Origin of the sequence: uncultured Caldilinea sp. (assembly GCF_937128415.1) — a bacterium.
In the GTDB taxonomy this organism is placed as follows: domain Bacteria; phylum Chloroflexota; class Anaerolineae; order Caldilineales; family Caldilineaceae; genus Caldilinea.
In genome coordinates, this window is record NZ_CAKZMJ010000065.1 from 1 (window position 1) to 115343 (window position 115343).

General features: G+C 63.0%; 80 protein-coding genes, 1 tRNA gene and 1 pseudogene (1 of these 82 running past the window's edge). 42 read left to right on the forward strand and 40 right to left on the reverse strand.

Annotated features, from left to right (window positions below):
* Both Q0367_RS10080 and Q0367_RS10085 read left to right on the forward strand, forming a co-directional pair.
* Positions 1-1431: pseudogene (locus tag Q0367_RS10080) on the forward strand (DNA-directed RNA polymerase subunit beta); the annotation flags it as partial.
* A 91-nt stretch (positions 1432-1522) separates the two neighbouring features.
* Positions 1523-6139 carry a DNA-directed RNA polymerase subunit alpha C-terminal domain-containing protein gene (locus tag Q0367_RS10085; RefSeq protein ID WP_297633777.1) on the forward strand — a complete coding sequence of 1539 codons (4617 nt, stop codon included), beginning with the start codon at positions 1523-1525 and terminating at the stop codon, positions 6137-6139.
* A 69-nt stretch (positions 6140-6208) separates the two neighbouring features.
* Here Q0367_RS10085 and glgX read toward each other — a convergent pair whose 3' ends face one another.
* The 5 genes from glgX to Q0367_RS10110 form a co-directional block, all read right to left on the reverse strand.
* Positions 6209-8332, reverse strand: coding sequence for a glycogen debranching protein GlgX (gene glgX / locus Q0367_RS10090; protein ID WP_298982052.1), 2124 nt, complete (start codon positions 8330-8332; stop codon positions 6209-6211).
* Between the two features lie 24 nt (positions 8333-8356).
* Positions 8357-9352, reverse strand: coding sequence for a GNAT family N-acetyltransferase (locus tag Q0367_RS10095; protein ID WP_297633773.1), 996 nt, complete (start codon positions 9350-9352; stop codon positions 8357-8359).
* A complete protein-coding gene (locus Q0367_RS10100) occupies positions 9336-10055 on the reverse strand; it encodes an N-acetylmuramoyl-L-alanine amidase (protein WP_297633771.1) in 720 nt (239 codons plus the stop codon). Before Q0367_RS10100 ends, Q0367_RS10095 begins: the two co-directional genes overlap by 17 nt.
* 80 nt (positions 10056-10135) lie before the next feature.
* Positions 10136-11116 carry a threonine/serine dehydratase gene (locus Q0367_RS10105; protein ID WP_297633769.1) on the reverse strand — a complete coding sequence of 327 codons (981 nt, stop codon included), beginning with the start codon at positions 11114-11116 and terminating at the stop codon, positions 10136-10138.
* A gap of 9 nt (positions 11117-11125) precedes the next feature.
* On the reverse strand, positions 11126-12736 hold the full coding sequence (locus Q0367_RS10110) for a carboxyl transferase domain-containing protein (RefSeq protein ID WP_298982055.1): 1611 nt from the start codon (positions 12734-12736) through the stop codon (positions 11126-11128).
* A 151-nt stretch (positions 12737-12887) separates the two neighbouring features.
* Between Q0367_RS10110 and Q0367_RS10115 the strand changes: the two genes are divergently transcribed.
* Positions 12888-12960 (forward strand) — tRNA-Arg (locus Q0367_RS10115).
* Positions 12961-13007: 47 nt separating this feature from the next.
* Positions 13008-13910 carry an LLM class F420-dependent oxidoreductase gene (locus tag Q0367_RS10120; RefSeq protein ID WP_298982057.1) on the forward strand — a complete coding sequence of 301 codons (903 nt, stop codon included), beginning with the start codon at positions 13008-13010 and terminating at the stop codon, positions 13908-13910.
* Between the two features lie 15 nt (positions 13911-13925).
* Here Q0367_RS10120 and Q0367_RS10125 read toward each other — a convergent pair whose 3' ends face one another.
* Positions 13926-14615 (reverse strand): SOS response-associated peptidase, encoded by a 690-nt coding sequence (locus Q0367_RS10125; protein WP_298982059.1) that lies wholly within the window; start codon positions 14613-14615, stop codon positions 13926-13928.
* 281 nt (positions 14616-14896) lie between these two features.
* On the opposite strand from Q0367_RS10125, the gene hisZ reads away from it, so the two are divergent.
* The 6 genes from hisZ (at position 14897) to Q0367_RS10155 (ending at position 20777) form a co-directional block, all read left to right on the forward strand.
* A complete protein-coding gene (hisZ, locus tag Q0367_RS10130) occupies positions 14897-16216 on the forward strand; it encodes an ATP phosphoribosyltransferase regulatory subunit (RefSeq protein ID WP_298982061.1) in 1320 nt (439 codons plus the stop codon).
* Positions 16213-16908 carry an ATP phosphoribosyltransferase gene (hisG, locus tag Q0367_RS10135; RefSeq protein WP_297633759.1) on the forward strand — a complete coding sequence of 232 codons (696 nt, stop codon included), beginning with the start codon at positions 16213-16215 and terminating at the stop codon, positions 16906-16908. Before hisZ ends, hisG begins: the two co-directional genes overlap by 4 nt.
* Complete coding sequence (gene rfbC / locus Q0367_RS10140) at positions 16892-17428, forward strand: dTDP-4-dehydrorhamnose 3,5-epimerase family protein (protein WP_298982064.1); 537 nt, start codon at positions 16892-16894, stop codon at positions 17426-17428. The genes hisG and rfbC overlap by 17 nt, the downstream gene beginning before the upstream one ends.
* 40 nt (positions 17429-17468) lie before the next feature.
* Positions 17469-18371, forward strand: coding sequence for an S-methyl-5'-thioadenosine phosphorylase (gene mtnP / locus Q0367_RS10145; RefSeq protein WP_298982065.1), 903 nt, complete (start codon positions 17469-17471; stop codon positions 18369-18371).
* A gap of 152 nt (positions 18372-18523) precedes the next feature.
* Complete coding sequence (rpmG, locus tag Q0367_RS10150; protein WP_014435034.1) at positions 18524-18685, forward strand: 50S ribosomal protein L33; 162 nt, start codon at positions 18524-18526, stop codon at positions 18683-18685.
* Between the two features lie 358 nt (positions 18686-19043).
* Positions 19044-20777, forward strand: coding sequence for a hypothetical protein (locus tag Q0367_RS10155; RefSeq protein ID WP_298982067.1), 1734 nt, complete (start codon positions 19044-19046; stop codon positions 20775-20777).
* A gap of 111 nt (positions 20778-20888) precedes the next feature.
* Here the strand turns inward: Q0367_RS10155 and Q0367_RS10160 are convergent, their stop codons facing one another.
* Positions 20889-21698, reverse strand: a complete 810-nt coding sequence (locus Q0367_RS10160) for a hypothetical protein (RefSeq protein ID WP_297633750.1) — start codon at positions 21696-21698, stop codon at positions 20889-20891.
* A 232-nt stretch (positions 21699-21930) separates the two neighbouring features.
* On the opposite strand from Q0367_RS10160, the gene Q0367_RS10165 reads away from it, so the two are divergent.
* From Q0367_RS10165 to Q0367_RS10180, 4 genes are all read left to right on the forward strand, one after another.
* Entirely contained in the window at positions 21931-22692 is a 762-nt protein-coding gene (locus tag Q0367_RS10165) for a ParA family protein (protein ID WP_297633748.1), read from the forward strand.
* A complete protein-coding gene (locus Q0367_RS10170) occupies positions 22667-23083 on the forward strand; it encodes a hypothetical protein (RefSeq protein ID WP_297633746.1) in 417 nt (138 codons plus the stop codon). Before Q0367_RS10165 ends, Q0367_RS10170 begins: the two co-directional genes overlap by 26 nt.
* Positions 23084-23090: 7 nt before the next feature.
* Positions 23091-23687: a GNAT family N-acetyltransferase gene (locus tag Q0367_RS10175; protein WP_298982069.1), complete on the forward strand. Its 597-nt coding sequence runs from the start codon at positions 23091-23093 to the stop codon at positions 23685-23687.
* Positions 23688-24044: 357 nt separating this feature from the next.
* Positions 24045-24365 carry a hypothetical protein gene (locus Q0367_RS10180; protein ID WP_297633741.1) on the forward strand — a complete coding sequence of 107 codons (321 nt, stop codon included), beginning with the start codon at positions 24045-24047 and terminating at the stop codon, positions 24363-24365.
* Between the two features lie 158 nt (positions 24366-24523).
* Here the strand turns inward: Q0367_RS10180 and Q0367_RS10185 are convergent, their stop codons facing one another.
* Entirely contained in the window at positions 24524-28675 is a 4152-nt protein-coding gene (locus Q0367_RS10185; RefSeq protein ID WP_298982071.1) for a DUF4397 domain-containing protein, read from the reverse strand.
* A gap of 282 nt (positions 28676-28957) precedes the next feature.
* On the opposite strand from Q0367_RS10185, the gene Q0367_RS10190 reads away from it, so the two are divergent.
* Together Q0367_RS10190 and Q0367_RS10195 are read left to right on the forward strand one after the other, a co-directional pair.
* Positions 28958-32557: a tetratricopeptide repeat protein gene (locus tag Q0367_RS10190; protein WP_298982073.1), complete on the forward strand. Its 3600-nt coding sequence runs from the start codon at positions 28958-28960 to the stop codon at positions 32555-32557.
* A complete protein-coding gene (locus tag Q0367_RS10195; RefSeq protein WP_297633736.1) occupies positions 32557-34716 on the forward strand; it encodes a cation:proton antiporter in 2160 nt (719 codons plus the stop codon). Before Q0367_RS10190 ends, Q0367_RS10195 begins: the two co-directional genes overlap by 1 nt.
* A 74-nt stretch (positions 34717-34790) precedes the next feature.
* On the opposite strand, the gene Q0367_RS10200 is transcribed toward Q0367_RS10195, so the two are convergent.
* The 8 genes from Q0367_RS10200 to Q0367_RS10235 form a co-directional block, all read right to left on the reverse strand.
* Positions 34791-35843, reverse strand: coding sequence for a hydroxymethylglutaryl-CoA synthase (locus Q0367_RS10200; protein WP_297633734.1), 1053 nt, complete (start codon positions 35841-35843; stop codon positions 34791-34793).
* Between the two features lie 4 nt (positions 35844-35847).
* Complete coding sequence (locus Q0367_RS10205; protein WP_298982077.1) at positions 35848-37176, reverse strand: hydroxymethylglutaryl-CoA reductase, degradative; 1329 nt, start codon at positions 37174-37176, stop codon at positions 35848-35850.
* Positions 37177-37210: 34 nt separating this feature from the next.
* On the reverse strand, positions 37211-37825 hold the full coding sequence (rimM, locus tag Q0367_RS10210; protein ID WP_297633730.1) for a ribosome maturation factor RimM: 615 nt from the start codon (positions 37823-37825) through the stop codon (positions 37211-37213).
* 234 nt (positions 37826-38059) lie between these two features.
* Positions 38060-38287 (reverse strand): KH domain-containing protein, encoded by a 228-nt coding sequence (locus Q0367_RS10215; RefSeq protein WP_297633728.1) that lies wholly within the window; start codon positions 38285-38287, stop codon positions 38060-38062.
* Positions 38288-38303: 16 nt separating this feature from the next.
* Entirely contained in the window at positions 38304-38609 is a 306-nt protein-coding gene (gene rpsP / locus Q0367_RS10220) for a 30S ribosomal protein S16 (protein WP_297633726.1), read from the reverse strand.
* 195 nt (positions 38610-38804) lie between these two features.
* Entirely contained in the window at positions 38805-40199 is a 1395-nt protein-coding gene (gene ffh / locus Q0367_RS10225; RefSeq protein WP_297633724.1) for a signal recognition particle protein, read from the reverse strand.
* 168 nt (positions 40200-40367) lie between these two features.
* Entirely contained in the window at positions 40368-41186 is an 819-nt protein-coding gene (locus tag Q0367_RS10230; RefSeq protein ID WP_297633722.1) for a radical SAM protein, read from the reverse strand.
* A complete protein-coding gene (locus tag Q0367_RS10235) occupies positions 41183-43372 on the reverse strand; it encodes a hypothetical protein (protein WP_297633720.1) in 2190 nt (729 codons plus the stop codon). The genes Q0367_RS10230 and Q0367_RS10235 overlap by 4 nt, the downstream gene beginning before the upstream one ends.
* A 152-nt stretch (positions 43373-43524) precedes the next feature.
* On the opposite strand from Q0367_RS10235, the gene Q0367_RS10240 reads away from it, so the two are divergent.
* The 4 genes from Q0367_RS10240 (at position 43525) to Q0367_RS10255 (ending at position 46796) form a co-directional block, all read left to right on the forward strand.
* Positions 43525-44445, forward strand: a complete 921-nt coding sequence (locus Q0367_RS10240) for a tyrosine recombinase (protein WP_297633718.1) — start codon at positions 43525-43527, stop codon at positions 44443-44445.
* Positions 44435-45205: an SDR family oxidoreductase gene (locus Q0367_RS10245; RefSeq protein ID WP_297633716.1), complete on the forward strand. Its 771-nt coding sequence runs from the start codon at positions 44435-44437 to the stop codon at positions 45203-45205. The genes Q0367_RS10240 and Q0367_RS10245 overlap by 11 nt, the downstream gene beginning before the upstream one ends.
* An 18-nt stretch (positions 45206-45223) precedes the next feature.
* Positions 45224-46264 (forward strand): HAD family hydrolase, encoded by a 1041-nt coding sequence (locus Q0367_RS10250; RefSeq protein WP_297633714.1) that lies wholly within the window; start codon positions 45224-45226, stop codon positions 46262-46264.
* A 67-nt stretch (positions 46265-46331) separates the two neighbouring features.
* Positions 46332-46796 carry an NUDIX hydrolase gene (locus Q0367_RS10255; protein WP_297633712.1) on the forward strand — a complete coding sequence of 155 codons (465 nt, stop codon included), beginning with the start codon at positions 46332-46334 and terminating at the stop codon, positions 46794-46796.
* Between the two features lie 58 nt (positions 46797-46854).
* Here the strand turns inward: Q0367_RS10255 and rbsK are convergent, their stop codons facing one another.
* From rbsK to Q0367_RS10270, 3 genes are all read right to left on the reverse strand, one after another.
* Positions 46855-47775 carry a ribokinase gene (gene rbsK, locus Q0367_RS10260; protein WP_297633710.1) on the reverse strand — a complete coding sequence of 307 codons (921 nt, stop codon included), beginning with the start codon at positions 47773-47775 and terminating at the stop codon, positions 46855-46857.
* 178 nt (positions 47776-47953) lie between these two features.
* The gene (locus Q0367_RS10265) at positions 47954-49060 is read right to left on the reverse strand and encodes an NAD(P)-binding domain-containing protein (protein ID WP_297633708.1); all 1107 of its coding nucleotides are present in this window, start codon (positions 49058-49060) and stop codon (positions 47954-47956) included.
* Positions 49057-49686 (reverse strand): M67 family metallopeptidase, encoded by a 630-nt coding sequence (locus tag Q0367_RS10270; RefSeq protein ID WP_297633706.1) that lies wholly within the window; start codon positions 49684-49686, stop codon positions 49057-49059. Before Q0367_RS10270 ends, Q0367_RS10265 begins: the two co-directional genes overlap by 4 nt.
* A gap of 50 nt (positions 49687-49736) precedes the next feature.
* Between Q0367_RS10270 and Q0367_RS10275 the strand changes: the two genes are divergently transcribed.
* The 3 genes from Q0367_RS10275 (at position 49737) to Q0367_RS10285 (ending at position 53772) form a co-directional block, all read left to right on the forward strand.
* Entirely contained in the window at positions 49737-50936 is a 1200-nt protein-coding gene (locus Q0367_RS10275; RefSeq protein ID WP_297633704.1) for a DNA double-strand break repair nuclease NurA, read from the forward strand.
* Positions 50933-51913 (forward strand): dipeptidase, encoded by a 981-nt coding sequence (locus Q0367_RS10280; protein WP_297633702.1) that lies wholly within the window; start codon positions 50933-50935, stop codon positions 51911-51913. The genes Q0367_RS10275 and Q0367_RS10280 overlap by 4 nt, the downstream gene beginning before the upstream one ends.
* Before the next feature lie 311 nt (positions 51914-52224).
* A complete protein-coding gene (locus Q0367_RS10285) occupies positions 52225-53772 on the forward strand; it encodes an AI-2E family transporter (RefSeq protein ID WP_297633700.1) in 1548 nt (515 codons plus the stop codon).
* A 327-nt stretch (positions 53773-54099) separates the two neighbouring features.
* Here the strand turns inward: Q0367_RS10285 and Q0367_RS10290 are convergent, their stop codons facing one another.
* Positions 54100-56352: a polyribonucleotide nucleotidyltransferase gene (locus Q0367_RS10290; protein ID WP_297633698.1), complete on the reverse strand. Its 2253-nt coding sequence runs from the start codon at positions 56350-56352 to the stop codon at positions 54100-54102.
* Positions 56353-56691: 339 nt separating this feature from the next.
* On the reverse strand, positions 56692-56961 hold the full coding sequence (gene rpsO, locus Q0367_RS10295) for a 30S ribosomal protein S15 (protein ID WP_297633696.1): 270 nt from the start codon (positions 56959-56961) through the stop codon (positions 56692-56694).
* 305 nt (positions 56962-57266) lie between these two features.
* On the opposite strand from rpsO, the gene guaA reads away from it, so the two are divergent.
* A complete protein-coding gene (guaA, locus tag Q0367_RS10300; RefSeq protein ID WP_297633694.1) occupies positions 57267-58847 on the forward strand; it encodes a glutamine-hydrolyzing GMP synthase in 1581 nt (526 codons plus the stop codon).
* A gap of 76 nt (positions 58848-58923) precedes the next feature.
* On the opposite strand, the gene Q0367_RS10305 is transcribed toward guaA, so the two are convergent.
* The 3 genes from Q0367_RS10305 to Q0367_RS10315 all read right to left on the reverse strand — a co-directional run bounded on the left by Q0367_RS10305 (position 58924) and on the right by Q0367_RS10315 (position 62208).
* Positions 58924-59691, reverse strand: coding sequence for a 3-hydroxyacyl-CoA dehydrogenase (locus tag Q0367_RS10305; protein WP_297633692.1), 768 nt, complete (start codon positions 59689-59691; stop codon positions 58924-58926).
* 109 nt (positions 59692-59800) lie between these two features.
* The gene (gene eno / locus Q0367_RS10310; protein ID WP_297633690.1) at positions 59801-61093 is read right to left on the reverse strand and encodes a phosphopyruvate hydratase; all 1293 of its coding nucleotides are present in this window, start codon (positions 61091-61093) and stop codon (positions 59801-59803) included.
* A gap of 137 nt (positions 61094-61230) precedes the next feature.
* Positions 61231-62208, reverse strand: coding sequence for an ATP-binding cassette domain-containing protein (locus Q0367_RS10315; protein WP_298982086.1), 978 nt, complete (start codon positions 62206-62208; stop codon positions 61231-61233).
* A 202-nt stretch (positions 62209-62410) separates the two neighbouring features.
* Here Q0367_RS10315 and Q0367_RS10320 point away from each other — a divergent pair, with 202 nt between their 5' ends.
* Together Q0367_RS10320 and Q0367_RS10325 are read left to right on the forward strand one after the other, a co-directional pair.
* On the forward strand, positions 62411-63166 hold the full coding sequence (locus tag Q0367_RS10320) for an RNA polymerase sigma factor (RefSeq protein WP_298982088.1): 756 nt from the start codon (positions 62411-62413) through the stop codon (positions 63164-63166).
* Positions 63167-63170: 4 nt separating this feature from the next.
* Positions 63171-63428, forward strand: coding sequence for a hypothetical protein (locus tag Q0367_RS10325; protein WP_298982090.1), 258 nt, complete (start codon positions 63171-63173; stop codon positions 63426-63428).
* Here the strand turns inward: Q0367_RS10325 and Q0367_RS10330 are convergent.
* A complete protein-coding gene (locus Q0367_RS10330; protein WP_298982092.1) occupies positions 63425-64939 on the reverse strand; it encodes a trimethylamine methyltransferase family protein in 1515 nt (504 codons plus the stop codon). The two genes, Q0367_RS10325 and Q0367_RS10330, sit on opposite strands and share 4 nt — an antisense overlap.
* Positions 64940-65366: 427 nt before the next feature.
* On the opposite strand from Q0367_RS10330, the gene Q0367_RS10335 reads away from it, so the two are divergent.
* The 5 genes from Q0367_RS10335 to Q0367_RS10355 all read left to right on the forward strand — a co-directional run bounded on the left by Q0367_RS10335 (position 65367) and on the right by Q0367_RS10355 (position 71354).
* Positions 65367-66386, forward strand: coding sequence for a LacI family DNA-binding transcriptional regulator (locus Q0367_RS10335; protein WP_297633682.1), 1020 nt, complete (start codon positions 65367-65369; stop codon positions 66384-66386).
* A gap of 128 nt (positions 66387-66514) precedes the next feature.
* On the forward strand, positions 66515-67900 hold the full coding sequence (locus tag Q0367_RS10340) for an ABC transporter substrate-binding protein (RefSeq protein WP_298982093.1): 1386 nt from the start codon (positions 66515-66517) through the stop codon (positions 67898-67900).
* A 66-nt stretch (positions 67901-67966) separates the two neighbouring features.
* Positions 67967-69331: an ABC transporter permease subunit gene (locus Q0367_RS10345; RefSeq protein ID WP_298982094.1), complete on the forward strand. Its 1365-nt coding sequence runs from the start codon at positions 67967-67969 to the stop codon at positions 69329-69331.
* Positions 69328-70218, forward strand: a complete 891-nt coding sequence (locus tag Q0367_RS10350) for a carbohydrate ABC transporter permease (protein ID WP_297633677.1) — start codon at positions 69328-69330, stop codon at positions 70216-70218. The genes Q0367_RS10345 and Q0367_RS10350 overlap by 4 nt, the downstream gene beginning before the upstream one ends.
* Before the next feature lie 35 nt (positions 70219-70253).
* Entirely contained in the window at positions 70254-71354 is a 1101-nt protein-coding gene (locus Q0367_RS10355; RefSeq protein WP_297633675.1) for an ABC transporter ATP-binding protein, read from the forward strand.
* Positions 71355-71362: 8 nt separating this feature from the next.
* On the opposite strand, the gene Q0367_RS10360 is transcribed toward Q0367_RS10355, so the two are convergent.
* From Q0367_RS10360 to Q0367_RS10380, 5 genes are all read right to left on the reverse strand, one after another.
* Positions 71363-72394, reverse strand: coding sequence for an aldo/keto reductase (locus Q0367_RS10360; RefSeq protein WP_297633673.1), 1032 nt, complete (start codon positions 72392-72394; stop codon positions 71363-71365).
* A 2-nt stretch (positions 72395-72396) separates the two neighbouring features.
* The gene (locus tag Q0367_RS10365) at positions 72397-73587 is read right to left on the reverse strand and encodes an FAD-binding oxidoreductase (protein WP_297633671.1); all 1191 of its coding nucleotides are present in this window, start codon (positions 73585-73587) and stop codon (positions 72397-72399) included.
* A 147-nt stretch (positions 73588-73734) separates the two neighbouring features.
* Positions 73735-74691 (reverse strand): SPFH domain-containing protein, encoded by a 957-nt coding sequence (locus tag Q0367_RS10370; protein ID WP_297633669.1) that lies wholly within the window; start codon positions 74689-74691, stop codon positions 73735-73737.
* Positions 74692-74736: 45 nt separating this feature from the next.
* Positions 74737-75195, reverse strand: a complete 459-nt coding sequence (locus Q0367_RS10375; protein ID WP_297633668.1) for an NfeD family protein — start codon at positions 75193-75195, stop codon at positions 74737-74739.
* Positions 75196-75324: 129 nt separating this feature from the next.
* The gene (locus Q0367_RS10380; RefSeq protein WP_298982099.1) at positions 75325-77097 is read right to left on the reverse strand and encodes a serine hydrolase; all 1773 of its coding nucleotides are present in this window, start codon (positions 77095-77097) and stop codon (positions 75325-75327) included.
* Between the two features lie 287 nt (positions 77098-77384).
* Between Q0367_RS10380 and nrdR the strand changes: the two genes are divergently transcribed.
* Both nrdR and Q0367_RS10390 read left to right on the forward strand, forming a co-directional pair.
* A complete protein-coding gene (gene nrdR, locus Q0367_RS10385; protein WP_297633664.1) occupies positions 77385-77867 on the forward strand; it encodes a transcriptional regulator NrdR in 483 nt (160 codons plus the stop codon).
* Between the two features lie 155 nt (positions 77868-78022).
* The gene (locus tag Q0367_RS10390; protein ID WP_297633662.1) at positions 78023-81985 is read left to right on the forward strand and encodes an adenosylcobalamin-dependent ribonucleoside-diphosphate reductase; all 3963 of its coding nucleotides are present in this window, start codon (positions 78023-78025) and stop codon (positions 81983-81985) included.
* Between the two features lie 275 nt (positions 81986-82260).
* Here the strand turns inward: Q0367_RS10390 and Q0367_RS10395 are convergent, their stop codons facing one another.
* Together Q0367_RS10395 and Q0367_RS10400 are read right to left on the reverse strand one after the other, a co-directional pair.
* Complete coding sequence (locus Q0367_RS10395) at positions 82261-84210, reverse strand: alpha-amylase family glycosyl hydrolase (RefSeq protein ID WP_297633658.1); 1950 nt, start codon at positions 84208-84210, stop codon at positions 82261-82263.
* A gap of 29 nt (positions 84211-84239) precedes the next feature.
* Positions 84240-85031 carry a class I SAM-dependent methyltransferase gene (locus Q0367_RS10400; RefSeq protein ID WP_297633656.1) on the reverse strand — a complete coding sequence of 264 codons (792 nt, stop codon included), beginning with the start codon at positions 85029-85031 and terminating at the stop codon, positions 84240-84242.
* 289 nt (positions 85032-85320) lie between these two features.
* Here Q0367_RS10400 and Q0367_RS10405 point away from each other — a divergent pair, with 289 nt between their 5' ends.
* Positions 85321-88176 (forward strand): cation-translocating P-type ATPase, encoded by a 2856-nt coding sequence (locus tag Q0367_RS10405; protein WP_298982102.1) that lies wholly within the window; start codon positions 85321-85323, stop codon positions 88174-88176.
* 110 nt (positions 88177-88286) lie between these two features.
* Here the strand turns inward: Q0367_RS10405 and pgi are convergent, their stop codons facing one another.
* A complete protein-coding gene (gene pgi, locus Q0367_RS10410; RefSeq protein WP_298982104.1) occupies positions 88287-89918 on the reverse strand; it encodes a glucose-6-phosphate isomerase in 1632 nt (543 codons plus the stop codon).
* 332 nt (positions 89919-90250) lie between these two features.
* On the opposite strand from pgi, the gene Q0367_RS10415 reads away from it, so the two are divergent.
* The 5 genes from Q0367_RS10415 to Q0367_RS10435 all read left to right on the forward strand — a co-directional run bounded on the left by Q0367_RS10415 (position 90251) and on the right by Q0367_RS10435 (position 95961).
* On the forward strand, positions 90251-90607 hold the full coding sequence (locus Q0367_RS10415; RefSeq protein ID WP_297633650.1) for an HIT domain-containing protein: 357 nt from the start codon (positions 90251-90253) through the stop codon (positions 90605-90607).
* Between the two features lie 41 nt (positions 90608-90648).
* On the forward strand, positions 90649-92919 hold the full coding sequence (locus Q0367_RS10420; protein ID WP_298982108.1) for a xanthine dehydrogenase family protein molybdopterin-binding subunit: 2271 nt from the start codon (positions 90649-90651) through the stop codon (positions 92917-92919).
* Positions 92919-93656 carry a metallophosphoesterase gene (locus Q0367_RS10425; RefSeq protein WP_298982197.1) on the forward strand — a complete coding sequence of 246 codons (738 nt, stop codon included), beginning with the start codon at positions 92919-92921 and terminating at the stop codon, positions 93654-93656. The genes Q0367_RS10420 and Q0367_RS10425 overlap by 1 nt, the downstream gene beginning before the upstream one ends.
* A complete protein-coding gene (locus Q0367_RS10430) occupies positions 93653-94636 on the forward strand; it encodes a Gfo/Idh/MocA family protein (protein WP_298982110.1) in 984 nt (327 codons plus the stop codon). The genes Q0367_RS10425 and Q0367_RS10430 overlap by 4 nt, the downstream gene beginning before the upstream one ends.
* An 89-nt stretch (positions 94637-94725) precedes the next feature.
* Positions 94726-95961, forward strand: coding sequence for a glutamate-cysteine ligase family protein (locus Q0367_RS10435; protein ID WP_298982112.1), 1236 nt, complete (start codon positions 94726-94728; stop codon positions 95959-95961).
* Positions 95962-96248: 287 nt separating this feature from the next.
* On the opposite strand, the gene Q0367_RS10440 is transcribed toward Q0367_RS10435, so the two are convergent.
* Both Q0367_RS10440 and Q0367_RS10445 read right to left on the reverse strand, forming a co-directional pair.
* Positions 96249-101177 (reverse strand): PAS domain S-box protein, encoded by a 4929-nt coding sequence (locus Q0367_RS10440; protein WP_298982114.1) that lies wholly within the window; start codon positions 101175-101177, stop codon positions 96249-96251.
* Between the two features lie 161 nt (positions 101178-101338).
* Positions 101339-101830: a hypothetical protein gene (locus tag Q0367_RS10445; protein ID WP_298982116.1), complete on the reverse strand. Its 492-nt coding sequence runs from the start codon at positions 101828-101830 to the stop codon at positions 101339-101341.
* Between the two features lie 59 nt (positions 101831-101889).
* On the opposite strand from Q0367_RS10445, the gene yqeC reads away from it, so the two are divergent.
* Together yqeC and Q0367_RS10455 are read left to right on the forward strand one after the other, a co-directional pair.
* The gene (gene yqeC / locus Q0367_RS10450) at positions 101890-103284 is read left to right on the forward strand and encodes a selenium cofactor biosynthesis protein YqeC (protein WP_298982118.1); all 1395 of its coding nucleotides are present in this window, start codon (positions 101890-101892) and stop codon (positions 103282-103284) included.
* Between the two features lie 90 nt (positions 103285-103374).
* Positions 103375-105192 carry a CAP domain-containing protein gene (locus tag Q0367_RS10455; protein WP_298982120.1) on the forward strand — a complete coding sequence of 606 codons (1818 nt, stop codon included), beginning with the start codon at positions 103375-103377 and terminating at the stop codon, positions 105190-105192.
* Between the two features lie 195 nt (positions 105193-105387).
* Here the strand turns inward: Q0367_RS10455 and pheS are convergent, their stop codons facing one another.
* Both pheS and tsaD read right to left on the reverse strand, forming a co-directional pair.
* On the reverse strand, positions 105388-106422 hold the full coding sequence (pheS, locus tag Q0367_RS10460) for a phenylalanine--tRNA ligase subunit alpha (RefSeq protein WP_297633633.1): 1035 nt from the start codon (positions 106420-106422) through the stop codon (positions 105388-105390).
* Between the two features lie 96 nt (positions 106423-106518).
* Positions 106519-107583 carry a tRNA (adenosine(37)-N6)-threonylcarbamoyltransferase complex transferase subunit TsaD gene (gene tsaD / locus Q0367_RS10465; RefSeq protein ID WP_298982122.1) on the reverse strand — a complete coding sequence of 355 codons (1065 nt, stop codon included), beginning with the start codon at positions 107581-107583 and terminating at the stop codon, positions 106519-106521.
* A gap of 184 nt (positions 107584-107767) precedes the next feature.
* Here tsaD and Q0367_RS10470 point away from each other — a divergent pair, with 184 nt between their 5' ends.
* Entirely contained in the window at positions 107768-109288 is a 1521-nt protein-coding gene (locus Q0367_RS10470; protein ID WP_298982124.1) for a hypothetical protein, read from the forward strand.
* Between the two features lie 10 nt (positions 109289-109298).
* On the opposite strand, the gene Q0367_RS10475 is transcribed toward Q0367_RS10470, so the two are convergent.
* The 3 genes in view from Q0367_RS10475 to Q0367_RS10485 are tightly spaced (at most 30 nt apart) and all read right to left on the reverse strand, a layout consistent with a single transcriptional unit that may run on beyond the window.
* A complete protein-coding gene (locus tag Q0367_RS10475; RefSeq protein WP_298982127.1) occupies positions 109299-111458 on the reverse strand; it encodes an immune inhibitor A domain-containing protein in 2160 nt (719 codons plus the stop codon).
* A 20-nt stretch (positions 111459-111478) separates the two neighbouring features.
* Entirely contained in the window at positions 111479-115234 is a 3756-nt protein-coding gene (locus Q0367_RS10480; protein ID WP_298982129.1) for a hypothetical protein, read from the reverse strand.
* A 30-nt stretch (positions 115235-115264) separates the two neighbouring features.
* Positions 115265-115343 carry the 3' end of a CapA family protein gene (locus Q0367_RS10485; protein WP_298982132.1) on the reverse strand. Its footprint extends 1781 nt past the window's final position, so 79 of the gene's 1860 nt are visible here — the last part of the coding sequence; its start codon lies beyond the right edge, outside the window — the gene reads right to left on this strand; its stop codon occupies positions 115265-115267.

A 115343-nucleotide genomic window follows, 5' to 3' on the forward strand; every position in this document is an offset into this window, starting at 1 on the left:
CTGACGCCGGAAGAGAAATTGTTGCGCGCCATCTTCGGCGAAAAGGCGCGCGAAGTGAAGGATTCCTCGTTGCGCCTCCCGCACGGCGAACGCGGCAAGGTCGTCGACGTCAAAATTTTTGGCCGGGACGAGCATCGCGACTTGCCCGCCGGCGTGGAAAAGATCGTGCGCGTCAGCGTGGCGCAGCGCCGCCGCCTCACGGAGGGCGACAAGATGGCCGGTCGCCACGGCAACAAAGGCGTCATCTCCAAGGTGGTGCCGGTGGAGGATATGCCCTTCCTGGAGGACGGCACCCCTGTCGACATCATCCTCAATCCGCTCGGCGTGCCTGGCCGCATGAACATCGGGCAGATTTTGGAGGCGCATCTGGGGTGGGCGGCCTATCAGCTAGGGTTCAAGGCGGAGACGCCCGTCTTCGACGGCGCCCGCGAGGAAGAGATCGAGGCCGAGCTGGCCCGCGCCTGGTTGATCGAGCGCGCCTGGCGCGACGTCACCGACCGGGCGTGGCGACATGTGCGTGAACAACACATTGCACCCGAAGAGCTGCGCGATGACAACGACGCCCGCCTCATCTATCTGATCGAATGGTTGGAGCCGCTTGGTTACGATGCCGAGCAGATCTTCCAGAATCAGACCTATGCCCGACACGCTGCGTTGCGCGAGTGGCTGAGAGAGCGAGGCTACGCGCCCGAGGAAATTCTGCCCGAATCCTACGCCCAGCGTCGCACCAGCGCAGAGTCCAACGCCGTTGCACAGCGCGTGGCGATCTGGGAATGGCTGCTCTACCACGGCGAAGAGATGCTCCAGGAAGCCGGCCTGACGCCGGAGCCTGCGACGCTGGCCGAGCTGGACGACGAGACGCTGCACAAACATGCCGAGGCTGTCAGCCGCAAGACCGGCTGGCCGTTGCCGACGACAGGCAAACAGCGCCTCTACGACGGCAAGACAGGGGAGCCGTATGACTCGCCCGTGACGGTCGGCGTCGTGCAGATGCTGAAATTGCATCACCTGGTCGAGGATAAGGTGCATGCGCGCAGCACCGGCCCCTACAGCCTGGTCACGCAACAGCCGTTGGGCGGCAAGGCGCAGTTCGGTGGTCAGCGCTTCGGCGAGATGGAGGTGTGGGCGCTCGAGGCGTACGGCGCCGCCTACACCTTGCAGGAGATGCTGACGATCAAGTCCGATGACATCACCGGTCGCGTCAAGACCTACGAGGCGATCGTCAAAGGCGAGCCGATTCAAAGCCCCGGCGTGCCGGAGAGCTTCCGCGTGCTTGTCAAGGAGCTGCAAAGCCTGGCCCTCGACGTCGAAGTCATCAACGAGAAAGGCGAGACGATCCATTTCGGCAAAGAGGAGACCGCCGACAGCATGCCGCGCCTTGGCTTCAGCCTGAACCTGCCCGGTTCGGTGACCAAGACGGCCAACGAGTAGCAATTGCGGCCAACGAGTAGCAATTGCGGCCAACGAGTCGTGAAATGATTCGGTGGGGCGGTCGCCCCACCGTTCAGCTCAAGGAGACACCATGGAAGTCAAAGATTTCGACGCCATTAAGATTTCCCTTGCCTCACCGGAGCGCATCCGCGAGTGGAGCTACGGCGAGGTCACCAAACCCGAGACGATCAACTATCGCACCTTGCGTCCAGAGCGCGATGGCCTGTTCTGCGAGCGCATCTTTGGCCCGACGCGCGACTGGGAATGCGCCTGCGGCAAGTACAAACGCGTGCGCTACAAAGGCATCGTCTGCGACAAATGCGGCGTAGAGGTTGCGCCCAGCCGCGTGCGTCGCGAGCGCATGGGGCACATCGAGCTGGCTTCCCCCGTCAGCCATATCTGGTACGTCAAAGGGGTGCCGAGCCGGCTGGGGCTTCTGCTCAACATCAGCCCGCGCCACCTGGAGCGCGTGCTCTATTTTGCGCAGTACATCGTCACCAACGTCAACGAAGACGCCCGCTCGCGCGCCATTCAGCGCCATGAACGGGAGCTCCAGACGCGCTTGCAGCGCATCGAAAGCGAGGTTCAGGAAGAGCTGACGCGGCTGGAAAGCGAGCTCGAGCAGGCGCTCGCCGACCTTGAGGCGGAGGAGGAGCGCGCCATTCAGACGCTCAACGACCGCATCAACGAAGCGTCTTCCCAGATCATCGCCGAAGCGCAGCGCCTGCAGACGTGGGTGCACACCAACGAAGGCAAGAAGGCGCCGGAGGACAAATTCCTCTCCTGGTCCGACCAGGCTGTGCTGCGCAAAGGCGAGATCGTCTCGAAAGATTATGACCTGATCATCAACGATCTCGTGCAGAAGAAGCTCGACGCGCTCCAGCAGGAGTCGGACGCGGAAAAGGCCGACATTCGCATGCGCATCGGCGCCCAGCGCGACTACGTGCGCCAGGAGCTTGGCGCCCAGATCGACGAGCTGCGCCACAAGGTTGAGGTGCGGCAGGAAGAGGTGCGGCGCCAGATGGAAGCTGCGCTGGCGGATCTGAAGTCGATCGAGGAAAAGCAGCTGCTCACCGAAAATCGCTATCGCGAGCTTTCCGAACGTTGGGGCAACGTTTTCACCGCCGGCATGGGCGCCGAGGCGGTGCGCGACATCGTGGCCAAGCTCGACCTGGAAAAGATGCAAAAAGAGCTGCGCCGCGAGATGCGCACCACCAAGAGCAAGCAGCGGCGCAAAAAGGCTGCCAAGCGTCTGCGCGTCGTCGAGAACTTCCGCAAGAGCGGCAACCGGCCGGAGTGGATGATCCTGACCGTGCTGCCGGTGATCCCGCCGGAGCTGCGCCCGATGGTGCAGCTGGACGGCGGCCGCTTCGCCACCAGCGACCTGAACGACCTCTATCGGCGCGTCATCAACCGCAACAACCGCCTGAAGCGCCTCATGGAACTGGGCGCGCCGGACGTGATCGTGCGCAATGAGAAGCGCATGCTGCAGGAGGCGGTCGACAGCCTGATCGACAACGGTCGCCGCGGCCGCGCGGTCAGCCGCAGCGGCAAGCGCAAACTCAAGAGCTTGAGCGACCTGCTCAAAGGCAAACAGGGACGCTTCCGCCGCAACCTGCTCGGCAAACGCGTCGACTACTCCGGTCGCTCCGTCATCGTGATCGGCCCGGATTTGAAGCTACACCAGTGCGGTCTGCCCAAGAAAATGGCGCTGGAGCTTTTCAAGCCCTTCGTCATGCGCCGCCTGGTCGAAAACAACTTCGCCCACAACATCAAGAGCGCCAAGCGCATGGTCGACCGCATGAGCCCGGAGGTGTGGGATGTGCTCGATGAGATCACCAAAGAGCGGCCCGTGCTGCTCAACCGCGCGCCGACGCTGCACCGCCTGGGCATTCAAGCGTTCGAGGTGGTGCTGATCGAGGGCAGCGCCATCCAGCTGCATCCGCTGACCTGCGCCGCGTTTAACGCCGACTTCGACGGCGACCAGATGGCAGTTCATGTGCCGCTCAGCGACGAGGCGGTGCGCGAAGCGCGCGAGCTCATGCTGGCGACGCAGAACCTGCTGAAGCCTTCCAGCGGCGAACCCATCGTCGGCCCCTCCAAAGACATGGTGATGGGCGTCTATTATCTGACGGTCGACGAGGACGAAAATGCGGACACGGCGACATTGCCTACGTTCTCCAGCATGGATGAGGCGGAGTACGCCTACGCCATGGGCGTCATCAAATTGCGCCAGCCCATCCGCGTCTACTTCACGAGCAAATATGACAGCGTCTCCATCGAAACGTTGGAGCTGAGTGAACGCGTGCTCGCTGCGCTGAAGGGGCACGGCATTCAGACGGTGGGTCAGCTAATGGATCATCTGGCCCGGGGCGAGCGCAAGATGATCGAGGAAATCGCCGGCTTTGGCGCAGCGGCGATGGAAGAGACGCGCGGAGCGCTGCGCAAGGTCGGTTTGCTCGGCGCTTCCTGGCCGAGCGAGCGCCTCATGCGCACGACCGTGGGGCGCATCATCTTCAACCGCGCCCTGCCCGAAGAGCTCTGGTTCGTCAACGAGCTGCTTGACCGCAAAGGAATGGACGCCGTCGTTGCGCGCTGCTACAAGCACCTGGGCCGTCAGGTCACCGCTGAAACGGTGGACAACATCAAAGACGTCGGTTTCCGCTATGCGACTCGCTCCGGCATCACGATCGCCATTTCGGACATCAAGGTGCCGGCGCGTAAGGCGGAAATTCTGGAGCGCACCACCATCGAAGTGGAAAAGGCGGAGCAGCAATATCGCCGCGGTCTGATCACGGAAGAAGAGCTATACAACAAGACGGTCGAGCTCTGGTCGCGTGCTACAGACGAAGTCACCGATGCGGTCAAGGAGCTGCTCAGCCCGATCGAAGGGCTGGGCGCTATGGCCCGCTCCGGCGCCACCAAAGGCGGCATCAACCCGGTGCGTCAGCTTGCAGGCATGCGCGGCCTGATGGCGGATCCGAACGGGCGCATCATTCCGCTGCCGATTCGCTCCAACTTCCGCGAAGGGTTGACGGCGCTTGAATATTTCCTGAGCACCCACGGCGCGCGCAAAGGTCTGGCCGACACCGCCCTGCGCACCGCCGACGCCGGCTATCTGACCCGTCGTCTGGTCGATGTGGCGCAGGATGTCATCATCACCGAGGAAGACTGCGGCACCACCGCCGGCATCTGGATTACGGCTGAAGAATCCGCAGCCATGCAGGAGACCTTCAGCGAGCGCGTCTCGGGACGTTTCCTGGCGGCGGACGTCACCGACCCCGAGACCGGCGAGGTGTTGCTGCGACGCAACGAGCTGATCAACGAGGCGGCGCTGGAGCTGCTCAAGCGCCACAAGGTGGAAAAAGCCTATGTGCGCACGCCGTTGACCTGCGAAGCTCGTTTCGGCCTTTGCACCCACTGTTACGGCGAAGACCTGGCGCGTGGGGGCGTCATCAAACTGGGTGAGGCGGTCGGCATCGTGGCGGCGCAGTCGATCGGCGAGCCGGGCACGCAGCTCACGTTGCGCACCTTCCACACCGGCGGCGTGGCCGGCGCCGAGGACATCACGCAGGGTCTGCCGCGCGTCGAAGAGTTGTTCGAAGCGCGCACGCCCAAAGGCGAGGCTGTCATCGCCGAGATCGACGGCGTGGTGTCGATCGTGCGCGAAGGCGACGTGCGCATCCTGCGCATCAGCCGAACCGACCTGAAGCGCCGCGAGGTGGCGATCCCCGACGGCTTTGAGCTCCTTGTGGCCGACGGCGATCGCGTGCAGGAGGACACCATCATCGCCCGTAAAGAGGATGAGACGGTGGTCGCGGGCATGGAAGGCGAAATCTACATCGAAGGCCACATCGCCACGATCCGCCGCGAAGACACCGAGGTGTGGGAAGTGGAGCTGCCGGCCAACGCCCGGCTGCGCGTGGATGAAGGCGCAGTGGTCAAGGCGGGCGATCAGCTCACGGACGGCGCCAAGAACCCGAAGGAGATTCTGCGCATCTCCGGCCGTGAAGCGACGCAGCTCTACATGCTTTCTGAAGTGCAGAAGGTCTACCGCGGCCAGGGCGTGAGCATCCACGACAAGCACATCGAGGTGATCCTGCGCCAGCTGCTGCGCCGCGTGATGGTGCGCACCGCAGGCGACACCGACCTGCTGCCCGGCGAGCTGCTGGATCGCTTTAAGTTCGAGGACATCAACAATTATGTCATTTCCAAGGGCGGCCGGCCGGCGAAAGCGGAGCCGGTGGTGCTGGGTCTGACCAAGGCGGCGCTCAACACGGAGAGCTTCCTGGCCATGGCCTCCTTCCAGGAGACGACGCGCGTGCTGACGGAGGCGGCGATCCGCGGCCAACGCGATGACCTGCGCGGGCTGAAGGAGAACGTTATCATCGGCAAACTGATTCCGGTCGGCACCGGCTTCAGCAAGCGGCGCATCGTGCCAACTCGCATCGAGGACGAGGTCGAGATCCTGATCGATGAAGAGGTCGAGCACGACGAAGACCTGGGCGACCTGGAGGATGTCGACCTGAGCCTGGATGACTACGAGTTCGAGGACCTGGAGAGCGTCGCCGAACTCAGCGTTCCGCCGCTGGGCGTCGGCCTCGGCGATGAAGACGAAGAAGGGCTGGAACTCGACTTCGACGCGCTGGAAGAAGAGGACGAAGAAGAGGACGAAAGCCTCGACGATCTGGACGTGGAGATCGAATAGGCGCCGCTGCGCGGCGAGCGCCGCCCTTCGCCATCAACAATAAAAGCGCCGGAAGCATTTCCGGCGCTTTTATTTGTCTTCAGACGGTGGGGCGCCGGCGGCGCCTCTGCGGTTGGGAGCCTCCAGTTCAACGGCGAGCAAGACGATGGTGCGCGGCTGGACGCAATAGACGTTGGTCTCCAGGAGGGGCGCCTGGGGGAGAGAGCAAAAATCCTCAGGCGACGGCAGACTGGTGTCGAGCACCCGGCGCCAGTTGGTGACGCTGCGGCGCGGGGGCGGCGGCAACGTAAACGTGAGCGGCTCCCAGTAAAAGTTTGCAGCCACATAAAGCGCTTCGGTCGGGCCGCGAATCGTCAGCGCCAGGCTGCGGGAATCGTAGCTCTTGTCGGGTTGATAGGGCTGCACGCCATGCCACTCGATGCGGGCGTAATGTAAAAGCTCGATCAGGCTCAGACCATGTCCGTCGTGAAAGATGTTCAACTCTTTACGAAAACGGATCAACTTGCGGACAAATTCAAGCAGATCGGCATGACGCTGACATAAGCTCCAATCGAACCAGCTGATCTCGTTATCCTGGCAATAGGCGTTGTTGTTGCCGAGCTGCGTGCGGCGCACCTCGTCCCCCATCAACAGCATCGGCACGCCGAGTGACAGCAACGTAATGGCAAAGAAGTTCTTGATCTGACGCTGACGCAACTGTTCGACCGCCGGGTCATCGGTCGGCCCCTCGACCCCGCAATTCCAGGAGCGATTGTCGTTCATGCCATCCCGGTTGTTTTCACCGTTCGCCTCGTTGTGCTTTTCGTTGTAAGAGACCAGATCGTTCAGGGTGAAACCGTCGTGGCAGGTGACGAAGTTGATGCTCTGCTCAGGCCCTAAATTATCGGAGCCGTACAGGTCCGGACTGGCGAAAAAGCGCGCGGCCACGACCTCCACCATGCCCGGATCGCTCTTAACGAAAGAACGCACGTCGTCTCGAAACTTGCCGTTCCATTCCTTCCAGTGGTCGCCTAAAAAGCTGCCCACCTGATAAAGCCCCGCTGCATCCCACGCCTCCGCAATCAACTTCACGCCGGCCAGCACGGGGTCGGTCTCGATATCCCACAAGATCGGCGGCGACGCCAGCGGAACGCCGTTTTCATCCCGCGAGAGAATTGAGGCGAGGTCGAACCGAAAGCCATCGACGTGCATCTTTTCGACCCAGTAGTGCAGGCTGTCGAGAATCAAACGGCGCACCATGGCGTTGTTGGCGTTGAGGGTGTTGCCGACGCCGCTGTAGTTGGCGTAGCGGGCGCGGTCTTTTTCAAGGATGTAGTAGGTCTCGTTTTCCAGCCCACGGAAGCAAAAGGTGGGCCCGGCTTCGTCGTTTTCTGCGGTGTGATTGTAAACGACGTCTAAGATGACCTCGATGCCGGCGCGGTGCAACGCCTTGACCATGTCCCGAAACTCGTTGATGGCGCCAAGCGGGTCGCCGCTGACGCTGTAGTGCGCGTGCGGAGCGAAGAAGGAAACCGGCGAATAGCCCCAGTAGTTGACAAGGCCGGCGGGCGCATCCTGAGGGTCGAACTGAAAGATGGGCAACAGCTCCACTGCGGTGACGCCGAGCTGCTGCAGATAAGGAATCTTTTCGATCAGACCGGCGTATGTCCCGCGCCTGGCCGGCGTCACGCCGGAGCTGGGGTGGCGGGTGAAACCGCGCACGTGCATCTCGTAGATAATGGTCTGGTTGAAAGGACGACGGAGCGGCTCATCGCCTTCCCAGTCATAGTCGTCGGCGTCGATCACAACGCTTTTCATCGCCTGCGCCGCGTTGTCGCCGGGAAGAGAGGCCGCTTTGCGGCTGTACGCTTTGGGGACGGCGACGCCGCGGCCGTATGGATCGAGCAGCACCTTCTCCGGATCGAACCGCAAGCCCTGCTGCGGTTCGTAGGGCCCATAGGCGCGATAGCCGTAAATCTGACCGGCGCGCACGCCGGGCACAAAGACATGCCAGTAGGAGAAGGTGCGGTTGCGCTGCGGGTGAAGCCGAATTGTGCGCGCCGGGACGGCGTCATCGACGCTGTCAAAAAAGAGCAGATCGATGCCGGTGGCGCTGCGCGAATAGACCGAAAAATTCACGCCGCCGGGCAGAATCGTTGCGCCGATTGGAAAACTTTTGCCGGGCGGCAGCGCGTCTCCCCCTGCGTCGCTCATCATCCCTTCCTTTTCAACCCTCGCTCAGCTTCTATCGGTGCACCTCTCTGGCTCCAGCGCTTTTCCTAAAATCACATACGCCCGATAGCGCTCGAAACCGAATTTGCCGTAAAAATCGAGCAGCGTCGTCCAATCGATGACGCAGCCGTTGACGCCGTTGTCATGGAGACGGCGCAGGCCGGCGTCGAGCAGGGCGCTTCCCAGCCCCTGTCCCCTGCGGTCGGCGCTGACGCCGATCGAACCGATCTGTCCCCATGGCTTGGGCAGACGATAGGGATAGAAGCGCTCGATCGGTCGCACAGAGTCGGGGAAAGTCAGCAGACAGCATCCGTCGACCCCGCGCTCCGTCCACAGCAGCATATAGTCGGAGATGCGTCCGCCGTCGGCCAAAAACATCTCGGCCTCGTAGCGCCAACGCCCTGGAAATTCGCGGCGCAAAAAGTCGAGCAGCATCTGCTCCTGCCCGGGGACGGCGGGCCGCGCGGCGCACGGCGTCTGGCTGAGGTCGTCCGGCGGACGATACGTAGCCAGATTGGCGGCCATGTCCCAGACCGTATCGATGACCGCATACCCATGGCGTTGAAAGAAAGACGCCACGCCGATGTCCGGCGCGGCAGGGGCGAAGGGGCGCAGGCCGCCCCCGATCTGCGCGGCGCGACAGCCGGCTGCGAGCAGCCACTGCTCTGCAAGGTTCAGCAGGCGGCGCCCGACGCCGTTGCGTTGAAAGGCCGAAGCCACCGCCAGAAGCTCGATCCAGCCTTCGCCATGGGGGTTGACGGCGGGTTCTCCGTGCAGCGCCGAGGCCAGAACGACGCCGATGATGGCATCGTCGACGCAGGCCAGGAAAATGCGACGCCGGACGCCCGCCGATGGCCGCAGATTATAGCGCACAAATGCGTTCGAGATCGCCATATCGGGCGCCAGCGCCTCATTCCAGAGGTCGACGATGGCGGCTTCAACCGCAGCCAGGGGCGCGCCTTCGCAGGGGTCGATTTCATGGAATTCAATGGGAACGCTCATTGGCTCTTTCCTTCTCACTCTCTAAAAAACACAGGATGGCGTCGCTCACGCCTTTGGCCGCCAGCGCAGAGTGCTCGGTGAGCAGGCTGCGGTCGCCGCCCAGAAAGCCCATCTCCAGGATCGCCGCCGGCGTAGTGGGCGCGATGCGTCGGAAAGCATGATATTCGGTCATATTGTGGGTGACCGTGTTCGGATGAGGGGGCAAGCCGGTGGCGGCGGGATAGGCCGTGTTGATGCAATCCAGCAGCCGCTGATTGGTCTCCGGAATGACCGAATAGCGATGCACCGCCGCTTTGAAGCCGCTGGCGTCGATGCAACTGTCTGCATGCAGGCTGAGCAACACGGCGGCGCGCAGCCCTTGCAGCCGAGCATCGTATTCGTCGAGAATCGCAACGGAGGCGCCGGCGCGTCGCAGCCGCTCCGCCGCCAGCCCGGCGATTTTGGCGTTGACCTCCGCCTCGGTGAGGGTGACGGCGCCGTCGGCGTCTTCACAGACGGCGCCGGAGTCATGGCCGGCGTGGCCGCTGATCAGCGCCACCTCGCGATTCCAGGCCGCGGCCACGATCCCCGGCGGGCGCAGGCCGGCTGCGTCCGGCCAACCCAACCCCAGCGCCTGCGCCAGGATCAGCGCAATGCCTGCGATGCAGATCAGCAAAACGATCAGAAAAAGCTGGGACGCCCGCTTGAGCGCGTCTTGTCGCATGGATCGAAATTCCCGGCGCCGCCACGACGGCGCATGTCAAAGCAACCGAACGCCTCCATTGCCATGAACGCTGACAAGTCTTACGGCGCGCGCACGATCGTCTGCTCGGCGAACGTTTTCAAGTCGATGTTGGCGCCGCAGACGATGACGCCGACGCGCTTGCCTCGCAACCGCTCAAGCAACGGCCCGCAGAGCGCCGCCGTCGCTGCGGCGCCGGCGGGTTCAACTGCCAGCTTCATGTCGGCAAAGAGCATTCCCATCGCCCGCTGCATCTCCACATCTTCGATCAGCACGATCTCATCGACGAAGGTGCGACACATCTCGAAGCTGTAGGGCAGCGCGTAGGGCGCGCCGAGGCTGTCGGCGATGGTGCGCACGCGGTCGATCGCCTGCGGGGCGCCGGCCAGAAAGCTGCGGTGCATGGTGTCGGCCCCTACAGGCTCCACGCCGAAGACCAGGCAGCGCGGCTGAAGTTGTTTGAACGCGCACGCCATGCCCGCACACAACCCGCCGCCGCCGATCGGAATGATCACGGCGTCTAGCTCTGGCGCCTGGAGAGCGAACTCCAGCCCGACGGTGGCTGTGCCGAGCGCGGTCAGCGGACCTTCATAGGGATGGACGAAGATGCGCCCCTCCTCTTCCTGAATCTGCTGGACGCGCGCAAACGCCTGCTGCACGTCGGCGACCAGCTCGACGTGGGCGCCGTAGGCGCGGCAGCGCGCCACGCGAAACGGATTGGCGCTCTTCGGCATGACCACCCTGGCGGTGGTTCCCAGCAGGCGGGCGGCGAAGGCGACGGCGATGGCGTGATTGCCGGCGCTGACGGCGGTGACCCCGCGCGCCAGTTCGTCGGCGTCCAGGCTCAGCATGACCGTCAACGCGCCGCGCGGCTTGAACGAGCCGGTGTGCTGAAAGAGCTCTAGCTTGAGAAAGACGCTCGTATCGGCGCCGACAATCGCCTCAAGATCAAGCCCCTGCCATCGCCAGACCGGCGTCTCGCGCACCAGATTGCCGAGCCGCTCCCGATTCGCCCGGATTTCCTCAATCGTCGGATATTCCACAGCCTCTCCTTACATACGGAAGACGCCAAATTTTGATTCCGTCACCGGCGCATTCAGACAGGCGGAGAGCGCCAACCCCAACACCTGGCGCGTCTCGGCCGGGTCAAGGATGCCGTCGTCCCAGAGTCGCGCGGTGGCGTAATAGGGATTGCCCTCGCGCTCGTACTTGTCCAAAATGGGCTGTTTAAAGGCCGCCTGCTCCTCCGGCGTCATCGGCGGCTCCCCGCGCCGCGCCGCCTGCTCCATCTTGACCGTGAGCAGCACGTTGGCGGCCTGTTCTCCCCCCATGACGCTGATGCGTGCGTTCGGCCACATCCACAGAAAGCGCGGGCCATAGGCGCGTCCGCACATGCCGTAGTTGCCGGCGCCAAAGGAGCCGCCGATGATGACCGTCAGCTTGGGCACGCGCGCGTTGGCGACGGCGTGCACCATCTTGGCGCCGTCCTTGGCGATGCCGCGGTTTTCGTACTCTTTGCCCACCATAAAGCCGGTGATGTTCTGGAGAAAGAGCAACGGAATGCGTCGGGCGGTGCACAGCTCGATGAAGTGCGTCCCCTTGAGCGCCGATTCACTGAAGAGGACGCCGTTGTTGGCGATCACGCCGACGGGGTAGCCGTAGATGCGCGCAAAGCCGCAGACGAGCGTCTCGCCGTAGCGCGGTTTGAACTCGCGCAGCCGGCTGCCGTCGACCAGCCGCGCGATCACTTCGCGCACGTCGTAGGCGACTTTGAAGCTGCGCGGCAACACGCCATAGATCTCCTCGGGCGGGTAGAGAGGGTCTTCAGGAGGAGCGATATCGAGATCGACCGCCTTGCGCGTGTTGAGCGTGGCGACGATGTCGCGCACGATCTGGAGCGCCTGAAGGTCGTCCTCTGCATAGTGGTCGGCGACGCCGGAGATGCGCGTGTGAACATCGGCGCCGCCTAGCTCTTCGGCGCTGACATCCTCGCCCGTGGCTGCTTTGACGAGCGGCGGGCCGCCGAGGAAGATGGCGCCGACGCCCTTGACGATCACCGCCTCGTCGCTCATGGCGGGCACGTAGGCGCCGCCCGCCGTGCATAGGCCCATCACCGCCGCAATCTGAGCGATGCCTTCGGCGCTCATCACAGCTTGATTGTAGAAGATGCGGCCAAAGTCATCCGCATCGGGAAAGACTTCATCCTGCATGGGGAGGAAAGCGCCGCCCGAATCGACCAGATAGATGCAGGGAAGGCGATTTTCCAGCGCAATCTGCTGGGCGCGCAGATGCTTCTTCACCGTCAGGGGATAGTATGTCCCGCCTTTGACCGTGGCGTCATTGGCGATGATCATACACTCGCGGCCGGAGACGCGTCCGATGCCGGTGACGATGCCTGCGCATGGCGCTTCGTTGTCGTAAAGCTCCCATGCGGCCAGCGGCGACAGCTCCAGAAAAGGAGAGCCCGGATCGAGCAGGCGGTCAATCCGTTCGCGCACAAAGAGCTTCCCTTGCTCGGCGTGACGGCGATGCGCCCTTTCGTCTCCGCCGCGACGCACCTGCGCCAGGCGCGCGCGCAGCTCCTCCACCAGCGCCCGATGATGGGCGGCATTGGCGATGAACTCCGGCTGAGTCGGGTCGATCTGTGTTTCCAAAACGTTCATGGCTTCCTGGGTTGTGCGCACTGTGTGAAATTTCCCTGTAGTATGGGGTCTCTCCGCTTTGACGTCAAGCCTGCAAGGAATGTTGCGCGCGCATATAGCTGAAAGGTTTGACGATGGCCTGCGGAAAAGCTACAATGGATAGACGGTGCTCGCCCCCTTAGCGCAGCGGACAGCGCAACTGCCTTCTAAGCAGTGGGTCGTAGGTTCGAATCCTACAGGGGGCGCCTGAATTTCCCTCATCTGAATCATCCTCTGACGAAGGACGTGGGCGATGCAGATCGGCGTTGTATTCCCGCAGACGGAGTTTGGCAACGATCCGGGAGCGATTCGGGACTACGCGCAGACGGCTGAAGCGCTCGGCTACACCCATGTGCTGGCTTACGATCATGTGCTCGGCGCCAATCCCGAGCGTCCCGGCGGCTGGCATGGGCCTTACACCTATCGCCATCCATTTCACGAGCCTTTTGTCCTCTTCAGTTTCATGGCGGCGGCGACCACGCGGCTCCGCTTCGCGACCGGCGTTCTCATCCTCCCGCAGCGACAGACTGCGCTCGTCGCCAAACAGGCTGCCACGCTCGACGTGCTTTCCGGCGGACGGCTGCGCCTCGGCGTCGGCATCGGCTGGAATCCTGTGGAGTACGAAGCGTTGGGAGAGAACTTTCATACGCGAGGTCGGCGATGCGAGGCGCAGATCCGGCTGCTGCGTCGGCTGTGGACCGAGCCGCTCGTCACCGTCCATGACGAATGGCATCATATCTCCGACGCCGGCATCAACCCGCTGCCCGTGCAAAGGCCGATTCCCATCTGGCTGGGAGGGCACGCCGACGCCGTGCTCGAGCGGATTGCCCGCTTGGGCGACGGCTGGATGCCCAACTATCGCACGGCGCAGGAGGCGGCCGACGCCCTCGCCAGACTGGATGTCTATCTGGCGCAAAATGGGCGCTCCCGCCGCGATCTGGGCATCGAGCCTCGCCTGCATTACAAGGATGGCGTCGAGGAACGTCAGCGCCGCATCATGGCCGACTGGGTGGCCGCCGGCGCAACGCATTTTTCGGTCAACACCATGGGCTGTGGATTTATCAGTCCCGAGCAGCATATGCAGGCGCTGGAGCGCTTTGCGCAGGCCATGCAATTGAGCGCAGGCGCATCCGCTTCAGATGCTTCAAGGGTTTGAAACCTCTTTCGGCTGTCAGGCTTTGCGCTCTTCGATGCAGGCGACGCCCTCGTTGCGAGGATCGTTCACATAAGGGCTGACAGGATACAACTTCAATCGACCGACGGGGAAAGGCCGAAACAGATGCTTGAGCTGCGCCAGATAGGCCGGCGCGGCCTCCTGACCATCTCCCAGCCACGTCGCATAATCCTCCGGCGCCAAAATCACCGGCATGCGATTGTGCAGTCGAGCCACCTCTTCGTTGGCGTCGGTGGTCAAGATCGTGCAGCTTTCGATCTCCTCGCCCTCGGGGCCGATCCAACGCTCCCACAACCCTGCGAACCCGAGCGGCGTCCCATCCTGAGAGGTGATGTAGTAAGGCTGTTTGCCGCCGTTCCGCTTCATCCATTCATAGAAACCAGAGGCGGGGATGAGGCATCGACGCCGTCTGAAAGCCGCCCGAAAAGAAGGCTTTTCGGCTACAGTCTCTGCACGCGCGTTGATCATGCGGGCGGCCATCGCGGGCTCCTTGCTCCAGGATGGAATCAGCCCCCATAGAACCAACGCCCACTCGCGTCTCTGATGTTGCGGATCGAAGCGAACAATGCCGACCGGCTGCGTCGGCGCAATGTTGTAGCGAGGAGCCAGCTGCGCCGGCGGCTCGGCCAATCCAAAATGCTCGGCCAGCTTCTCCGGAGTCGCATACAGTGCAAACCGTCCACACATCAGAGAAATCCTTTCCGCCGCGCTTTCTCAAATCCCCCAAACCCTTGCGGTCTATCGAAAGCGTGCGGCTGGGAGCCGCACCCACCCTCACCGCCGTCGATTTGCTCAATCCGCTCTATGGATCGCCGGAATCCATTGCGCAACTTCTAAACAATTGTAACATATCCTTGTGGCTCGACGGCTCGAAGCCCTGGCTGTGGTATACTCCCTCAGAGTATTGGGAACGCCTTGTGGAAGGACGAGGAACGCAGGACGTGACAGGGGAAAGCAGGTTGCGCCCTATGACGGCGCAGACGCCGACAGGGGTGGCCGATTATTTCTGGAGAGAGGCGTATGAACGGCGCAGGCTGGAAAGCCTGTTGTTGGACCTTTTTCGTCGCTGGGGCTACAGCGATGTGGTGACGCCCACGTTCGAGTACGCCGAAACCTTGAGCGAGCGAGGCAGCCGCGAGCTGCAATCCGAGCTGTGCCGCTTTCTCGACCGGGACGGCAGCATGCTGGCGCTGCGCGCAGACATGACCATCCCGGTCGCCCGTCTGGTGGGCACTCGACTCCACGATGCTCCACTCCCTCAGCGCTACTGCTATTCCGGCAGCGTCTTTCGCGATGCAGAGATGCGCGCAGGACAGCAGCGCGAGTTCTGGCAAGTCGGCGTGGAGTTGATGGGCAGCGCTGCGCCCGAAGCCGACGCCGAAGTTCTGGCGCTCACCGTTGAGGCGCTTCAGGTCGCCGGCATCGAACGCTTTCGCCTTGTGGTGGGGCAGATGCAGTTTTTCGAGGGATTGCTCCAGGCGCTGCAGCTGCCTCCTGATGCCCGCACGCGCCTCACTGCGGCGATCGACCGCAACAGTCAGCCCGCCCTGGAGGCGTTCCTCCGTGAGACCCGCCTCCCGCGGCGTCAACAGCGCGCCCTTGCCGAGCTCCCCTATCTCGGCGGAGAGAAGATCGATGCGATTTTGCACCGCGCGGAGAAATTAGCGCTCAACAAACCGATGCAGGCTGCGGTGACCAATTTGCGCGCCATCTGCGAGGTGCTTGCGGCCCAAGGCGTGCTGGACTACGTGACGCTCGATCTGAGCGAAATTCACAACCTTGGCTACTACACCGGCATCACCTTCGAGGCGCTGGCGCCGGGCGTCGGGTTCCGGATCGCCAGCGGCGGACGCTACGACAATCTGGTGGGGACGTTCGGCGCAGCGATGCCCGCCGTAGGGGTTGGGCTGGGCGTGGAACGCCTTCTGCTGGCGCGCCGAAGAGGCGCTGCGCCGCCGCCGCCACAGCCGCTGGCGCCGGACCTCATCGTTGCAACCGGCAACCACCCCGACGCGTTCGCCTTTGTTACGCAGGCGCGGCGCGCCGGCCTGACGGTTGCGCTCGACCTGGAGCACCGTTGCGGCGCAGCGCTGTGCGCCTATGCCAGAGCGATCGGCTCGCATGCAGCCGTCGATTGGTGCGATGGACGCCCGCTCTTCTGGGATCTCACCTGCGACGAGCCGACCTCCGCCGGGCTGACGACTGAAGACGCGCTGCACGCGTTGACTGCGCTGGTGGAGGCTCGCAACGCAGCCTCGGCTTCACCGTACAAGGAGGCGGCTCGATGACGCACCTGCACGACGGCGCCTGTGAGCCATTGACGATTGCGCTGCCCAAAGGCCGGCTCGCCGACCAGGCCATCGACCTGTTTGCAGCCGCCGGCCTCCCCAGGCCAGAGCTTGACAACGGTCGCAAATTGATCGTCGAAAGCGCCGACCGCACGGTGCGCTACGTGCTGGCAAAGCCGAGCGATGTGCCCACTTTTGTGGAATACGGCGCAGCCGATCTGGGCGTCTGTGGGCTGGACACCCTGCGCGAAAGTCAACGCCACGTCTATGAACCGCTGCTGTTGCCGTTTGGCTATTGCCGGCTTTCCCTGGCGGCGCCTGCCGACCGGCCTGACACCCCCCTGCGCTACGAAAGTCAGCCGCGCGTCGCCACCAAATATCCCAACCTGACCGCCGATTTCTTCCGCGCGCGCGGGGTCAACGCCGAGATCATTGCGCTGAGCGGCTCTGTGGAGCTAGGCCCTTTGGTGGGCCTGGCGGATCTGATCGTCGACCTGGTGGAAACCGGGGACACGCTGCGCGCCAACGGGCTGGTCGAAACGCGCACCATTCTGGAAGTCCAGGCCGTCCTGATCGCCAACCGCGCTGCCTATCATCTCAAACGCCAGGCGGTGGAGAAGGTTATCGGCCGTCTGCGTCACCATCTGACAGAACGAGAGAAGAAAGAGACCTGGAATGGCGGAAATCATTGAATCTTCCCGAATCGCCGGGATCAAGATCGTTCGACTCAAAGTCTTCAGGGATGAACGAGGGCGCTTTCTGGAAACATTTCGGAAAGAATGGTTTCCAGAGCGGACGTGGTCGATCGTGCAGACGAACCGCAGCGACAGCCGGGCGGGCGTGCTGCGCGGGCTACACTACCACTTTCACCAGGTCGATTACTGGTACGTCGCCCAGGGACGCATCCGCGTGGGTCTGGCGGATCTGCGCAAAGATTCTCCCACCTTCGGCGCAAGCGAAACTGTCGAGATGGGCGAACAGAACGAATACGGCCTCTACATCCCCTCCGGCGTAGCGCACGGTTTCTACGCCCTCACCGACGCCACCTTGATCTATCTCGTCGACAATTACTACGACGGCGGCGATGAGTTCGGCGTGGCGTGGGACGACCCAGACCTGGCCGTGCCCTGGAACGTGCGTACGCCAATTCTATCGGCGCGCGACCGCGCCAACCCGCGCCTGCAGGAAATCCCGGCGGAGCAAAGACCGTAACCCAATGACAACAGTCTGACCAATCGAAAAGGAGAACGCCATGAAAGAACAGGTTCGCATCGGCGTCATTGGCGGCAGCGGCGTCTATCAAATGGAGGCGCTGACCGATGTCGAAGAAATCGTGCTGGAAACGCCCTTCGGGTCGCCTTCCGACGCCTATATGGTTGGAACGCTTGCCGGACAACGGGTCGCCTTTCTGGCCCGCCACGGACGCGGCCACCGCTTCAGCCCCAGCCGCGTCAACTATCGCGCCAACATCTACGGCTTCAAGATGCTCGGCGTTGAGTATCTGATCGGCGTAAGCGCCTGCGGCAGCCTGCGCGAGGACATCGCGCCTGGGCACATCGTGATTCCGACTCAACTCTTCGACCGCACCCACGGCCGCAAAGGGAGCTTCTTCGACGATCCCGACGTCGGCACCGACGGTCTGGTTGTGCACGTCGGCGTCGCCGACCCCTTCTGTCCGATGCTCTCCGAGATTTGCTACGAAGCCGTGAGAGAGACGGGCGCGCCGGTGCACTGGGGAGGCAATTTCGTCACGGTCGAGGGGCCGCGCTTCAGCACCAAGGCGGAGAGCCGCGTCTTTCGCGCATTGGGAATGGACATCATCGGCATGACGACCACGCCTGAAGCGCAGCTGGCGCGCGAGGCGGAGATGAGCTACGCCGTGATGGCGCACGTGACCGATTACGACGTCTGGCACGAGAGCGAGACGCCGGTGACGGTGGAAATGGTCGTCAAAACCTTGCTGTCGAACGCCGAAATCGCCAAACGCGCCGTCATGAACGCCATCCGCCGATTGGAAGGGGCGGGCCCCTCTCCGCAGGCGTCGGCGCTGCGCGACGCCATCATCACCAATCGCGCCGTGATACGCGCCGACGTTCTCGAACGCCTCTCCTTGTTGATCGGCAAATACATCCCCGGGCCGCAAGCGACGGCGTGACGGGCGCATGCACTTTCCGAGGAGCCTGTCTTGAACCACTCATCTTGATTCTCTTGTCCAATGCCGCCCAATTTGTGCTCATGCGGCGAATGCGCTATACTGATTTTTTGTGAGTTTTGGCGAGTTCAGGCAGAAAAGGAAGGTGTGTTGTTATGGCGAAGAAGGGACCGCGTCAGCTGATCAAGATGCGCAGCACGGAAAGCTCGCACATGTACTTGACGACGAAGAATCGACGCAACGATCCGAATCGACTTGAGCTGCGCAAGTACGACCCGATCGTGCGCCGCCATGTCATCTATCGCGAAGCGAAGTAAACGTATCGCGAAGCAAAGTTGCCCCCTGTTGACAAATCGATATGGCAAGGCGCAGGGCGCTCCTGCGCCTGAATTTTTTATGCAACTTTCGATGCCTTCCAAGGCCTTTTGGAAAGAACTTTAGAAACAGGCAAAACTATATGTCGCTGTGAAACCTGACTGGGCCGAGCGGACGTTTATGAGAATGGCTTCATCGACCATCCATAGCGATTGTGTAGCGGCGTCGTATTCGGTTTGCATAGATGGCAGAGAGCAAGGTCTGGAAAAATTCTGTAAACTCAACTGCCGGAGGATGCAACCGAAAGGATAGGAACCGCCGCGGTTCATTGGACAGGACACAGAGTGACAGGTACATTCTATGAAGAAAGCATTGATTTCTGTACTCGTGCTTCTGGCGACGACCGCCGCTGCATCGCCGGTTGTCGCCTCATCTGCGGACTCCCCGAGCGATTCCGCCCGCTCCGAGCAGAGCCGTGCTCGACTCGCAAGCGTTCATCCTTCCTTGCTGCAAGGTGAGACGGTCGCCGTTTTTGCTCCTTTTCGTCAGAGCCAGCCGCTGACGGTGACGACCCCTCTGACGGCGACGGAGCGTCTGCCCCAGACGCTGCTGAGCTCCATCATTCCCACCGCCACGGCGGAGATTACAGCCACGCTCTTGCTGACGATGAGCGCAGACAGCCTGACGGGCGAAGCGTTGGAAGCGGTCAATCCGCTGGATGACCCTGCGCTGGACGCTCTCTACACGGATGTGCTCTCCGGCACGATCATTGCCAACCGCACCGACGCGCCCGTTCGCTTTTTTGTCGAAGGCCGCACCTATGAAGTGGCCCCGCTGCGCGCAATCGGCCTGGAGCTGGCGCGCAGCACGGCTGTTCTCAACCTCTTCAACTGTGAGGCGACGAAGAGCGACGCCGACGTCGGCTGCTTCTGGGACCCTTACCTTTTGACGCGCGACAACTTCTATGAAGTGGTGGTTGGTCAGCAGCTCGGTCAGGACATTCTGCTCTCGTTGCGAAGCGCAGGCGCTCCTCCGACCAATCAAATCTGGATTCAAAATCGCACCGGCGAACGACAGGCGGTGATTGTCAACAACGAGCTGCATGAAATTGCGCCGGCGTCGGTCAGTGAATTTACAGTGCAGCCCGATGGAACGTTGCTTGTCCAACTGCGCACCTGCATCCGAGCCGGAGAGCGCACGGTTTGCGAGTGGACGCCGCAGGGAGTCGAGGCGGGGTTTTATTACGGTCTGACCCGCACCGAGACCCCAGGGCCGAACAACTCGCTCATCGAGGCATTGGCGTTGGAGGCCGTCATCGGCCCGAGTGGGGAGACGGTCAAAGCGCCGCCGCAGGCGTTCTGCCGCCTGCGCGTGCCAACTTTGAACGTGCGCAGCGGCCCGGGTCTGGAGTTCCCCATCATCGCCAAAATCCGCGGCACGGAGACCGAACCCGGCTCCGTGGTCGTGGTCGCCTTTGACGCCACCAAGACCTGGATGCAAGTGACCGAGCGGGTGGCGCGCGATGGCTGGGTGACGGCCAATCCCGAATTTATTCTCTGCGATGGCGGCGTGGCGGACCTCCCTGTCATCGGTCAGCCGATCGCCAATGCGACGCCCGAATCCAGCGGAGCCGGAAGCCCGGCCGAGGCGTCGCCGACGGCGACGGTGGCGCTTGCGCCGACGCCGACAAGCGCCCCTGCGTCACCGCCGGCGGCCCCGGCGCCTGCGCCTGCGACCGAGGCGGCTCCTGAAGAGTCGCAAGAGCAGATCACGCCCACGCCTGAGGCGGCCGCCGTGCCGGATGGGCTGGCGCGCATCGTCGTCAACAACGGCTTCGACCAGAAGATCCGTTTCACGCTCGACCAGCAATATCGCCCTGAACGAGACAACCTGAGCGGAGAGTGGGATCTGGAGCCTGGCGACTCGGTGACGATCCTGGTCTACCCAGGAACGATCGCTTTCTCCGCCAGCACGGCCTGGCGCGGCCTCTCCGGCAATGCAGAGCTGGTGTTGGCAGAAAAAGAGGAGCGCGTGCTCTGGCTGTACTTCGTGCCCGATCCGGTCGAGAAAGATCGCTGGAATTTGCAATATTGATTGGGCTTTTGGCGCTGCGCGTGGTTCGACCCCATTTAACGCCTGCAGTGCGCCAGAGAAAAACACCGGGGTGTGAGACGATTCATCCCCCGGTGTTTTTTATCGATAACTCTACTTTCGCACGTACCGAACGTACAACTCTCGGGTGATCTCATCCGCAGTCAGCTCGAAAACCGCCTCCGGTCCGGCTGGCTGCCCTTGTGGATCGATCAATTGGATGCGCCACTCTCCCGCCTGCGGCTCGACGAAGACGACGCTGAAATTGGTGAAACGCGCATAGGGGCTGGCGTCCTCACGCGTCTGCTCGGGGAGACCGGCAAACGAGACTTCATCGACGACCAACGCAGACCCCAGATGCTCGACGCGCAACGAATATCCGCCCAGCCCTAGCTCCGAAGGAGAGTAAATGTACGCGTAGATGCGCACGACATTGGGCGCCAGCGACTCGGTCGGGAATTTCGTCGCTTCTTCCAGGGCGAAGGGATAGTCCGGCTCCGGGGTGGGGGAGGGTGTAGGCTCCGGCGTCGGCGTCTCCGTTGGCTCGGGCGTTGGAGTGACCGTAGGCGTCTCCGTAGGCGTCGGCGTCGGCGCCGGCGTGGGCGTTTCGGTCGACGTCGCCGTGGGCGTGGGTGTGCTCGTGGCGATCGCCGCCGCGATCTGGGTTGGATCGACGGCCTGCTGGCCGGGCTGCACAGGACCGACCGGCGCTTGCGGCGCTTCCGGTGCGGTTTGCTCGATCGGCGCCGCTGCGCCTTCCGATGGCGTGGGCGTCCAGGTTGGAATCGGGGTGCGCGTGGGCGTGGCTTCACCGCGACCGCCACAGCCTGCCATCAACAGCGCGCTGAGCGCCGCCGCAAGCAGAACCAGCGACAAAAAAGAGAGGCGCTTGTGCAAATTCCCGAGGCGCGTAACCGATCGCATGGATGACTTCTCAACGCTTTTCACGACGAATCCGTTCCTCTCCATGGCGTGTTGTCCATGGCGTGTTGGTGAATGCACCGACTCACCATACTAGCGCAAAGAAGCCTTCGCTCCAAACCCACGCAGAACGCAACCACCCAATCCTTAAAAAAACAAAGAATCGACCAATGCACCTACTGCGTCTCTTCCCCAGCGCAAGGAATTCGTTGTACAATCAAAGGAGGAGCGTACGATGCGAAAAGTGGCGATTGCACTCTCGAAAGGCGGCGTCGGCAAGAGCACGACGGCGGTCAACCTCGCAGCGGCGCTGGCGCAGCGTCAACGCCGTATTCTGCTCATCGATATGGACACGCAAGGGCAGCTCGCCAGAATGCTCAATATTGCGCCGACGCACACCGTCGCCGACGTCGTCAGCGGCGAGGCGCCGCTGAAGGATGCGATCATTGAAGCGCGCCCAGGCGTCGATCTGTTGGCGGGAGGGCGCGGCCTGGCCGGCCTGAAGCGAGCGATCGACCGCAAAGAGTTCGGCGGGGAGCAGACGCTTTCCGAGGCGCTGGCGGCGCTGGACGCGCGCTATGACTATGTGATCGTCGATACAGCGCCGGGCTGGGATGTGTTGACCGTGAATGCGCTTTTCTTCGTCGAGGAGGTCCTGACGCCTGTGGCGCTAGAGGTGCTCGCCTTGCAAGGGCTTCAGGAGTTCATGCGCAGCCTTGCGGCCATTCGCCGGTATCATCCCCGCCTGACGCTGCGCTACATCTTGCCGACGTTCTTCGACCGCCGCGTGCGTAAGTCCGACGAGATTCTGCAACAGTTGCGCCAGCATTTTCCCGCACAACTGTGCCATCCGATTCGCTACAATGTGCGCCTTTCGGAGGCGCCCGGCTATGGACAGACCATCTTCGAGTATGCAGTCACCTCGACGGGTGCAGAAGATTATCGCCTCCTGGCGGAAAGGGTGTTAAACGATGAGCACACGCAAACCGACGCCTGACATTCTCGATGCAGTTCTCAACGCGGATGCAGGAGCGGCGGAAGACGAAGCCGTGGTTGCGTTGACCGCGTCGCCTGCCGTCTCTCCACCGCGCGCTGCTCGCCGTGTGCGGACAAAGGCGCAACTACCGGCCGCTCAGGATCAAACGGCCGCACCGCCTGTCCCGACCGTTGTCAAGCCGCTCGAATGGGAGTATCGCGAGGTGATTGTGCGCGATTATCGCGGCTGGCGCGTGCGCTTCGTCGATGGACGCGAACAGCCCCACTGGAAGAACGGCCCCACCCTGCGCGAGTACCTGGAGCAGGTCGGCAAAGAAGGCTGGGAGCTGGTCCACATCGGTGAACGACATCACAACCAAAAGATGATCTATCTCAAACGTCTCAAGAGCTGATTCGTCCATGCTTCAACGCCCAATTCTCCTTGACATCCCTGACCGGTTGGAAAGCGAACGGCTCTGGCTGCGAGTTCCGCGCCCCGGCGACGGCGCAGCGATCAACCAGGCCGTACGGGAATCATTCGAGGAATTACGGCCCTGGCTGCCCTGGGCTGCGACGCTGCCTACGGTCGCCGAGAGCGAAGAATTTGCGCGACGCTCTGCAGTCAGTTATCTGGCAAGGGAAGCGTTCACCTGGTTGCTGTGGAGCAAGCAGACCGGCGATCTGATCGGCGCCAGCGGCATGCATGATCTCAACTGGTCGGTGCCATCCATGCAAATTGGCTACTGGGTGCGCACCTCGATGACGGGTCAGGGCTATATCACCGAGGCGGTTCGCACCCTCACCCGTTTCGCCTTCGACGTTCTCGGCGCTTACCGCCTGGAAATTCGCTGTGATGAACGCAACGAGCGCAGCGCAGGCGTGGCGCGCCGAGCCGGTTTTGTGCTGGAAGGCGTTTTGCGCAACGAGCGCCGGCATCACCTCTCTCAGGAACTGCGCAACACGATGGTGTTTGCCGCGGTCAAGGCTCCCTCGGAGCGCGCCTCCAGCAGTTCATGAAAACTGAAAGAATATCGAAAGGTTGGCTGCCGATGGATGTAAATATACTATAAGATGCTTCCCAGTCTGTGAATCAGGAGAGCTGCTTTCAGCCTTTATTTTGTTTCTGTGCAGGCTGAAAGCGTGATCAAAACATGGTTATGAACAACGATCCATAACAAAGGGATAAACCCAAACTACAAACGCATAGATAGGAAGTAAACGGAGACAAAAATGTCATCGTCGCCTACATCGCAGCCTGTTTTGTCGTCGTTGAACCCGTCTTCCCATTCTCACCTTCAACCTTCCTCTCGATCCGCCCCCACCCCCCGATTGACTGCGTTTGTTTATGGAGAAAAACACTCGTATCGCGCCTTGATGCTGCTTCGCCTGCTCGGAGGAGAACAGCGACGGTTCCGCGCCTCGACGCTGGCGACCCCGAAGCTGGAGGAGCTCGCAAACTGTGACTTTATTCTTCTGGACGCCTTCAGCATGACGTCGCTCGAAGTGCAGGAGGCCATCGCCTGGATGCGCAGCGCCACGCTGGCGCCCCTCGTCGTTTTGAGCGTGCGCGACCCGGCGTATGAGATCGCAGCGTTGCAAGCCGGCGCCGACGCCGTTATTGCTTTCAGCGAATCGCTGGAGGTGAGCCTGGCGCTCTGCAGAGCCGCCATTCGTCGTCGCAACCGGGAATTGTAGCGCACAGGCCGAAAACGCACTGCGCATCTTCCAAAACTGAAAAGCAGAAGAGTCTGCTGCGCCGTCCGAGTCGAATTCAGAGCCATCGCATGGCCGAATGTTCAACGGCTCTGAGCAGCATGGGGAATGCTCAGAGCCGTTGAACTCAACCCACCCAACTAACGCGTGACGACCGGCAGGTAGAGCTTGGCCTGACCGACGACGAGGCGCAGAGGCAGCTCAACTTCAAACGGGCCGTTGCTCGCACGGATCGGAATCGTATAGACGCCCTCCGGCGCATTCGGCGCGGCGGAGATGACGAGCGTCAGCGGCTGGTCGAAGTTGGCGCGCTGGCCGGCCGCCTGCACGGTGAGCGAACCATCAGGCGCCACGCGCGAGGCGCTTACGACGGCGTTGCGCGGGCCGGACGGCGGGCTTGCCGGCGCCAAACGCCCGCGCGGAGAGACGTAGCCGTCGCTTGCGCGCCGCATCTGTGCGTCAACGAACTCGACATCCACCTCAGGCGGTAGATTCCACAGGTCCACCTCCACCATCACCTCGTAGAAGACGTCGGGCGACATGGAGAGGGCGAAGGTGTGCAACGACTGTCCGCCCAACGGCACATGGACGGAGCTTCCACTGAGGTGACGCAAGCCAAGCGCGCCCAACGGCACAACAACCTCGCGGCTCTGCGACCACGCAATGCGCTTCGTGTCGTAGTCGATGGCGCCCACGCGCAGGCGGTAGGTGCTGTCGGGCGCCACCTCGCGCCAGCCGGAGAAGCCCACCACCCCGAGGAAGTTGTTGTTTTCGTCGTACATCTCATAGACCGAGTCGCCGACCGTGATCACCTGCGTTGAACGGATCGTCGGTGAGCGGATCGGCTCGATCTCCACCACATAGCCGTCGGTGTCCGGGTGATGGCTTGGCGTCCACTCGAAGTAGAGCGGGTAGGAGTCCGCCAACGCCCATTTGCCCCACTCGCCTCCTTCCAGTTCTTCGCACTCCGGATCGCTTTCCGGCGGGTCGCAGACGTCGGGCTGCGTTCGCCACATGTAAATTTCGACCTGCAGCTCCGGCGTCACGACGGCTGTGGCGAAATGGTTGAGGAAGGTGGCGGTGTGATCGATGCGGACCGGGACGGCGCCCGCGTACTGCACCGATGGGTCGAAGTTGACGGCGGCGATGCGCACCTCGCGACCGCCGGCGGCCATCACCAGCGTCGGCGACGCTGCGTACTGGTTGACCGCCGGACTGACGCCGTCCTCCACCTGCGCCCAGATGTAATACTCGCCGCTGCTCAAGAAGGAAAGATCAAGCGCATGGACGATCGGCTGGCTGCCGTTGAGCTGGCTCAAGTTTCTGATCTCAATGCTTTCCACTTCTTCGCCGTGGAACTGCGGGATCGTCTGCGGGACGGCGACGCCGTTGTCGTCGGTCATGGTGGCGGTCACCGTGATCGGCGCCTGCGCCACAAAGAAGGTGATCTTCGTCGGCGCATAGTCCGACTGCAAACGGAGCGAGAGATCCACCGTATGCGGGGCGCCTGGGCGTTGCTGCGCTGCGAAGTTGCTGATCACCGGCGGGTTGGCGGCGTTGAGCACGGCCACGCGCCACGTCGGGATCGAAGTGTCGCCCACCAGCTTGACCTGCCACGTTCCCACCGGCGCCTGATCGATGAGAAACTCCTTGAAGGTGAGCGCCGTGTGCGCCACTTCCACCAACTCGTTGAGATTGGCAATAGCGACGTCGTTGTTGCTCTCATCCTTCGCCACCTGGCTGCTGGCGACCAAAGCGCGATGGTCTCCTTGCACCAGCGTCAGCGTGCCGGTGAGCACGAGCGTGTTGCTGGGGTCTCGCACCTCGGCGCTGTAGACGCCGGCGGGCAGTTCAACATAGGCGGTCGCCTGGCCGGGCGTCGCCTGGCCGATCAACTGGCTGTTGACAAAGAGGCGCAGCGGATCGTTGCGGTTGCCCAGCACGTTGATGAAGCGCACCAGGCCCTTGCCGTGCCCGCTAGGCGGGACGCGGCTGTCGCTGAAGACGGTGGCGCTCAACTGGTTGGCGCTGTTATAATGGAGCAGCACGGTCGAATCGGAGCCGGCGACGGCGTTGACCGTGGCCGACACGGCGGGCAAGCCGGAAGGAGAAGTCGGCTCGATGGTCACCGTGCGCACTCCAGGCGCCACCGCCATGTAGGGGGACGCATAAACCAGGTTCGTCCCTGCGTTGACGCCGTCCACCTTGAGCGTGACCGTGACAGGCGTGAGCACAGCCGAAGCGAAGCGCACGCGCGCGTCGGCCTCTCCGGCGGCGGCAGTGAAGGTGTAGCGTTCGCTGTAGCGGATCGTCAATCCTCCAGGCGAAGAGTTGTAGTTGGCGAGCGTGATCTCCGCGCCGTTGGGCGTGAAGAGACTGGGCGTCAACGGCTCGGTCATGCTGATGCTGAAGATGGCGTCCGTCTGGGTGATCACCTGCGTGGTGGTGATGGCGTCGAGCGTAGCCGCCGCCTGCACGCCGCCTTGTTCAACGGCGGCGTTGCGCATGGCCGAAAGCTCGGCGGGCGAGCGGTTGATTACGCCGACGGGCGTCTTGAGCGCCAACGTATTGGCGTCGATCTGCCGGGCTGCGATCTGCACACCGGAGGCCGTCACCACGGCGTCGCCTGCGCCGGCGGCCTGCATTGCGATGGCCTGCAAGACGCTGGGCGCATCGAGCACATAGCCGTTGACGTTGCCGAGCGTCACGCGACCGTTGGTCAGGTCGAGGAAGACGCCGGTGGAGTAGACCAGGAAATGGACGGCGCCTTTGATGCCCCACAAGTCATTCTTGAAGCGACCGATGTCGGCCTGTCCGCCGCCCAGCCAGAGCTCGCTGGGAGGAATGTTCAGGCAGCTATAGCAGTGGTTGACGCCGCACGGGTAAGAGATCTGACGCCAGCCGAAGAACCAGATCCAACCGGTGCACATGCGCACGCCGCAGGGCAGCCAGCTGCACGATTGATAGATTTCGCCCTGCTTGATATACCAGCCGGCGCGCCCGGAGCCGGTGACATAGACGGGGCCGCTGCTGTAGGCGTAGAAGGTCTGGCCGGAGCCCCAAACGCGCACCTCGCCCTCGAAACGGATGGGAACGCCGGCGATGCCGCCAATGCCGCCGATATACGCTCGGAAGCCCTGAGAAGCGGAGTAGTTGACCTCGGCGTTGGCCGCCTCCAGGATGAAAAACTTCAGCGCCGCGCGTAGCCCCAAGCCTAGCTCAGGCGCAAATTGCATGCGCGCGTCGCCGTCGACGCGGATCGCAGAGCCGAGCACCGGGAGCGAAAGGGTGCTGGTCTCGATGGTGACGCCGATATTGATGGCGGTGTCATGCGTGGTGACCGTGATGTTGCCGCGCACGCCCGTCAGCCAGATCGTTCCGCCAGCGTAGCCCTGGTCCAGGTTGATGCCGGGGAAATAGCGCAAGCTCAGCCCCACTTCGCTGAGGCAGGCCGGGCCGAAGAAGCAGCCATCCGGCGCGTCTGGGCCTACGAGCTGGCTGACCGGGATTGGAACGCGCTCGCCGTTGTCGGCGGGCATGACCTGAATCACCATCGCGCCGGCGGCGTTGACGAAAATGGAAAACTTCGCCGAGATGGCGACCGCTCCGGAGAGATCCTTCCCGGTGATCTGATTGGACGGCGCGCCCTCTAGCTTCATGTAGGGCAGCCAGAGCTTGCCTTCGACCGTAAACTTATAGCCGTTGGCCTCCGAGATAAGGTCGCCGTAGAGGCCGAGCAGGCTCAGGCCGCTGGGCACCTTGAAGGCGGGCAGGTTGAAGGCGTTGCGCACGCCCGCCGAAACCAGTTCGTCGGAGAGGCGCAGGCCATTGCGATCGATCTTCGGGGTGATTTGGACGGGAACGCTGCCGCCGCCGAGCTGCGTCGGCGCCGTCAGCGTGGCGTCGCCCAACGTCACTTTGTCCGGGTAAACGCGTGCGGCGGTGGAGCGTAAGACCAATCCGGCCACGTTCAGGTTGATCGGATCGACAGAGGTGCTGATAAACTGATCCCAGCCGTCGACGTCGCCGCGCACAGCGACGCGGATGTCGTTGCCCGGCAATCGAATCCGCAGCTGCCCCTGCAAGCCGCATGCGCCGCCGCTGCTAGGATCGACGCGGGTCATGCCTTCGAGGCTCACCAACAAATTGTTCGGGGCATTCTCAAAGAGGGTGAAACTGCCGCCGTTGCACTTGGAGGTGGGCGAAAAGCGCGCTTGCACGGCGCTGAGGCTTTGCGGAGCAGGGTGTGCGGCGGACGACGTCGCTGCGTGCGCCGCCTGCACCGTTGCCATGAGCAAACACATCGCCCAGAACGGAACGAGCCAGCGTCGCAACGTCCGCGTTCTGGAGCGGACAGTCTTCGATTGCGCAATACAGACCGAAAGGGCGCTTTGGTGCATGGTGTCTCCTTTGTTGAAAATAGGTTCCAGAAGCATTTCTGTACGACGCAACGCCTTACATCTTCGTAATTTTTGCGCGCCAGCGATCGAATAGTAGCGGAATTGCGCTACGAAAACGCTACGAGGAAGTAGAAACGCCTGAAATTCCTGTAAGTTCCCATTCTTGTTGAGATCATGCACTGGCAACTCTCTCTGTTCGGTGGATTTCAATTTGCAGTCCACGGACACATCACCGATGAATTTGAGGCGGACAGCGCGCGTGCGCTCTGCGCCTATCTTTTCATGCACAGCGGCGAAACACTGCGCCGCGAACGGTTGGCCGCACTCTTTTGGCCCGACCAACCTCAGGCCGGCGCACTGCGCAACTTGCGCACTGCGCTCAGCCGAATGCGGCGCGGCCTCGGCTCGCTGAGCGACGCCCTGCAGAGCGACAACCAGACGGTGACCTTCCTGCCGCCGGCGGAAGCGTGGGTGGATGCGCTGGCGGCGACTGCGCTCGTCGCCGAAGTGGAAACCCATCCTCATCGACGCCTGGCGGGCTGTCCCCTTTGCATCGAAAAATTGCAGCGTCTCGCCGGGCTGTATCGAGGAGAATTTCTGGCAGGCTTCACCCAGGAAAGTGAATTGTTCGAGGAGTGGGCGGCGACGCAGCGCGAATTCTATCATCGGGCCGCAATCCAGGCGTTCGACGCTCTGGCCGACTATCATCTCCTGCGTCAAGAGTGGGTGAACGCGCAACGCTGCGCACAGCGGGCGTTGCAGTGGGAGCCCTGGCGCGAGGAAAGTCATCGTCATCTGATGCTGGCCCTGGTCGGTCAGGGTCAACGCAGCGCGGCGTTGCGACAATTCCAGCTCTGCCTGGAAATCCTGCGTCGCGAGTTCGGCGCGCCTCCTCAGCCGGAGACGATCGAGCTTTATGAAAAAATTCTGCGTCAGGGCGTCGCAGGGACGGAAACGGACAACGTTCGCCCTCCGATGCAACTGGCGCCGACCGGTGCGCACTGGCTCGACGATCTGCCGTTGGTCGGTCGCGAGCAAGAACTCGCCACCATGCTGGATCTGCTGGTTTCGCCGACGACGCGGCTGATCTCCGTGGTGGGGGAAGGGGGCGTCGGCAAGACGCGGCTGGCGCTGCGCGCCGCGCGGCGCGCAGCGCTGTGTTTCAACGACGGCGCGTTCTATGTCAGCTTAAACCCAGAAGAGCAGGCGGACGCGCAGCATCTACAACCCATGGAAGCCGCCGCGCGCGTGGCGCAACGCATCGCCCTGGCCTGCGCAATTGCTCTTGATGAAAAAGAAAATTACGTCGAAAGCGTGCTGTCGTTCTTCCGGAAGCGCAGCGCGCTGCTGCTGCTCGATAGTTTCGAGCAGCATGAGGAGGCGACGCCTTTTCTCCTGACGCTCCTGGAGAATGCACCCGAATGCGCGCTGTTGGTGACGGCGCATCGACCGCTGAACGTGCGCATCGAGCGCGCGCTGCGGTTGGAGGGATTGGAGGTCACCCTCCACGCCGATGCACAGGCCGGCGTTCCGGACGGCCTCGCCCTCTTCGACGCACTGGCCCGACGTCGCGGCATCGTCGGTGTGCTGGACAAAGCGCATCAGCCCGCGGTGACGCAAATCTGCCAGGCGGTGGGCGGGCTGCCCCTGGGCATCGAGCTGGCGGTCGCCTGCTTGCCCCACATCGACCGCTTGCAAAGGAGCGCCTGGTCCACCGAGGCGTTGGCGCAACTCTTGGAGCGCGCCGCTGAGCCGGATGCCCAAACCATGTTGGATTTGCCCCCCCGCCATCGCGGCCTGCGCGCGCTCTTTCAAACTGCATGGCGCCTTCTCGAGCCGGCGCTTCAACAGACGCTGGCGAACGTGGCCCTCTTTCGCACTGCCTTCTCTGCGGAGGCGGCGGCCGCTGTGCTAGGCGTCAAAAAAACCGAAGAGGCTGGCCGTCTCCTCTCGGCGTTGATGGAGCGTTCGCTCTTGCAGCCGGGCCATCAAGGGCGATTTCAACTGCATGACCGCGTTCGTCGCTTCGCCGCAGAGCAACTGGCCACTTCTTCGACGCATTCGCTCGTTCGTGAACGGTACACAGCGCTCTTTCTGCAAAAATTGGCGTCGGCGGATCTGGCGCTGGACGGCGAAAACTCCGCCGACGTTCAGCAAGGACTGGCGCTCGAAATGGAGGATTTGCTGGCAGCCTGGCGCAACGCTCTGGAGGATCATCGATGGGAGCTGCTCGCAGCCGCAGCGTCCGCCTTTGCGCGGTTTCACGCCTTGCGTGGGCTATACATTGAAGGCGAGCGCTTGCTGAACGAGTCCGTGCAATCGCTGCGCAAGGCCCACTTTGAAGCGACTACTTTACGCTCCAGCTCTCTGGCCGCAGACGAACGTCAGACGCAGGCCTCGCGGGCAATTGAACCGACGAAGCAGCGGAGCGATGCAACATGGACTGCGTCATTCCAGCAGAACAACAAGGCCTCCACAATGCCCGCCCATGCGCTGGCGCGGCTGCTCATCGCCTGGAGCCGGCTGTTGGCGCGCCTGAACCAACAGGAGCTCGCCGAAGTCGCGCTGCTCGAGGCGCTGGAGCTGGCGGATGCGCCCGATGCGCGCGCAGATGCCCTGATCGATCTGGGCTGGTGCATCTTCCATCTCGGGCGCACCTCAGATGCAATGGAACCGCTGCGCCAGGCGCTGCAGCTCGCCGATCGCCTCGAAGACGCTCGACGCCGCGCCTACGCGCTCAACGGGTTGGCGGCGCTGCATCAGCGCCGCGGAGAGAATGAACAGACGCGCAACCTTCTCTTAGAAGCGCTGTCCCTGGTGCGACAGGAAGGCGACCTGACGATGGCCGCCGTGATTCTCGGCAATCTGAGCATTCATTACAATCAGGTGGGCGACCATATCCAGGAGCTTGCATTTCTGAAAGAAGCTCTGGCCATTCATCAGGCCCAGCGCAACGTGCGCATGGAAGCCAACACGCTGTACATGCTCGGGATTCACTACGACGCCCGCGGTCAATATGCTGAAGCGCAGACGCATTACCAACGAGCATTGAGATTGGCCGAATCGTTCGGCGATCGTTTCGCCATGCTGGAAATCTGGATCAACATCGGCATTTCTCGCGACCAGATGGGCGATTACGTTGGCGCGCTCACAGCGACGCAACATGCGCTGGCCCTCGAACGCGAGGTCAACAACCCGCAGGTGCGCTGCGCGATCTTCGCCAACCTGAGCCTGCACCATCACCATCTCGGCGAGCAGCTCCAGGCGCTGCGCTATGCGCAACAAGCCATTGAGCTGGCGAACGCAATCGAAATGCCGTTGATGGCGGCCTACGGCCACGATTTTCGAGGACATGCCCTGCTGGCGCTGAATCGCAGCGACGAGGCGGAAGAAGCCTATCGGCAGGCGTTGCGCCTACGCGAGCAAAGCGGGCTATCCATCCTGGGGCTGGAATCGCGCGCGGGGCTGGCGCGCGTGGCGCTGGCGCGCGGCGATGTGAAGGCCGCCGCAGCCTGGGCGGAGCCGATCGCCGAACACCTCTTGAACGCCGTATTGGAAGGACTGGAAGAGCCGTTGCGCGCCTACTGGACGGTCTACCAGGTCCTGCGCGCTGCCAACGATCCCCGCCAAGAGCTTGTCCTTCAGCGCGCCACAACGTTGATTCAAGCCCGCGCAGCTCGCATCACAGACGCAGACAGCCGTCATCTCTATCTCACACAGGTGGAGGCGCACAGACAATTGTTGCACGCATTGAACACCAAGAAAGGGGAGTAATGGCATTCGGAGACACGTTCGTCGAAATTGCAATCATCCTGGCCATGGCCACTGCGCTCGGCTTCATCGGCCAGTGGTTGCGCCAACCTCTGCTGATCATGTTTCTGGCGACCGGCATCCTCGCCGGCTCTTCGTTCTTCGGCGTCATCACCAGTTACGAAGAGATCGAGCTGCTGGCGCATATCGGCGTCGCCGTCCTGCTCTTCATCGTCGGCCTGAAATTAGACCTGAACCTGATCCGCACGATCGGCCCTGTGGCGCTGGCGACGGGGCTGGGGCAGATCATCTTCACTTCAGCCATCGGCTTTGTGATTGCGCTGGCGCTGGGGATGTCGGGCATCAGCGCGGCCTACGTCGCCGTGGCACTGACCTTTTCCAGCACGATCATTATTGTCAAGCTCCTCTCCGACAAACGCGAGGTCGATTCGCTGCACGGCCAGATCGCCATCGGTTTCCTTATCGTCCAGGACATTGCGGCCATCCTGGCGTTGGTGGCGCTGACGACCTTCGGCTCCACCGTCGCCGCAGAGGATGTGCTCATCGGCGAGACGCTGCTGTTGCTGGCGAAAGGCGTCGGCCTGCTGGTCGGCGTCGCCCTCCTGATGCGCTATGTGCTGCCGGGGCTGACGCGACGCATGGCCAGCTCTTCAGAGATGCTCGTGCTCTTCGCCATCGCCTGGGCCGTCTTCCTCGGTGCAGCCAGCGAATGGCTAGGCTATACGAAGGAAGTCGGCGCGTTTTTGGGCGGCGTCTCGTTGGCCTCCACCGTCTATCGCGACGCCATCGGCTCGCGGCTGACCACGCTGCGCGACTTTCTGCTGCTCTTTTTCTTCATCGACCTCGGCGCCAGGCTGGACTGGTCCACCGTCGGCGCACAGCTGGTCGACGCCCTCATCTTCTCGCTCTTCGTCTTGATCGGCAACCCGTTGATCGTGCTGATCATCATGGGCGTCATGGGCTATCGACGGCGCACCAGCTTTCTAGCCGGATTGACCGTCGCCCAGATCAGTGAGTTTTCCTTGATCGTCGCCTCGTTGGGGTTGAGCCTCGGCCACATCTCCCCAGAGACGATGGGGCTCATCACGCTTGTAGGCGTGGTGACGATCTTCCTGTCCACCTACATGATCCTTTATTCGGGTCAACTCTACAATCTGCTCTCCGAACCGCTCAAAATCTTCGAGCGCCGCAACCCCTACCGGGAAGCCGCCATCGACACCCTGGGCGTCAAAATGCCGGAGGTCGACGTCATCCTGATCGGCCTGGGCAACTACGGCAGTGCATTGGCGGAGCAGCTGCTGCGCCGACGCAAGACGCTCGTGGGCGTCGACTTCGCCCCCGATGCGCTGCAAAAGTGGCGGAAACGCGGGGTGCAGGTGCTCTACGGCGACGTCGAAGACCCGGAGCTGCTGGGGCATCTTCCCCTCCAACAGGCGCGCTGGGTCGTCAACTCCATTCGCTCGCGCGAGCTGAACCTGGCGCTGATCCATCACCTGCGCGACGCGCGCTTCGACGGCGGCGTGGCCTTGACTGCGCTCAATCAGGAGGAGGCGGACCTTTTCAAAGCCGCCGGGGCCGACATCGTCTTCCGCCCCTTCGTCGACGCAGCCGAGCAGGCCGCCGACGCCTTGACGCACGCCATGGAGTTCCTGCCCGATCACGTCAACTGGCCGATCACTTTCCGAGAGGTGCGCATCCGCAGCGAATCGGCGGTCGTCGGCCAGACGCTGCGCAACCTTCCTCTGCGCACGGAAACCGGCGTCTCCGTGCTGGCGGTGAGCCGCGCCGGCCGCGTCTACTACGATCCCGGCCCGGACTTCCAGATTTTTCCAGGCGATCGCGTCGTGCTGATGGGGCCGGAGGATGCGCTGGAAGACGCCGAGCTGATCCTGAACGAGCCGGAGCCGCACGTCGAAGAGGAGTTCACCAACCATTTCGTGTTGGCCGAAGTGCGCGTGGGAGAACACTCGCCGCTGGCCGGGCGCACGCTGGCGGAATTGCAATTCCGTCAGAAACACGGGGCCACCGTGGTGGGCGTGCGCCGCAACGGCGAGAACATCACGACCATCACGCCGTCACAGCGAATCATGGCGGGCGACTGTTTGATCGTCGTGGGCTTCGCAGATCGCGTGAAAGAGTTGAAGATGCAGGAGCCGCTGTAGGAGGCGTGTTGCAGGGTGCGTGTTGCGTGGTGCACCGCAGCGACGGAACGCACAACACGCAACACGCGACACTTCTAATGCTGCGCCAGCTTCTTGCGCATGCGCACGTACTGGGCGTAGTCGATCGGCTTGCGGCGGCGAATATAGTCCCGCGTCGTCGGCGCACGCTGCTGCACGTCGAGGATGCGCTCGGTCACGCGCAGGTCGAAAGCGTCCGAGCCGGCGCCGCTGCCGTAGCTGACCACCAGGATGCGCTGGCCGGGCCGCGCCTCGTCGAGCACGGCGGACAGCCCGATCAACGCCGAGCCGGCGTAGGTGTTGCCGATCTCGGCGACAAGCAGGCCGGTCTTCCACTGCGCCGGCTGGAAGCCCAGCTCCTCCAACGCGCGCACCGGGAACTTGGGGTTCGGCTGGTGCACGATCACGTGGTCGTAATCCTCCGGCCTGCTCTCCATCGCCCGCATCATCTCCTCCGCTGCGGGGATGACGTGGCCGAAGTAGCCGGGGTCGCCGCTGAACCGTTCGGCGTGGCTGGGATAGTGGGTGGTCGGCCGACGCCAGAAGTCCGTCGTGTCGGAGACGTAGCTCAAGCTGCGCAGGATGACGGCCACCGCTTCCGCTTCCGGCCCGACGATGAAAGCCGCGCCGCCTGCGCCCGCCGTGTATTCGAGCGCGTCGCCGGGGCGTCCCTGGGCGGTGTCCATGCCGATGGCGAGCGTATAGTCGGCCATGCCGCTGCCGACGAAGCCGATGGCCGCCTGCAGAGCCTCGGTGCCCGCCTTGCAGGCGAACTGCCAGTCGGCGGCGAGGGTGGCCGGCGTGGCGCCGATCGCTTCGGCTACGATTGTGCCCGTGGGCTTGACGGCGTAGGGATGGCTCTCGCTGCCCACCCACACCGCCGCCAACCGATGCGGTTCGATGCCGGCGCGCGCCAGAGCATTGCGCGCCGCCTCGACGCTCATCGTCGCAGTGTCTTCATCCAGGCCGGGCACCGCCTTCTCTCGCACCGGGCTTTTGGCGTTGCCGTCGGTCCAGACCCGGCTGATCTCGCTGCCGGGCAGCCGATAGCGCGGCACGTAGGCGCCGTAGCCGACGATGCCCACCGGTCGAATCGGTCGATTCAACATAGCTTCACGTCCCCTTCAACAATTCTCGCGCCCGTTCGACGCGAATCTGCCCTTCCGCCGCCAGCTGCGCAGCGATGCGGTCGATGTCGTCGCCGGTGGCGCCGGCGGCGATCGCCACCTGTCGCGCATGCAGCGCCATGTGCCCACGCTGGATGCCTTCGGTCGCCAGGGCGCGGATGGCGGCCAGATTTTGCGCCAGCCCGACGGCGACCATGATTTCAGCCAGCTCCCTTGCGCTGGAGACGCCGAGAATTTTCAGCGCCACCTGCGCCGTCGGATGTGTGCGCGTGGCGCCGCCCACGATGCCGACGGCCAGCGGCATCTCCAACCGACCATAGAGCGCCAGCTTTCGCTGCGCACCTTCAGTTTGTCCGCCTGACGCAGAATTGTCAGTAATCACCCTCCACTCGGTGAGGGCGCGATATTGGCCGTCGCGGGCGGCGTAGGCGTGGACGCCCGCCTCGATGGCGCGCCAGTCGTTGCCGGTGGCGATGGCGACGGCGTCGATGCCGTTGAGGATGCCTTTGTTGTGCGTGGCGGCGCGGTAGGGATCGGCCAGCGCAAAGGCGTTGGCGTGCACGATGCCTGCGATCACCTCTTCGCCGGACGCGTGGATCGAGCTGAAAGTCTCGGCGGGGATGGTCACCTCCGCCCAGGCGCGACGCCGATCGCTCAGATTGCTGAGGATGCGCAGCAGCGCACGGCCGCCGGTGAGACGCTCCAACAGCGGGGCGATCGCCTCCGCCGCCGTGTTGACGGCATTGGCGCCCATGGCGTCGAGCGCATCGAAGAGCAGATGCACGATCAGCATCGGCTCGGTGAAGGTTTCCGGCAAAAAGCGCACCTCGATGTCAATCGGTCCGCCGCCGCGCGCCGCAATCGTCGGGCTGGTGTTGGCGGCGGCGAGCAGATCGGCTTTGGCGGCCAGGATGTTGGCGCGCGCCTGCTCGAAGTCGGCGACGCCCAGGAGCTGCACCTGCGCAATCATGATCGAGCGTGTGCTGCCGGTGCGAAAGCCGCCGCCGCTACGCGCCAGCTTGGCGGCGTAGCTCACGCCCGCCACCACGGATGGCTCTTCGACGACCATCGGCACGAGCACCTCGCGACCGTTGATGATGAAGTTGGCGCCGATGCCCAACGGCAGATTGTAGACGCCGATCACATTTTCGATCATCTTGTCGGCCTGCGCCACCGAAAGGCCGCTGTGCAGCGCGCTGACCTCCTCGGCGCTTAGATTCGCCCATTGGGCGATGATGCTTGTGCGCTCGGCGACGCTCTTCTGGTAGAACCCGCTCAGGCGCGAGGTGCGGACGGATGGGGATTGGTCAGCCATGCTGGATTCTCAACCTCATGTGCGACGAATCTCTTCAATCAACCGCTTCGGCGTCGAGCAGCCCTTCCAGCAGCCGCACGGTCATGACGCCGGCCGCCAAATCGACGTTGAGCACGACCTCCGGGATGGCGGGCAGCAGAATTTCGCGCGCAGCTCCCTGCTCACCATGCACCACGTAGACATCGTTGGCGCCGGTGACCAGAACATCGACCAGCTCGCCCAGCCGTGCGCCGCTCTCTTCCCGCACTTCCAGGCCGATCAGGTCGTGAATCCAGTAGGCGCCTTCCTCCAGCTCAGCGGCTTCCTCTTCGGCGACGAAGAGCCAGAGGCCGCGCAGCTGCTCCGCCGCCGTGCGGTCTGCGATCCCTTCAAATCGAATCAACAGAAATTTTTTATGGGGGCGCACGCTGGCGATTTCGACTTCAGCCAGCTCGTCGCCCAGGCGCAGCCGTTCGCCGGGCGCAAAGCGTTCGGGGAAATCGGTGTAAGATTCCAGCTTGACTTCCCCGCGCAGGCCATGCACGCCGACGATATGCCCAACCGCCAGAAAACCGTCCGGCACAAAGACCTCCTGATTGTAGACGCGGTAGGTCCGACCGCGGCGCCGCGGCGAACGCTTCGGGGGCGTGGAGCGAATGGATTCGGACATGAAGTTTTTCTTCACCGTTCAGAAATCATCAACCAATTCCGCAACATGGACGAAAAATGGGCTGCCGGCGGCAGCCCTCGTATGGATTTCACCTGACAACCGAAGTGCAGCGCCGGTCGCCTCTTCCACCTTTCGCCCAAAATGTCTGCACCCAAACGCCTGTGTCTAAGCGTCTGCGGTCGACAGCAGCCGAGAAAGACGCCGCCCGTCTGTGCATTCGGCTGTGATCAGGCGTCAGTCGATTTCGAGCAGCACCGGCTTGCGGTGGTGGCGCGCCGCCACCTCCAGCAGCGCGCGCATGGCATTGGCGACGCGTCCATTGCGACCGACGACGCGACCGACGTCCTGCTGCGCCACGCGCAGCTTGATGATCGTCTCGCGTCGCGTCTCTTTGGTGTAGACGCGCACGCGGTCGGGCTGTTCAACCAGCGACTCGGCGAGATAGCGGATCAGCTCTTCCATAGTCAAGTCTTCGTATTCAGGCCGACGCAGTCGCCGCCGCAGCCTCGTCAGCCGCGGGCTGGGGGATCGGCTTGCCCTTCTCGTCGATCAGATTGTAGCGGCGCAGGATGCGAAAGACGCCGTCGCTGGGCTGTGCGCCCTGCTTGAGCCAGTAGACGGTGCGCTCCATCTTCAGCTCGACCGTCTCCGGGTTGGTGTGCGGATTGTAGGTGCCGATGCTTTCAATAAAGCGCCCATCGCGCGGCGAGCGCTTGTCGGCCACCACAATGCGGTAGAACGGCATCTTTTTGGCGCCCATGCGGCGCAACCGAATTCGGATCATAATCGTGTGCTCTCCTTGGCAATCAGTTCCTGTCGCAATCTATTGTTCAATTCTCAGACCAATTTCGATTGATTGTGCAAATGGCCGCCCCTCTCCATCTTTCCAAATAGAGGATCGCACGCAGGACGGAGCGTGAATTTGGAAGATGAATCGCGGTCGGGCCATGCGCCAACGCATCCGGTGCAGCAACTCAACTCACGAGCGCCCTCCGAAGAGATCGCTCAAACCGGGAGGGAAAAAGCCGCTGCGTTGGCTGGGAAGGCTGCGCCCCTTTTTCCCTTTATTTTTCTTGCCTCCCCCCATGACGCCCAGTTGTTTCATCATTTTCTGCATTTCTCGGAATTGTTTCACCAGCATATTGACATCCTGGACGGTCGTTCCGCTGCCTGCGGCGATGCGGCGACGCCGGCTGGCGTTGAGGATGTCCGGGTTGCGGCGCTCCTGGAGCGTCATGCTGTTGATGATCGCCTCGGTCTTCTTCAGGCTATCCTGCGCCATCATCGGGTCGATCTCTTTGGCGAAGCGATTCATGCCCGGAATCATGGCCAGGATGTCGGTCAGCGGACCGAGCCGCTTGACCTGTTTGAGCTGCTCCAGAAAGTCTTCAAAGTCGAACTGTCCTTCGACCAGGCGCTTTTCCATGGCCGCCGCCGTCTCGGCGTTGATGGTCTCCTGGGCGCGTTCGATCAAGGTGAGAACGTCGCCCATGCCCAGGATGCGACCCGCCAGTCGCTCCGGGTCAAAGGGTTCGAGGTCCGGCAGTTTTTCGCCGGTGCCCAGGAACTTGATCGGCACGCCGGTGACCTGGCGCACGCTCAACGCTGCGCCGCCGCGTGCGTCGCCGTCGATCTTGGTCATGATCAGGCCGGTCAGCGGCACGCGGGCGTTGAAACCTTCGGCGACGTTGACCGCCTCCTGGCCGGTCATGGCGTCGACGACGAGCAGGATATCGGCGGGGCGCGTCACCAGGCGCACCTGCTCCAGCTCCTGCATCAGCGCCTCGTCGATCTGCAGGCGGCCGGCGGTGTCGATGATGACGACGTTGTAAGCTTTTTCGCGCGCCAGCTTGAGGGCGTCCTTGGCGATTGTCGAGGCGGGCGTCTGCGCACCTGCGCTGTAGACGGGGACGTCGATCTGTGTGCCCAACACTTCGAGTTGTTTGATGGCCGCCGGTCGGTAGATGTCGGCGGCGACCAGCAGCGGCCGCTGGCCGTTCTTTTTAAGGCGCAGCGCCAGCTTGGCCGCCATCGTCGTTTTGCCGGCGCCTTGCAGCCCCACCAGCATGATCACATGGGGCGGCGGCCCCGATGTGTTCAGCGGCGCCGGTTTGCCGAGCAGCTCGATCAGCTCCTCGTGCACGATCTTGACGACCTGTTGCGCCGGCGTCAGGCTCTGCATCACCTCGGCGCCCACCGCGCGCGCCTTGACGCGTTCGACGAACTCTTTGACCACCTTATAGTTGACGTCCGCCTCCAACAACGCCAGCCGCACTTCGCGCATAGCGGCGTTGACGTCCGCTTCGGACAACTTGCCTTTGGTGGCCAGCTTATCGAAAATGCTCTGCAGTTTATCCGTTAAACTTTCAAACACAGCGGCTCTTTTCGCTCACGAATCGATCGTCGCAATTCCCAGTGCGCTGAACTTCCTCTGTGCAAGTGCACTGTGCATGTCATGCAAAATACACCATATTGTACCGGCAAGATAGGGGCTGGTCAAACTTTTCCGGCTGCGCTGTTCAATTCAAGCCCAAAGGCGTTTTCATTTCACCAGGCGCAGGCCAAGGCGGGCGGCCAGCGCCCTCGCCCGCTCGATTTCCTCCGCCCTCAGCGGGTTGGCCGGCGCCCCCCGCAGCGAAGCAGGGGGCAAGTACTGCGTCAACAGGCTGACCTCCAACGCAGGCCGCTCGGCCAGCCACGCCAGCGCCGGCGCAGTGCAGCAGTCGAAGTGCCCCGGCATCAGCAGATGGCGCACAATCACGCGGCTCCCCTGTCTTGTCACGCGGTCGATGCAATGCGTGACCACGCGCCAGTAGTCCGGCATGCCGCCCAACGCCTCGCCGCAGCTTTGCGGGCCGCTCGCCGGGCCGAATTTCAGGTCGGGCAGATAGATGTCAATCCAGCCGTCGAGCAGGTCAAGCGCTTCGTCGGTCAGATAGAAGTTGCTGTTGAAGACGGCGGGAACGGTGCGACGCTCTCCCAGCAGCGCAAGCGTCTCTACGATCAGAGGGATGTGCGGCGCGGGATCGCCGCCGATGAAACAGACGGAGCGGGCGCCTTCGGCCTGACGCTGCACAATGCGCTGCGCCAGCATCTCGGCGCGCACGGGGACGCCGTAGGTGGGGCGAAAGGCGAAGCGGGCGGCGACGCAAAAAGTGCAACGCGCCGTGCAGCCGCTGAAGAAGATGGCGTGCGCCGGTCGCAGCGGCTCCTCTTCGCCCCAATGCATCATCTCGCTGGCGACGTAGCTGACCGCCCCCACGCGACAGACGCCGCCGGCGACGCTGCGCAACGCGCCGCAGTGAAATGGACAAAGATGGCAATCCGCCAGATGCGTCGCCCCTCGAGTGGAAGCGTTCATATTCCCAACAGGTTGCGCAGCCGTTCGAGCGCGCTGAAACGGCGCCAGCGCACCACGCGATCGCCCTCGGGGCGACGCTCGACCACGACGACCGCCAGGGCTTTCATCGCTCCATCCCCTATGTAAATATCGTAGCGACGATTGCTGACCACCCGCCAGCGATAGGAAGGAATCAACTCGTTCACCTCTGGCGCAGGCGGCCAGGCGAGCGCATGGCGCGCCACCGGCCTGCCTTCAACCTCGGCTGCCGCGCAGGTGGCGCACACCCCTGCAGAATTGACGCACGCGCTGCAATATTCCTGACCACACTGGACGCAGCCTGCAACGTGCGCAGGACAGTGGGAAGCGCCGCAGATGGCGCAGGCGGGGTTGCAGCGCGGGCAAACCAGGCTCTGACAGACATGGCACTGCTCCAGGTCGCGCATGCAGACCCGATGGCCGCATCCCGCCATGCGCAAGCTGTGCTCGGCGCAAACGTTGCGGTTGCAGACGACGCAACGTCCTACGCATTCACGACATCCGCTGCGACTGCAGGCGTCGCACGTCACGACTTCGTGCGTCCATGCGCGGCAACTCTGACACTCCTGTAGACATTCATAGCAATATGGACGACGGTCGACGGGATCGAGCTGAGAGTAGCCGGGGCCAACCACCCGGCCGCAGCTTGCGCAGGTCGCCAGGCAGTTTTGGCAGAAGCGCTGTCCGCTGGCGGTGCACACTCCCATCTGCGTGGTGAACTGTTGACAACCCGGGCAACGCACTGCGCAGCGCGGGCAGATCAGCCGCTGTTGGCCTTGTGCGTCCGCCACGCAGTCGGCGCGCAGGTGGCTTTTGCACTGCCGCACGCCGCATTCTGCGCATTCGGCCTGACAGGCGTGACAGACTTCATCGCCGCAGAGGGGGCAGGCGCTGAGGTGATGGCAGCAGGCGCGTTCGCCGCAAGCCCAACACATGCGCCCGCAATGCTCGCAGTTCTGATCGCCGCAGACCGGACAGGGGGCCAGGCCGCAGCTCGCGCAGAACAGTTCGTTGCATCCTGTGCAGATCGACAGACAGCCTTCGCAGGTCAGATGACCGTGATGGTCAAGCGTCAGCGTGGCCGTTTCTGCGCCGCAGGCCTGACAAAGAGGACGCCGCAACGCGCCGCTGTAGCGGTCCTGCTCGACCATGACCGTTTTTTCATGTGCGCCATTGCTGACGGTGATTTCGGCGACGGCGACCGGAATCTCGATCACTCTGTAGGCGATCAACTCTACATCGACATACAGCCGATGATTTTCGAGCTCCTCCGCGATCTTGCGCTGCAGGTCGGCTTCCAACGCTCGACGTCGTTCGCCCTCCGGGTCGCGCGCCGGCGAGGCCTCGTCGATCTGCTGCTGATAGTAGGTGAGCAGCCGATTGAGGGCTTTGTAGAGGCGCGGCAAAATTTCCGCCTCATACTCGACGCAGCGCACGTCGGCGTGATGGACGGCGTACGTGCGTGCGCGCTCGGCCAACCGAACGAGCTGGGTCAGCGCCGGCAATCGGATCGGAGCGGCCTCGCCCGCTGCGTCGCCTTCCGTCGGCGCAGCTTCGGCCTCGCGTAGCAGCTGCTCCAGATCGATGGCGCCGTTCTGGCGTCCGCTGGCGGCTTTCACTGTGTCATCTTTCTGGGAAAGGAGACGCCCTTCTTCATCCATCCAGGTCGTGTAGATTTCCTGGCGTTTGTCGTCGGCGCGGTAGGTGATGCGCCATGTGAAGGCGAAGAGCAGGCGCATCCGCTCCTGAAGCCGCAGACGCGTGATGCTGGCATTGGTGGGGCGGACGGAGGACATCAGCGCCTGGCCGTCTGCGTGGCGCACCGGCGCGCGCTGCACCGCGACTGCACTTTTCTGCTCCAGATAGGCCATCATGCGGTCAAAGACGCGGCTGCCGGGCGCCACCAGCTCCACGCCTTCTCCGGCTTCGGCCAGGTGAGAGGCGCAAAACGCCAGGCGGAGCGAAGCGGCGCCGAAATGTTCGCGAAGTTCCGGAGAAAGTTCTATTTGGAGCAATCTGGCGACGGAGCTGCGCCGTTTGCCGCGCGAGCTTCGCAACGATTGGACGTGGACGCTCGCCCCAAAACAGGAGAAAAACGCCTCTGTAAATTCCATCAATGCCCCGTCGGTCTGCACCGACGCCGCGTCACGCGCTGTAGCTTTCATCATTCGCATTATACCCGGTGGAATGTGCGCCCAAAAGTGCAAAAGTTTCTGTTTATGCAAAGTTATGCTACACTGACAGGACGGTTGCGTGGAGACGCAGAGCCTTGTCTCGACGGGCTGGTCGATGGAGAAGATGGAACAGGAGAGTGAGTCGCATGCAAGAAGAAGTGCAACGATATCTACTGTCTCTCGATTTTGAAGAGAACGCCTCTGAGAACACGATTGCGGCCTACCGCAACGATCTCAGCCAGTTGCTCACTTTCCTGCTGCAATATCAATCGGTGGACGGCGAACGCATCGAGGACTGGAGGCAGGTGACGCCCGGCGTGATGCAGGAGTATGTTTTTCACCTGCGCGCGCGCGATTACGCGTCGTCCACTGTGGCGCGCAAGGTGGCCGCCATCAAAAGCTTCTTCGAGTATCTACACTCGCGCGGGATGATCGAGAACGACCCGGCGGCGCTGTTGGAATCGCCCAAGGTGAAGAAACACATTCCCCACACAATTTCAGCCGAAGATGTGGAACGGCTGTTGGCTGCGCCGAGGCGTTATGAGACGGCGCAGGCGATTCGCGATCGCGCCCTGCTGGAGACGCTCTACGCCACCGGCATGCGCGTCACCGAGCTGGTGAACCTCAACATCTCCGACCTCGACCTGGAAACGGGTCAGCTCATTTGCAGCGCCAACAGCAAGCGCCGTCGCGTCGCTCATCTCAACGACAACGTCCGCGAGACGCTGCGCCAATATGTGGAACAAGGGCGCCCGGCCTTGCTGATCCGCAACGACGAACCTGCGCTCTTTCTCAACCATCGCGGCCAGCGCTTGACCCGACAAGGGCTCTGGCTGATCATCAAGCGCTATGTGGCCGAGGTCGGCATCGAAGGGCAGGTGACGCCCCACACGTTGCGACACAGCTTCGCCGCCCATCTCCTCAGCACCGGCGCCGGCCTACGCGAGGTGCAGGAGCGCTTGGGGCATGCCAGCCTGAGCACGACGCAGGTCTATAAACAGATGGCGGACGAGAGCGCGGCGGAGATCGTGATCGATGGCAAACCGCTGACGCGCCATGAAGATTGATCTTTCCGGCCGCATTGCGATCGTAACCGGCGCCAGCCGCCGCGCCGGCATCGGCGCCGCCATCGCCCGCAAGCTGGCGGGCGCCGGCGCAGATCTCCTGATCACGTACTTTTTACCCTACGACCGACGCACCTACGGAGAGCCGATGGAAGGCGAAGTGGAGCATCTTCTGGGCGAGCTGCGGGCGCTCGGCGTGCGCGCTTACGGCCTGGAGGCCAATCTCAGCCAGCCTGAGGTTCCGCGCCACATTTTCGACGCCGTGCATAGCCTGCTGGGCGCTCCGTCGATCCTGGTCAACAACGCCTGCCATTCCGAGTCGGGAAGCATCGAACAGCTCGACGCCCAGCAGCTCGACCGGCATTACGCCGTCAACGTGCGCGGCGCGGTGCTGATGTGCAAGGAGTTTCTGCGTCGCTGGCGCGGCGCACGCGGGGGGCGCATCATCAGCCTCACCTCCGGACAGTGCGCCGGGCCGATGCCGGGCGAGTTGGCGTATGCGGTCACAAAAGCCGCCATCGACGCCATGACCATCTCGCTGGCGGCGGAAGTCGCCGGCCGCGGGGTGACGGTCAACGCCGTCGATCCCGGCCCGACCGACACAGGTTGGATGAGCGATGCGCTGCGCGAGGCCATCGCCGCCAAAAGCTATCTGGGTCGCGTCGGCCTTCCCGACGACGCCGCCAACCTGGTCTGTTTTCTCGCCTCCGACCAAGGAGAATGGATCACCGGGCAGGTTATTCGCTCACGCGGAGGAATTTAGCAATCGACAGGGGCTCTCATGACGTCATCTCCATCTGATTTTGACGACGCCGGGCTGCGTCCGGGTCAGGAGCCGCTCACGCCGGAAGAAAAAGAACGGCTCCTGGCGCGCGCGCGCAGCGAGGGACGCACGCTGACTTCAGAGGAGCTATACGCGATCTTTGGGCCGCCGCCGGAGCCTGCCGCCCCTGCGCCGAGCTACGGCCCTGTCACGGAAATGGAGCCGGCGACCATCGAGCCGGAGCGCCTCTCGATCCTGACGAAGGACTTTTTTCATGAACTGGGCGCCGCCGCCCCACCGCCGCCGCCGCTGGTGCGCGGCGTCATCTTTGATTTCGACGACACGCTCGCCACGCTGAGCAGGCCGCACGATGCGCTGATGATGGAGGGCGCGCGCGCCGCTGAAGCGTACATGCGCTCCGTAGGCATGGCGCTGCCGGAAAATTTCGCCGAAAAGATCGTCGAGGCGCGGCGCTTCGCCGAAGAAAAATCGGCGGAGGAGCAGGAGGAGCACCTCGCCGACGACGCCATGAGCTTTCTGCTGCAGTTTTTCGGCTATCCGGCCAGCCGCATGGACCCGCAGGTGTTGCGGCAGGCGGTCGACATCTTCTACGCGCCCGAAATGACCGCCTGGAAGCTGAGGCCCTATGTGCACGAGACCCTGGAAGCGTTGCAGGCGGCCGGCTATAAACTGGCGCTCTTCACCAACTACAACTGCGATCGCGTCTTTCAACGTTCGGTCGATTATCTGGGGCTGCGCCGCTATTTCGACCTCTGTCTGAGCAGCGCCAGCGTGGAGTATCGCAAGCCGGACCCCACGTTTTTCCAAATTGCACTTGACCGCTGGGAGTGTCTTGCCTATGAAGTCGTGGTCGTCGGCGACAGCCTGCACGAAGACATCCGCGGGGGGATTGAACTGGGCGCGTTGACCGTGCTGGTGCGCGGCGCCACGCGGCCACAGGTCCTCCACGACAACGCTCGTCTTGCCGCCGAAATCATCCCGGACGCCGTGATCGACGACCTGAGAGCGCTGCCCGAACGAATCCGCGCCTGGACCTGAACAAAATTCATTGAAAGCGCCTTTCCAGAAACTTCGTGCTTTCTGAAAGGCGGGTGGGGTTGATCCTATGGAAGTGCGACGTCGTTATCCCGATGCACCGCTGGTGGGCGTGGCGGCTGTAGTCTTTGACCCGATGGGGCGTGTCCTGCTCGTTCAGCGAGGCCGCCCTCCGCGCGCCGGAACGTGGGGGCTGCCCGGCGGCCTGCTGGAGGTGGGAGAGACGCTGAGCGCCGGCGTGCAGCGCGAGGTGCGCGAAGAGTGCGGCGTCGAGATCGCCGTCGGCGATGTGGCGGGCGTCTTCGAGCCGATCACCCGCGATGAGGCGGGCCGCGTCGAATATCACTATGTTGTGATCGACTTCTGGGCGAGCTGGGTCAGCGGCGAGGCGCAGCCACACGATGACGCCGCCGCCGTCGCCTGGGCCTCCCTGGACGCGCTGGATCGCTACCATCTCCACCCTGACACGCGCAAGGTGATCGAACAGGCGCACGCCCTGTGGGCGCAGAAAAATACAGCGACAGACGTGGCATGACTTGTTTGCGCGGGAGCGCCGCCGTTATGCTCCTGGCGGAAACGCAACCGAGTTCAGCCTAGCGTAGATTCTCCGGCAGATCCGCCCAGCGCGGGTAGCTTGCCTGCGTGCCCGGATGCTGAACGCTGATGGCTGCGATGGCGTTGGCGCGGGCGATGGCCTCGAGCGCCGGCAGCCCTGCGCCGAGAAAGTGCGCCAGGCTGCCCACAAAGGCGTCGCCGGCGCCGGTGGTGTCGACCGCCGTCACTGTGGGAGCCGGAACGTGCGCTTCCTGGTCGGCGGCGACGTACAGGCAGCCTTGCGCGCCCAGCGTGATCAGCGCCGCGCGCGCCCCTCGCTCCAGCAGGATCGAAGCCGCCAGCCGCGCGTCGTCGAGCGTATGCACGGGGACGCCGGTCAGCAGCTCCGCCTCGCTCTCGTTAGGGCAGAAGATGTCGGAGAGTCGATAGACTTCCTCCGGCACTTCGCTGCTCACCGGCGCTGGATTGAAGATCGTGGTCGCTCCGGCGCCCCGCGCAATGCGCAGCGCCGCCACGTTCGCCTCCATCGGCACTTCCATCTGACAGAGCAACACCTGCGCGCCGGCGATCGCATCCCTGGCCTCCTCGACGTCGGCGGAGGTGACCAGCCCGTTGGCGCCGGGGATGACGATGATCTGATTCTGGCCATGCTCATCGATCGTGATGAGCGCCACGCCGGAGGAGACGCCTTTGCTCTCCCGCACGAAGTCGGTGCGGACGCCCTCCCTTTCCAGATTGCGGCGCATATCCTGCCCAAAAATGTCATCGCCGACGCGGCCCACCATGCTCACCTTTGCGCCCAGGCGCGCGGCCATGACGGCCTGATTGGCGCCCTTGCCGCCGTAGCCGGTCGTAAAACGGCGGCCATGCAGCGTTTCTCCCGGGCGGGGGAAACGTTCCACATAAGCGTTCATATCCAGGTTGATTGAACCGACGACGCAAATGGAAGGCGCACTCATCTATCTCCTCCATGTCCGATGTTGCGTGTTTTGCGTAGGAATGTTGCGTGTTGGGTAAGGATGGCGCGCTGCACACTGCAGCGTGCATGGAGCAAGTATGGTGTGCATCGGATGTTTCGTCAAGCGGAAGCCGCTCGCAATCTGGCGCCCGGCGGAAGACGCGCAGCGCGCCGAGTCCTTAGTTCGCCTCAATCTCTTCCAACTTCAGCGTATAGTTGCGCCCGCACACGTCGCCCAACGCCGCCGGCCACGCTCCGGTGATGGCGCGCGTGATCTTGCCGACATGTTCGTGGCTATTCTCGATGAAGAGCACGTAGCGCTGTTGGATGCCTGCAGCCACGGTGCCGGCCAGATATAGCCCCGGCACATTGGTCTCCATGGTGTCTGGGTTGTAGACGGGCACGCGATTTTCGCCCTTCAGCTCGACGCCGGCCATCTCCAACAGCGACTGGTCGCCGCGAAAACCGGTCGCCAACAACACAAAGTCGGTCTCGTGCAGGATCGGCGCCGCACCGGGGATGGGTTGCCCATCGAGCGTCGGCGCCAATGCCACATGCGTGCGCGTGATCTCGACCGGCGTCGTCGAAGGGAGAAAGCGAATGGCGCCCGCCTCGATCTGCGCCTTGAGGTCGGGCATCAGCCAGTGTTTGACGCGCTGCTCGTCGAACCAGGGGCGACGGTAGCTGATGGTCACCTCGGCGCCGACGCGCCAGCAGCGCAGCGCGGCCTCCACCGCCGAATTTTTGCCGCCTACGATCAGCAGCTTTTTACGAAAATAGTCGTGGGGGTCGCGGAAATAGTGCGAGACGTGCGGCAGATCTTCGCCAGGAATATGGAGCCGATGCGGAAAATGCATGTCGCCGATCGCCAACACGACGCGCCGCGCCCGATAACGTCGCTCCCCCGCCAGCGGCGCCGTCGTGATCTCGAAGCCCTCTTCACGCCGCGCCAGGGCAGTCACGGGTTCATAGGTGTGAATGCACAGGTCAAATTGTTCGACGACGCTGCGCAGATAGGCCACATACTCCTCGCCCGTGATGCGCTGCTGATGGTTGTTCTGGATGGGCGCGCCGGCGATCGCCAGCCGTTCGGTTGTGCTGAAAAAGTGCGTGTTGCGCGGCCACCAGGTCATCGTATAGCCGATCTGATGCGCGTCGAAATGGATATACTCGACGCCGGCGCGCTTCAGGCAGACCGCCAGCTCAATGCCGATCGGACCGGCGCCGACGATGGCGACCTCATAACGAGGGGGATCGCCGTGGAAGCCGTTCGATGACCGCTTCATGAAATCACCTCTTCTTGAATCACCTCGATCGGATGCTCTACGATCGAAACCACGCGGCTGTCGACGATCTCGCCTGCGGCGTCGGTGTAGAAGTCGATGTAAAAGGGCGGCGTAATCAGGTCGAGCAGGGGCGCCAGAATCGCCGGCGCAGGTCGATCCCCAGGCTGAAAATAGGCGTGCAGGTTCGGGCGCACCTCGCGGAAGGGCAGCTCGCGACGCAGCTGCGCCAGGTCAAGATCGATCCAGTGGGGCGTCATGCGAAAGGCGCGCAACACCGGAGCGTCGTCGAACTCCAGCGAACAGATCAGATAGATGCACTCCGGATAATGCGCGTTCCAGGCGTCGGTCGCCGAAGGGTAGGCCACGGAGACCGGATGCGAGTGGTAGATGGCCATCATCTCATCGCCGGCGTCCTCGAAGGCGAACTGCAGCAGCAGCGTCTGTGGATCGACTTCATAGTTCTCGATGCGGTCGTTGGCGATGTTCTGCCCGCGCACCGCCTCAAACGCCGTCAGCCTGCGCCCGCGCACGATGCCGCAGACTTCCTCCGGCTTGCCCTCGCGCGCGTGGGCGACGATGGCTTTCATCACTTTTTCCGGCAATTTCACTGCTTCGACGGCATTCATGCATGACCCTTTCTTTCCATTGGCAATTCTACGAACAGAGACTATCATACATGTCTATGCTCAGTCGCACCAAGGTCATCAATGCGCTGGAGAAAAAGCGCGAACAATTCGCCCAATATCAGCGGGAGTTGCGCGCTCAAGCCGACCTGCGCAGCCGGCTGCTGGCCCGTTTCATGGCGATGGAGAGTGAGACCATCGCCGCCCAGGTGAAGGCCAGCGGGCAGGAGTGGCCCGGCGCGCTGCCCACGCCTGAAATCGATCGGGCGGAGGCTCTCCGCATTTCTCTCGGAGAGGGGTGGCGGAGCCACCAGGAAGCGCGGCGTTGGGCGCTCGCCGTGCTGGAGGGTCACCCCGTTGCGGCGGTCGACGGCAGCCAGATCCCGCCCAGCAAAGAACTCTCCGCGCCTGTGGCCGCTGTCCAGATCGGCTGGTATCTCAACTACCATGTGGCCGGCGGCCGCTACGAGAAGGACGTGCGCTTCGAGGTGCTGACGCCGGACGAGCTGGGTGATGAGGAGAGCGGCGATTTCCCCGACTGGCGCGTCAATCAGCGTCGCTTTGCGTTGGAGTGCGAACAGCTCATCGCGCTGATGGAGCGTCTCAGCGATGAAGGCGTCGCCCGCAAGTCGCTCTGTTTTTTCGATGGCTCCTTCATCATTAGCTTCGCCGGTCAGATGCGCCCAGGCCGCGCCGAGGGGTATCTCGACGCGGTGCGCTCCCTGCTGGAAGCGTCGAGGCGCCTGGCGGCGCCGCTGGTCGGCTTCGTCGACAGCTCGAGCAGCCGCGACGTGGTGATGCTCGTCAACACCGTGGCCGGGCCGCCTTACATGAGCCTCACCGACGGCGCGCTCTTCGATCCGCTCTTGCCCGCCTGGGGCGACCGCACGCCCTTTTTTATCTGCGCCCGCAACGACCCGCTCAGCCAGTCCGGCCTGGCGGAGTTCTACAAGGACGTCGCCTTCTGTTACATCCGGTTGGCGATGGATCGACCGCCGGCGCGGCTTGAGGTTCCGCGCTGGGTGGTGGAAAGCGGATGCGGAGACGAAGTCGTGGCGCGCGTTCTGGGGGAATGCATCGTCGGCGCCGGGGGGTATCCCTACGCCATTGAGAGCGCCGACGCCGTCGCCGTGCTCCGGCAGAACGACCGCGAACAGTTCTATGCACTCTTTCAACAGTTCATCGAACAACAGGGGTTGCCGTTTCATCTCAGCCGCAAAAGCCTCAGCAAACAGAAACGAAGGGCCTCATGACGCACGCATTTTTGTCTTTACACTTCGACGCCCTGGTGATCGACGCCCACTGCGACAGCATCGGCGACCAGCTCGAACGCGGGCGCTGGCTGGGCGAGCGCTCGAACGAAGGGCATATCGACCTGCCGCGGCTGCGCGAGGGGGGCGTCGATGTGCAGTTTTTCGCCTGTTACGTGCCGGTTCCCTACCAACGTCACGGCGCCGTCGCTCACGCCATGGAGCGCCTTGACCAGCTTCATCTCCTCGCCGAGCGGGCCTCCGACCAGTTCGTGCTTGCCCGCTGCGCCGACGACATTCTGCGCGCCCAGGCCGAAGGCAAGGTCGCAGGCATCGCCGGGTTGGAAGGCGCCGAGGCGCTCGACGCCAGCATCGGCGTTCTCCGCCAATTCTATCGGCTGGGTGTGCGCAACCTGGGGCTGGCGTGGAATTATCGCAACGCCGCCTGCGACGGCGTGGCGGAAAGCCGCACCAACGGCGGCCTCACCGAATTCGGCGTGCAGGTGGTGGAAGAGTGCAATCGCCTGGGCATTCTGCTGGACGTCAGCCATCTCTCGCCTGCCGGCGTGGCGGACGTGCTCGCCGTCAGCCAGCAGCCGGTGATCGCCAGCCACAGCAACGCGCGCGCCCTATGCGACCATCCGCGCAACTTGACCGACGCGCAGATGGAGGCGATCGCGGCGAAGGGAGGCGTGATCGGCGTCACTTTCGTCGATGCGTTTCTGAACAGCCAGAATCCGGCGGAGGCGACGATCAACGACATCATTGCGCACATCGAACATATCCTCTCCGTCGTCGGGCCAGATCATGTGGCGTTGGGCAGCGACTTTGACGGTTGCACCCCCGCGCGCGGCGTGGAGGACGTCACCTGTTATCCGCTCATCACCCAACGACTGGTCGAGCGCGGCCACGACGTCAGAGTGATCCGCAAACTGCTGGGAGAAAACTGGCTGCGCGTGATACGAACGGTGCTCGGTTGACAGATCACCGGTCGGAGCGGACAATAATGCTCTGAATCAGATAAGGAGGCGTGCAGAAACGCGACTGCCATTGGCTCTGCGGGTTTTTTAATTGTAGAAATGACGCGGCTGAATCCGCCTATCGATGGAGCAGATTCAGCAAACAGGCGGTGATGGGGGTGCGGCTGGGAGCTGCGCGCTCTCAATGGGCCGCAAGATTTTGGGTGAATCAGGGAATCCTGGCAGATGGGCGAACTGCATCGGCGTTATCGACGAGATCAAGAACTCCCACAAAATTGCATCGCTCGATGCGCCGAAAGGTTCATGCAACCATGAGCGAAGTGAATCAGAAAGCACTCAGTCACGACTACATCGAGCCGGGCTACTCCAGCGCTGAGGTGGAGAGCGAAGCTCCGAGAGCGCTTCCCAAGGGCGACCCTGAAGCGTCGCTGGTGGCCGCCATCGAGGCGGTCACACAGCCGGGCGGCGACTCAAGCTGGGATCTGGCCACCAAACGCTTGGTATTGGTCATCATGCTGGTCGCGTTTGTCTATGTGATCTATCTCAGCCGGGAGATTCTGCCTCTCATTCTCGTGGCCGCGATCATCTCTTACTTGATCAGCCCTGTCGTCAATTTTGCGGAACGCCTCAGAATCCCGCGCGCCGTGAGCACGATCATCGTCTATTTGTTGTTGCTGTTGGCGGTGATCCTGCTGCCGATCATCTTCATTCCGGCGCTCATCGACCAGCTGCGAGCGCTGGCGAACTTTAACGTGCCCGCCACCGCCCGCGCCGTTATTCTGTGGGCGGATGAGGCGATGCGCACGCTGCCTGAAGAAATCGTCGTGCTGGGCTTCACGTTGCCGCTTGGCGAATTTCTTCTGCAACTTCAGCAAAACGCGCAGCAAATTCAATTCATTCCCTCCGTCAGCGACATTTTGAGCTATATTCAGAACGTGCTGAGCACGACGACGACGCTGGTGGGAAGCACCTTCAGCGTGGTGGGCGGCATCTTTTCGGTCTTTGTCGCCCTGTTGGTGACCTTCTTCGTCAGCCTTTACATGACGATCGACGCGCCGCGTATTCAGGCGTACATCCAGGACCTCTTTCCTCCCTCCTATCGCTCAGAGTTGGCCGATCTGCTGCGCCGCATCGCGCGCGTGTGGCGATCGTTCCTCCGAGGCCAGTTAATCCTGGGCGTCGTCGTGGGCGTCGCCACCTATATCGCCTTAACGTTGGTGGGCATGCCCGGCGCCTTGATCTTCGCCATTCTTGCCGGCCTGCTCGAGGTGGTGCCCAACTTGGGGCCGGTGTTGGCGATGATCCCTGCGGTGATCGTGGCGTTGATCCAGGGCAGCGACGTCATGCGAGAGCTGGGCATCAACAACCTGGGCTTTGCGCTGATCACCGTTGGCATCTACTTCCTGATTCAGCAACTGGAGAACAACATCCTGGTGCCGCGCATCATTGGCGACAGCGTCAATTTGCACCCGATCGTCGTCATCTGCGCCGTGGCGGTGGGGTTGACCACCGGCGGCATCCTCGGCGCGCTGTTGGCGCCGCCGATTGCGGCCAGTTTTCGCGTGATCGGCAGCTACGTGCACGCCAAACTGTTGGATTACCCTCCCTTTGGCGGCCGCCTGCTTGAAGAGCCCAAGCCGCAGGAGTATCGCCGCAAATTCACAAGACGCGATCTGGAGAAGCAGCGCGCAATGAGGCCCAAAAAGAAGGACCAATCGCCTGCATCGGAAGAAAAGGCGACGGCCTCCCCCGCGCCTCTCGGCAAGGGCGAGGTCGACTCTCACCCCTCTCCACGCTCGGCTTCCTCGAACGGAGCGGAGGTTGAAGGCCGGTCTGCGCTGGTCGATCAGCCCTCGTAACAGGGTCTCGGTTCTTCAACCTCTGGCCGGACCCCTCCCACAAAGACACCAAGAAATATGAGGACTTGATGTCTTTCCTCTCTTTTGAGTGTCCTTTGTGTCTTGGCGTCTTAGTGGTGAACCATCGCGCTCGCATGCTCGCGGCGCCTTCGGCGGTCAAAGTGAGGGGACGAGGAATTCACAAGCGCTGACGCCGACTGAGTCACCGAAGTGTTTAACGTGAGTTATCTGTCAAATTCCATGGCGCTTCCCTGGATGGAAGAGAATCGCTGAAATGAGGTCAATATAAGAAGGAGGAGGCGCTTGAGTGCGCCTCCTCCCTTTCATTCATCGCCTGCGGCCGCCGCCCCGCTGTTCGCGACGGTCGCCGCTGCGGCCATTGCCGCGCTCGCCGCGTTCACCGCGCTCGCCCCGGTCGCCGCGCTCGCTGCTGCGCGAGCGGGCGCTGCGATCTCGGCTGCGCGCCTCCTCGACGCTCCATCCTTCCAACACAGCCTGGCGACTCAGCCGCACCTTGCCGCCCGGGTCCACGTCGATCACCATTGCGGTCAGCTCATCGCCCAGCTTGGCGACATCCTCGACTTTCTCGACGCGATAGTCGGCAAGCTGGCTGATGTGCACCATTCCGTCGACCCCCGGCATGATGTTCACAAATGCGCCGTACGGTTCAACGCGCACAACTGTGCCGGTGTAAATCTTGCCGATTTCAACATCCTCGGTCATGCGCTGCACTTCGACCAACGCCTGCTCGGCGTTGAGGCCCTCGCCGGAAATGTAGACGGTGCCATCCTCTTCGATGTCGATCTTGACACTGAACTGTTCCTGTAGGCCGCGCACGGTTTTTCCACCAGGGCCGATCAACTTGCCGATCTTCTCTGGGTCGATGTGGTAAGACAGGATGCGCGGGGCGTAGACGCTGAGCGTCGGCCGCGGGGCAGGCAACACTTCCAACATCTTGCTCAGGATGTACAGACGTCCTTCGCGCGCCTGTTCCAGCGCTCGCCGCAGAATCTCGAAATCCAGCCCCTTGATCTTGAGGTCCATCTGCAAGGCCGTGATGCCGTGCTCGGTGCCGGCGACTTTGAAATCCATGTCGCCCAGGGCATCTTCCATGCCTTGGATGTCGCTCAGGATCTGATATTCGCCGGTCTCCATGTCCTGAACCAACCCCATGGCGATGCCGGAGACCGGCGCCGTAATGGGCACGCCTGCATCCATCAGCGCCAGCGTGCTGCCGCAGACGGAGCCCATGCTGGTCGAGCCGTTGGAGCTGAGCACTTCGCTCACCAGCCGCAGCGTGTAGGGGAAATCCTCCGGGATCACCGGAACCAACGCCCGCTCCGCCAATGCGCCGTGCCCGATCTCGCGGCGTCTGGGTCCGCGGATCGGGGTCGCCTCGCCGGTGCTGTAGGGCGGGAAGTTATAGTGGTGCATATAGCGCTTCTCTTCGCCCGGCAACAGCGAGTCGAGTCGCTGGGCATCGGCCGGCGTGCCCAGCGTGGCGATGGTGAGCACGTGCGTCTCCCCGCGCATGAAAAGGCCGGAGCCGTGCACGCGCGGCAAATTGCCGACCTGCACGCTGACGGGGCGAATCTGCGTGGTCGTGCGACCGTCGGGACGGATGCCCTTCTCGAGGATGCGCCGCCGCATGACGTTCTTCAGGACGGACTCGAAAGCGTCATCGACTTCGATTTCCGAGACGCTGCCCTCGGCCACGCGCTCTGCGAAGGCGGCCTTGACCTCGGCCTTGATGGCGTCTAGCGCGTTGTTCAGTTCAACCTTGCTCAGCCCCTGCTCAAGCGTCGCAGCAATTTTGTCGACGGCAAGGGTGGCGACCTCGGTTTCCACTTCTGGAGATGGCAGGAAGATCGACGCCGGCGCCTTGGGCTTGCCGAGCGCAGCGCGCAACTCGTGAATGGCTTTGATCACGATCTGATTGTTCTCATGCGCAAGCTTGAGCGCCTCCAACACCAGGTCTTCGGGCATCTCGTGGGCGCCGGCCTCCACCATCAGGATGTTGTCCTCTGTGCCGGCGGCGACCAGGCTGAGGCTGCTGTGCTCCATTTGCGCCGCCGTCGGGTTGACGACGAATTCGCCGTCAACGAAGCCGATGGTGGTCGCAGCGATCGGGCCATTCCACGGGATGTCGCTGACATGCAGTGCGGCGGAGGCGGCGATGATCGCCAGCGGGTCCATCAGATTTTGACCGTCGGTGGCCATCGCCGTGACGATCACTTGCACTTCGTTGCGCATCCCCTTTGGGAAGAGCGGGCGCAGGGGGCGGTCGACCAGACGCGACATCAGGATCGCCTGTTCGCTCGGCTTGCCTTCTCGCCGGAAGAAGCTGCCCGGGATGCGACCGGCGGCGTATAGGCGCTCCTCGAATTCGACCGTCAACGGGAAGAAATTCAGGCCGGGCCGCACCTCTTTGCTCATGACTGCGGTCGCCAGCAGCACGGTGTCGCCGTAGCGCACGGTGACGGCGCCACCCGCCTGAGGGGCTAGCAGACCGGACTCAATCGCGAGCGTCCGCCCCCCCACCTCTGCAGTGAAGAGTTGTGTGCCTTGAAACATTTGCATAGATAATCACCTCTTGAAACAAACAAAAGCAGCCGCGCAGGTCTCATCGACGCTGTCGCGAAAATGCTGCACCTACCGTCAGCAGTTTGTCAGAGGTCGGCTGCAGAGAAGGAGTCGGGCGAGGTGCGGAACTGGAGAGCGACTCCAACCGTGCAAAGTTGGAGGCGCTCTCCAATGCCGGACCTCGCAGCCGTTGCGGTTCACCGCTTACGCTCTCTGCTCACTCAAACCCCTGACCTGCTGATTTTCACAAACAAACCATGACTGCGTCTCTGCGCCGGGAATGACGGCTATTGCAAAAAGGGCGAGCGTCTCTCGACCGCCTCGCCCTTTTGGTTTCTATTTCCGCAATCCCAGACGCTGAATCAACTGTTGGTACCGTTGGGCATCCTTCCGTTTTAGATAGGCAAGATGCCGCCTGCGCTGACCAACCAACTTGAGCAATCCCCGGCGCGAGCCTTCGTCGTGCTTGTGCTTGTTGAGATGCTCGATCAGGGCGTTGATCCGCGTCGTCAACAAGGCGACCTGCACTTCCGGCGAGCCGGTGTCATTCTCGCTCAACCGAAATTCCTGAATGAGTTGAGCTTTTTGTGTTTTGGCAATACTCATCGGTACTCCTTCATAAACATGTGTGGTCAACTCTTTGAGACGACTTAATGCCTCGCCTCCGTAGCCTCTGGATGCATTGCATCTCAGAGAGGGAAGCCAAATCACCGCTGTACCGGGCGCGTGATTCAGCACACCCTATCCAACAAGTATACAATTCTTTCAACTTTACACCAAATTCTCATCCACCTCTTTTTGAACAGAATCTCGCGCTTTTTCACCTGGTTTCGTTTGCACGGCGCACGGCGATCTGCTACGCTGAAAAACGTGTGAGTTCAAAACGTCGGCCTAAGGACAGGGACGGAATCATGCAGCATCAGACTATCGCCGTGATCGATTACGGCAGCCAATATACGCAGCTGATCTGTCGTCGAGTGCGCGAGGCGAACGTATACGCCGAGATTGTGCCATGGGATCGAGCGGACGAGGTCTTGCCTCGTTTGCGTCCGCAGGGAATCATTCTTTCCGGCGGGCCGAACAGCGTCTACGATCCGGGCGCTCCCACCTTGCCGGACGTCGTGCTCAAGCTCAACGCGCCCGTGCTCGGCGTCTGCTACGGTCTGCAGCTGCTGGCGCATGCGCTGGGCGGACGCGTGGCGCCGGCGAGCGAGCGAGAGTACGGCGCCGCCACCATCCACGTCACCGGGCCGCAAGGAGCGCCCGTAAGCCCTCTTTTCGCCGAGCTGCCCTCCGAATTCGTGGTGTGGATGAGCCACGGCGATCGCGTCGAACAGTTGCCCGAAGGCTTCCTTGCGGTGGCGCACAGCGGCAACTCTCCGCTGGCGGCGATCGCCGACGAAAAGCGCCGTCTCTACGGCCTGCAATTTCATCCCGAAGTGGCCCACACCCAGTATGGACGAGATATCCTCGCCAACTTCGTCAAGCGCATCTGCGGCTGCAGCGGCGACTGGACGGCCGGCAACTTTATCGAGGAGAGCATCGAACAGATCCGTCAACAGGTCGGCCCACAAGGACATGTGATCTGCGGGCTGAGCGGCGGGGTCGACAGCGCCGTGACGGCGACGCTGGTGCATCGCGCCATCGGCGATCGGCTGACCTGCATCTTCGTGGACCATGGGTTGTTGCGCAAAGGGGAAGCGCAGCAGGTGGTCGAGACCTTCCAGCGTCATCAGGGAATGCGGCTGATCGCCGTCAACGCCAGCGAAGATTTTCTCGCCGACCTGGCCGGCGTCACAGACCCAGAGCAGAAGCGCAAACGCATCGGCGAGCGCTTCGTGCGCGTCTTTGAGAGGGAGGCCGCGCGACTTGCGAGCCAGTGGGGCGTGGAGACGCCCGCCTTTTTGGCGCAGGGAACGCTCTACCCCGACGTGATCGAATCAGCCGGCAATCCAGAAACCCAGCACGCGCGCACCATCAAGACGCATCACAACGTCGGAGGGTTACCCAAAGACATGACCTTCCGCCTGATCGAACCGCTGCGCATGCTCTTCAAAGATGAAGTGCGGACGATCGGCGAGGCGTTGGGATTGCCCGAAGAGATCGTCTGGCGTCACCCGTTCCCCGGGCCCGGGTTGGCGATCCGCTGTCTGGGCGAGGTGACGTGGGAGCGACTGGAGACGCTGCGCCACGCCGACAGCATTTTTCTGGAGGAATTGCGCGCAGCCGGCCTTTATCGGCAAACCAGCCAGGTCTTCGCCGTGCTGTTGCCTGTACGTTCGGTGGGCGTCATGGGAGATGGCCGCACCTACGCCGATGCGCTGGCGCTGCGCGCGGTGGTGACGGATGATTTCATGACCGCCGACTGGGCCAGGCTGCCCTACGATCTGCTGGCGCGCGTCAGCAATCGCATCGTCAACGAAGTGGCTGGCGTCAACCGCGTCGTCTATGACATCAGCAGCAAACCACCGGCCACGATCGAGTGGGAATGATCGGGTGGAAATGATCGGATGGAAATGATCGGATGGAAATGATCGGATGGAAATCCTCGGGCGGGAGTGACAGCTGCTATTTGGGCGCCATGCGCATGGCGCCGTCCAGCCGGATCACTTCGCCGTTGAGCATCTGATTTTCAATGATGTGCTCCGCCAGCGCCGCAAACTCCTCCGGCCGTCCCAGGCGCTGTGGGAAAGGAACTTGCTGCGCCAACGACGCCTGCGCCGCCTCCGGCAGGCCGGCCAGCATCGGCGTTGCGAAGACGCCAGGAGCAATTGTCATCACCCGGATGCCCACAGACGCCAGATCGCGCGCCAGCGGCAAGGTCATGGCAGCGACGCCCCCTTTGGACGCAGCGTATGCGGCCTGTCCGATCTGACCGTCGAAGGCTGCGATCGACGCCGTGTTGACGATCACGCCGCGCTCTCCGCTTTCCCCCGGTTGATTGCGCGCGATCGCCTCGGCGGCCAACCGCACCACATTGAAAGTTCCGATCAGATTGACCTGAACAACGCGCACAAACGAGCCGAGGTCGTGCACGCCGCGCTTGCCCAGCACCCTTTCGGCGATGGCGACGCCCGCGCAGTTGACGACGCCATGAAGCGCGCCGAACACATCGAGCGCCGTCGAGATCGCAGCCTTGACATCCTCTTCCGCAGTGACGTCGGCGCGCACGAAGCGCGCGCGGTCGCCCAGCTCGGTGGACAGATGCTCGCCTGCCGCTTCGTTCACATCCACAAGCACAACGTTGCCGCCCCGACCCACCAACCGCTGCGCCGTCGCCGCCCCCAACCCGGAGCCGCCGCCCGTCACCAGGAAAGTTCCCCCTGCGATTTGCATACAGCCGTCCTTTTCTGCGTGTTGCCTGTTGCGTATTCTCAGACGTTTGCCTGTCGGCGCATCCGGCGGCAAGAAGGGGGTCGGAAACTCCCACCCCCTTCTTCTTTGCCTATCGACGTAAATGCGGGAACGCCTGCAGGCCGGGGAAGATCGCTGTATCGCCGAGTTCTTCCTCGATGCGCAAAAGCTGATTGTATTTGGCGACGCGGTCGCTGCGCGCCGGCGCGCCCGTCTTGATCTGGCCGGTGTTGAAGGCCACTGCAATGTCGGCGATCGTGGCGTCTTCGGATTCGCCGGAGCGGTGGCTGGTGACGACCGCCCATCCTGCGCGATGGCTCATCTCGATGGCGGCGATCGCCTCGGTGAGAGAGCCGATCTGGTTCACTTTCATCAGCAGCGCATTGGCGACCTTCTCCTGGATGGCGCGCCGAATGAACTTCACATTGGTGACCAGCAGATCATCGCCGACAAGCTGCACTTTGTGACCGATGCGTTGCGAGAGCAGCGCCCAGCCTTCCCAGTCGTTCTCGGCCATGCCATCTTCCAGGCTGATGATCGGGAAGCGGTTCACCCAGTCTTCCCACAGATCCACCATCTGGCCGCGATCGAGCTTGCGCCCTTCGATCTCCAGGGTGTAGAGGCCGGTCTCCTCGTCATACAGCTCGCTGGCCGCGGGATCGAGCGCAATAAAGATATCCTCTCCGGGCTTATAGCCCGCCTGCTCGATCGCTTTGAGGATCACCTCGACCGCCTTGACGTTGCCGCCCAGGCTCGGGGCGAAGCCGCCTTCGTCCCCCACGTTGGTGGCGTAGCCGCCGTCGTGCAACACCTTCTTGAGGCTATGATAGACTTCCACGCCCCAGCGCAGGCACTCGGCGAAGGTCGGCGCGCCCACCGGCATCACCATGAACTCCTGGAAATCGGTGCTGTTGACCGCATGTTTGCCGCCGTTGAGGATGTTCATCATCGGCACGGGCAGGGTGCGCGCATAGACGCCGCCCAGATAGCGATAAAGCGGCAGCCCCAGATCGTTGGCTGCGGCCTTCGCCACGGCCATGCTCACGGCAAGGATGGCATTGGCGCCCAGTTTGCTTTTGTTCTCGGTGCCGTCGAGGTCCAACATCAGCTCGTCGATGGCGACCTGCTCGGTGGGATCCATGCCGATCAGTTCTTCGGCGATCTCCTCATTGACGTTTTCAACCGCCTTGAGCACGCCTTTGCCGCCGTAGCGCTTCTTGTCGCCGTCGCGCAGCTCCAGCGCCTCGTTTGCGCCGGTGCTGGCGCCGCTGGGCACGATCGCCGAGCCGGTGACCCCACTGTCCAGTCCAACTTCGACCTCCACCGTGGGATTGCCGCGGCTGTCCAGAACTTCACGCGCGTGCACATATATGATTTCGCTCATGGGAATAAACTCCTTTTGAATTTGAAGTTTTGATCGATTGGATTGAACGCAATCTTATCTATCGGCTACGGTTTCGCCTTGCCTATCCACCCGTAGTGTAGTATGAATCGACGATTTTTGCGAATAAAGCGTAGAGCTCATTCATCGCGCAGGCGGTCCCCCGTGTAAGCAAGAAAGACGTCGCCCAGGGTGGGACGGTTGACTTTCGCCTGCTGCACGTGAAATTGGCAGGCGAGCGCTGCCGCAATCACTTCCGCCAACCGGCGTTCCCCGCTGTCGACGCCGATTTGAACGTTGACGATAGGCCCGTCGGCCCCTTCGTGCACATGGGCGAGGCTCTGCGACACGTAGGGAAGTCGCTGCAGCTGCTCCGTCAGGCATCCTGCGTCGCCTGCGCCGGTCAACGTGATGACATCGGCGCCCATCTGTGCAATCAGTTCTGCGGGCGCGCCCTCGACAAGCAGACGCCCCTGGTCGATGATGCCGACGCGATCCGCCAACGCCTCCGCCTCCTCCATGGAGTGCGTGGTCAACAGCAGGGTGACACCCTCCTCCTCGCGCAGCCTGCGGATGTAGCGCCAGATGGCGACGCGATTCTGGGGATCGAGCCCCTGCGTCGGCTCATCGAGGAAGAGCACCTGCGGCTTGGAAAGCAATCCGCGCGCCAGCTCCAGCCGACGTTTCATCCCGCCGGAATAGGTGGCGCTCTTCCGATCGAGCGCATCGTTCAGCTCCACCAGGCGGGCGAGCGCCTCGATGCGTTGCGAGCGCGTGCGCCTGTCCAGCCCATACAGACGCCCATGAAAATCGAGCGCCTGGCGGCCGGTCAGGTCGGCGTCCAGGACAATTTCCTGGAAGGTGACGCCCAGCCGACGGCGCACTTCTGGGGTCTCGCGGACGACATCGAAACCGGCCACAACGGCCCGGCCGGAGGTGGGCGTCAACAACGTCGTCAGGATGGAGATCAGCGTCGTCTTGCCGGCGCCGTTGGGGCCGAGCAGGGCGTAGATCTCTCCGCGCCTCACAGCAAGACTCACCCCCCGCAGCGCTTCGATGGGTTCGCCGTTTTTAGGAAAGTAGATTTTGACCAGGGCGTCTGTTTCGATGGCGTTCATGATTCCAGAGATGTCCACTTCTTTTTTGCGTTGATTCTGTTTTCCCTTCAGCGTAGTCGATGGCTCGTCGATTGCCAAGTTTGATTGTCCATTTGTTCGTCAGAGCAGGCGCAAAACAGATAATTTGTCCAGAAGAACGCTTTGCGCGAGAATAAAAATACGCAGAGGTTTGTTTCAGGTGCACAATTCCAAAGTCGCGTCGATGTCACTGAAGTGGCCAGGAAAGTTTTTCACCTATACCCCGCGCGTTCCTGTTTCGATCCATGAAGACCTGGAGGATGCAACCTCTTCAGGCGCTTCTGCAGAAAGAGAAACCGGCGAAACGCAGCCACAAATTGGAATTGCCCAACTTTCTCCCGAAGAGGAAGCTGCGTTGGTGGAGCGCGCCCGCACCGATCCGGAAGCGTTCGGCCAGCTCTATGAGCTGTACGTCGATCGCGTGTACTCCTACGTCTATCATCGCGTCGGCAATGTCCAGGACGCTGAAGACTTGACGGCGCGCACCTTTCACCGCGCCCTGGAAAAACTTGACACCTACGAAGACCGCGGACTGCCTTTCTCCGCCTGGCTCTTCCGCATTGCGCACAACCTGGTCGCCAACTGGCATCGCGACCATAGCCGTCGCCAGGTGTTTTCATTAGAAAAGCTATGGTGGCGCAGCCACGATGAGATGCGGCCTGACCTGGCCGTAGAGGCGAAGGCCGAGCGCGAGGAGCTGTGGGAAGCCATCAATCGCCTGCCGGAGGAGCGGCGCAACCTGCTCCTTTATAAGCTCAATACAACGCTGTCGAATCTCGAGATCGGCGAGCTGATGAACAAAAGCGAAGCGGCCATCAAGTCGCTCTACTTTCGCACGCTGAGCGCACTGCGCAAAGACCTCGAGGCGCGTGGCTGGGGCGCCTCCGCCACAACAGCGCACTCTACGGCCGATCTCCCGGAGGCGCATAAGGATGCGTAGGATCATGGATGAGCGACGATGGACTGAAAGCGAGGCTCCGTTGATTGCGCCCGACGCGCGATTCCGCGAAGAGCTTTCACGCTCGCTGCAGGACACCTATCAACGTCGGCGTTTGCAGCGTCAACGGCGGCAACAGATTCAGAGCTTATGGCAGCGCCTCGGCGCAAGCCTGCCGACCATGCTCGGCGCCGTCAGCCTTTTATCCCTGGTTTTTGGGCTTGGCTACTTTCTAGGGCGCAAGGCGGCGCTGCGCGCCTCTTAACCTAGCTCTCGCTTGCGTCTTGCCATGAAGGCCTGCAGCTCCTCATCGATCGCCGGGTCGAGCGGCGGCGCTTCGTACTCGTAGAGCAATTTCTGCACTTTCTGCGCTGCACGCGCCTCGCTGTCCAAAGCGCCGGCCATCTCCCAGGCTTCCGCCGCTCTATAGTCGAACAGCTCGGCCCGATAGAACGCCGTGCGAAAGTTGCGCATCGTGTGCGCAGTGCCGAGGTGATGGCCGCCCGGCGGCACCTCATGCAGGATGGACTCCATCGCCCACCCTTCCTCCGACCAGTCCACGCCTTTGAGATAGGCGTGCAACATGCCCAATATTTCGCAATCGAGCACGAATTTTTCATAGCCGGCCACCAGGCCGTTCTCCAGCCAGCCCGCAGCGTGAAGGACCAGATTCACCTTCGCCATTACACCCGGCAACATCGCCATCATCGACTCGTAGGCAGCCTGGGCGTCGGGAATTTTGGAGCTGGCGTACATGCCTGCGCTGCGGAAGGGCAGGCCATAGTGGCGCGCCATCTGAGCGCTCAGATAGAGCGAAAGCTGGCTCTCCGGCGCGCCGAAGACCGGGGCGCCGGACTGCAGGTCGGTGACGGCCTGAAAGGAGCCGTAAATGCAAGGCGTGCCTGGGTTCACCATCTGGGTGAAGACGATGCCGGCCAGCGCCTCCGCATTGAGCTGCGCCACCGTTCCTGCGATCGCCGCCGGCCCCATGGCGCCGGAAAGAATGAAGGGCGTCACCATCACCGCCTGTCGCGCACGCGCAAATTCCTTGATGGTGCCGAGCATCTTCTCATCCAGTCGTCGCGGGCTGCTGACGTTGATCGTGCAGAAGATGCAAGGATCCGGGCCGTCCATGCGCTCGCCGAAGACGATGCGGCTCATCGCAAGCGAATCGGCGGCGGTGTACGCCTCCGTGCTGGCGCCCATGAAGCCGCGGTCGCCATATTTGATGTGCGCGTAGACGATGTCCATGTGCCGCGTGTGGAAGGGGAGGTCCATCGGCTCCACGATCACGCCGCCTTGATGATGGAGATACGGCGTCATCATAGTGAGCTTGATGAAATTCTGCAGGTCAGCCAGCGTCGCCTCACGCCGGCCGCGCGCCCGATCGCGCACGAACGGAGGGCCGTAGACCGGCAGAAAAGTCATATAGTCGCCGCCGATGACTACGTTATTGGCGGGGTTGCGCGCCTGCAGGACGAACTGACGCGGCGCCAGCTTGAGAAACTCCGACACCAGATCGCGGTCGAAATACGCAATCTCCCCCTCCACCCTGGCGCCGTTGGCGCGCAGAATTTGCAATGATTCTGCGTCGTAAAAGGCAATCCCCGCCTGCTCCAGAATCTGCATCGAGCGGTCATGAATGAGCGCCACGCGCTCCTCGTCGACCAGTTGGTAGACAGGCAGCGCGTGGATCGGTTGAACCATGCGTGCGCCGGCGGCGCGCGCCGTTGCACGGCGAATCTCGCGTTGCATGCGGCGGGAGGAGATTTCCATGCGTCCATTATATAGGCGGCGACCAGCTTGCGACAAGCACAAAAAAGTCTTACCCATTCATGTTACGCAGTTCGATGACGCCTTCTCGGAGAATGCAACCTTTCGGGAAGCCGGAGGGAATTTCACAAGGGATGCTGGCAATGCGTAGGCGCTGCTTGTAGCAGCGCTTCCTTGCATTCCCCAAGACCTTGCGGGCCATGACGAGTGTGCGGCTGGGAGCCGCCCCTACGAGGGAACGGCGTCTTCGCATTTGTTAAAAATCTAGAGCCCCAGAAACCAAACCAACTGCATAAGGGAGTCCCTAAATCGATTTAGGCAAGATCGCTTGACACCTAAATCGATTTAGTTTATACTGAACATTAAATCCCGATATTTTTGCGAAATCTATCCTGTTTCAGAAATCTATCCTGTTTCAATAGCAACGCCCATGCCTGTCACGTTGAAGGACATCGCCCGGCGCGTGGGCAAGTCGGTGCCGACCGTCTCGCGCGCGTTGGGGAATCACGCCGACATCAGCCCGGAAACCCGTGCAGAGGTGCAGCGCGTGGCGCGCGAGCTGGGATACGAGCCGAGCGCCATTGCTCTCAATTTGCGTCGACGCCGCGCCGGCGCCGTTTCGTTGATCTCGCCCGCGCACGCCCAGGTGCGCTTTTCCGATCCCTTTTTCGCCGAATTTCTCAACGGCGTAGTCGAAGCAGTGGCCGAACAGCACATCGATCTCCTGGTCACAGCCGGCGCGGAAGAAGATGTGGAGGCGCTCTATCTCAAGCAAATTCGCAGCCGGCGCACGGATGGTTTCATCGTCGTGCGCACCCAGCGCAACGATAGCCGCATCCACCTGCTGCGCGAGCAGGGTGCGCCCTTTGTGGCCTATGGCCGCACGGAGGAGAACAACGATTTCTGTTTCGTGGATGAAGACGGCGCCGCCGGCATTGCTTTGGTGGTCGATCATCTGGCCTCGCTCGGCCATCGGCGCATCGCCTATATCTCCGAACCGCTCTTTTTGACCAAGGCGTATCATCGCATGACGGGCTTTCGCCAGGGGCTGGAACGCAACCGGCTGCCTTTCCATCCGGAGCTTTTCGTGGAGACGCACTTTCGGCAGCGTTCCGGACGCCAGGCTGCGGCCTATCTGCTTGACCTGCCGCAGCCGCCGACGGCCATCGTCGCCGCCAACGATCTGCTGGCGTTGGGCGCCATGCACGAGGCGCAATCGCGCGGGCTCACCGTGGGCCGCGATGTGAGCATCACCGGCTTCGACGACATTCCGCTGACCGAATATGTGCATCCGGCGTTGACCACGGTTCACCTGCCGGCGCAGGAATTTGGTCGCCGGGTGGCGCAAATGTTGCTTAAGTTGATCGACAAAGCGCCCCTGGAGGAGCGTCAGTTCATCTACCAACCGTCGCTGGTGGTCAGAGGCTCGAGCGGGCCGGCGCCTGCATGAGAGCGCCCAAGCGCTTCATCGTCCTGTTTGACGAGGGTTTCGGCGACGCACACGTCCTTCCAATCGTGTGCGTCAGAAAAAACAATCGCAACGCTTATCGCTGTACTTTCATGAAAGGAGCATGAAGTATGTCCGCAAAAATGCGAACTCTCGGCTTGTTCGTGGTTGTGGCGTTGCTCTTCGCAGCCTGCGTTCCCGCAGCGCCGGCGCCGGTCGCGCCTGCGGCGACGGAGGCGCCCGCCGAAGAAGGGCCCGCTGAAACGGCGACTGCAGCGCCGGCTGAGGAGGCGGTCGCTGCGCCTGCCGTAGGCGAAGTCGTCTTTTTCTCGACCCAGTTTGCGCCGGTCGAGGAGCAGGAAAAGTTTCGCGCCATCTTACGAGACGGCGGTTTCGATTTCACCGCCTCTGAAGAAGGTCCGCTGATCGACGTGGTGTTGGCGGGCGCGCAGTCCGGCGTCTCCGAGATCGACGTGATCGGCGCGCTGCACGGCACCTTTCCCCCGCTCCAACGCGCCGACGCGCTGATGAACATGATCGACATCGCCGAAGACCTGATGGCGGATCGCGAGTTTGTGCAGGCCTTCCTGGAGACCGGCCTGCTCGGCACTGAGGATTTCCTCTACTACATTCCGTGGATGCAGGCGACCTACATCATGGCCGCCCACGTCGATGCGCTGGAATTTCTCCCAGAAGGCGCCGACGTGGGCGCGCTGACCTGGGAGCAATTCGGCGAGTGGTGCAAGGCGCTGGCCGAGGGTACGGGCGGCCCCAAATGCGGTTTGCCCCACGCCGGCCTCTTCCATCGCTTCCTGCAGGGCTATGCATGGCCTTCGTGGACCGGCGGCATGGTGACAACATTCAAGAACGACGACGCGGCCGCAATGCTGGAATGGATGCGCGACGCACTCTGGCCTTACATCAACCCGCAGTCGATCAACTACTCGTTCATGCAAGAGCCGCTGCTTTCCGGTGAAGTGTGGGTGGCCTTCGACCACACCGCCCGCCTGCTGGATGCATTCAACAGCGATCCGGAAGCGTTCATCGGCTTCCCGGCGCCCTCCGGCCCCTATGGCCTGGGCTTTATGCCTGTGATCGTGGGTCTGGGCATTCCGGCGCATGCCAGGAACCCCGAAGGCGCAGCGGCCCTGATTGAGTATCTCACCCGCCCCGAGGTGCAGGGCAGGGTGCTGAAGGAGCTGGGCTTCTTCCCGGTCGTGGCGGGCGTCGACACTTCCGATCTGCCGCCGGGCATCGCCATCGAAGCGGCGGCGGTCGCTGCGCAGAGCAATGCGCCCAACGCGCTGCCGGCGCTGCTGCCGGTCGGTCTGGGGGCGCGCGGCGGCGAGATCAACCAGATCTTCCGCAACGCCTTCGACCGCGTCGTGCTCAACGGCGAGGACATCCGCACGGTGCTCAACGAAGAAGGCGCCAATCTCCAGGCGTTGCTGGATGAGACCGGCGCGCCGTGCTGGGCGCCCGACCCGCCGAGCGACGGCCCCTGCCAGGTGCAGTAGGGATGAAGCGTGTTGCGTGTTGCGTCAGAGGGCGCGCAGCACGCAACACGCACTAGAGGAGCCGCCATGAAAAAACGCCTCAACCTGACGCCATACTGGCTGATTCTCCCTTCCGTGATCTATCTGGCGCTCTTTTTTGCCTGGCCGATGGTGCAGGCGTTGACGCTTTCGATCTGGGACGGCGACGCACGTCTGCAGCTGCGGGCGGAGGCCACGCTGCGCAGCCCCGTGAGCGATTGGCTGCCGCGTGGGGCGCCGATCGAGGTGGTGGAGCGACGGGGCAACACGGTCGATCCGGACGATCTGGGGCAGAGCAACCTGCGCACCGAGGTGTGGTTCTACATCCGGGGCGAAAGCGCCGACGGGCGAACCGTGGAGGGATGGGCGCCGGAGGCGCGCGTGCGCGTGCGTGAGACGGACGCAGCGGGCGCTCCCACCCTCGGCACGATCCGCCCCCGCATCGGCGGCAGCGACCCCTTGACCACTGTCTACGCCGAGCCAAGCGTCGTCAGCGATGTGGTGGGCCGCATCGAATCCAATGCGGTCGTCGCCATCGAGCGTCAGACGATCCTGGAGCTGTGGTACCTGGTGCGCGGGGAGCGCGACGGCGCCGCGATCGAGGGATGGGCGCCCTCGCGCTATGTGCAGGTCTTCGGCGACAACGTGCGCGGCCGCATCGACCGCGGGGACGCAGGCGAGCTGACGCTGCGCTATCTCCGCTCGATGATCAACGACCGCTTCTTCTGGCCCGCCTTGTGGACGACGCTGTTGCTGATGGCGATCATCATCCCGGTGCAGTTCGTGTTGGCCATCATCATGGCGCTGATCATTCAACAGCAGTTGCGCGGCAACACCTTCTTTCTCTATGTCTTTGCGATTGCGCTCGGCGTCTCGGAGCTGGCGGTGGGCATCGTCTGGTACGCCATCTTCACCCAGAACGGCTATTTGAACAGCATCCTCGTCAGCCTGGGCTGGCTGGCGGCGCCGATCCCCTACCTCACCGCCGACACGCGCCATTGGATCATCGTCGCCATCTGGCTGGCGGAGATCTGGCGCGCCACCGCCCTCGTCATGGTGATCGTGGTGGCGGGGCTGCAGGCGATCTCGCATGAAATTCTGGAGGCCGCCGACCTCTTCGGGGCCAATTTGTGGAAGCGCGTCCGCTACGTCATCCTGCCGATGCTGAAGCCGAGTCTGCAGGTGGCGTTGATTTTGCGCACGATCCTGGCCTTGCAGGTCTTCGCCGTGGTGATTGCGCTGAGCGGCGGCGACGTCGTCACGGTGTTGGCCAACGAGGCCTATCGGCAATATTACACGCTGCGCAACGTCAATGTCGCTGCAGCTTACGCCGCCCTGATCCTGTTGTTGTCGATGTTCAGCGCCGCCGTCTATCTGCGCATGGTGCGCAGCCATGAGGAGATGCAAGAATGAGTGTGACCGGAAACATCGCCGCTGCGCCGGTGCAGGCCTCCGAAGAAATGTTGCGCGTGCGTCAGCGCGCGCTGCTGCGTCACCGCATTCAGCGCGGGTTCGTCTATCTGCTGGCGCTCGCGCTCTGTCTGTGGGTGCTGGCGCCGATCTGGTTCATTGCCTCGATGGCGCTGACGACGCCGGCGACGGTGCGCACCTTCCCGAAGGGCGTGCTGCCCTTCATTCCCTTTTCGTTCGACACCATGCAGTTTTTCCTGACCTCGCAGGGCATCATCCCCGGGCTGATCAACAGCGTCGTGGTGGCGCTCATCACGTTGGCGCTCTCCACAGTCATCGCCGCGCCGGCCGGCTACGCCATTTCGCGCTTTCTCTTTCCGGGCCGCGACTTTTATCGTCTCTCGATCCTGGCCGTGCGCGCCTTCCCGGTGGTGATCCTGGCGATCCCGTTGGCGGTGGTCTTCATCAACGTCGGCATCTATGACAGCGTCTACAGCCTGGCGCTGATGCACACAGCGCTGACGCTGCCCACGACCATCCTCGTGATCGGCAGCGTCTTCGCCAGCATCCCCTACGAGCTGGAGGAGGCGGCGCAGGTCTATGGGTGCACGCCTCTGCAGGCTTTTCGCTCCGTCGTGTTGCCGCTGGTGGCGCCGGGGATTGCGGCCTCGGCCATCTTCACCTTTGTGATGTCGTGGAACGAGGTCTTCGCCGCCAGCATTCTGACGGTGCGCAATCGCACGCTGCCCGCCCAGGTGCTGGCGACGCTCAACCAGTCGTCCGAGCCCTATCAGTTCGCCGGCGCATTTTTCATGATGATTCCGGCGCTGATCTTCATCTTTCTGATTCGCCGGTATCTCTTCAACATGTGGGGACAGATTTCCAAATAGTCGCTGCCGAAAAGAATGGCTGTGGAGACCAATCGATGGCTGCAATCCGAATCGAGAATGTAACGAAAAAGTTCGGCAACTTCGTCGCCGTCGACAACGTGACGTTGATCGTGGAAGATCAGGAGTTCATGGTGCTGCTGGGCCCGAGCGGCTGCGGCAAGACGACGCTGCTGCGCGCGGTGGCCGGGTTGGGCATGGCCGACAGCGGTCGCATCTGCATCGGCGACCGCGACGTCACCTATCTGCCGCCTCGCAAGCGCGGCATCTCGATGGTCTTTCAGAGCTACGCCATCTTTCCCCACATGAACGTCTACGACAACATCGCTTTCGGCCTCAAGATGAACAAGTTCGATAAGGCTGAGATCGACCGTCGCGTGCGCGAGGCCGCCGAGCTGCTGCACATCGAAACGATGTTGGATCGCTATCCCTCTAAGCTGAGCGGCGGTCAACGCCAGCGCGTAGCCGTGGCGCGCGCCATCGCCATGAAGTCGCAGGTGCTGCTGATGGACGAGCCGCTCAGCAACCTCGACGCGCTGCTGCGGCTGGAGATGCGCGCCGAACTCAAGCGCCTGCTTGCGGAGATCAAGGCGACCACCATCTACGTAACGCACGATCAGATCGAAGCGCTGAGCATGGGCGACCGCATCGCCGTGATGCGTGAAGGGAAGATTCTCCAGTGCGACCATCCGACCGTGGTCTACGACCGGCCGGCGACCGACTTTGTGGGCGGTTTCATCGGCAACCCGCCGATGAACTTCCTCGACGCCCAGGTGCAGCGCCGCGACGGCGCAGTGGAGGTCGCCATCGGCGATTTCAAGTTAAGGCCGCATCCGCTCATGGAGCCGCTGCTGCGCGGCTACGACGGCAAGCCCATCGTGATCGGCATCCGCGCCGAAAATATGGAGGCGCTGGCTGCACCCGCCGACGATGCGCTCAAGGTGCGGGTGCTGGTGGTGGAGCCGCTCGGCGCGCAAAATCTCCTCACGGTCAAGATCGGCGCCAACATCGTCAAAGTCTCCACCCATCCCTCCTTCGAGGTGGCGCCCGATCAGGAGCTTTGGCTGCGTTTCCCGGCGGACAAGATTCGCTGGGTGGACCGGGAAAGCGGCAGGGTGCTCTATCCGGAGCTGAATTGATTTCGCCCTCACACCGGCGGCGGATTGCGCTCCTTGAAGCCGCGCTGATGCCAGTAGGGATAGGGCGGCGTCACCTCGCTGGCAGCGTCGAGACGGGCGATCTGCTCCGGCGTCAGCGACCAGCCGACGGCGCCAAGGTTCTCGCGCAGCTGCTCCTCGGTGCGCGCGCCGATGATCACGGTCGCCACGGAGGGGCGCTGCAACAGCCAGTTGATGGCGATCTGCGGGATGCTCTTCCCCGTCTCCTGTGCGATTTCATCCAGCGCATCGACTACGCGAAAGAGATATTCGTCGTCGACCGGCGGGCCGCCCGCCTTCGCCACCTGGCTGCGCAGCCGGCTCACCTCCGGCAGCGGCGAGCCGCGACGAATTTTGCCGGTCAAGCGCCCCCAGCCCAGCGGGCTCCACACCACGGCGCTCACCTTCTGATCGAGCGCGAGCGGCATCAGCTCCCACTCATAATCGCGGCCGATCAGCGAATAATAGGCCTGATGCGCCACATAGCGCGCCAGGCCGTACTTTTCCGAGACGGCCAGCGACTTCATCAGATGCCAGCCGGAGAAGTTGGAGCAGCCGATGTAGCGAATTTTGCCGGCGCGCACCAGGTCGTCGAGCGTCTGCAGCACCTCCTCGACGGGCGTCACCGCGTCGAAGCCATGGAGCTGATAGAGGTCGATAAAATCCGTTCCCAGGCGGCGCAAACTACCCTCCACCGAGCGGATCAGGTGATAGCGCGAGGAGCCGACGTCGTTCGGCCCCGGCCCGCTGCGGAACGTCCCTTTGGTGGAAATAATCACCTGGTCGCGACGCCCGCGGATCGCCTGCCCCAAAATCTCCTCCGCAGCGCCGGCGGAATAGACGTCCGCCGAATCGAACATGGTGAGGCCGGCCTCCAGACAGATGTCCACCAGTCGTTTGGCCTCGGCGACGTCCGTGGCTCCCCAGGCGCCGAAGAATTCGCCGCGGCCGCCGAACGTCGCCGTGCCGAAGCTCAGCACAGGCACCTTGAAGCCGGATGCGCCAAGCTGTCGATGCTCCATGGTTATCGCTCCTTTGCCTGATAGCGCGACGCCTCCTGGAAAGCGACGTCTGCGCCGAATGTGCGCCAGCGGAAACGCTCCGCCCATGCGTTGAATTTGTGCTCCACCACATCCGCCGTCAGCGGACCGAGCACCGGCGCGAACTTAAAGGCATGGCCGGAGCCGCCGGCGGCGACGATCAAGCCCTGCCGCTCCGGATGATAATCGATCCAGAAATGGCCGTCGAGGGTGTCGCTGTAGAGGCAGCGCCGGGTGTAGACGATCTGGGCGTCGAGCAGCGCCGGAAAGGTCTCGGCCAGAAACGCGCGCAGACGGGCAAAGTCCTCCGGATAGACCACGCGCTCATCCTTTTCGGCGTGCAGGACGACGCCGACGCCGTGATTGGCCACCTTGACCACGCCCTCGCGCAGGAGCGGGAAGCCATACCAGCCCGTGTGTTCAACGTCGGCGGTGAAAGTGACCAGCTTAGGGACGGCGAAAAGCGTCGGATCGAGGGGTTTGAGGTGGAAGATCGGATGGCCGGTCGCCTTGATTGCGCTCGCCAGCTCAGGCAGCAGGTGATGCGTCCAGGCGCCGGCGGCGACGAGCGTCGCGTCCGCCGCGAAGGTCTCCCCCTCGCGCGTGCGCACGCCAATCACCCGATTCCCTTCGCTCAGGAAGCGCTCTGCGGTCTGTCCCTCGTGGATGCGGACGCCTTCCCTCTGCGCCTTCTGTTGCAGCGCCGCCATCAGCCGCCCACTCTCCACATAGCCGCCGCGCGCGGAAAAAAAGCCGTCCACATAGCGCTCCGCATTCCAGGCCGGAAAGCGGCTGCGCAATTTCTCGCTGTCCATGCGCTCTGGCCGGTGGCCTTCTGCGATCAGCGCATGGTAGCTCTCGTACAGATACTCCCCCGGCTGCATGGGCTGACGCGCCATCATCAGCACGCCGGTGTTATGGTAAAAAGTTTCTCCAAATTCTTCATTCCAGGCCCAAAAGCCGTCGATCGAACGATCCGCCATATGCAGATACTGGCGATCGGCGCCGTACTCCATGCGCACCACCTTGCTGACGTCCGTAGATGCGGCCAGCGGGTGAGGGATGGGGCCTGGGTCGATCAACGTGACAGTGTAGCCTCGACGTCGCAGCTCCAGGGCGGCGGTGACGCCAAAGACGCCCCCGCCTACGATGAGGATGTCGCTTGAAGCATTCATAGTTCACATGAAAGGTTGTTGCGTATTGCGTTTTTTGTTTATGCGATCGATGGCTCCATGAGTCGGAGAGTGCGCGCTGCGAGCTGCGCCTGTCCAGCCCGTTCCCATCTGGCAGGCGCAGCTCGCAGCCATGCGTGGCCGACGGTTCTACCGCAGCGGCGGCTGCGGCGGCCGTGCAGGCGTCGCCGTCGTCTTCTGACTCTCTCCGGGCCCGGCGCCGTTTTCCGACTGTCCGGCGAAGATGTTCTGCATGGTGCCCAGCGCGCCGAGGATGGCGGTCGCCTCGTAGGGGATGAAGAGCTTCGACGCCTGGCCGTTGGCGACGACCTTGAGCGCCTCCAGATATTGGATGGCGATCACGCGCTCGTCGGCGTTGGCGTTGCGGATGGCGTTGAAGACCGTGGTGATGGCGTTGGCCTGGCCGGCCGCCTCCACTTCGAGCTTGTAGCGTTCGGCGTCCGCCACGCGGCGAACCGCCTCGGCTTCGCCCTCCGCCTGCAGGATGCGTGCGGCGCGCGTGCCTTCGGCCTCGAGAATTTGGGCGCGCTTGTCGCGTTCGGCTTTCATCTGCCGATGCATGGCTGCAGTGACGTCCGCCGGTGGATCGATGCGCTTGATCTCGACGCGCACGACGCGCACGCCCCACTTGTCGGTGGCGTCGTCGAGCACGGCGCGCAGCTTGGCGTTGATCATCTCGCGCGAGGTCAGCGCCTCATCCAACTCTGTCTCGCCGATTACGTTGCGCAGGTTGGTCTGCGCCAGCTTGGTGGCGGCGTTGTAGAAATCGGCCACGTTGTAGGTCAGCTTCACCGGATCGGTCGCCTCATAGTAGACGATCGCATCCACGGTCACGACCACGTTGTCTTTGGTGATCACTTCCTGGGGCTGCACATCGACCACCTGCTCGCGCATATCCACCTTGCGCATGACGTCGATGAAGGGGATGATAAAGTTCAACCCCGGCTGCGCAGTGCGCAGATAGCGTCCCAATCGTTCTACCACGCCCTTCTCGTACGGCGCCACGATGCGAATGCCCATTGCAGCCAGCAAGAAGACCAGCAGCAAGAGCAGACCTAGAACAGTCACCACCAGTGCGAATTCCATGTTGCCTCCTGTCTATAGAACCCAAACGAAACGTTTCACGATGCGTCAATCCTCGGCCAAAGTGTGCGCCGGGTCCGGTCGGACGACAAGACGCGTGCCGTCGATGCGCAGCACTCGGATGATGGCGCCCTTCGGGATCACGCCGCCGTCCTCCGACACCGCTCGCCATTCCTCGGCGTCGACGCGCACCATGCCGGTGCCCAGCGGCGGGTTAATCTCAATAAGCACCACCCCCGGCCTGTTCAGGACCCGGTCGCTCGCCACAAAGTTTGGGGTGCGCTCGGTCAGCCGCCTGGCGATGGGACGGGTCGACAGCACGGCGACGCCTGAAGCCAGGATGAACACAAAAATTTGCAGGAAGGGGTCCAGCCCCAGATAGGCGGAGAGCGCCGCCACGCCCGCGCCTACGCCAAAACAAAACAAAAAGAAACCCGACGTGAACAACTCGGCGATCATGAAAATAATCGCCAGCGCGATCCATCCCCACATCCAGTACTCGTTCATCGCTATGCTCGCCTCCCCTTGTTTGTAGACGGCGCTATCTAGAATGTTGCGCCCCCATTGTAGCTCGTCCTTACACTCGCTCGCTGACCCGGCGCTGACATCGGCTGGACAACTGCCCGTCCCATGAACTCACTGCATGGCGCGCAGCTCCAGAAAACGCACCTTACCGGTGCGAGCCTCGATCGCAACCTCAGCCTCCAGACGGCCTCGCGGGCTATGCAACTGCGCCACGGTGCGTTCCACGCCGTCGCCCCTGACGATCGCCTCCATCGAGCAAGGGCCGTAGAGCAGGTTCGCCAGGCGCAGATGGTCGAGAAGGGCGCGGCGATCCACGCCTGGCGCCGCCAGCCTGGAAATGCGGCGCATCGTCGGCGCTGCGATGGCCTCCAGCAGCTGCTCCAACGTCTTCTGCATGGTCTCGTTTGGCGGCAAAACCGACTCGACGGACAGATGCTGCACGCGGGGAGGAACGGTGGGCGCCAGCGTCACCCAGACGTTGCACCAGCCGCGCTCGCCCGTCATGCGCCACTCCCCGCGCAGGGGGTTGTTGACTCGAATGGCGCCGTCAATGCGCAGCGCGCCGTGTCGGCTGCGCAGCGTCTCCACCTGGCGGCGCCATTCCTCGCGCGGCGTATCGAGGAAAAAATTCTCTGCGACCAGACGATCGGCCAGCGCATCGTCCCACTGTTGGAGCAGACAGCTCACCTCCGCCTGCGCCTTGAGCAGCGCCGCCGCAGGTTGCGTCGGGCGTGGTCGAAGTTGCGCTTCCCTCACAAGCCGCCGCAAGAGCGCCATGGCAAAAGGCGCCGCCGGGGCGTAGGTGACATTGGCGAGCGCCGCCACTCCGACATCTCGTTCAGGTAGCCACACCATGTGGGAACCAAACCCGGGCAGGCCGCCCCCATGTCCGATGACGCGCCCCAAGTCCGAAGATTCCATCACAAACAAGCCATACCCATAGCCACCCGTCTCGCAATGGAGCGGCTCGCCGATTTTGACAGGAGCAGTTTTCGGTGTGCGCAACACGGAGCATTGTTGCATCTCGCGCAGCGAGCTGCGTCGCAACACGGGGTGCTCTTCCTCGTCGCGCGGAGGCCACGCCGAAAGCATGAACGCCACCCAGCGCGCCAGATCTCTCACCGACATATACAGGCCGGCGAATGCGGCGGCGTCTCCTTCACAGCGCATCCAGGCCAGCGGCTCTTCGAGGGGCGCGCCGTTCATCGACCGGTAGCCGCGGGCGACGGGTTGCCCGGCCTCCTCGCAATTCCAACATGCATCGACCATGCCCAGGGGACGAAGGATGCGCCGGGTGACGTATTCTTGAAACGGCAGCCCGCTCACCCGATGCACCACGCGTCCCAACACCATGTAGGCCAGGTTGGAGTATTCAAATTGAGCGCCGGGCGCAGCTGCGAACGAGACCCCTTGCGCCAGCAGCCTCGAAAACGCAACATCATCCAGCGCCAGCTGGCGATCGCCCCAGGGATTGTCCTCCGGCCAGCCGGCGGTCATCGTCAGCAGGCGCCGCAACGTCAGGCGCGGCGAGTCTGCAGTCGGATAGCGGAGCGTCTCCAGCTCCGGCGCATAGCGTTCGGCCGCGTCATCGAGCGCCAGCAGCCCGGCGTCGCGCAGCTGCAGGATGGCGACCGCAGCGACGCTCTTCGTCATCGACGCAATGCGAAAGAGCGCATCCGGTCCGGCGGGGATGTTCGCCTCCCTGTCCGCCAGCCCGACCCCGCCGACGTGCACCAGCTTGCCGCCCGCCACAATTCCATAGGCCAGGCCGGGCAGCCGCTCCGCCGAGACGTAGTCGCCGGCGAATGCATCGAGTGCAGGGGCGAGCGCGGCGATGCGGTTGAAACGGCTCTCGTCAAATTCAGGGGGAGAGGTGAAAGGCATGATGGCTCCTGACGTTGTAGAAAGATTCCGGCTGCACGGCCATTATACCAGATCAAGGTTAAGGCGCTGTTATTAGGAACCTATCGGTTTTCCACTTTCCCTTTCGCGCCGTTTTCCGACTCTCCAGCCTTAAAATTTTGTGCTGTTGAGTCCGCCAGCATCGGCCTCCTCTGGTAGAACACGCGTGCGTTATTTGCAGCCGCGCCAAACGTGTGCTATACTTTCTCTCGCAATACACAATATATCGTGCATTTTTCTTATTACTACACAAAATGTTGTAGAGAAATATGAAATGTCCCCATTGCGGCCACGACGCCCATCGCGTTATAGATACTCGAACGACGGGCGACGCCATTCGTCGAAGGCGGCAGTGCGAGCAATGTGGGCAGCGCTTCACCACCTACGAGCATGTTGCGGCCAATTTGCTGGTCATCAAAAGCGATGGGCGGCGCGAGCCGTTTGATCGTCAAAAAATCTTATCAGGCATTCAGATCGCAGCCACCAAGCGCCCTATCACGCGCGAAACAATGGAAGCCATGGTCGATCAGATCACAGAAGCATTACAGGCTGTCGGTCGCACCGAGGTGCCGAGTAAATTGATCGGAAGCATGGTGTTGGATCAGCTTGCGCATGTCGATCAGGTGGCGTATATCCGCTTCGCCAGCGTTTATCTCGACATCAACGATCTGAATGAACTGCGCAACGAGATCGACCGGCTGATGGGACGATCGGCGACGCCCCCCGAGCCAGCGCAATCTGCAGCGATGTAAAACTTGAAAAGGAAAACTGGCCAGGCGACGTCTGCACCGAAGCGGACGCCCGATCGAAGGGTGATTGGCTCGCAAGAGCGGTGGAGGTTGCCAGGATTATTTTTGTCTCTTGTTTTCAGGTTTGATTCGGATTGATTTAGGAGGAGACAGCATCTATGTCCCAAAAGCTCCCTAGTGCAACAGATTCCATAACGGATGCGAGCGAAGCGGCGCAGGCGCAACGCGCGTACACCGTGATCGAAACGGTCAAAGGCCAGCGCCAGTTCATCGTTTGCCCGGAATACGTCAGCGACGCCGCCATCCGGCTCAGCGAAAACAGCATCAAAGTGTTGCAGAAACGCTATCTGCGTCGAGATTACGACGGCTCCTATCTGGAGACGCCGGCGGGCATGTTCTATCGCGTCGCCTATCACATCGCCCAGGTGGAGCGTCAGCACGGCGGAGATGTCGAAGGAATCACAAAGGCGTTCTACGATCTCCTGGCGGAGCGACGCTTCTTTCCCAACAGCCCGACGTTCACGGGCGCGGGCACGCCGCTTGGCCAGCTCGCCGCCTGTTTCGTGCTGCCCATCGCCGACGACATGGGCAAGGAGCAGGACGGCATCTTCAGCACGCTGCGCGTCGCTGCGCTGATTCAGCAGACCGGCGGCGGCAACGGCTTTTCGTTCAGCCGGCTGCGCCCCAAGAATGACATCGTGCACACCTCGGCCGGTCGCGCCACCGGGCCGGTCGGCTTCCTGCGCGTGTATGACCAGGCCTTCGGCGAGATTGCCCAGGGCGGCAGTCGCCGCGGCGCCAACATGGGCGTGCTGCGCGTCGATCACCCGGACATTGAAGAGTTCATCGAATGCAAGGCGGAAGAGGGGAAGATCAGCAACTTCAACATCTCTGTGGCGATCACCGACGAGTTCATGCGCGCCGTGCGCGACGACAAGGATTTCGACCTGCGCAACCCACGCGACGGCAAAGTCTGGAAGACCGTGCGCGCTCGCGACCTCTTCGCCAAGATCGTCAAATTCGCCCATCACAACGGCGAGCCGGGCGCACTTTTCATCGACACCGCCAACCGCGCCAATCCGGTGCCCCATCTCTATGAGCTAGAGGCGACGAATCCGTGCGGTGAGCAGTGGCTCGGCCCCTACGAAAATTGCTGCCTGGGGTCGATCAACCTGGCCAACCACGTGACGACCGACGCCAACGGCGCGCCCGTCGTCGATTGGGCGTTGCTTGAACGCACGATCCGCGAGAGCACCCATTTCCTCGACAACGTCGTCAGCGCCAACGCCTACGTGCCCGCAGTGCCGCAGGTGGCGGAGGCCGCCTACCGGGCGCGACGCATCGGCCTGGGCATCATGGGATTGGGCGACATCATGTACAAGCTCGGCGTCCGCTACGGCAGCGAGGAAGGGCAGGAGTTCGCCGCGCAGATCATGGAGTTCGTGCGCTACCACGCCATGCAGCGCAGCATCGAGCTGGCGGCGGAGCGCGGTCGTTTCCCGGCGTTCGAGGGAAGCATCTACGATAAGGATCGTCCCGGCGGCATGGCGTGGCAGCCGCCCAAGCCGCTGCGCCCCTTCACGCGCGACTGGGGGCGCCCGGCGCTGGACTGGCAGCGCATCGTGCGCGGCCTGGAAGAGCACGGCATCCGCAACGCTGCGCAGACGACCGTGGCGCCGACCGGCACGATCGCCACTGTCGTCGGCTGCGAGGGCTACGGCTGTGAGCCGGTCTTTGCGCTCGGCTACATCCGCCACTTCAAGGACGGCGACAACGACGTCGAGCTGGTCTACACCAGCCCACTCTTTGAGCAGGCGCTGGACGCCACCGACCTCAGCGAAGCGGACAAGACGCGCATCAAGCATTACGTCGCCACCTATGGCTCCTGCCAGGCGCTGGACGAGCTGCCCGAGCACATTCGCCACACCTTTGTCGTCAGCAGCGACATCACGGCGGAGGAGCACGTCCTGATGCAGGCCGCCATCCAGGCTTTCACCGATAACAGCATCTCCAAGTGCGTGGTTGGCGATACATTGGTGCTCACCGAAGATGGATTGACGCCGATCGAGGAGCTGGCCGAAGCGCGTCTCCCTGACCAGTTCACATCTCTCGATATCAGGGTTGTGAGCCCGGAGGGTGTGCGACGCACCGACCAGTTTTATTACGGCGGCATGCGTGAAACGCGCAAAGTGAAACTGGAGTATGGCTTCGAGATCGAGGGCACGCCGAACCATCGCGTGCATGTCCTGGAGTCATCCGGCGAGGTCGTCTTCAAAGCGCTCGATGCGCTGCGCATTGGCGACGTCGTCATCCTCTACAGCGGACAGGAGCGGTTCGGCAAAGCAGGCGCAGCGCTGCCGCCCTTCAGCGGTGCGCTGCGCACAAACAGCCATCCCATCCGCTTCCCAAGCCGGATGTCCGAAGAACTTGCGTTCTTCCTGGGATGTCTGACGGCCGACGGCGCCATCACGCAGAACGGCGTGGTCATTAGCAACAACGACGCTGCGCTTTTGGCGGAGCTGAACAGAATCGCCGAAACGCTCTGGGGGGTTTCCGGTCAAGTCTTCAAAGATGTCCGCAACGACGTGCATACGCTGCAAATCAACGCCCGCAGCCTTCGCCACTGGCTTCTGGTCGATCTGGGGCTGCGCGCCGGCGCAGAACACAAAATCGTGCCGGGTTGCATCCTTCGCAGCAGCCGAGCCGAGGTGAGCGCCTTCCTGCGCGGTTTGATGCTGGATGGCTTCTTGACGCAGGACGGCAAATTGTTCGGCGTCACCCTGGCCAGCTCAAAGTTGATCCGCCAGTTGCAGGTGTTGCTGTTGAACGCAGGCGTCGTCGCCACTGTGCGTCGAAGCGCAGAGCGCGCCTGGTCGTTGACCGTGCAGGGAGGCGAGCTGGAGCGTCTGGCCGATCTGATCGGCTTTGTGGAGGTCTGGAAAAACGAACGGATGGCGCGGCGCAATGTAGGTCGCGTGCAGCGCTTCCGCAACTACAGCCGTCTGCTGCCGGCTTTCGTCACGCATTGCCTTGAAGAGATGAAGCAGACGGCGTCGGTGAGCCTGGCGTCCATCTACCATCTGGAGGATGTCTTGGAAGCCAGGGCGTATCAACGGGGGCGAGTCAATTTACTGCAAGGACACCGCCTGGAGCGCAGCGACGCCCGTCGCATCTATTCACATCTGCGCCAGAGCGGGGCCTTCCACCCGGTTGCAGAGGCGTTCTTTGCTCAGGATGACGAGAGCAAGGTCTACGTTCAAGTTCAGGGCGTCGAGGTCGGTTTCAACGAGGTCTTCGACCTTAGCGTGCCGGAAGGACATGCCTTTATCGCCAATGGCCTGTGCAATCATAACACCTGCAACTTCCCGGAAGGCGCCACCGAAGAGGATGTGGCCAAGGCGTACATGTTGGCGTGGGAGACGGGCTGCAAGGGGTTGACCGTCTACGTCACCGGCAGTCGCGAGCAGGTGGTGCTGGAGACGAAAGCCACGAAGCAAAAAAAGAAGGAGGAGCCGGCGAGCGGAACCGAAACGGCGCTCGCCGCCAACGGCCATTACGCCAATGGACAGGCGGAGGGCGATGCAGGGCACGGGGTGCTCGAATTTCGCCACGCCATGATCAAACGACCGCGCCCCGCCAAACTCCACGGGGCCACCTATCGCAAGGAGACGCCGCTGGGCACAGCCTACGTCACCGTGAACAGCGACGAACACAATGAACCGTTCGAGGTCTTTTTGAACGTCGGCAAGGCCGGCACGGAAGTGATGGCGGTGAGCGAGGCGATGGGGCGGCTGATTAGCCTGATTCTGCGCATGCCGGGCGCGTTGCCGCCTTCCGAGCGCCTGCGCTGGGTGATCGACGAGCTGGCGGGCATCGGCGGCGGGCGACCGTTAGGCTTCGGCGCCAATCGCGTGCGTTCGCTGCCCGACGGCATCGCCCAGGTGTTGGCCGAGCATCTCAGCGAGCTGCCCCCCGCCGAGGAGAAGCCGCAGGCCGAGCAACTGGCGTTGCCGATCGCCGCCAAACCGATCGGCGACATCTGTCCGGAGTGCGGCGAGGCGAGCTTCCTGAACGTCGAAGGATGCCGCAAGTGCGCCGTGTGCGGCTACAGCGAGTGTTGAGCCGCTAGCGAGAAAACATCTTCCAGGAAGCTTCAGGCTTCCTGGAAGATGGGAAGGCGCCATCTTCTTGGCGATCGGCGCCGTTGGTCATGACGCTTTTGCTTTTCCTGGACAAAACCAACCTCTGTTCAACTCCTTGCCGGCTTTGCAACAGCTTTGAAACTCGACAGCAAATGGTTTGCCCATCGCCTGCACCGCCGGATCACAGCTTTGTCTAAATTCGATGGACGATGATTTGCCAAAGCCGCGATCCGCATCATCTTTGTACAAGGCCGTCAATCCACCAGCCACAACACCTGATAGGGAGCCAGGACCACTGTTTCCGCAGCCAGCGTCAGTTCCTGGCCGCTGATCAGATCGCAGAAATGGTAGCCTGCTCCATACAGGCGCACCTCGTTGGCGGGAATGGGCTGCGTGTGTTCGGTGAAATTCGCAATGACCAGCACGCGATCTCCATGGGAGCCGGTGCGCAGGTAGGCGAACACATGGTCGTTGCCCAGATGAATGACCTTCATGCGGTTGCCGGCGAAGGCGGGGGTCGCCTTGCGCACCTCGATCAGGTGGCGCAGCCCGCTGTAGATACGCCCTTCGATCGTCGTTGGATCGTGGCGTCGCGCCATCTGCTCCCAGTCGATGCGCGGGCGATGCACCCAGCGGCTGTCCCCGGCTTTGGCCGGGTCCTCGACGTAGCTGTAATCGTTGAGCACGCCGACTTCATCTCCCAGGTAGATCAGGGGAACGCCGCCGATGCTGAGGATGATGGCGTTGAGCAGTAAAATGCGACGCACCGCCAGGTCAATCTCGGCCGGGTTTGCGGAATGCAGCGCCGCCTCCAGTCCGGCCAGCGAAGCCAGCGTGCCTGAGATGCGCGCGTCGCCGGTGCGCGGGTTTTCCTGGAAGGGCAAGCCCCGCGCAAAGCTCCCCGGGAAGCGCCCCGTGTAAAAGGCGTTGAGAAAACGGCGGTGGTCGTAGCCGTTGATCCCTAAAGCAGCTGCATCGCCGTCGTCAAAGGTCCAGCCGATGTCGTCATGGCAGCGGATGTAGTTGACCCAGGCGCAATCTTCCGGGATGGCGAAGCGGTAGCTCATAGAATGACGGAGCAGACGCACCTCGCGCGTCGCCAGGCTGTTCCAGAGCAACGCCATCAGGAGCGGGTTGTAGGAGAGCTGACATTCCTTGGCATGGATATAGCGCACCACCTCATCGGGGTGAACGATCGCCTCCGACTTGAACACCAGGCTGGGCGCAGCGATGCGCACGACGGCGTTGAAGGCGCGCACCAGCGTATGCGCCTTCGGCAAGTTTTCACAGTTGGTGCCCAGTTCCTTCCATGTGAAGGCCAGCGCGTCTAGCCGCAGCACTTCAGCGCCGACGTTGGCCAGAAAGAGCATCTCCGCCGCCATATCGCGAAAAACCGCCGGATTGTGGTAGTTCAAATCCCACTGGAACGAGTTAAAGGTCGTCCACACCCAGCGCTGCATGTCTGGACGATAGGTGAAACAGCCGGGATGCTGGTCCGGAAAAATTTCGCGCAGCGTGCGGTCATACAGATCGGGCATGGTGCGGTCGGGGAAGAGAAAATAGTACTCGGCGTAGTCCTCATCGCCCGCCTGGGCGGCCAGCGCCCAGCGATGCTCGTCCGACGTGTGGTTAAAAATGAAATCCAGCACCAGGCTGATGCCTTCCCGCCGCAGCTCCGTCGCCAGCAGGCGCAAATCTTCCACCGTGCCCAGGCGAGGATCGACCTGGCGGTAATCGCTCACGGCGTAGCCGCCGTCGTTGTCGCCTTCCGGCGCCTTGAACAGCGGCATCAGGTGAAGATAGGTCAGCCCCAGCTCTTTGAAGTAGGGAATTTTGGCGCGCATTCCTTGCAGGTCGCCGGCGAAGAGATCGACATAATAGACCCCGCCCAACATCTTCTCCGACTGATACCAGAGGGGATCGCGCTCGCGCTGTGCATCGAGCGCCTTCAGCTCCTCCGGTCGCTCCAGCCAGGCGCGCGCAGACTCCGCCAGCAGGCGCTCCAGATGATAGAGGAAGTCGTAACGATCCCCGTATAGCTCAAAGAGCAGGAAAAAGAGATCGTTGAAATGGGCGTCTAGTCGCCTGCGAAAGGTTTTCCATGCGTCTGTTTCAATGGCCTCGGCGAATTCGGCCTCCAACCGCGGCAACAATCGGGCATAGGTGCGCTGCGCCTCTTTGGGCAAATTCAGTTGTGCAGACATCTCGCTCCTCGCTTTGACGTGGTGATCGGTTATCGAGCCGGTTTGGCGGCGATCAGAATAAGATGCTCGCTGGCGCCGGTGTACGGCGCCCCGTCAAAGTCCCCCCACACTTCTTCGACGCGCAGGCCGGCGACCTGCACCATCAACTCCGCCTCGCTGCGCCAGAGATAGCGCAGGGTGAACGGACAAAGGGTGCGCTGCGTTCGACCGTCGGGAAAGATCTCTTCATAAATGAAAGTCGTCTCTTGAAGCTGCTCCGCCGGGTCGACTTTGCGCACGCACCATTTGAGCACTTCGGCGCCGCTCTCTTCGTCCTGCCAGCGACCCGCCAGCTCCATGAGACCATCGACGGCGAAAAGCCGTTGCAAATCGGGATTAAAGAGGTCGATCAGCAGCTTGCCGCCGGGCCGCAGGTGACGCGCCGCATTGCGCAACACTGCAATTTGATCGGTGGGCGTGGTGAAATGCATGAGGGTGTTGCTGGTGCAAAAACTGAAAGCAAACGTTTTGACGGGAAGGTCATAGCTGCGCAGATCGGCCTGCACCAGCTGCGCCTTCACCCCCGCCAGCCGGAGTTTGTTTGCGGCGCACTCCAGCAGCGCGGGGCTGATGTCGACGCCGGTGACATCGTAGCCGGCCTTCACCAGCGGCAGCAGCACGCGTCCGGTGCCGCATCCGAGATCCAAGATGGGGTCGCCGCATTCGGCGGCCAGCGTCAAAATTGCCTCGATGTCGTCGTCGTAATGCTGATAATCTTGATCGTAAAAACGGGCGAACCGGTCAAATATGCGGCTAGATTCAGGGTAGTTGAATGCGTTCATGCGCCAATCATACCGGCATCGCCGCGCAGGTAAAAATGCAAGACAAGAATTGAGACGTTGAAGACACCGAAAAAAGAGCGGCGCACGTTCGTTGACAAGATACGTCGCAGATGCTATAGTTTTATCAGTGGATGGGGAGTAGCCTGCCCAGAAAGGACCGACCAATCGTCAATACGCAACGCAAATAGCGTTGCCGGTTGGTCGGATGTGGGAACATCGCACAGAGGCAAGACCATCGCGAGACGTCTCGCGATGGTCTTTTTTGTTGTGGACAATCAGGAGCAGAGCCGTGAACGCCGAACAGAGATCGCAGTGGCATCTTCTTTCAGTTGAGGCCGCAATCAAGCAACTTCGCTCAGACCCGGCTATGGGCCTCACTGCGCAACAAGTGGCCGAGTTGCAGGCGCAGGTGGGGCCGAATGAACTTGTCGAAAGGGCGAGCCGCAGCCCCTGGCGACTGTTGTGGGAGCAGTTCACCGCCACGATGGTGCTGATCCTTATTGCGGCCGGGATAATTTCGCTGTTTTTGCAGAAATGGCAGGAAGCGGTGGCGATTTTCGCCATCGTGGTGCTGTTTGGCTTGCTCGGCTTCGTGCAGGAATATCGCGCTGAGCGCGCCATGGCCGCGCTCAAAAAGCTCGCAGCGCCTATGGTGCGCGTTCGACGGGAGGGGCAAGTGCAAACGATCTCGGCGCGTGAGCTGGTGCCGGGAGACATTGTCTTGCTTGAGGCGGGCAACCTGACGCCTGCCGACATGCGCCTGGTTGAGACCGTCAATCTCCGCATTCAAGAAGCTGCACTCACCGGCGAGTCGGAAGCGGTTGAGAAGGACGCCAATCTGGTGTTCAGCGCCGACGCTCCGCTGGGCGACCGACGCAATATGGCCTACATGGGCACGGTGGTGACATATGGGCGAGGCGTCGGAATTGTCGTTGAGACAGGCGCCCGCACAGAGCTGGGTAAAATTGCCACGATGCTGCAAACCGTCGAGCGCGAAGCGACGCCGCTGCAAAAACGGCTCGACCGTTTGGGCAAGGCGCTGGCGCTGGTGGGGGTGATGATCGCAGCGGTCGTCGCCGTATTTGGTCTGTTGCGCGGCGGCACGTTGGGCGAAATGTTCCTCGTGGCTGTGAGCGTCGCCGTCGCCATCGTGCCCGAAGGGCTGCCCGCCGTGGTGACCATCACGCTTGCGCTCGGCGCGCGTCGCATGCTGGCGCGCAACGCGCTCATCCGCAAATTGCCTGCAGTTGAGACGCTTGGCTCGGTCACCGTCATCTGCTCCGATAAAACAGGGACGCTTACGCAGAATCGCATGACCGTGACCGTGCTCGACCTGATGGATCGCAGCGTGCAGCTGAACGAGCGCATCGGTCGAGAAGAGGTCAGGCTTGAGCTCGCCGAGCCGCCGACCGAGGAGACGCGCCTTCAGGCGAAGGCCATGTCGCTGTTGCTTTCTGCAGGCGCGCTGGCAAGCGACGCTCAGTTGATTGGGGACGATCCTGGGGGATGGCGCGCCGTCGGCGACCCCACCGAAGGAGCGTTGGTGCTCGCAGCCGCGCAATTCGGTTTGCGCAAGGACGAACTCGAGCGGCGGCTGCCGCGCGTCCTGGAGCTCCCGTTCGACAGCGAGCGCAAACGCATGACGACCGTGCATGAATTGAACGTCGAAAACGATGCATCGGCGGTGAACGACGTTTTGGCGCAACTCCCCATCGCTCAATCCCGGTTTGTTGCCTTCACAAAAGGGTCGGTGGACGGTTTGCTGGACATTGCTGCGCAGGTGTGGGTGAACGGCGGAGCGCAGCCTATCACGCCGGAATGGCGTCAGCGCATCGAGGCCTCGAATGCACGGTTGGCGGCGGAAGGCATGCGCGTGCTGGCTGTAGCGTTCAAGTTGTTGGATGAACGACCCGCCAAAGCGGATGAAGCGTTGGAGCGCAATCTGACGCTGGTGGGCTTGTTTGGAATGATCGATCCCCCGCGACCTGAGGTGAAAGAGGCGGTCGCCAAATGCAAGATGGCGGGAATTCGTCCCATCATGATCACCGGCGATCACCCGCTCACCGCCCTCGCCATCGCCAAAGAGCTGGGCATCGCCGCCGCCGAAGACCGCGTAATCACGGGTCTACAACTTTCCCAAATGTCGGACGAACAGTTGAGCGCGGCATTGACGGACGTCTCGGTCTTTGCGCGCGTCTCGCCCGAACATAAACTGCGCATCGTCACTGCGTTGCAGCGGCAAGGCCATGTGGTGGCAATGACCGGCGACGGCGTCAACGATGCACCTGCCCTCAAGAAAGCCGACATCGGGGTGGCGATGGGCGTCACCGGAACCGACGTCACCCGCGAGGCCGCTGAGATCGTCCTGCTCGACGACAATTTCGCGACGATCGTAAATGCGGTCGAGGAAGGACGCACCATCTACGACAATATCAAAAAATTCGTTAAGTTCTCCGTCGGCGGCAACCTCGGCAAGGTGATGGTGATGTTGCTTGCCCCCGTGCTCGCCCTGTTGGCGCCAGCGTCGCCGTTGCCGCCGCTCCTTATTCCACTCATGCCGCTGCAATTGCTGTGGTTGAACTTATTGACCGATGGTTTACTCGGCATTGGCCTGGGCGTGGAGCCTGCCGAAAAGAACGTCATGCGTCGCCCGCCGATCTCGCCGCAGGCGAACATTTTCAGCCATGGCGGCCTCGGTCAGGTGATTCGCATGGGCGCGTTGATCGGCGCAATTGCGTTGGGCGTTGGCCTTCATCGATGGAGCGCCGGCTACGCGGATTGGCAGACGATGATGTTCACAACACTGGCGTTTTTGCAGGTGTGGCAGGCGCTTGCCATCCGAACCGGCAATGATTCGACCCTTCAAGCCGGTTTGTTCAGCAACAAGTCGCTGACGCTGCTGATCGCCGTCGTCGTCGGTTTGCAGTTGGCTGCGATCTATGCGCCGGCCTTGCAACCTTTTCTCAATACAACGCCGCTTGCCGCCCAAGATTTGCTGACGTGCATTGCGCTCAGCAGCATTGTCTTTGTCTATGGTGAAATCGAAAAGGCGCTCGCTCGCCGCGCAGGCCGTCCTCCTCTTCGCCAAGCCGGCTTAGAGGCGCCTCCGTTGAAAGATAGCTCTAAAGGGAGCGTAAAGCTTTGAAAATAAACCCTTGAAACATCAAAGCCTTCAGGTTGGGCAGCCGATCCTTCAAGCGCAGCCTTCTCAAGGGTGCGGTCGTTGGCTGCCCAACCCTTTTCGACGCCTGGCGCTCAAGCGTTTCTCCGTCTTTCTCGATAGCGTCGGATCAGCGCATTCGTCGAGCTGTCGTGTCGCAGCTCCGGCGCCTCGGACGTCAGCTCGCCGACGATGCGCTTCGCCAGCACTTTGCCCAACTCCACGCCCCACTGGTCGAACGAGTTGATGTTCCAGATGACGCCCTGCGTAAAGACGCAGTGTTCGTAGAGCGCCACCAGCTTGCCGAGCACCTCCGGCGTCAGGCGATCGGCGAGGATGGTGGTGGAGGGGCGGTTGCCCTCAAAGACGCGATGGGGAACCAGCCATTCCGGCGTTCCCTCTGCGCGCACTTCCTCCGCCGTCTTGCCGAAAGCCAGCGCCTCGCTCTGGGCGAAGATATTGGACACGAGCAGATCATGATGGTCGCCGATGGGGTTGAGGCTCTGGCAGAAGCCGATGAAGTCGCAAGGCACCAGTTTCGTCCCCTGGTGCAGCAACTGATAGAACGAGTGCTGGCCGTTGGTGCCCGGCTCGCCCCAGTAGATGGCGCCGGTCTGATAGTCGACGCGCACGCCGTCGAGGGTGACGTACTTGCCGTTGCTCTCCATCGTAAGCTGTTGGAGATAGGCCGGAAAGCGCTTCAGATACTGGTCGTAGGGCAGCACGGCGACGCTCTCGGCGCCGAAGAAGTTGTTGTACCAGACGCCCAGCAGCGCCATGATCACCGGCATGTTGCGCTCGAAGGGCGCGGTGCGGAAATGCTCGTCCATGGCGTGAAAGCCGGCCAGCATCTCCTGAAAACGCTCCGGCCCGATGGCGATCATGGTCGATAGCCCGATGGCGGAGTCCATCGAATAGCGTCCGCCCACCCAATCCCAGAAGCCGAACATGTTGGCGGTGTCGATGCCGAACCTGGCGACCTCTGCAGCGTTGGTCGAGACGGCGACGAAGTGATGGGCGACGGCGCGTTCATCGCCCAGCGCGCTCAGCAGCCAGCGTCGCGCCGTCTGGGCGTTGGTCATCGTCTCCAGCGTGGTGAAGGTCTTGGACGCCACGATAAAGAGCGTCTCCGCCGGGTCGAGGTCGCGCACGGCTTCGGCGAAGTCGGTGCCGTCGATGTTGGAGACGAAACGGAAGGTCATGCTGCGCTCGCTGTAGTGGCGCAGCGCCTCATACGCCATCACCGGCCCCAGGTCCGAGCCGCCGATGCCGATGTTGACGACGTTGCGGATGCGTTTGCCGGTGAAGCCCTTCCACTCGCCGCTGCGCACGCGGCGTGAAAATTCGCTCATGCGATCGAGGACGGCGTGCACCTCCGGCACGACGTCCTCGCCGTCAACGTAGATGTGGGCGTCGCGCGGCGCGCGCAGGGCGACGTGCAGCACGGCGCGGTTTTCGGTGACGTTGATCTTTTCTCCACGGAACATGGCGTCGATGCGCTCGCGCAGGCCGCGCTCCTCTGCAAGTTGCACGAGCAGGCGCAGCGTCTCGTCGGTGACGCGATGCTTGGAATAATCGAAGTAAAGGCCCAGCGCGTCGATGACCATCCGTTCGCCGCGGGCAGGATCGGCGGCGAAGAGGTTGCGCAGATGAACAGAGCGGATGGCTTTGGCATGTTCTTCGAGCTGGCGCCAGGTTGGCGAGGCCGTGAGATGCATTTGGGACATGTGCGGTTCTCCTCCGACAGTGATCGATGCGCTGGAAGCGTTCCCGCTCGCAGCGGTCTTAAATACAACGTCTACAGTCGCATTATAACGCCACCGCTCGGTTTTTCGGAGAGATCGTTGGACGTGGCGTGAGGCGCCCTCTTTCGTGTCGAGCAGTTCACCTCTCGCAAGAAAACGCAATCGTCAAAATATCTCCGAGCGACAAAGGAAGAGAAATAGAAACTTTCCAGGGATGATGTAAAATAGTTTGGACAGCGCTGTTAGAGAGCCCATTGGGGCGCATTGCCTATTTCCATCGACTTGATCATGAAGATTCGGGATAACGACCACCAATGGCCACCGAGACCATCTTTAGCAAGATCATCCGTCGCGAAGTTCCATCGGACATTGTCTACCAGGACGAGCAGGTGACCGCCTTCCGAGACATCAACCCGCAGGCGCCGGTGCACATCCTGATCGTACCCAACAAGCTGATCCCCACCGCCAACGACGTGACGGAGGAGGACGAACAATTGCTCGGCCACATGTTCGTGGTGGCGAAAAAGATCGCCGCCCAGGAGGGCATTGCAGAAAGCGGATATCGGCTGTTGGTCAACTGCAACCGCGACGCCGGCCAGGAGATTTACCACCTCCACATCCACCTGCTCGGTGGACGACGCCTCGGCCCGATGCTGGCGCGGCAGGGCTGAGGCCGCCGGCGGCTCGATTCCATCATCGAAAAGGAGGGTCTATGCGCGCTGTTGGAAGCAGTCTCCCTCGCGTCGACGCACTGGACAAGGTGACCGGCGCCGGCGTCTACGCTGGCGACATGAATTTGCCGGGGCAGGCCTGGCTCAAAGTCGTCTTCGCCGGCGTGCCGCACGCTCGCATCAAGGCCATGGACGTCAGCGCCGCACGCGCCATGCCCGGCGTGATCGCAGTGCTGACTGCAGCCGACGTGCCGGTCAACGAATACGGCCTGATCATGCCCGACCAGCCGGTGCTGTGCGGCCTGGGCAGCACGCCCCAGGCCGAGATCGTGCGCTGGGAGGCCGATCACGTCGCGCTGGTGGTGGCCGAAAGCGAGGCGGAGGCGGAGGCCGCCGCCAGGGCCATCCACATCGAATATGAGCCGTTGCCGGTCATCACCGACCCTTTTGAGGCAATGGCGCCCGGCGCGCCGCCGCTCCATCCTTATCCTTTTCCCTATCCCTACGGCGAGCGCGACCCGCAGTCCAACGTCTTGCTGGAGTATCGGCTGATCGACGGCGACATCGAGGCGGGCTTCGCCCAGGCGGATGTGATCGTCGAGGCGGTCTACCGCACCCAGGCGCAGGAGCACGCCTATTTGCAGCCGGAGGCCGGCCTGGCCTGGGTGCGACCGGATGGCCGCATCGAGGTGATCTGCCCCGGCCAGTGGATGCACGAAGAGCGTCATCAAATTGCGCATGCGCTCGGCCTGCCAGAGGAACAAATCGTCGTGCGTCACGGCGCCGTCGGCGGCGCGTTCGGCGGACGCGAAGACATCTCCATCCAGATCGTGCTGGCGCTGGCGGCGTGGAAGACCGGGCGCCCGGTCAAGACGGTGTGGAGCCGGGAGGAGAGCATCGTCGGCCACCACAAACGCCATCCGTTTACAATCAAGGCCAAATGGGGCGCCACACGCGACGGCCGGATCGTGGCCGCGCAGATGGATTTGACTAGCGACTGCGGAGCCTACGCCTACACCAGCACCAAAGTGCTCGGCAACGCGCTGCTGGCCGCGCTGGGTCCGTATAAAATCCCCAACGTGCATGTGGTGGCGCGCACCGTCTACACCAACAATACGCCCAGCGGCGCCTTCCGCGGCTTCGGTGGGCCACAGGGACACTTCGCCGCCGAGATGCAGGTCAACAAGCTGGCGGAGGCGCTCGGCATGGACCCGGTCGAGCTGCGCATGCGCAACCTCTGGCGTGAAGGGACCATCCTGCCCACGAAAGCGCCGCTGCCCCCCGGCTGCACTATCCGCGAGGTGGTCGCCGCCGCAGCCGAACGCGCCGGCTGGCGCAAAGACGAAAATGAGGGGTGGCGTCGCCCTGCCGCCGTCGCCTCACACAAGCCTCGCTTCTCTTCCCTCACTTCTCTGGACGCCACGCGGCGCCGCGTGGCGCGTGGAATCGGCGTCGCCTGTTGCTTCAAAAACGTAGGCTTCAGCCTGGGCTTTCCGGAGCACTGCTCAGCCTGGGTGGAGCTGCACGGCAAGGAGCGCATCGAGCGCGCCGTGGTCGGCTGCGTCGGCGCCGAGGTGGGGCAGGGCGCGCATTCCGTCTTCCGCCAGATCGCGGCCGAGGTGTTGGACCTTGACCCGAATTGCATCGAGCTGCGCACCGAATCGACCGAGGTCGCCGGCTCCAGCGGCAGCTCCTCCGCCAGCCGCATGACCTTCATGGCCGGCAACGCCATCAAAGGCGCAGCCGAACGCGCGCTGCAGGAGTGGCGCAACGAGGAGCGACCGGCCCGCGCCGAATTTGTCTATCGCCCTCGCGCCACCACCCCCTACGACCGGGAGACGGGCGCCTCCGACCCCAACGTCACGTATGGCTATTGCGCCCAGGTGGCGGAGGTCGAGGTCGATCTTGACACCGGTCACGTCCATGTCGTGCGCATGATCAGCGCCAACGACGTCGGCCACGCCGTCAACCCGCAGCAGGTCGAAGGCCAGATCGAAGGCGGCGTAGCGCAGGGAATCGGCTGGGCGCTGATGGAGAAGTTCGTGCAGCGCGAGGGCCGCGCGGTGACGCAGCACCTGAGCACCTACTTGATCCCCGGCGTGCTCGATGCGCCGACGATCGTCGAGCCGATCATCCTGGAGTTTCCCGACCCACAAGGGCCGCTCGGCGTGCGCGGCATGGCGGAGATGCCCTTCATTCCGGTTGCGCCGGCTATCGCCGCCGCCATCCACGACGCCACCGGCTGCTGGCTCGACGAGCTGCCCTTCACGCCGGACCGGGTGTGGAAGGCGCTGAAAGAGAAAGAACAGTGATGCGCATCGCCCTCTTTTCCGACACGCACGGCAATCTCCATGCCACGGAGGTGGCGCTGGCCGCGATTCAAGCCGACCGCCCCGATCAGATCGTCTGCCTGGGCGACGTCGCCCTCTTCGGGCCGCAGCCGCGCGAGACGCTCGCCGCAGTCGCTGCGCTGGGTTGTCCCGTGGTCATGGGCAACACCGACGCCTGGGCGCTCGATCCTCGGCCCTACCCCGGGGACGATGCGCAAACGGCGCTTTACAACGCCGTCGAAGGATGGGGCGCAGCCCAGCTGACGGAAAGCGATCGCGCCTTGATTCGCAGCTTTCAGCCTGTCGTGCGCATTGCGCTCGATGAAGAGACTGCGCTGCTCTGCTATCATGGCTCCCCGCGCTCGTTCGATGAGGAGATCGAGGCGACCACATCCGACGCCGCGCTGGCGGAGATTTTCGGCGATGACGCGTCTTTGATCTGTGCAGGGGGTCACACGCACACGCAAATGGTGCGCCGTCATCAGCATCGTTGGGTGATCAACCCGGGCAGCGTGGGGCTGCCCTTTGTCCTGCGCAGGGACGGCTCCGCCTACAACCCACCGTGGGCCGAATATGCACTGATCGACTACCGCTCGCCTGCACGCATCGACGTGACCTTGCGTCGCGTTCCCATCGACGTGCAGCGTGTGATCAACGCCGCCTTCACCAGCGGAATGCCGATGGCGGACCGCTGGACAGCCGATTGGAGTTTTCAATGAGTGAACGTTTTCGTTGGGGCATTCTCGGAACAGGCGCCATCGCCGCCAAATTCGCCGCCGGCGTCGAGGCGCTCGCAGACCAAGAGGTGATTGCGGTCGGCTCGCGCACGCAAGCCTCCGCCGACCGCTTCGCCGACCAATTTGACATCCCACGCCGGCACGCCAGCTACGAATCTCTGGCAGAGGACCCGCATGTGGACGCCATCTACGTGGCGACGCCGCACAGCTTTCATCACGACCACACTCTCCTGGCGTTGCGCCATGGCAAGCACGTGCTCTGCGAAAAGCCCTTCGCCATCAACGCCGCTCAGGCGCAGGAGATGGTGGACGCTGCGCGCAGCGCCGGCCTCTTTCTGATGGAGGCGATGTGGACGCGCTTTTTGCCCATCATGGTGGAAACGCGACGGCTGATCGCCGAGGGCGCCATCGGCAAGGTGCAGATGATCCAGGCGGACTTCGGCTTTCGCGCCTCCTTCAACCCCGCCAGTCGTCTCTTCGATCCGGCGCTGGGCGGCGGCGCGCTGCTCGACGTAGGCGTCTATCCGATTTCGCTGGCGTCGATGTTGCTGGGGCGGCCAGATCGCATCGCCGCCGTGGCGACACTGGGCGCCACCGGCATCGACGAGAACACCGGCGTCCTCCTGGGCTTTCCGGGCGGAGAAGTGGCCGTGCTATACACTTCCATGCGCACGAACACGCCGCAGGAAGCGGTGATCCTCGGCGACGTCGGCTCGATCCGCATCCACAGCCCCTGGTGGGTCGGCGACGCGTTGACGTTGAAACACGCCTTTGCAGAGAGTGAAGTCATTCGCCGCCCATACATCGCCAACGGCTACAGCCACGAAGCAATCGAGGTGGCGAGCTGCGTGCGCGCCGGCAAACGGGAAAGCGACGTGATGCCGCTCGACGAATCGGTGCGCATCATGGCGATCATGGACGAAATCCGCGCCCAAATTGGCATGAAATATCCAATGGAGTAACGCCTATCTCCGCCGACCCACAACTTGCGCCGATCTTCACCGAGCTGGCCGAGCGTTTTTCGGAAGGTTTTCCTGAGCAACGCCCGGCCGTGCGCACCGTAGGCCGCGAGGCGGAGTTTCCCATCGTCTCCGCCTCGGGCGAAGCAGTGGACAGCCGTCGCCTCTGGCAGACGCTGTTGACCCACCCCGACCTGGAGCCGGAATACGGCGCCGGGCCGCCCGGCCAGCGTGATTTCATCGTTGGCTTAAAGGGGCCGAATTACTCCTATGCGCTTGAGGTGGGACTGGGCACGATCGAAATCAGCACAAGACCCTGCCAAAATCTGTACGAATTACAAGAAATTATGCAAGAGGCTGTCAGTCGCCTGGTGAGTGCAGCGACGCGCGCCGGCTGGCGCGTGCTGGGATACGGCATCCAGCCGCTCACGCCGCCGCAGCTGCGCATCCTCTCCCCCAAGCAGCGCTACGTGAGCCTCTATCGCGCCATGGCCGACCCCTGGTTATGGTACACCGTCACCGCAGCCGATCAGTTGCATGTGGCGATCGGCCGCGAAGAAATGGTGCGCATGCTGAACTACGGCAGCCTGATCACGCCGGTTGTGATCGCCTTTTGCGCCAACTCGCCCATCTACGCAGGCAAGGAAAGCCCCTATTGCAGCGCGCGCGAGGGGGTGATGGCCTCGATTCGCGCTAACGAGCATCGTCACGGCATGTTGCCGCGCCCGATGTGCGACCTGGCGGACTTCTTTGCGACGATTTCGCAGGCCACCTATTTGATCGCGCGCGCCGGCGGCGAAATCGTCCCCAGCTCCATCCCTTTCACCGAGTATTTGCGCGCGCACGGCGCCGACTATCCCGCCTTTCTTTTTCACGAACATTACATCTGGAACAGCGCCCGCCTGCGCACGGCCTATGGCACGCTCGAAATGCGGCCTGCATGTCAACAGCCGTGGTCAGAGACGATGGCCGCCGCCGCGCTCAACCTGGGATTGATTGAAGCCGAGCCTTCGATTCATCCGATGATCATGGATGTGCTAGGAGAAACGTACTGGGCGCAGATGCAGACCTACCACCAGCAAGCGATTCGTTATGGATTGGATGCGCCCCAGCCGGCGCCCGATTTTCTGGAGCGCATACTGACGCTGGCGGAGGCGGCGCTGACGGCGCGCGGCTTCGGCGAGGAGCGCCTGCTGACGCCGCTGTGGCGACGGCTCGAGCGCCGACAAAATCCGGCGCAGCGGGCGCGCCTCATTTTTCGACGGGAGGGAATGGCCGGACTTCTCAACTACACGACGATCCGGCCCGGGGAGGTCAGGCGTCAATGATGGCGGAATTTCTTGTAGGGTGCGCTCGCAATCGCGCTTCCTCGGGCTGTCGGAACCTGCGGCTGCGAGCCGCAGCTACGGCGCTCCCTCCTCCCCCTCTCCCACCATTGGGAGAGGGGGCAGGGGGTGAGGGCCTGCACTTGTGGGCTGTCGGAACCTGCGGCTGCGAGCCGCAGCTACGGCGCTCCCTCCTCCCCCTCTCCCACCATTGGGAGAGGGGGCAGGGGGTGAGGGCCTGCACTTGTGGGCTGTCGGAACCTGCGGCTGCGAGCCGCAGCTACGACAATTCATGGTTGGTTGATGTGCGTTTCCGTCTGCGCCAACCAGCGCTCCAACACCTGATGCAGCTCCTGCGGCTTCACCGGCTTGGAGACGTAGTCGTTCATCCCCGCCGCCAGACAACGGTCGCGGTCGCTCTGCAGGGCGTGTGCGGTCATGGCGATGATCGGGATGTGCATACAGCGCTCGCCGGCCTCTCCGCTGCGAATGCGTTGCGTGGCCTCCAGCCCGTCCATGTCGGGCATCTGCACGTCCATCAACACAATGTCGTAAGGCGCCTGCCGCAGCGCCTCGATCGACTCTGCGCCGCTGCCGACCACCTCGGCGCGCGCGCCCATGCGGCGCAGGATGCCCAATGCCACCTGCTGGTTCACGGCGTTGTCCTCGGCCACCAGCACGCGCACGTTGCTGCGCGACAGTTTAGGGATGGCGGGCTTCGTCTCGCCGGCAGGGGCGACGGATGAACGGGCGGTGCTTTGTGCAAGCGTCTGCCGCAACGTATTGAACAAATCGGATTGACGCACCGGTTTGATCAGGTAGGCGGCGAAGCCATTCTGACGGATGGAGCGCGCTTCGCCGTCCTGGCCCATCGAGCTCATCATGATGAGTTCGAGCGAGCGATAGCGTTCATCGCTGCGAATGGTGCGCCCCAACATGAGGCCGTCCATCTCCGGCATCTGCATGTCGAGAATGGCCAGTCGGTAGGGCTTTCCGGCCCGCCAGGCTTCCTCCAGCTTTTGCAAAGCCGCGTGGCCGCTCTCGGCTTCATCCGGCGCCATGCCCCATGCGCTCAGCTGGGCGTGGAGAATTTCGCGGTTGGTGGCGTTGTCGTCGACGATCAGCACGCGAATCCCATGCAGCGTGTCCGGCAGGTCCAGCCTCTGCTCGGTCGCAGCCTGCCTGGGCAGCGTGACGACGAACCAAAAAGTCGAGCCTTTGCCCGGCTCGCTCTCCACGCCGATCTCGCCCCCCATCAATTCGACCAGCCGTTTGGAGATCGCCAGCCCCAGGCCGGTGCCGCCGTAGCGTCGCGTGGTGGAGGCGTCCACCTGCACGAATTTCTCGAAGATCAGCGGCAGCTTTTCCTGCGGGATGCCGATGCCGGTGTCGCGCACGACAAAGCGCAGCGTGACTTCACGCTCTGTGGACTGCACGGGCGTCACGCGCACGCTGACTTCGCCTTGTTCGGTGAAGCGCAGCGCATTGGCAGTCAGGTTCGTGAGCACCTGCCGCAGCCGTCCGGGGTCGCCGCGCAGGCGTCGCGGGGTCTCCGGATCGGCGGCGCAGAGGAATTCCAGCTTCTTTTCCTGCGCCTTCACCGCCAGCGTGGCGGCAAAGTCGTCGAGCAGCTCGATCAGGTCGAAGTCGGTCGTCTCCAGCTCCAGTTTGCCCGCTTCGATCTTGGAGATGTCGAGGATGTCGTTGATGATGGTGAGCAACGTCTCGCCGCTGGAGCGGATCGTTTCGACGTAGCGGCGCTGCTCTTCGGTCAACTCGGTCTCCAGCAGCAGGCCGGTCATGCCGATGACGCCGTTCATCGGCGTGCGGATTTCATGGCTCATGTTGGCGAGGAACTCGCTCTTGGCGCGGTTGGCCTGCTCCGCCTGTGCGGCCAGCTCTTCGGCGCGCTTGAGCGCCTCTTGCAGATGTTGATTGGCGTAATGCAACCGCAATTCGGCGCGCTTGCGTTCGCTGATGTCGTGGAAGGTGACGACGACGGCGTGCGGTTTTTCTTCGCCGGGATCGAGCAACGGCTGTGAGTTGATGGAGATCCAGACGAGCGCATCGTCGGGCCGGTGCACGCCCATGACGACGTTGCGCAGCGGCCGACCGGTGCGCAACGTCACCATGGCAGGGTAATTTTGTTGTGGGAAATCTTCCCCGGTTTCCGTGATCGTGCGCCAGCGCGGATCCGTAACGGTCCGTTGCAGCATTTCATCACGCGCCAGGCCGAGAATTTCGCACGCGGCGTCATTGGCAAAGAGGATTTGTCCTTCCGCGTTCTGCATTACAACGCCTTCGGCCATGGTCTGAATCAGGGATCGGAAGCGCTCTTCGCTTTCCCGCAAGGCCTTTTGAGCGTTGACCGGAGCGGTCACGTCGCTGAAGATGACGACGACGCCTTTGAGGTTGCCGATGGCATCGCGCAGCGGGGCGGTCTCGATCGAGAACCAGCGGCGTTCGCCCCCCGGTGCATCGATGCCCATCACGGCGTTGTGAACCGCCTCGCCGGTGCGCAGCGTCACCCAGCAGGGGTGCTCGTCATGCGGCCAGTCGCTGCCATCCAGGTGCACGGTGTGCATGCGGCCTGCAATCGAATCGGCGCCGATGATCTGCTCGCGCGGAACGCCGAGAAGCTCTTCGGCCTTTTGATTGCATTCCACGATGACGCCGCGCGTGTCTTGAACGACCAACCCCGAAGGGATGGAGGAGAGCACCGACTGCAAGAAGAGGCGCTGCTCCACCTGAGCGGTCACCTCGCTTTCGATGGAGATGGAGCCGACGAGGACGCCGTTGTCGTCAAAAAGGGGTTGGATTGCGGCGTCCACCCAGTACTCTCGGCCGTATTTGTTGCGGTTAAGAATTTCCACGCGCACGGGTTGCGCCGCTGCGAACGCCGTTCGCATCTTTTGAAGCGTAGCGGGGTCGGTCTTTTCAAATACGAGGAATTCACCCGGCTTGCGCCCGAACACCTCCTCCAGCGCGTAACCGGTGATGCGCGTGAAGGCGGCGTTGACCCAGACGATGCGACGCTCTGCATCGGTGATGATCACGGCGTTTGTCGTGCGCTCCGCCACCAGCGCCAGCCGGCGCAGCTCCTCGTTGCGCCGCTCCATCTCGGTGACATCGCGGAAGACCATCACTGCACCGAGCAAAGCGCCGTCTTTGTCTTGAATCGGCGCACAGCTGCCGGCGATCCGGCGCGCTTCGCCGCCGCGGTCGATCAGCAGAAACCGGTCGTCATGGTGAAAGTCGGAGTTGCGCTGTAAAACCTCCATGATCGGATTGATCGCCGGCGCGCGTGAAACCGAGTCCAACAGGTGGAGCACCTGCTCCACCGGACGTCCCAGCGCCTCCTCTTCGCACCAGCCGGTCAACTCCTCCGCAATTTTGTTCAGGCTGGTGACTCTTCCTTCCACGTCGACGCTAACGACGGCGTCGCCGATCGAGCGCAGTGCAGCCGCCAGATGCGCCCGGCTTGTTTCCAGCGCCGCCGTGCGCTCCTGCACGAGGGATTCGAGCAGGCGACGTCGGTTGATGATGGACGCCACCCATAAAGCGACGATAGCCGTACATAGGACGCCGGCCGCGCCGACGAGCAAGCCGCCCTGAGGACGGTGAATCTCTGCAAACCCAGGTCCGGCATCCAAAGCGATGATGTAGGTCTGACCGCCGATGAAGAGCGGCCAGGTGGCGCGCTTCTCGGCGTTTTCCAGAAGCTCCGGCGGCTGCACAGGGGGCGTCGAGCGATTGCTCGCGATCAGTTGCAGCGTCCCGGTCGGCGTCGCATGGTAGAGTGAATCCCAGACGACCTCGCTCTCGCTCAGTTCCATGGACGAAAATACGCTCTCAAACAGACGAGGAAATCGGAAGACCGCCAGCACAAAGCCGCGCAACTGTGTAGGATCGGTTCGATCCAACACCGGCTGCGCAATCAGCGTTCCCCAGACGCCGTCCAACAACTGAATTGGAGGCGTCGCCGTCGCCAGCCCGGTGCGCTCCGCCTCCTCCAGCATGGCGCGCCGCTGTGGCTCTGAAGCGACGTCGAAGCCGAGGGCGTATCCGTTGGAGGCTTCAGGCGCCACAAACCGGACAGGAAAGTAGCGAGCGCGGGGAGCGGCGGGCGCTTTGCGCCCCTCGGCGTCGAGCTCCCAGACCTCGTATGGAGCGCTCTCTTCCGCGCTGGCTTTCGCCTCGAATGCGTTGCGCTGCGCCTCAGGGACGACCGGCGCCCAGGACCAACCGCCGACCATGGAAAAGGTCAACGGTTCGACAAAGTGCATAAATTCTTCACGGGTGACCTCATCGCTGTTGGCGATAAAACGCGCCAGGCTGTCGAGATCGCGGCGCTCGATATCCTGAAGGGCGTTCGCAAGCTGCATCGCTTCTGTGCGCGCCACCTCGCTGAAGATGCGCTGCGCGTCGTAGTCCTCCATCATGCGCGTGAACAAGACGCCGCCGCTCGTAAGGACAAGGCCAAACCCCGCCACGGCGACTGCCTCCAGATAACGGAGTCGCCGCCGGCGTTCGGGAATTTGACGGTTGCGCCAGCGAAGCAGGCTGGCGGAGAGCAGCACAAGGCCGATCAGCAGCAGCGCAAAGAGCAACGGCAGCGCATGCGCCCAGCGCACCTCCTCCGTCCAGGCGGAGGCCTCCATATCGACGCCGACGACCAGCGACACGTTTCCACTTGCAGGATCGAGGACAGGCGCAAACGCGGAGACAAACGCACCATACTCGTCAACATAGGGGCCGACGGTGACGCTGCGCCGCAATCGAAAAACCTTCAGCAAAGAGGCGGGAGGCTGCTCATAAGGCGTTCCAGGCGTCGAGGAGTACGCATGATCCTCTGGAATATTCTCCGGCCCGAAGAGAATCCGCCCGTTGCGCTGAACCATCGTGTAGACGCCCACGTATCGGCCGCGCGCCTGAGGCATCGGAACGGTGTGATGACCGTAGGCGGTGAGATAGGCGCGCAACCGCTGGTAGACCGGCGAAGTGCGGTCCGCCGCAGTGAAGTCAAGCGCCTGCACGGCGGCGGGGTCGATTTCGGCGGCGATGCCCTCGGCGTAGGCAATCAATTGCATCTGCATCATGCGCTCGACATAGGCGCCAAACCATGCGCTGACGCCCACGCCTCCGACAAGGATCAATCCTGCGATCAACAGGATGAACCAGTTTTGCACAAAGACTCGCGGGTGAAGTGAAAAACGCATAAATTCGAATCGATTGCGCCTTGTCATACCTGATTGCCTCGCCGCAAATCCATCCCCTTCGATCCAGTGTAGTACAGCGCGGCGCAGGTGCATAAGCGACAAATGAAGTATGTATTTATTGTTAATTTGGCCTGATGGAGCATCGCCGAGAGTCTAGCGCTTCAGCGGTCGCCCAACTGACGCGCGGTGGCGATGGCGTCCTTGCCGCAGTGAGGACAGTGATAAGCGGGGCGTCTTGTCCAGTGAATTTCTCCGCCTAGCGGCCCTTCACAGTGCGGGCAGCGCAGATCGAGCGCCTGTAAGATGCGCCACTGCCAGTAGTTGTTGAGGAAATAAACGGTCGCAAAGAGGAGCGCCGCCGGCAAAAGGAAAAGGGCGAAGCCGGCGTCGGCGGAGACGTTGCGGCTGATCCAGAAGCTGCTGATAAAGATCAACGCCAGCCCGACGCCGAGCGCAATCAGCAGCGTTTTCGCCATACGCGCTCGCGCACGCTGCGCCGCGCGCTGCGCCGCAATGGCGGCGGCGTCCAATTCCTTGCCGTCGAGTATAATGGGCTGACGCGGCGAACGTTCGTCGCCGCGCACAGATTTCTGCACAGACTTGCTCATGATCGTATAGTATCTCACAGCAGCGCCGTTTTTGGCAACGGTCATCGGGCGATTCCAAAAAGAGATTTCATCGACAATCAGACGTCCACGTTTGAGGGATTGCAATGTTGTTGCATCGAGCTTTACGATTAGATTTCACTGCGTCAGGAGACAGCGCGGCGAGCGTCGTCGCCTTCGTGGGCGGCGGCGGCAAGAGCAGCGCCGCCTTTCGCCTGGCCGCCGAGGCCGCAGCCGCCGGACGCCGCGCCATCGTGGCGCCGACGACGCGCATCGCTGCGTTTCAGACGGCGTGGGCGCCCGCCTTCGTTGAAGTGCGCGGCTCCGCCCTTCCCTGGGACGCGCTGGAGCGGGCGCTGGCGCAGCACGGCTACTGCCTGCTGGGAGGGCCGGTGGTGGGAGACCGCCGCCTGGGGCTAGAGGCGGCACAGGTGGACTTGCTGGCGCAGCGCGCGGCGTCGCTCGGCGTCGCCGTCATCACGGTCGAGGCGGACGGCAGCAAGATGAGGCCGATCAAGGCGCCGGCCGACCATGAACCGGTGTTGCCCGACGCGACCACTCACCTGGCGCCGGTGGTGGGCATGGACGCCGTCGGCGCCCCCCTCGATGCGCGCAGCGTGCATCGCCCAGAGCGCGTGCGCACAGCGCTCGGCTTGCCCGCCGACGCAACGCCGCTGCTGACGCCGTCGATGGCGGCGCGACTTCTCTGCTCGCCGCACGGCGGAGCGAAAGGGCTGCGTCCGCACATGCGTTTCACGCCTATCCTGAACAAAGTCGATGCGCCGCTGCGCCTGGCCTATGCGCGCCTGATCGCAGCGCTGCTGGCGGCGCAAGGCGTCTCTGCGCTGGCGACGCGCGTCGGCGATTCTGCGCATGAGCCGGTGGTGGAGCGTTGGGGGCAAGCGGCGGTGGTGGTGCTGGCGGCGGGCGGCGGCGCGCGCATGCAGAAAGCGAAGCAGCTGATCGCGGTGGACGGCGCGCCGATGATCGCGCGCGCGGTGCGCACGGCGTTGCAGGCCGCCGTCGGTCCGGTGTGGGTCGTCACCGGCGCAGAGGCGGAGGCGGTGCATGCGGCGCTCTCTCCCTGGCGAGAGGCCGTTGCACTGGTGCATAACCCGGAGTGGCGGGCAGGACAGGCGACCAGCGTGGCGACGGCGCTGCACAATTTGCCGGAGACGGTCGAAGCGGCCATTTTCATGCCGGTGGATCAGCCGTTCCTCGATCCCTTGTTGCTGCGCCGTCTCTTCACAGCCTGGCGCGTTGGTGCCGATCTGGCCGCGCCGCAGGTGGAAGGCGAGCTGCGCGGCGCGCCGGCCCTGTTTGATCGACGCTTCTGGGGTGAACTGTTGACCTTGCACGGCGACGTCGGCGGGCGCCGCGTCCTGGCTGCGCATGCGGACGAAGTCGCCCTTGTCCCCGCCGAAGCGCGCTGGCTGATCGACGTGGATACGCCGGAAGACCTTCAAGCGATAATGCGTCCGCCGTTCGTCGATCGAACGTAGGCCAATCGTATCAGGGATCGGCGCGGAGAAATGCGATTGAATCCTCGCGGGAATTGTCGTAAACCGGTGCACCGAAGAAAATCTCAAATCATGAGAACATCGCAGCGTTCGTCGTTTTTTCTCATTGCATTCCTGGGTTTGCTCACTTCTCTGCTCGTTCCCCTTCCTCTCCAGGCGCAACAGGTGTCTCCCGCCGAACTCTTTTTCAATGAGCTTCAGACGATCCATCTGATCAACCTGGAGCGCCGACAGGCCGGGCTGGCGCCGTTGCGTTGGAATCGGGAGCTGACGGCTTCGGCGCGTGCGTTTGCGCAAGACGTCATCGCCAACCATCCCTCTGGCTATTGCGGCCACGTCGACAGCCAGGGCCGCGCTCCGGGTGAGCGCATGCGCGCGGCGGGTTTTGTGCGCCTGGGCGCCTGGGCGGAGAACGCAGTTTGCAACTATACATCGCCGGAGGCAGCCGTGCGCGCCTGGATGCGCAGCGACGCGCATCGGCAAAATTTGCTCGACGCGCGTCTACGCGAAATCGGCGTGGGCTATGCGCTGTCAGAGTCCAACCGCGGCTACATCGTCGCCGATCTCGCCGTCGACGCCGCCTATGCGCCTGTCGTCATCGAAAATGAAGCGCCTTCCACGGCGAGCCGTCAGGTGAACCTCTACATTTATGACCCGGCCACCGTTCCCGGGATGATGGGGCTTGGATCGGCCGTCGAGATGATGATCTCGAACGATCCGAATTTCACCGAGGCAACCTGGCAGCCCTATGCCACAGAGACCGTCTGGCTGCTGAGCGAGGGGAACGGGTGGAAGCACGTCTACGTCAAGACGCGCGACGCCTTGGGTCGCACGGCGGTGGCCTCCGACGCCATCTATCTGGGAGAGAACCTGCCGCTGGACGCCCTGACGCTGGACGGCGCCAGCCGTTTCGATATGGGGATGCGGCTGCAACGCATCGAGGCGGGAGGCTGGCCGCAGGTTCAATTCAGCCTGGACTGGGTGGGCGACGACAGCGACCCCCATTTTTCCTTCACGCCCACCTCCGCCACCAGAATTGAGGATGGCGATGCCATCGGCGGCGCTGCGGTGCGCTTGACCGGCGCCGGCGTCGTCACCTTATGGGCGGGCGACTATCTGGCCTCGCAGCCGGGCGTGGCGTATTTCCGCCTCAAGGTGAGCGACCATGCAACGACGCAGACGGTGGCGAAGCTGCGCGTGGTGGGGCCGCGTCGCGAGCTGGCGCAGCGCGCATTGCGCGGAAGCGATTTCGACGTCGCCGGTGCGTACCAGGAGTTCGCCGTGCCCTATGCGCCGGACGCCGACGCACAGACGGTCACGTTTCGGATTGACGCCACCGGCGCGGCGGAGGTCACAGTGGACGCGGTGACGCTTTTTTCCGCGCCGGTGGCGGCGACGGCGCCGCTGCAATGGCTTTCGCCGGAGCGCTACCTGCGCAACCGTGGGGTGCAGGCGAGGCTGCTGCGTGAGGACGGCGCCTTCTCGCCTGCGTTCGACGTCCACCCTGCCAGCGGAATGCTGATTGCTCCCTCCGCAGAGCTGATTCAACCGCCGTCGCTTTCGGTGACGCCGAGCGCAGTGACGCTGCAGGCTGCAGAGACAGAACCGCCCACCGCCCTTCTGGTGGTCGAGTGCGTCAACTGCACGACCGGCGTATGGCAGGCCTCCACCGCAGTTCCCTGGCTGGCGCTCTCGGTGACGGAGGAAGGGCTGTTGGAGATTCGCGCCCTCGTCGAAGGACTGGCGCCGGGGGTCTATCAAGGGGAGATTCTCATCTCCGTCTCTGCGGAGGGCGGCGTTGCTCCGCTCATCGTGCCGGTCACGCTGTGGGTGGGCGACATCGAGGATCTGTTGGGTCAAAAAGTCTATCTTCCGGCTGTCCTCCGATGAACAACATCTACGGAATCACCACGGTTTCCCGTAGGTGCGGCTCCCAGCCGCACGTCCTCGACAGACCCCGAGACGATGGATGAACCGACGAAGCGCCGCTACGACCAGCGCCTACGGAATCGCCACGGTCTTTCGTAGGTGCGGCTCCCGGCCGCACGTCCTCGCCCCGAGATCGTACGCGCCGCCTGAAACCGATCACACCCGCGCCAGGAAGCGCACGTCGTTGCTGTAAAAGAGCCGAATATCGTCCACCCCGCGCTTGAGCATCGCCTGCCGCTCGATGCCCATGCCGAAGGCGAAGCCGCTGAAGATGGCCGGGTCGTAGCCGCCGTTTTTGAGCACGACCGGGTGCACCATGCCTGCGCCGAGGATCTCCAACCAACCGGTGTATTTACAGAGCCGACATCCGGCGCCGCCGCAGAGAATGCAGTCGACGTCCACCTCCACGCTCGGCTCTGTGAAGGGAAAGTAGGATCTGCGGAAACGGATTCGACGCCCTTCCCCGTACATCTGATTGGCGAAATTCAGGAGCGTGCCCTTGAGGTCGCTGAAGGTGATGTGGCGACCGACCGCCAGCCCTTCGATCTGATAGAACATCATCTCCGAGCGCGCGGTCACGTCTTCGTTGCGATAGCATTTGCCCGGCAGAATGACCCGAATCGGCTCCGGCGCATACTTGCGCATGGCGTGAAGCTGACCCGGACTGGTGTGCGTGCGCAGGATGACGTTGGGCGTCGTCGTGAAGAAGGTGTCCTGCATCTCGCGCGCCGGATGATCGGGCGGGAAGTTGAGCAGGCCGAAGTTGTAGTCGTCGGTTTCCACTTCAGGCGAGTCGAAGACCTGGAAACCCATCTGCTTGAGAATTTCAACCATCTCGCGCATGGCCTGATTGGTGGGGTGCAGCTTCCCCAGCAACGGCCTGCGCCCCGGCATCGTCACGTCGACCGCTTCGGCGGCGAGGGTGCGCTCCATCTCCTCGACGGCGACGACCTCCTGACGTTGCTTCAGCGCCTGCTCCAACGCCTCTTTGATCTCATTGGCGCGCTTGCCCACCAGCGGGCGCTCTTCTTTCGAGAGCTGCCCCAGGCCACGCAGGATGGCGGTCAATTTGCCTTTGCGCCCCAGATATTCGTGATACCACGCTTCGGTTTCCGCCAGGCTCTGCGTCGCCGCCAGCGTCGCCAGGGCCTCCTGATGCAGCGCTTCCAGTTGTCCGTTCAAATTGCTCATATCGATCCTCTGGCTCACCATTGCGATGAAAAAATCGTCTCGATTATATCATCGCCGCAGCAAAGGGCAACGAAGGCCCCTGGGCTAAATCGCTTTTCAATCGACCATCTCCGGCAGCGGCAGGGAAGCGTGCACGTCGATTCCCAGCCCATCCTCCGGCCGAGGATTGGCAAGCCAGTTGTAATAGGCGGCGGCGCCGATCATGGCGGCGTTGTCCGTACAATAGGCAAATGGCGGAATGTATAAAGGGACGCCCAACTCCGCCATGCGCGTAGCGGCGGTGGCGCGCAGGCAGCGGTTGGCGCTGACGCCGCCGCAGATGCAGACCTGTCGCGCGCCTGCAGCCAGCGCAGCCTCGGCGGTCTTCTCCACCAGCGCGTCGGCCACCGTCTGCTGAAACGAGGCGGCGAGATCGGCCAGCAGATGCGGATCGCGCAAATCCAGGCCTTGCTCCCTCAGCCGTTTGGTCAGGTTCAACATCGCCGTCTTCAAGCCGGAGAAGCTGAAATCAAACCTGTGCACAGGATCGTGACGCAACGCGCGCGGCAGCTCAAAGGCGGCGGGATCGCCCCCCTCCGCCGCGCGCTCGATGGCCGGCCCGCCGGGAAAGCCCAGGTCGAGCAGCCGAGCCATCTTGTCGAAGGCCTCGCCGGCTGCGTCGTCGAGCGTGCCGCCCAGGCGTCGATAGCGGCTGTGGCCGCGCATTTCAATGAGCTCGGTGTGGCCGCCGGAGACGATCAACACGACCACCGGAAAATTGTCTGCAGGTTGCCCTTGATCCGCACCGGGCGCTTCCAGCCAGTTCGAGTAGATGTGCCCCTCCAGGTGATTGACGGCGAGCAGCGGGCGATCGGCGGCGAAGGCCAATCCCTTGGCGGCGTTGACGCCCACCAGCAGACTGCCCGCCAGTCCTGGGCCGTGCGTCACGGCGATGGCGTCGAGCGCTCGCGCAGAGACGCCCGCCTCCGCCAGCGCCTGCTCAATGACGGGAGCGATGGCCAGCACGTGCTGACGGCTCGCCACCTCTGGAAAGACGCCGCCGAAGCGACGATGCAGCTCAATTTGCGTCGCCACCACGTTGGAGTGGACGCGGCGTCCATCCTCGACTACGGCGGCGGCGGTTTCATCACAGCTGGTTTCGATTGCAAGAATTTTTGTCATGTGTCCATGTGTTGCGCGGCCCGTGTTGGCGGACGCCTTCGCTTGCGTCTGCCAGGATGCAGAACAACATAGAAGCAACGCCATCCGCCCCAGGGTGACCCACCGATTTCATCCTCGTTTGTCTATTTTATGGTATATTTATCCCGATCTCCATATCCGCATGAATCCTGGAAAAGGAACCGCTATGCAGAATCCATCCTTGCCCGACCATTCAAGCATAAGAGCGACTGCGTTGGTGGACGTCGCCGCTGAGCTGGGGCGGCGCAGCGGCGTAGGCGGGCTGACGCGGCGTCGCACCGCCTACACTGCGCTCCATTGTCTTGCTGCATTTGCGCGCAAGCAGTTCGACTTTTTACTCAAAGGCCTGGGGCCGGGCGGCGCGTTCGAGGTTGACCCACGTTACCCGCTCGCATTTTTGCTGGAGGCCACCGCCCGCCAGACCGCCTTTGACATCGATGTGTTGCTGCGCTCGATCAGCCATCGCGAAGGTGCGTCGTCAACAGTGCTGATGCGCCAGACGCTGGAGCTGGCCGATCGGCTGGCGAGGGACGCCATTGCGCCGGCGGTGCGCCACAGGCTGGTGGAGCCGACCGTCATGCTGACCTATTTCCAAAAATCGCCCACCATCCGTCTGATGCCCTATGCGCCGATCGCTGTGCTCGGCATTGATTTCAGCGCCGTCGGCGATCGCAACCGGCTGGCGGCGATTGCACACGAAACCGGCCATCATGTCTATCGCCAGATCACGGTGAATTATCTTGCCAATCTCGACGAGCAGATCGAAGCGCTGGCCGCGCCGGCCCCCCAGGCCGAGGCCGAACGTTGGCCCGCATGGCTGCTGGCATGGGAGGAAGAGATCTTCGCCGACATCTACGCCGCCTTGATCGCAGGGCCGATCGCGGCGCTGGGGCTGCACAAAGTCATCCTGACCGGTCGCCGCGACAGCCTGGTGGAAGACGACGGCGACCATCCTCTCGACGCACTGCGTCCGCAGATCCTGCACACCACCTTGCGCGTGATGGCGGAAAAGGGGCCCGCCGAACAACGCAAGGCGCTGCTCACCGCCACAGAGGCGCTGGAAGCCGCCTGGGCGCAGACGTTGAAGGATCATGGCAGTCCCACGGAATTTCTCCCTGTAGGCGGCGATGCGCCTGTTTCGTTGGACGAGGCGGGCGCGCTTCTGCGCAGTCTGGCGGAGGAGATGTTAAACGGCGCCCTTGCGCCGCTGGCGGCTGACGCCGGCCGCACCCTGTGGAGCTCGGGTGCGGCGGAGTCCTCGACTGCGCTTGCAGCCTGTGAGGAGCAATTTGCAGAAACCTGCCGGTCGCTGTCCGGCTCCACCTTGCCGGAACTGGCCCTGCGCGAGCAGAATCGCGTTGTGGCGGTGGCGCGCTTTCCGGTCAAGGGGGAAGGCGGCCAGCGCGTGGTTGGAGAGATCGGCGATCCCCGCCTGGACGAACTGCGCGAGGCGGGCCTGGCGGGCGCGGCGTTGACGGCCGACCAGTGGAAGGCCGTTTTCCTCGCCGGCGACTGGACGACGCAGGAAGGCGGCAGCGGCATCAAGCCGCCGGTGATGCGCCGCAGCGCCACCCGACGCCCACCGTACACATCGTATCGATATACAACATCTTCAGGCGCTGCTTCTTCAAGCGGTGCGACGAGGGTCGGCGGCTCCGGGCAGTCTCGTTCAAGAGCTGCAAGGTGAGCGCTGTGCTTCACTCTGATTTTGCTTCAAACCAATATCTGTACTTCGCCTTCTCTGCGGTCACGCGCGTCAGGCCGCTGATGGCGAGAACGACGTGGCGACGGTTGTTCAGCCCGGCCAGCGTCACTATCGCTCGCCCATCATCGTCCACCGGTGCGCGCGTGACCTGCTCCAGTCGGCCCTCGTTGAACTCCAACGCCTGCACCAACCAACGCTGCGGCAGCCGATTGTCGGTGAGAATCCAGCCCTCACTCTCCCAACCGGCGACCTCGCCTTCAAAGCTGTCCTCGAAGCCGATCGCCGGGATGGCGAGGTCATCGATAAACCAGCCTTCTATGTTGACGGCGTCATCGGTGACATAGCTGAAGCGAAGCCAGAGAGGGCCGCCGGCGAAGGCGCTCAGATCGTAGGTCTCCTGCACCCAGCCGGGCGCATCCTCGCCGCTCACGCCGGTGTAGCCGGGCCCCAGCGCATTGCCGGTCGGGTTGTCGTCACGCGTGCGCTGGCCGGGCAGGATGATCCAGTCAATTCCGTCCCGGCTCACCTTGACGTAGCCGTAGTCGTAGGCTTCCTCGATGCTCCACCACGCAGCAAGGGTCAGCGTCACCGGCGTTCTCGGCTCCAGCGCGCTGAGGTCGAAGCGTCGCGTCAGCCGAGGATTGGCGTCGTCTCCCCGGTTGCTCCACCACATGCGCGCACCGTCGAACGGCTGCGTCGGCGCCAGTTGCGTCTGCGTGGCGCCCTCGAAGTGAAAGACGAAGTCGCCCTCTCCCTCGAGCAACAGATAGTCAACGCCGTAGTTGGCCACATCCGCCTCCACAACGCCGAGATCCTCTATTGCGTCGGTCGTCAGTCGATGCGTGGCCGCAGCCTGCGGCCTGGGCAGCGAAAGGCGACGGTAGCCGAAGCGTGCGTCATCGGACGCTTCGGAGGCGTCCGCCCAGTTGGCCGCCACCCAGTCTGCAAAGAGATCGTCGAAGCTCTCGCCGGCGCCGAAGGTCGCCAACGCAGCGTCGACGCCGTTGGCGCCGTTGCGCGGCTCCGCCGCCAGCACGCCGAGGAACTCGTCGCCAAACCGTTGCGCCAGATAGGCGACAAAGAGGTAGGCGGCGCCATAGTGCGGCGCACTGACGCCTGGATTGGGATTCCAGCCGGTGAGCGGGATGTCAGGGTTGTTGAGAAAAATATGGGCGAAGCGGATGTCCGGCGAATAGCCGGCCACTTCCTGCGCGTATTCACTGAACCCCTCGTTGATCCAGAGATCCTCCCCGCGATCCTGGTTCCAGTGAATCATATGCTGAAACTCATGCGCCAACACCGTCTCATAGGTGCGATACTCGCGCAAGCGATTGAGCCAGTTCAGATTGATGAAAAAGATTTCCTTCTCGTTGGAGAAGGGATTGACCACGCGCGGGTATTTGTCGGCGCTGTAAAAATAGCCGGCCACATTTGCGCCCATGCGGGTCGTGTGCAAAATGTGCAGCCGCGGATCGCCGTCTACGCCGGGGTTCCACTCGCTGCCAAAAAGGTTGACCAATGCCGGATAAATGTCATTGCTGAAGCGGTCAATCGATTGGCGGATGCGGCGGGCGTCGTGAGGTTGCTCCAACTCCACCCAAACGTTCGCCACATCGGTCTGATAGATCAACTCGGCGACGATTTCGATGTTCTGTTTGGCGTCGGAATTGTGCACCCAAAACTGCTCTCGATCGCCGACCTGATAGCGTTTCGGCTCGGCGAAGATCGGCGCATCGTCGAGGTCAGGGTTCAGCTCAACAGCCAGGCGCAGCGGGTCGCGGCGCGGCGCCTCCACCACGCGAAGCTGCGTCTCGGTGTCCATCTGCGCCAGCACGGCGGCGGGGATGGGCGTCGGCTCGCTGCGCAGGAGCATGGAACGGGGAAGCGAGGTGGCGACGGGGGCGACCTCCGCCGGCGTAGGAGGAGCGACCGGGGCAGCGCACGCCGACAATCCCACAAGCAGAAGCAACAACAACAGCGACCGCACGCGTGACTGCCAGATGCGCATCTGCTCCACGGAGGGAGGATAGGCGGGCGCTGTGGGCGCCTTCTGTTGAAAAAGATTGCAGAACCATCGCCAAAGGCGAAGGCGCCGCTCTGTTCGGCGCTGCTCATCGTTCGGGCGTCGTTCTGCAAAATCCTGTCGCTGCATCTTTGCGCTTTTCCTCCCCTCTATCGCAACTGTTCGACCGCCATCCGCCACAGCGTCACCGTGCACGCCCGCGCGTCGCTCGCAGCGATGAAAAGCTGCTCTCCCGCCTGAAATGCAGCGATCCCGGTCGGCCAGAGCAGCTGATCGACGTAGCCAAATTGTTGCAGCGGCTGTCCGGTCGCCGCAAACGCCGTAAAGGTGCGCCGCGCCGGATCGGTGATGAGGAAGCCGCCGTTGGGAAGGCGCGCCATCTTGGGGCCGTCGATGGTGGCGGTCGGCTGAAGGGCGGTCAGGCCGGCGTCCAGTTCCAGATTCCAGAGGCGACCGTCCTCGGCGGTGATCGCCCACAGCCCGCGCGGCGTGAACAGCGCATCGACCGGTTGGCCGCGCGCCAGCGGGCTGTCGACGCCGCCGTATTGCGCCAGCAGGGAGCCGTCCTGGCTCAACATCACGACGCGGCCGCCGCCGGTGTCGGCGACGGCGATGGCGCCGTCAGCGCCTACGTCCAAGCCGCGCGGCCGATAGAACGAAGTCTGCACAGGCAACGACGTCAACGCGCCGTCGGCGTTCAGCCGAACCAGGGGGCTTCCGACAGCGTCGAGCACGAGCAACGAGCCGTCCGGCGCAAAGGCGACATCCACCGGCTCTTCAAAGGCTGCGTCCACAATCGGCGCGCGAAAGCCGCCGTCCAGGTCAAGAACCTGCACGCGCCGGTTGCCGGCGTCGGCTACGTAGAGCTGCGCGCCGGTGGAAGCAAAGGCGAGGCCGTTGGGTGCGTTGAACTGATTTTCGCCGGAGCCGCAGCCTGCGCCTGCGGACCAGAGCGTCTCCAGCGGCAGCGACTCGAACGCCTGCGGCGGAATGCGCACGCCCGGCTGCGCTGCGCTGACCAGCCGCAGCAGCGCAAAAGCGTCGTCGCCCAGCCGGGGGTCGAGGAGCGGCGGCGCAGGCGGCGGCGCTTGATCGGCCAACGTGCGTTCGCCTATGACCGGCGCAAGATAAGCGCCGGCCAGCTCTCCAGGGGCGGCGCCGGGCGGCTGCCAGAGCAGGCGAAAGTCGGGCAACGCGCCAACAGGGCGATAGCGAATCGCAAGGTCATGCCAGCCCCGTTCCAGGTAGATCAGCCCTTCGTGGTAGGCGGTTTCGGGGTTCGCACCATCGGCTTGCTGACCATCCACCACGAGCCTGCCGTCGATCCAGATCTGATGCGGGCCGTTGGCCAGCGCAGCGATCAAATGCTCCCCGGCGCGCGCGACGCCCAATTGGCCCTGCCAGTGGACGTTATAAGGCGGCTCCAACCCAAAATCAAAGCCGAGGATGCGATCCAACCGTTGGGTCAAGACCATGCCGCCGGGCGCCTCTCCCGCCCAATACTCGCCGAACAAACCGGCTTCCGGCAGCGGAGGCGCATGCAGAACGCTCGTAGGCAAGAGGCTGCGCGCTGCTGCGCCTGGCGGACGCCAATAGAGCGCCAGGTCGCCGGACCGATCGCCGCTGCGATAGTCGACCTCCAGCGTATGCACGCCTTGCGCCAACGGGATGCTTCTCTCGCCGATCCCCAGTTGCGTGTCCAGCACAAGTTGGCCGTCGATGCGCAGCGAAGCGGCCGCGCCGCCGCCGACCTCGACGCCAAATTCCACTGCGCCCGCCTGGGCCAGCGATAGAGAAGCCGAAAGACGGGCGGCGAAGGGGGGCGGCGCCGGTGGTCGGGCCTGCCAGTCAAAAGCAGTCGTTGCAACCAGCGCCTCGAACTCGGCGGTTTCCGCCTCCGTCGGCGCGCCTCGATAGAGACGCAACCGGAGCGCCTGATGTTCAAGGATCGTTTGCCGGGAGACGGTCGCCTGCGTGAACGCAGTGCGCCGCGCGACCGGCGACCACGCCTCTTCCGGCGCGCTGTTGACGACCTCGACGCCAGGATAGGTGAGCAGCACCTGCTCGAGCACCTGATTTTGCCCCACCGGCGTCAGATAGACCACGTCGCCCGGCGGCTGGGCGGCGTAGGGCAACGTCGTTCCGAAATCGAGCATCTGAACGCGGCCTGCGTTCATCGCCTCGCCCACCAGCAGGCGCAGGCTGGGATGTCGAAAGACGCCGGCGGGGACGACAAAAGTTGTCTGGGCGTCGCCTCCTGCGATGCGGCCTGCGATGAAACGGGCGATCTCGTTCGGAAGCGAGGCGACGTCTCCGCGTTGCGCAGCGTTCAAGTCGGCGGCCATGCGCGTTGCAGCGACGCCCAGAAGCACCGTCAGCGCCAGCGTGGTCGCCGCCGCCAATCGCACAGGGCGAACGACGCCCCCCCAGGCCATCGCCAGTGCGTCCATCATGCGCTCCAGCGCAACAACCCCAACCGCCAGCCAGAAGGGCAGCGAGGGCAACAGGAGCGAGCGCAGGGGCGTCGCGCTGAAATCCATCCACAACGCCGCAGCGCTGAAAACGATGGCGCCTGCAGCGACCGAGAGCGCGGCGGGACGCCGCACATTGCGCGCCAACGCGCCGGCGCCGACGATCACAAGCGCCATCATCACGGACGGCAACAATCCACCGTCGCCGATTGCGCTCTCCGGCGCAGCATCGGGACGCAGCAGCGCACCGAGGAAAACGACCGCCTGGCCTCCGAGGTCGGCGGTCGTCGAAGTCGTCGGTGAAACGCCGGCCCCGTGCAACAGCGCCGGCGCGGCCACGCCGATCATGCCGGCGACTGCGCCGACCAGGGCAGCGAGAGGAAGCGATCTGCGATTTTCAGAGCCGTCGGGCAGGAACGCCAGCCCCAGCGCAGTGAGCGACCAGAGAAGCACGGCGAGGCGCAACGCCTCGGCTTCGACGAAAAGCAGCCCCAGCGCCAGCCCGGCGAGCGTCCACCAGCGCACATCGGCGTGCGCCAACGCCTGCAACGTCAGCCACAACGCCAGCGTCGCAACACCCATCGGCGCCAGCCAGGCGTCGGCGACGCGTCCGGCGTACAGATGCCAGGGGTTGAGCGCCAGCAACAGCAGCGCAGGGACTGCTGCGAGCGGCGGGGCCAGCCGTCTCGTCACGCCTGCAAACGCCAGCAGGCCGAGAACGCCGAACAGCGTCGCCGCCAGCCGCAGGCTGAGCAAGCCATCGCCGGTGAAGCGGAGCAGAAGCTGCGCCAGTCGCTCGTAGAGGTTGAATGCGCCCGGCATCGACGTTGTGAGCGTTTGTCCTTCCACCAGGCGCAACGCGTCGATGCATTCCACGTCGATGCAGCCCGACGGCAACCCTCCCAGGTTCCAAACGCGCAGTGCAACGCCGAGAAGCAGGACGAGCAGGAGCCCCGGCCAGGCGCTGTGTTGCAGGTCGAATGAGGGCGGCAATTTGCGGCCATCCGGCGCCACGCGCACGAAGCGGCCGCGTGCATCCTGCTCCCAGCGGTAGGCGGGCGGCGCATAGGCGAACTGAGCGCCCGGCCCCCAGACGCCGATGATGGTGAGCCCGAGGCCAAGCATCCAGACCAACGTCGCCTTCAACTGCAAAGGGCCGTCGGGCGCAACGCCGACGCCAAGACCGCCCACCACAAGACAGACCAGACCGGTGAGCCAAAGCACCTGACCAGGCCCAGAGAGATTCACCACGCGTCGCGAAATGGGCGTAGGTCGCCAGCCGGCGCCTTGCCAGGCGAAGAGCGCGGCGGCGAGGAGCGCCAACAGGCCGGCGTCGCGCAGCAGGTAGGGCGCAAACGCATCGGGGTCGGCGACGACATCGACGGCGCTCCACGCCACCAATACGGCCAGCAACTGCAAGGAAAAGCGACGCATGGTCAACGTCTCGAATCGCGCTCCGGTCGTCTATCTGGGCGGCGCCGCGCGGAAGATGCGATTCAGAATCTCTGCGCGCTCTTCAGGCGTCGCCCAGCGCGGCTGCGCA

Coding starts and splice junctions, on each gene's coding strand:
- Q0367_RS10375 (WP_297633668.1), bottom strand. CDS start 75,195: ATGAACGAGTACTGGATGTGGGGATGGATCGCGCTGGCGATTATTTTC.
- Q0367_RS10165 (WP_297633748.1), top strand. CDS start 21,931: ATGCGAAAAGTGGCGATTGCACTCTCGAAAGGCGGCGTCGGCAAGAGC.
- Q0367_RS10125 (WP_298982059.1), bottom strand. CDS start 14,615: ATGTGTGGACGGTTTGCACTGTATGCGACTCCGGAGAAGCTGGCCGAG.
- tsaD (WP_298982122.1), bottom strand. CDS start 107,583: ATGACAAAAATTCTTGCAATCGAAACCAGCTGTGATGAAACCGCCGCC.
- Q0367_RS10200 (WP_297633734.1), bottom strand. CDS start 35,843: ATGTTGAATCGACCGATTCGACCGGTGGGCATCGTCGGCTACGGCGCC.
- Q0367_RS10100 (WP_297633771.1), bottom strand. CDS start 10,055: ATGCGACAAGACGCGCTCAAGCGGGCGTCCCAGCTTTTTCTGATCGTT.
- Q0367_RS10160 (WP_297633750.1), bottom strand. CDS start 21,698: ATGCGATCGGTTACGCGCCTCGGGAATTTGCACAAGCGCCTCTCTTTT.
- Q0367_RS10180 (WP_297633741.1), top strand. CDS start 24,045: ATGCTGCTTCGCCTGCTCGGAGGAGAACAGCGACGGTTCCGCGCCTCG.
- Q0367_RS10110 (WP_298982055.1), bottom strand. CDS start 12,736: ATGAACGTTTTGGAAACACAGATCGACCCGACTCAGCCGGAGTTCATC.
- Q0367_RS10430 (WP_298982110.1), top strand. CDS start 93,653: ATGAGTGAACGTTTTCGTTGGGGCATTCTCGGAACAGGCGCCATCGCC.
- Q0367_RS10155 (WP_298982067.1), top strand. CDS start 19,044: ATGAAGAAAGCATTGATTTCTGTACTCGTGCTTCTGGCGACGACCGCC.
- Q0367_RS10345 (WP_298982094.1), top strand. CDS start 67,967: ATGAAAAAACGCCTCAACCTGACGCCATACTGGCTGATTCTCCCTTCC.
- Q0367_RS10265 (WP_297633708.1), bottom strand. CDS start 49,060: ATGAAGCGGTCATCGAACGGCTTCCACGGCGATCCCCCTCGTTATGAG.
- Q0367_RS10395 (WP_297633658.1), bottom strand. CDS start 84,210: ATGTCTGCACAACTGAATTTGCCCAAAGAGGCGCAGCGCACCTATGCC.
- hisG (WP_297633759.1), top strand. CDS start 16,213: ATGACGCACCTGCACGACGGCGCCTGTGAGCCATTGACGATTGCGCTG.
- mtnP (WP_298982065.1), top strand. CDS start 17,469: ATGAAAGAACAGGTTCGCATCGGCGTCATTGGCGGCAGCGGCGTCTAT.
- rpsP (WP_297633726.1), bottom strand. CDS start 38,609: ATGATCCGAATTCGGTTGCGCCGCATGGGCGCCAAAAAGATGCCGTTC.
- Q0367_RS10235 (WP_297633720.1), bottom strand. CDS start 43,372: ATGATGAAAGCTACAGCGCGTGACGCGGCGTCGGTGCAGACCGACGGG.
- Q0367_RS10190 (WP_298982073.1), top strand. CDS start 28,958: ATGCACTGGCAACTCTCTCTGTTCGGTGGATTTCAATTTGCAGTCCAC.
- Q0367_RS10195 (WP_297633736.1), top strand. CDS start 32,557: ATGGCATTCGGAGACACGTTCGTCGAAATTGCAATCATCCTGGCCATG.
- Q0367_RS10370 (WP_297633669.1), bottom strand. CDS start 74,691: ATGGAATTCGCACTGGTGGTGACTGTTCTAGGTCTGCTCTTGCTGCTG.
- Q0367_RS10350 (WP_297633677.1), top strand. CDS start 69,328: ATGAGTGTGACCGGAAACATCGCCGCTGCGCCGGTGCAGGCCTCCGAA.
- hisZ (WP_298982061.1), top strand. CDS start 14,897: ATGACGGCGCAGACGCCGACAGGGGTGGCCGATTATTTCTGGAGAGAG.
- Q0367_RS10340 (WP_298982093.1), top strand. CDS start 66,515: ATGTCCGCAAAAATGCGAACTCTCGGCTTGTTCGTGGTTGTGGCGTTG.
- Q0367_RS10360 (WP_297633673.1), bottom strand. CDS start 72,394: ATGGAGCATCGACAGCTTGGCGCATCCGGCTTCAAGGTGCCTGTGCTG.
- Q0367_RS10175 (WP_298982069.1), top strand. CDS start 23,091: ATGCTTCAACGCCCAATTCTCCTTGACATCCCTGACCGGTTGGAAAGC.
- Q0367_RS10380 (WP_298982099.1), bottom strand. CDS start 77,097: ATGCCTTTCACCTCTCCCCCTGAATTTGACGAGAGCCGTTTCAACCGC.
- Q0367_RS10275 (WP_297633704.1), top strand. CDS start 49,737: ATGTCTATGCTCAGTCGCACCAAGGTCATCAATGCGCTGGAGAAAAAG.
- Q0367_RS10305 (WP_297633692.1), bottom strand. CDS start 59,691: ATGCAAATCGCAGGGGGAACTTTCCTGGTGACGGGCGGCGGCTCCGGG.
- Q0367_RS10455 (WP_298982120.1), top strand. CDS start 103,375: ATGAGAACATCGCAGCGTTCGTCGTTTTTTCTCATTGCATTCCTGGGT.
- Q0367_RS10185 (WP_298982071.1), bottom strand. CDS start 28,675: ATGGCAACGGTGCAGGCGGCGCACGCAGCGACGTCGTCCGCCGCACAC.
- yqeC (WP_298982118.1), top strand. CDS start 101,890: ATGTTGTTGCATCGAGCTTTACGATTAGATTTCACTGCGTCAGGAGAC.
- rpmG (WP_014435034.1), top strand. CDS start 18,524: ATGGCGAAGAAGGGACCGCGTCAGCTGATCAAGATGCGCAGCACGGAA.
- Q0367_RS10365 (WP_297633671.1), bottom strand. CDS start 73,587: ATGAATGCTTCAAGCGACATCCTCATCGTAGGCGGGGGCGTCTTTGGC.
- Q0367_RS10215 (WP_297633728.1), bottom strand. CDS start 38,287: ATGGAAGAGCTGATCCGCTATCTCGCCGAGTCGCTGGTTGAACAGCCC.
- pgi (WP_298982104.1), bottom strand. CDS start 89,918: ATGTCCCAAATGCATCTCACGGCCTCGCCAACCTGGCGCCAGCTCGAA.
- Q0367_RS10250 (WP_297633714.1), top strand. CDS start 45,224: ATGACGTCATCTCCATCTGATTTTGACGACGCCGGGCTGCGTCCGGGT.
- guaA (WP_297633694.1), top strand. CDS start 57,267: ATGCAGCATCAGACTATCGCCGTGATCGATTACGGCAGCCAATATACG.
- Q0367_RS10480 (WP_298982129.1), bottom strand. CDS start 115,234: ATGCGTCGCTTTTCCTTGCAGTTGCTGGCCGTATTGGTGGCGTGGAGC.
- Q0367_RS10320 (WP_298982088.1), top strand. CDS start 62,411: ATGTCACTGAAGTGGCCAGGAAAGTTTTTCACCTATACCCCGCGCGTT.
- rfbC (WP_298982064.1), top strand. CDS start 16,892: ATGGCGGAAATCATTGAATCTTCCCGAATCGCCGGGATCAAGATCGTT.
- rpsO (WP_297633696.1), bottom strand. CDS start 56,961: ATGAGTATTGCCAAAACACAAAAAGCTCAACTCATTCAGGAATTTCGG.
- Q0367_RS10230 (WP_297633722.1), bottom strand. CDS start 41,186: ATGAACGCTTCCACTCGAGGGGCGACGCATCTGGCGGATTGCCATCTT.
- Q0367_RS10205 (WP_298982077.1), bottom strand. CDS start 37,176: ATGGCTGACCAATCCCCATCCGTCCGCACCTCGCGCCTGAGCGGGTTC.
- Q0367_RS10355 (WP_297633675.1), top strand. CDS start 70,254: ATGGCTGCAATCCGAATCGAGAATGTAACGAAAAAGTTCGGCAACTTC.
- Q0367_RS10255 (WP_297633712.1), top strand. CDS start 46,332: ATGGAAGTGCGACGTCGTTATCCCGATGCACCGCTGGTGGGCGTGGCG.
- Q0367_RS10095 (WP_297633773.1), bottom strand. CDS start 9,352: ATGAGCGTTCCCATTGAATTCCATGAAATCGACCCCTGCGAAGGCGCG.
- Q0367_RS10120 (WP_298982057.1), top strand. CDS start 13,008: ATGCAGATCGGCGTTGTATTCCCGCAGACGGAGTTTGGCAACGATCCG.
- Q0367_RS10400 (WP_297633656.1), bottom strand. CDS start 85,031: ATGAACGCATTCAACTACCCTGAATCTAGCCGCATATTTGACCGGTTC.
- rbsK (WP_297633710.1), bottom strand. CDS start 47,775: ATGAGTGCGCCTTCCATTTGCGTCGTCGGTTCAATCAACCTGGATATG.
- glgX (WP_298982052.1), bottom strand. CDS start 8,332: ATGAGCGACGCAGGGGGAGACGCGCTGCCGCCCGGCAAAAGTTTTCCA.
- nrdR (WP_297633664.1), top strand. CDS start 77,385: ATGAAATGTCCCCATTGCGGCCACGACGCCCATCGCGTTATAGATACT.
- Q0367_RS10415 (WP_297633650.1), top strand. CDS start 90,251: ATGGCCACCGAGACCATCTTTAGCAAGATCATCCGTCGCGAAGTTCCA.
- Q0367_RS10270 (WP_297633706.1), bottom strand. CDS start 49,686: ATGAATGCCGTCGAAGCAGTGAAATTGCCGGAAAAAGTGATGAAAGCC.
- Q0367_RS10325 (WP_298982090.1), top strand. CDS start 63,171: ATGGATGAGCGACGATGGACTGAAAGCGAGGCTCCGTTGATTGCGCCC.
- Q0367_RS10445 (WP_298982116.1), bottom strand. CDS start 101,830: ATGACCGTTGCCAAAAACGGCGCTGCTGTGAGATACTATACGATCATG.
- Q0367_RS10280 (WP_297633702.1), top strand. CDS start 50,933: ATGACGCACGCATTTTTGTCTTTACACTTCGACGCCCTGGTGATCGAC.
- pheS (WP_297633633.1), bottom strand. CDS start 106,422: ATGAGCAATTTGAACGGACAACTGGAAGCGCTGCATCAGGAGGCCCTG.
- Q0367_RS10335 (WP_297633682.1), top strand. CDS start 65,367: ATGCCTGTCACGTTGAAGGACATCGCCCGGCGCGTGGGCAAGTCGGTG.
- Q0367_RS10425 (WP_298982197.1), top strand. CDS start 92,919: ATGCGCATCGCCCTCTTTTCCGACACGCACGGCAATCTCCATGCCACG.
- Q0367_RS10315 (WP_298982086.1), bottom strand. CDS start 62,208: ATGAACGCCATCGAAACAGACGCCCTGGTCAAAATCTACTTTCCTAAA.
- Q0367_RS10475 (WP_298982127.1), bottom strand. CDS start 111,458: ATGCAGCGACAGGATTTTGCAGAACGACGCCCGAACGATGAGCAGCGC.
- eno (WP_297633690.1), bottom strand. CDS start 61,093: ATGAGCGAAATCATATATGTGCACGCGCGTGAAGTTCTGGACAGCCGC.
- Q0367_RS10470 (WP_298982124.1), top strand. CDS start 107,768: ATGCAGAATCCATCCTTGCCCGACCATTCAAGCATAAGAGCGACTGCG.
- Q0367_RS10330 (WP_298982092.1), bottom strand. CDS start 64,939: ATGGAAATCTCCTCCCGCCGCATGCAACGCGAGATTCGCCGTGCAACG.
- Q0367_RS10285 (WP_297633700.1), top strand. CDS start 52,225: ATGAGCGAAGTGAATCAGAAAGCACTCAGTCACGACTACATCGAGCCG.
- Q0367_RS10245 (WP_297633716.1), top strand. CDS start 44,435: ATGAAGATTGATCTTTCCGGCCGCATTGCGATCGTAACCGGCGCCAGC.
- Q0367_RS10240 (WP_297633718.1), top strand. CDS start 43,525: ATGCAAGAAGAAGTGCAACGATATCTACTGTCTCTCGATTTTGAAGAG.
- Q0367_RS10290 (WP_297633698.1), bottom strand. CDS start 56,352: ATGCAAATGTTTCAAGGCACACAACTCTTCACTGCAGAGGTGGGGGGG.
- Q0367_RS10440 (WP_298982114.1), bottom strand. CDS start 101,177: ATGCGTTTTTCACTTCACCCGCGAGTCTTTGTGCAAAACTGGTTCATC.
- Q0367_RS10170 (WP_297633746.1), top strand. CDS start 22,667: ATGAGCACACGCAAACCGACGCCTGACATTCTCGATGCAGTTCTCAAC.
- Q0367_RS10085 (WP_297633777.1), top strand. CDS start 1,523: ATGGAAGTCAAAGATTTCGACGCCATTAAGATTTCCCTTGCCTCACCG.
- rimM (WP_297633730.1), bottom strand. CDS start 37,825: ATGTCCGAATCCATTCGCTCCACGCCCCCGAAGCGTTCGCCGCGGCGC.
- Q0367_RS10420 (WP_298982108.1), top strand. CDS start 90,649: ATGCGCGCTGTTGGAAGCAGTCTCCCTCGCGTCGACGCACTGGACAAG.
- Q0367_RS10390 (WP_297633662.1), top strand. CDS start 78,023: ATGTCCCAAAAGCTCCCTAGTGCAACAGATTCCATAACGGATGCGAGC.